Raw genomic sequence first — 115,343 nt, forward strand, 5'->3', positions numbered from 1 at the left:
GAACCGGCCGCCAGAATTTTTCCGTCGCGAATCGCGACCGCCTGCGCCAACGGATTCTGGCGATCAAGCGTGTGAATTTTTCCGTTGGTTAATATCAGTGATGCGTGCTGAGACATGAGACTTCCTCATTATTCAGAATTTACCCTTTGAGCCAGCGGGCAAACAGCCGGGTCATAACCGGCATCCAAAGCCAGACCACCAGGGCGACAACGAAGGCGTCATTAATAAAATGCAGCGGCAGGGTGCCGACCATTGAAGGGAACAGTTTTGCGGTGATCCAGGGCACCAGGTTGGTGCTGGGGAAAATCACCAGCAGGGTAATTAAAAACTGTTTCCAGCTTGCCGGCCGTTTTACGTCCGGCTCCGGGGGCGTAAACCAAAACGCCGCCTCGGTGCGTACTTCAATGTGGTCATCCGCCGCCAGCAACGGCGCGATTTCATCCACCAGTTGCTTGCGCCGGTCAGACTGCGTCCAGGCGTAGAGGTGTTCCAGGGTGTCGAAGCGAATGACGACGTTATAGGTATTGCCCTCCTTATGAGGACGAATAACGTTAACGCCGAGGTGGCCGGGGAAGGTTTGCGCTTCCGGCATGATACGCTCCAGCCAGCGCTCATAGGCCTGATGCTGCCCCGGTTGCAATGTGTGGGTTATCACTAACGTGATGGTGTTGCTTTTATCGGCCATCTGCCCGAACTCCATCAGGGCGGGATACCCCCGCCCTTCATTCCGTCTTCCGTCAGGCTTTACGCTGCGGCGCGCCGTGTACCAGCGTATACGCGTAATCCACGCCCATGCCGTAGGCGCCGCTGTGTTCGCGCACCAGATCCATCACGGCGTCGTAGGTGTCTTTGCGCGCCCAGTCGCGTTGGTACTCCAGCAGAACCTGCTGCCAGGTTACCGGCACCGCGCCGGCCTGCACCATGCGGTCAATGGCGCGTTCGTGCGCATCGACTGAGGTGCCGCCGGAGGTGTCGGTCACGACGTACACTTCAAAACCTTCGTCCAGCGCCATCAGCGCCGGGAAGGTCAGGCAGACTTCGGTCCACAGGGCGGAGATGACCAGTTTTTTACGTCCGGTTGCCTTCACGGCTTTAACGAACGCGGCGTCTTCCCAGGAGTTCATAGAGGTACGCTCAATCGGCGTGATTTCCGGATGAACGGCCAGCAGTTCCGGCCAGATGTAACCGCTGAAGCTCTTGGTTTCGACGGAGGTGTAAATGGTCGGTACATTAAAAATCTTACCGGCTTTCGCCAATGCCACGTTGTTGTTCTTTAACAACTGGCGATCAATATTCGCCACGCCGAAAGCCATTTGCGGCTGGTGATCGATAAAAATCAACGTGGAGTTCGTGGGATTGATGAGTTCGCGAATGGACATAATTAATCCTTAATAATCATTAAGATAATAGCGACTTGCGCCACCATATTGCTCACGTGACATCCTATCCGCCCTGCTATCCCAACGATAGCGGGAAATTTCTAACAACTTATTAAAGTTTTTTATGCTAACCACCGGACACAGCCTTGCGCCCTCCCGGCCAGTAAAGTGTAGAAGAAAAAATGAAGAATGCCGGGAAGGGGAAAAGGAAAGGTCGATGTTTTTCACTAAGTGCGCTATTTTACCCGCTATATAGAGGAATTTACCGTCATCTTTCGCCAGGGATACAGGTGAGAACCGGAGCTATCTTGTCATATGCGTATAAACCTGGATGTTCTGCAAATCCTGGATGCCCTGGAAAAGCATGGCAGCTTCGCGGCCGCCGCAGAATCCTTCTTCAAAACTCCTGCCGCACTGAGCTACATGGTGCAAAAGCTGGAAAGCGACCTGAATATCCAACTGCTTGACCGATCCGGCCACCGCGCCAAGTTCACCGAAACCGGTAAGATGGTGCTGGAAAAAGGACGCGCCCTGTTAAATGCCGCGCGGGATCTGGAAAAGCATGCGGAACAGATGGAGTCCGGCTGGGAAAAAGAGCTGCTGATCGCCCTGGACGGCTCATTCCCCTTTCATCTGCTGCTGCCGATGATTGAGCAATTTTACCGGCTGAACACCATGACCCGGCTGCGTTTCAGCCATCAGACGCTGGCCGGCTCCTGGGAGGAACTGACGCACAACGGCGCGGACATCATTCTCGGCGCCATCAACGAGCCGCCCGGCTACTCCGGGTATTCGTTCAAAATGCTGGGCATGCTCGACAACGTGTTCGTCGTTTCCCCGGCGCACCCGCTGGCGAAGGAAAAAGATCCGCTGGACAACAAGCAGCTCCGCAGCCACCGCGCCATCGTCATCGGCGACACCGCCCGCCACAGCGCCCCGTTCTCTTATAACTGCCTCGACGACCAGGAGCGCATGGTGGTGTACGATTTTCACAGCAAGCTCATGGCGCTGATTTCCGGGCTGGGCTGCGGCTACATGCCGCGTCACACCGTGGAAACCTACCTGCGCAACGGCTCGCTGGTGGAGAAAAAGACGGTGTCGTTTAAGCAAAAAGACATCGCCTTTCTTGGCTGGAATAACCTGTCTGACGGGTTGGCGGCGCGCTGGTGGCGGGATCAGATCCTCGCCTGCGAAATGGTGAAGTCGCTGTACGACAAAACGTAACCCGCGCCTTCCCTGTACCGGAAAACACCGGTATTCCGTGGCGGCGCATCACGCCTGCGTCGTCACATAATTTTGTTTTACCAACGCTGTTATCCACTCCATAAACACCTGTACCCGTTTCGCCAGGTTGCGCCGGTGCGGGTACACCAGCGAAACCGGCATCGGCGGCGGCGGATAGCCGGGCAGAATCTCAACCAAGCGACCTTCGGCAAGGTATTCCTTCACCCCGCTCAACGGCACCTGAATAATGCCCAACCCCGCCAGGCAGGCCGCCGTGTACGTTTCCGTATTATTTACCGCCAGCGCGCCGGGCACCCCGACGGACTTTACCCCGCCGTCCTCCAGATACTCAAACCGATCCGCCGCGCCCTGCGCATTCATGTAGTGCACCAAACGGTGAGCGCTCAGATCCGCCGGCGTCTGCGGCACGCCGTGCCGGGCAAGGTAGTCCCGGCTGGCGCAGTTCACCATGTTCAGCATCCCGAGCGGGCGCGCAATCAGCCCGGAATCCTGTAACACACCAACCCGCACCACACAGTCAAAGCCTTCATGAATCAGGTCTACCCGCCGGTCGCTGCTGCTCAGCTCCAGTTCCAGGGCGGGATGCGCTGCAAGAAACGCAGGCAGCGCGGAGACCACCAGGTTACGGCTGAAGCTGCCCGGCATATCGACCCGCAGGCGGCCGCTGACAGGCATGTCGTTGGCGCGGAACATGCCTTCCAGCTCGTCCATGTCGGCCAGCAGCGACTTGCAGCGCTCATAACAAATCTGACCATCCTGCGTCAGCGCCACCCGCCGCGTGGTGCGCTGCAGCAACCGGGTTCCCATCTGATTTTCCAGCTGCGACACCGCCCCGGACACGCTTCCTTTCGGCAGCCCCATGACCTCCGCGGTCCGGCTGAAGCTGGAGAGTTCGGCTACGCTTACAAAGATTTGCATCGCACTGATTTTGTCCATAGCGAATTGCTCTCCTGTATTGTTCTTATAATTTGAACAGTGTTGTCATATAAGACGAGTTTATCACGCCATGAACAACCAATAAGCTTATTCCGTTTTCCGTTCTTCACCCCGAGGAGTCTGACATGAGCAATAAACTGGTTTTGATCACCGGCGGCAGCCGCGGCCTGGGTAAAAGCATGGCATTACATCTGGCCGCCCATGGGGCCGATGTCATCATCACTTACCGCAGCAAGCGGCAGGAAGCCGACGACGTCGTGCAGCAACTCCGCCAGGCCGGCGTGAAGGGCGCAGCGCTGCAGTTGGATGTCGGGCAGCATCAAACCTTTCCCGCTTTTGTGGATGCGCTGCGCCAGCTTCTGGCGGCGGAATGGCAGCGCGACAGCATTGACCATTTAGTCAATAACGCAGGTATCGGTCATTACGTGCTGTTCGAAGAAACCACCGAAGCGCAGTTCGACGAGTTGATGGCGATTCACTTCAAAGGCCCCTACTTCCTTACTCAGCGGCTGTTGCCGCACATCGCCAAAGGCGGCAGCATCCTTAATATCTCCAGCGGTCTGGCGCGCTTTACGATGCCCGGCTCCGGCACCTATGCGGCCATGAAAGGGGCAATGGAAGTCCTGACCCGTTATCAGGCCAAAGAACTGGGCGCACGTGGTATCCGGGTTAACGTTTTGGCGCCGGGCGCGATTGAAACCGATTTCGGCGGCGGCAGGGTGCGCGACAACAAAGAGATCAACAGCGCCGTCGCCGCGCAAACGGCATTGGGCCGGGCAGGCTTGCCGGACGACATCGGCGGCGCGGTGGCGGTTTTGCTGTCGGATGAGGCCGGCTGGATTAACGGCCAGCGTATCGAAGCCTCCGGCGGTATGTTCCTGTAACGCCGCTATAGTTGCGTTACGCCGTAGCGCTGCGCCAGCTGTTTCAGCTCGGTGCAGCGCTGCCATAGCCCCCGTCCCACCGGATGAAAACTTCCGATAAGCAAATCATCGCGAACCTGTTGCAGGCGGACGTCCGACATCGCCTCACGCAGCGCCCGCCGCAGCGCCGGGATGATTTCCGCATTTCTGGCGGACGTCACCAGCGGCAGGCCCGGTGCCGCCGGCGTCATGCCGATAACGCGCAGTTCCTGTAGCAACGCCGGTTTCTCACGCTGGAGCAAGGCCAGCGTCACGCAGTCCACGGCGGCGATATCCGCTTCATTATGCTTAACCGCCAGCAGAGAATGGTAATGGGAGCCGGTACGGTGCGCGGAAGCGAAAAAACGGCCGTTCTTCGCCAGCGGTGCGATCAGCGCCCGCAGCGCGTTGTAGCCGGAATGCGAGTCTTCGCTGTTATACGCCGCCCGGCGATCGCGAAAATCAGCGATATCGTCGGCGCGCTCATCGGCACGCGCCACCAGCATGCTACGGTAGTCAATGTCTTCACACCCCTCAGCCAGATAGCTGAACGCGCCGACCACTTCTACCCGATCGCGCAGCGTTTCCTGCAGCGGAAAACCGCAGGTTTGGCTCAGCAGTAAATCCGGCTGTTGCCAGTGTTCGTAAAAATCCTCCGGCCAGCTCAGCGTTACGCCCCGCTCCATAACGCCTTCGCGCCGCAGCCAATACGCAATCCCCTGCCACAACAACTCGACGTCGGCGCGCCGTACGTCATACATCGGTAAAGAAGCCCGCATGTCATCCTCCTTGTTATGTGCGACGCCAACGCGTCAGCCTCAGCGCCGCATGCTCAAACGCGGCGTCAGTCACAATCGCCAGCAACGCGACCATCACCGCGCCCTGCAACACGTATGCTGTGTTAAACCCGCTCAGGCCGATGATGATGGGCAACCCCAGCGTTTTTACGCCTACGGTGGACGCGATCGCCGCGGTCCCGGTGTTGATAACGACGGAAGTCCGCACGCCGGCCAGAATCACCGGCGCCGCCAGCGGCAGCTCCGCGCGCAGCAGAACCTGCGTGCGGCTCATCCCGGCGCCGTACGCGATTTCCCGCACCGACGGCGGCACCGACTCAATGCCGCTGATGGTGCCCTGTAACACCGGCAACAGGCCGTACAGCGTCAGCGCAATGACGGCCGGCTCAGCGCTGAACCCCATCAGGGGTACTGCGATCGCCAGCACCGCCACCGGCGGAAATGTTTGCCCGATGGCCGCCACGGTTTCGACCAGAGGGCGGAACTCCGCGCCGGCGCGGTGCGTGACGAATAAACCGCCGCTGATGCCAATCAGCGCGGCAATCAGGCTGGAAACGCATACCAGTCCGGCATGCGCCAGCGTCAGGCTCCAGAAGGTATCCTGCAGGTAAACCGGCCGTACCTGCTCCGGGAACAGCCAGGCGAAAAAGGCGTGCATATGCGGCATGCCGAACATCAGCGCCAGCAGCAGCACGCTGCCCCAAATGAGCGGATCGCAACGCCGCCGCGCAGGGGCCGGCAGGTCATCGTCCATCATTGCCGCCTCCTGACTGCGCCAGCAGATCGGCGAAATGCAGTACGCCTACAGGCTCGCCGCAGCCGTCCACCACCGGCAGTTTGTCCGTACCGCGGCTGATGAACTCAGACAGCGCCTCACGCAGGCTCAGCCCGGCGCACAGCGGCGGCTGCGTGCCGGAAAACGTTTCCTGCCGTACGTATTTTTCCACCCGTCCCAGGCCCAGCAGCTTGATGCCCACGTCGCTGCCGCCGAAAAATTGCCGGACAAAATCGTTGTTCGGCCGGGTCAGCAGCGTATGCGGCGTCCCCTGCTGAATCACCCTGCCGCCGTCCATCAGGACGATGCGATCCGCCAGGCTGAGCGCTTCGTCGATGTCATGGGTGACCAGCACGATAGTGCGTCCGGAAAGGCTGTGAATGCGGGCGATTTCCTGTTGCAGGGCGGTGCGGGTCACCGGGTCCAGCGCGCCGAAAGGTTCGTCCATCAGCAACACTTCCGGATTGGCCGCCAGCGCGCGCGCCACGCCGACGCGCTGCTGCTGCCCGCCGGAAAGCTGATGCGGATAACGCCGGCGCAGTTGCCCTTCGTTCAGGTTAAGCAGCTCCAGCAATTCGCTCACCCGCTCACGGATGCGCGTCGCCGGCCACTTCAGCAGCTTCGGCACCGTCGCAATGTTCTCTTCCACCGTCCAGTGCGGAAACAGGCCGATGGACTGGATCGCGTACCCCATGCGGCGGCGTAAATCTTCTGCGCGGAAACGGCTGATGTCCTCACCGGCAAACGTCAGTTCCCCGCGATCATGCTCAATCAGGCGGTTAATCATTTTAAGCGTGGTGGATTTGCCGGAGCCGGAGGTACCGATCAGCACGGTAAACTCCCCCTCGGCGATGTGTAAATCCAGATCTTCCACCGCAGGGCGCCCCGCGAATGCTTTACTTACATGACGAAAATGAATCATCGGCGCTCCGTTTCCCATTGAGAGGCCCAAAACTTGAATAAGGTGTCGACGACAACCGCCAGCGCAATCACCGGAATAACACCCAACAACACTAAATCCAGCGCACTGCTGAGCAGCCCCTGAAACACGATGGCGCCGAACCCGCCGGCGCCGATGAGCGCCGCAACCACCGCCATTCCCACGGTTTGCACCGCCACGATACGCATGCCGCTCAGCACCACCGGCAGCGCCAGGGGAAGCTCCACGCGCAGCAGAATCTGCCTGCGCGTCATACCGACGCCGCGCGCGGCGTCCACCACCGCGCCGGGTACCTGCTCCAGCCCGGCAACCACGCTGCGCACCAGCGGCAGCAACGCATACAGCACCAGAGCGATCAGCGCCGGCGTGGTGCCGATGCCGCTGATGCCCAGCCACGGCCAGAGGCGCGACAAACCGGCCAACGGCGCAATCAACAGGCCGAACAGGGCGATGGAAGGGATGGTCTGAATCACGTTCAGCAGGGGAAACAACATGCCGCGCCAGCGCCGGTGACGCGCCGCCGCCACGCCGAGCGGCAACCCCAGTGCGGCGGAGATCAGCAGCGTCCCCAGCAACAGCCCCAGATGCTGGAACAGCGCCAGGGTAAACACGTCCTCCCGGTTGGCGTACTCCTTCAGCAGCGAAAGCCCGCGCAGCGCGCCGCTGGACAACAGCACTATCCCCGGCAAAAACAGCAGCACCCCAAAGGCGATACGCAGATCCGCGCGCGCCGTAAGCCGTTGCACGGCGTCACCGCCCGCCAGCAGGCAGAGCGCCGTCGCCAGCCAGGCGCCGCCGCCCAGAGACACGCGGGTCAGGCTCTCCTCAGCGCCGGCGAGCAGCAGCGACTGCCAGGCAATCACGCCCCACAGCCCGCATAACGCCAGGACGCTGAGCGCGTAGCTCCAGCGGTACGTCGCCCTGTTTTGCCCGGTGAACACCGGCGCCAGCAGCGCGGCGGCCGGAAGCAGCACCGCCGCCTGCGCGCCATAACTCAGTTGCCATAGCGGAATGCCCGTTCCCGACACCAGACGGTTCGCCGCCTGCGTCAGCAAAGGCAGAAAACACAGCGCGCAGGCCAGCAACACCCACAGCGTCAGCAATACCCGATTTTTTACCACGTCAGTTACACCACCCGGCAGATGCCGTTATTCCGCCTTGATGAAGCCTTTCTCTTTCAGGTAACCCGCGGCTACTTTTTTCGCATCCTGCCCTTCCACCGCAATACGCGCATTCAGCTTTTGCAGGGTCGGCCCGTCCAGTGACGCGAATACCGGCTGCAACAGCGCCGCGATATTCGGGTGCGCTTTCAGCGCCGCTTCACGAACGATCGGCGTCGGGGCATAAATCGGCTGTACCCCTTTGGGATCGGCCAGGGTTTTCAGCCCCAGCGCCGCCACCGGGCCGTCGGTGCCGTAAGCCATCGCGGCGTTCACGCCGGAAGTTTGCTCCGCTGCGGCCTTAATGGTGACCGCCGTATCGCCGCCCGCCAGCGACAGTAACTGGTCCTGATCCAGTTTGAAGCCGTAAGCCTTTTCAAACGCCGGTAAGGCATCCTGGCGCTCGATAAACTCCGCCGACGCCGCCAGCTTAAATTTACCGCCGTCCTTGAGCCAACGCGCCAAGTCCGCCAGGTTTTCCAGCTTATTGTCGCGCGCCACGTCCTCGCGTACCGCGATGCTCCAGGTGTTGTTGGCCGGTGCAGGGGTCAGCCAGACGATCTTATTCTGCTGATAGTCCAGCTGTTTAACCTTCTCATACCCCTGCTGCGCGTCTTTCCAGGCCGTATCGTTTTCATCATTAAAGAAGAAAGCGCCATTGCCGGTGTATTCCGGGTAAATATCAATCTCGCCCGCCGTAATCGCGCCGCGCAGCACCTTGGTGGTGCCCAGCTGAGACTTATTCACGGTTTTGATGCCGTTGGCATCCAGAACCTGCACGATTATGTTGCCCAGCAGCGAACCTTCGGTATCAATTTTCGAACCAACCCGCACGCCCTCCTCCGCCTGCGCGGAAAATGCCATGCCCGCCGTCAGGACGGAAACCAGCAACGCACCACCTGCAAAATACCTGCCCTTCATCATACGCCCCTTACCTTTCATTAATATGTCGTTAACACAACGTGTATTTTTGTTCAAAACGGCGCCCGGCCATAAATTACGTTGACCTCGTATTCGTTCACTTCCGGTAACCATTCCGGCAATGCGGGAGGAGGCGCTTCGCTTTCCCGCACGTTTTGCAGCGGCCAGGCGCCGACGTCGAGGGCGCGCCAAAAATATTGCCGCAGCCATGTGCCGTATCCGCCAACCACGAAGCCCCGGTTACGCACCTGATAGGCCCCGCGATCCGCCAGATAAATCCGCCGCAGCCCGTACCAGGGTACGCCCGGCAGATCGTGATGCACGATGTGATAGTTCAGATTGAGAAACAGCAGGCGCCAGGGCCATGCCGCCTCATTAATAATAGAACGGGCTGGAGGTTCGTCCATCGCACGGTGTTCATAAAATGAGCGAACCATCGCCAGCCCCAGCGCCGGGTAGCTGATGGCGAACAGATAAAATCCGGGGGCGATCCCGCGCTGCGCCAGCCACAGCAGTAATAAAGCCAACAGCGTGAAGTGCACCGCCCACACGGCGACACGGCCGCGATCGCCGCCGGCGATGCGGCTCACCTCTTCACGCAGCAGGGATGCAATTCCCAGCGCCGGCCCCAGCAGCAACCGGCCCGGAAACGTGTTGCGCAGGCGAATCAGGCCGCGCCACCAGCGCGGCGCATGCTGCCAGCGCTCGGCGGTGAAGTAATAGGATTCCGGATCGTCGAGGGGATTCGTCAGGTTTTCATTGCGGTGATGCGCCAGATGGCCGTCGCGGTACACCGCATAGGGATACCACACCGCCAGCGGCAACAGCCCGAGCAGCGCATTCAGCGCGGGGAAACGCGTCGGATGACCGTGAATCAGCTCATGCTGGAGCGACATGTACCAGGTCGTCAGCACGATCAACAGCGGCGTTCCCCACCCGGCGCCTAACGTTTGCCAGTTCAGCACCACGCCGAACCAGCCGCCATAAATCGCGGCAATGACGCACCAGGTAGGAAGCTCCCGGCGCCAAAGCCATGAAGCTCTCCAGCGCTCGATGCGCTGCCGCTGACGGTCATTCAGATAATATGCGGACGACTGGCTCATAAGCGCCTCTTCGGTAACGGAAATGCGCCCAGTATTCCTGTTTCTTTTAATTCCATTAAATAATAAAAATGAAATTTAAATTACCAAAAGAAATATAAAATCCCGAATAAGTGGTAAATATGTTGCAAAATGGTTAGAAAGGGATGAGGCCGGCGCGTTATAATGCGGCCGTATCGTTGACTGCAGAGGCATTCTGATGGGTAACAAACTGATTGTCGGCACCCTGTTTTTGATGACGCTCGGCGGCGTCGCCGGTGTAATTCTGGCCGGCATCATTATTTACGTACATTCCTGACACACCGTTTGTGTCTGCCGCGTAAATTGACCTACTATATCGCCATTCTCTCTGATTTTTTAAGGTCTGTCCGTTATGGCGATTATCCCCAAAAACTACGCCCGCCTGGAAAACGGTTATCGCGAAAAGGCGCTGAAACTGTACCCCTGGGTATGCGGTCGTTGTTCACGCGAGTTCGTTTACTCCAACCTGCGCGAGCTTACCGTGCACCACATCGATCACGATCACACCAATAATCCGGAAGATGGCAGCAACTGGGAATTACTCTGTCTGTACTGCCATGACCACGAACACTCGAAGTATACCGAAGCCGATCAGTACGGCTCCCGCGTCGTGGCAGGCGAGGATGCGCAGAAAGACGTCGGAGAGGCAACCTATAACCCCTTCGCCAATCTGAAAGCAATGATGAATAAGAAGTGATGACGCCCGCGGAGGGCATTCCCCTCCGCGGATCGATCAGAACAGATCGGAGCCGTAGCCCCACATAATCACGGTAATCCCCAGCAGCAACTCCAGCACCAGCACCCCGATGGCGAACGTCGAGCCGGAAAAGATGAATCCCTGCTTTTTGTCGATCCCCAGAAAACTGGGTATGCCGTGGTACAGCAAATAGCCGCTGTAACACACGCCGGCAATCACCGCCAGCATGCACAGCCAGACCAGCGGGTACAGCGCCACGACGCCGCTGAGAAACATCGGCGTAGCGACATACGCGGCAAAAACGATGCATTGCTGCAACGAGGGCGTGTTCGCGTAGCGGCTCGCCATCCAGTGGATGACCTGCCCCACCAGCGCCACCGCGCCCAGCATCAGCGCATAAAAGATGATGGCAATAACCAGCGCCGTTACCGGCTCGACACGGAACACCCGCCCTGCGCCGAAATTCCAGCCGAACTGCGTGGTGCCGATAAATGAACAGACCACCGGAATGGCGGCCATAAAGGCGATATAGTGAGCATAAAGATGAGGCAGCGCCTCATTCTCCTGCCGGATTTCCCGGAACTCCTGGGCCGGATGCGATAGCAGTCCCCAAACATGGTTACTCATAATACACACCCCCTGATATCTTCAGCGGCGCACCGCCAGCGCGGCGCTCCTGATAGCAATTATAGGTGTGATTACCGCATCCTGCCTCAGAGGTCAGGCTTTCCGGCGCGGCAACAGGCGAGTAACGGTGCCGACCAGCGCCAGCACCACCGCCCCCGCGACCACGCCGAACAGCATGTTCAGCAGCGTGGCGCCGGCGAAGCCGATAGTTGAACCGATCACCGGCAACGTACTGCCGGCGGCGGCCAGGTTTTCGACGAGATGATGCACCCACGGCAGGCCGTGAACGATAATCCCGCCGCCGACCATAAACATCGCCATCGTCCCGACCACGGAAAGCAGCTTCATCAGATAAGGCGCGGCATTGACGATCAAACCGCCGGTGCGCTGCACCAGCGCCGACGATTTTTTACTCATCCACAGCCCCAAATCGTCGAGTTTGACGATGCCGGCCACAATGCCGTAAACCCCGACGGTCATGATCAGCGCGATGCCGCTCAGCACGATCACCTGTTGCAGGAACGTCGCCTCCGCGACCGTGCCCAGGGTAATCGCCACGATTTCCGCGGAAAGAATAAAGTCGGTGCGTACGGCGCCCTTCACTTTCTGCTTCTCGTATAACGCCAAATCCTGCGGAATGCTCTCGCTCTCCGCCGCGTCCTGCTTTTCGTCCTTACCATGCAGGAAACGATGCGCGATCTTCTCGAATCCTTCGTAGCACAGAAACGCGCCGCCCAGCATCAGCAACGGCGTAATCGCCCAGGGAATAAAGGCGCTTATCAATAACGCGAGAGGAACCAAAATCACTTTGTTCAGCAGCGACCCTTTCGCTACCGCCCACACCACCGGGATTTCGCGTTCAGCCCGAACGCCGCTCACCTGCTGCGCATTCAGCGCCAAATCGTCACCCAGGACGCCGGCGGTCTTACGCGCCGCCATTTTGCTCATCATGGCGACGTCATCAAGCACGGAGGCGATATCATCAATTAACGTCAGTAAACTGCTGCCAGCCACAGGGAAACCCTTTCATTGGTCAATGTCGCGACATCATAGAAGCTGGAAGAGAAAATGTCTTCCGCGAGTTTTTCAGGGAGGGGAAAAAGCCGCGTGTTTCGGACACGCGGCAGGCAAGGATATCAGGAAACGATCAGTTCTCCGCGACCTGAACGCCGCGCTGATGCAAGCTTTTCTGCTTTTTGTAACTCAGCGCCGCCGCCGGCACCGGCGCAGCTTTACCGGTCAGCATCCATTCGCGCAGCCGGTTGGCGTCGGCGAAATGGGTATATTTCCCGAAGGCATCCAGCACCACCAATGCCACCTGACGGCCGCCGATCGTGGTGCGCATGGCGAGGCAGTGCCCCGCCTGGTTGGTAAACCCGGTTTTGGTCAGCTGTATATTCCAGGTGTCGTTACGGACCAGGTGATTGGTATTATTGAACGTCTGAGTGTACACCGGATGAGAGAATGTTACCGTTTCACTCTCCATCGTACTTAACTGGCTGATCAACGGATATTTTTTCGTCGCTTCCAGCAAACGGACCAGATCGTGGGCCGTTGAGACATTATTGACGGACAGGCCGGTCGGCTCCACGTAGCGTGTGTGATTCATTCCCAGCGCGCGGGCCTTGGCGTTCATCGCCCGGATAAAGGCGTCGTAGCCGCCCGGATAGTTATGAGCCAGGCTGGCGGCGGCGCGGTTTTCCGACGACATCAGCGCCAGCAGCATCATCTGACGGCGGCTGACTTCACTGCCGACCTTCACCCGGGAGAATACGCCTTTCAGCTCTTTGGTATTGTGGATATCCACCGAGATCACTTCGTCCAGCGCGGGCTTGGCGTCGAGCGCCACCATGACCGTCATCAGCTTGGTAATCGACGCGATCGGCACCTGAACGTTCGGATTGCTGGAGTAGATCACCTTATTGTTTTGCAGGTCCACCACCAACGCACTGCCCGATGCCAGCACCAGCGGAGAGGCGCTGTGCGCATCTGGCGTATTTTCGCTGGCGAACACCGGCGTGAGCGCCGCCATACTGCTTCCCACCAAGAGTAAACTTAACAAAGAGATACGAAGTTTTGCACGCATGATATCTATTTCATGAAATGATCAACAAAACCGGAACCGGCTGCACAAGGCTCCCATAGCCTGACATTCCGCAACGTGCCCCGCCACGCCGGACGGCATAGGACGAAACGGTTCATCATACTCGTTTTAAGATTATTCAACCCATATCTAATTTATATAATTTATGTATCCAGATGTGATTGAAATATGAAGCTAAGTTGTCGCGCGCGCCGTAAAAAGCGCGGCGGCAAAAACTATTGCAATGTATTGTTAAATAATAAAATATCAGACCTTTCCGCCCACGATAAACAAGCGCGGAAACGCCAGCAATACGCAACCGTCACGGCGCGGCGGATAAGCCAGCCGTAACTCCGCCAAATAGCGTTGTAAAAACCGTTCCTGTTCGTCGTCGTTCAGCTTATCCAGAAACGGACGCAGCCCGGTAGCCCGGAGCCAGTCGACGATCGCCTGTGCATCCGGCATGACGTGGTAATAAGTCGTGCGCCAGATATCGGGCTGACAGCCGCTTTCCGTCAGTAAATCATAATAGTCATCGGCGCTAAGCGGCTTTTCACGCAGTTGCCCGATATCGCCAAAGCGCTCCCGCCACGCCTCTTCGCCCGCAACTTTGCGCATCAGTTGGTGCGAGGGTTGATCCAGGTTATCCGGTATCTGAAAAGCCAGTACGCCGCCCGGCGCCAGCTGACCGGCCAGGTGCGGAATCAGTCGCCGGTGATCGGGTACCCATTGCAGCGAGGCGTTGGCATAGATAATGTTCTGCGGCTGCGGCGCATGCCAGGTAGTGATGTCAGCCTGCTGAAACAGGCAGGAAGGCAGCCGTTCGGCCGCTTTTGCCAGCATGGCGGACGAAGAATCAACGCCGGTGATAACGGCCTGCGGCCAGGCGCGATACAACAACGCCGTGCTGTTGCCGGGGCCGCAGCCCAGGTCGCTGATACAGGCGGGTGAAACGGCGGAAATTCGCGCCAGCAGCTCCGCCGCCGGGCGGGTTCTTTCCGCTTCAAAACGCAGATAAAGCTCGGGATTCCAGTCTTTCATAACACTCCCGGAAGAAAAGCGACAATGAGAAGATCCGGGAAATAAGATAGGTGGGTTACGATCGATGCGCCAGATAAAAACGTCAGTCGCCGCACTCACGTTCAATAACGGCGGCAATCTCCGCTGATGTCATCAGAGCACGCACCTGGCGGAACAGCTCATCCGCGCAGGGATACTCTTTACGCAGATATCCCAGCCATTGCTTGATTCTGGCTACGTGATACAGCCCGGTGTCTCCCTGCTTTTCCAGCCGGACATAACGCCGGAGCAGTTGCATCACCGCATCCCACGGCATCGGCGGTTCGTTGTATTTCACCACGCGGCACAGGTTAGGCACATTGAGGGCACCGCGCCCCAGCATTACCGCGTCGCAGCCGGTTTCATCCATACAGGCACGAGCGCTCTGCCAGTCACGAATTTCGCCGTTGGCAATCACCGGGATAGTCAAACGCCGGCGGATCTCGCCAATGGCCTGCCAGTCAATGCGGTCGGCGCGATAGCCATCCTCCTTGGTGCGGCCATGAACGACGATTTCCGTCGCCCCTGCCTGCTGCACGGCATCGGCGATTTCAAATCGTCGCGCCGGGGAGTCCCATCCCAGACGGACCTTCACCGTCACCGGCAACGACGCCGGTACGGCAGCGCGAATCGCTTTGGCCCCCTGATAAATCAGTTCGGGATCTTTAAGCAGCGTTGCGCCGCCGCCGCTGCCGTTTACCGCCCTGGATGGGCAGCCGCAGTTAAAATCAACGCCGTAAGAACCAAGTTCCACGGCGCGACAGGCATTCTCCGCCAGCCACTGAGGATACTGCCCCAGCAGTTGCACCCGCACCGGCGTTCCCGACGCCGTACGGCTGTTTCGCTCCAGCTCCGGACACAGACGCAAAAACACTTTTTCAGGCAGCAGATTATCCACCACGCGCACGAATTCGCTGATGCATAAATCGTAGTCATTGACCGAGGTCAGCAGCTCGCGCACCAGAGAATCCAGCACGCCTTCCATCGGAGCCAGTAGTACCCGCATTGCCCGCCCTTGATAACCGGAAAGGCGCAAATGGTACTGAGTTCATCGCCTGCCCGCAACGGGAGAACAACGATCCGGCGCGGAAAACAGGAGATCACCCCCACCGTTTCCCGTTGATGCAGCTAACGCATAACGATACGCCTGAGTGGCGTATAAAAAGATCGGCCGTGACCCTGTACTCTGTTGCCTCCGGAGCCTAAAGTTTCTGCTCACACAAAGACAGCGTTTATGAGGTCACCGTCATGTCACAACTTCGTCTCGCCTATGGTCAACTCTCCCCGCAAGCCTATGCCGGCTTAATCCAGTGCAATCAGGCGCTGGCGCAAAGCCCGCTGGGCCATTTAATCGAACTGGTATATCTGCGGGTATCACAAATCAACGGCTGCGCTTTCTGCCTGGACATGCACAGTAAAGCCTTGCGCAAAGCCGGGTACGCACAGCACAAGCTGGACACGCTGGCAGGTTGGCGCGTATCCGAAGCCTTTGACGAACGTGAACGTGCCGCGCTCGACTGGGCGGAAGCCGTCACCGACATCGCACACAGCGGTACATCGGATGCCTTATTCTCGGCGCTGAAAACGCACTTCACCGACGCGGAAATTGCCGATCTGACCTTTGCCACCAGCCTGATGAACGCGTTTAACCGGCTGGCCATCAGTATGCGCCAGTGACAGAACGGATACGCCGGGTGCTTCCACACCCGGTATCGCGGCAGTAAAAAATGAAATCTGACGGGCGGCAATGCCGCCCCGATAATTATGATGCGATGATAAACTGGTCGCGCAACGCCTGTACTTCATCACGCAGACGCGCCGCTTCCTCAAACTCCAGATTCTGTGCGTGCGTATACATCTGGCTTTCCAGCTCGCGGATTTTCTGTTCAAGCTGCTTCGGCGACATCGCCTGATATTTTGCTGCCGGCTCCGCCGCACGGGAAGTCCGGGTTCCTTTGTTACGGCCGCGGGCCGGACCATCGCCGATTTGCAGGATATCGGCAATCTTCTTGTTCAGCCCTTGCGGCACGATACCGTTCGCTTCGTTATACGCTTCCTGCTTACTGCGGCGGCGCTCGGTTTCATCGATAGCTTTCGCCATCGACGGCGTAATGCGATCGCCATACAGAATCGCCATTCCGTTCAGGTTACGCGCGGCACGGCCGATAGTCTGAATCAGTGAACGCTCGGAACGCAGGAAGCCCTCTTTGTCCGCGTCCAGAATCGCCACCAGCGACACTTCCGGCATATCCAGCCCCTCACGCAGCAGGTTGATCCCCACCAGCACGTCAAACTCGCCCAGGCGCAGGTCGCGGATTATCTCAACGCGCTCTACGGTGTCGATATCGGAGTGCAGGTAACGCACGCGTACGTCATGCTCTTCCAGGTATTCCGTCAGGTCTTCCGCCATGCGTTTCGTCAGCGTCGTTACCAGCACGCGTTCATTGATCGCCGCGCGTTTACGGATTTCAGACAGCAGGTCATCCACCTGCGTGGATACCGGCCGTACCTCCAGCCTGGGATCCAGCAGCCCGGTCGGACGAACGACCTGATCGATAACATCGCCGCCGGATTTCTCCAGCTCGTAATTCCCCGGCGTCGCAGAAACATAAATCGTCTGCGGCGCCAGCGCCTCAAATTCCTCAAAGCGTAACGGGCGGTTGTCCAGCGCCGAAGGCAGGCGGAACCCATACTCCACCAGCGTCTCTTTACGCGCACGGTCGCCGCGGTACATGCCGCCAATCTGGGGAATGGTTACGTGGGATTCATCCACCACCAGCAGGCCATCGGCGGGAAGGTAGTCAAACAGCGTGGGCGGCGGCTCGCCCGGCCCGCGCCCGGAGAGGTAGCGTGAATAGTTTTCAATGCCGGAGCAGTAACCCAGCTCATTCATCATCTCCAGATCGAACTGGGTGCGCTGCGTCAGGCGCTGCTCTTCCAGCAGCTTATTGTTCGCCAGCAGATTTTTGCGCCGCTCCGCCAGCTCATCTTTGATTTCTTCCATTGCCTGAAGAATACGTTCGCGCGGCGTAACGTAGTGAGACTTAGGGTAAACGGTGAAACGGGGCACTTCATACAGCACCTGCCCGGTCAGTGGATCGAACAGCGACAGCCGCTCCACCTCCTCATCAAACAGCTCAACGCGCAGCGCTTCCTCATCGGATTCTGCGGGGAAGATATCGATGACCTCGCCGCGCACCCGGAACGTACCGCGCTGAAATGCCTGATCGTTGCGCGTGTACTGAAGCTCCGCCAGGCGGCGCAGGATCGCGCGCTGATCGATCAACATCCCCTTGGTGAGATGCAGCATCATCTTCAGGTAGGCATCCGGATCGCCCAGGCCGTAGATCGCCGACACGGACGCCACCACCACGACGTCACGCCGCTCCAGCAGCGCCTTGGTGGCGGACAGACGCATCTGCTCGATGTGTTCGTTGACGGAGGCGTCTTTCTCGATAAAGGTATCGGAGCTGGGAACATAAGCTTCCGGCTGATAGTAGTCGTAATAAGAAACGAAATACTCCACCGAGTTCTCCGGGAAGAACTGCTTCATCTCGCTGTACAACTGCGCCGCCAGCGTCTTGTTCGGCGCCAGCACCATGGTCGGCCGGTTCAGATCGGCAATGACGTTAGCAATGGTGAATGTCTTGCCCGAACCGGTTACCCCCAGCAAGGTCTGGTGCGCAAGCCCGTCCTCCAGCCCTTCTTCCAAACGACGGATAGCCTCTGGCTGATCGCCGGCAGGCTGGAATGCAGAATGTAATTTGAACACTTTACTCATGGTCGACACCTTGCGGGCTTGCAGCTCTGATACGGGGAATAATAACGCCGCTGTATGTATTGAAGGTTATGCCGTGATTCACTTGCGGGCAATCATTTCTGATTCTTGCTGGATTATTAGCGGCCGGTATGATTATACTGTATATACAACCAGCTTGAAACTTATAATATTGTTTTTATGGAGGCGGCACAGGATTCATTTCCATCAGATTACACAAGTTTTACAATTTTCACCTGACAATGACATTTATCCCCAGCACGGTCGTCTGAGTTAGCGTTTATCATATGTCTTTGTCAAGCCCTTCTATATCCGGCATCAATTGTATGCCGAGGTGCTTGATTTTAGTTAACACATTGAAATTATTATCATTAAAAAAAAGGACGACTTTCCGGGCAACCCGTCCGTAACCCGCGTCTCATCTGCTTTCATCCCTGTTTTCTAAGTCTCATACACAAGGTTATCCACAGGAATAGTGGATAACTCCCACCGCCCCGCCTGCGGCCTGAGTTACAGAAAAATGACGGCTCGTCATAAAAAATTACCGAAAGGCTATTTTTAGTTAAATTTTCAGTTTTTTTCTGCCTGCTATATTCCCGTATGCGCTAAACAAAAAATGAAACAAACGAATCGTTATATTCTCTGCCTGCGTTGCATGACGGCATCAGGGAGGCGCCCCAACTTGCACTGAAATTGTCCGAGCAAGCGCCGACGCGGCGCTGGCGCCGGATGTCGGCAGCGCCTTCCCCTGGCGGCTACGCTATGATTTTGCTGCCCAACGTCCAATCACAGACGTCTTACTTCATTAATCCAGGCGCAGGTCACGCCGATCTCCTCCTGACATTTATTAAGGATAAGCAGAGCAAATTTCACTTAATAAGTAAGGATAATATGCTGTTGCCATACTTTTTCCTGCCAGACCCGAATTTCAACGCTTATTCTCTGGAAAAAATACTGACTTACCTCAACCAACCGGCAATATTACGCTGAAGGCCCGTATCCATATCCCTCGCCGCCCGGTACAGATTACACTGCATCGTCGTTTGCGCCAGTTCCAGCAGGCCGGCGTCAACCGCACAGCGTTTACGCTCTTTCAGCCAGCGTAACACGCTGGCCAGGTGCCAAATCGCCGTTTTTCCCTGATGCAGCGGCGCAGGAAAAGCATACCCGCCCTGCTCCATGATTTTTCTCATGTTCTGCCGGGAAAAACCGAGCAAATCAGCAATGTCGGTCAGGCCGACGAAATCCGGTGACGCCTCCGCCAGCACAGCCCCCGGAATCACTGCGCGAACCTGAACGATCGCACTGGAAATCGCCGCCGCCGCATCCTCCGCCTCACGGTTAAAATTCAGGGCAATGCGGCCATTCAGCCCGATGCCGATCAATGCATCATCACATCCGCCTGCTCCCAGCGCTTCTATATAAGCGGCGGGATCGGCTTCGGCATCCGGCAATGAAAATATCAGCGTAAACTCAAAATTAGCCATCCGTTGTTCTCCTCTTTTCAGACATCCGGTTCTGATGAACCTCATTTTGGCCGGGCGTGCCCTGGTGGATGGCACAGTGTTCTACCACTCTGCAAAGCTGCCTGGCATGCAGCTCCGCGCAGCGGGGCGTTGACCAGACACAACATATGCAAAACTCACCGCAACGGCAGCGCTCGCCGGGATAAGGACAAAACACTTTTCCCCACGCATGACTCCCGCCCGGCTCAACACGCCAGCCCTGCTGCTCAAGATAACGTAGCGAACGTTCAATCTCTTTCTTTGGATGTACGGGTCTCATAGTTCGTCCTTAGCGTAAAACAGACAGATGAAAGTTGTCAACTGACAACCTGACATGCAATGAAAAACACCGGGGCAATCTAACGCGGCCATCGACGGGGAAAAACTATCAAATTGAAAAGCGGCGAAACGCCGCGCGTTCTTTTTGCGCGGCGTATGTATGTGCATTAAAGCGTGCGGGGAAGCTCGAGAAATGAGGTCAGTGAAGCGGGATCCGCGCCGGGGCGAAAAGGAATTTCACCCAGCAGGGGCATCGGTAACAACATACGCAGCGTCGCCATATATTCTTTATGGCGGGCGCCGGGGGGTATCACGCAGTTGGCGATCCAGCCACCGGAATGCAGCCCGGCCTGCTGAATAGCCTGCGCCGTCAGCAGCGCATGATTGATGCACCCCAGCTTTACGCCGACGACCAAAATCACCGGCAGGCGTTCCATCCTGGCCCAGTCGGAGAAAAGTACGGTATCCGAAAGCGGGGTGAACCAGCCGCCGGCCCCTTCCACCAATACCCAGTCTGCCTGCCGGCTCAGGGAGGCCAGCCCCGCGGACATAACCCCGGTATCAACCGCCATTCCCTCCGCGCGGCTGGCAATATGGGGCGACGTCGGTTCGGCAAAGGTATAAGGATTGATGTCGTTATAATCAGGCATTGGGAATGAAGCCGCCCGCAGCGCCAGCGCATCGCCGTTGCGCAGCCCTTCAGGGCCGCGCTCACTGCCGGAAGCCACCGGCTTATAGCCGATAGCCCGTTTCCCTGCCCGTTTCGCCGCTTCGAGCAGCACGCAACTGACGAACGTCTTCCCCACTTCCGTATCCGTTCCGGTCAAAAACCATCTTTCACTCACGTTCTATTACTCCCAGAATTAATTGATAGCTCAGGGGATATTTCCCCTGCCGTTGCGGATAAACCGCCAGCAGGTGCGCCATGCGTTGCCGGCCGCTCAGGCCGGGGTGTCGCCCCTGGTGCAGGTGCGTAGCGCCAATCCCCTTCAGGCTGTGCAGCACGCCGGGCACGCTGCTGAACAATTCGGTTTCCGTGTGCTGATAAAGCCGGTGCGGGTAAGGCCGGCAGGCATCCGCAATCGCTTCAGCACTGAGAAAATGGTTAACGTGCGGCCGATCGTCCACCTGCGACCAGGCTTCGCGCAGCTCGCGCAGAGAGTGCTCCGCCAGCGTGCTGAACAGGATCTTTCCGCCCGGACGGGTCACCCTGTGCATTTCTTTCAGCGCAGCCTTCAGCGAGGTGCACCATTGCACCGCCAGATTGCTGAAGCACAGATCCACACTCGCGTCTTCCAGCGGAAGATGTTCGATATCCCCCTGTAAATAGCGATCGGCGCAGCCGTTTTCCCGCGCTTTGTCCAGCATGCCCGGCGCCAGATCCAGCGCGGTAACGCAATGCCCGCGCATTCTCCAGGCGTGACTGAAATAGCCGGTGCCGCAGCCGGCATCCAGTACCTTGCTCCCGGCGGCGGCGGGCGGCGCCAGAGCCATCAGTTTTTCCCCGCTGAGACGCTGAAAGCGCGCAGCCTGGTCGTACTGCGCGGCGGCGCGGCTGAAGGCCGCTGCGATGGCGGCTTTGTCATGCAGCGCAGTCATGCAGCGCCTCCAGCAGTAAACGGATATCCTGCTCTTCATGGGCGGCGCTCAGCGTAATGCGCAGACGCGCGCTGCCCGGCGGAACCGTGGGAGGGCGAATGGCCGTGGCCCAGATCCCCCGGCGGCGCAGTGCATCCGCCAGGGTCAGGCTGGCCTGATTATCACCGATGAGCAGCGGCTGAATGGCCGTCGCCGACGCCCCCTGCGAATAAGGCAACTCCGCCGCGGAATGCCGGAAAAAATCGATATGCGCATGCAGCCGGGCGCGCAGATCATCGCCCCGGCGAATACGTCGCAGCGCAGCGGAAAGCGCGACCGCCTGAGCTGGCGGCATCGCCGTGCTGTAAATCAGGTGACGGGCGAATTGCAGCAGGTATTCCGCCAGCGGCGCGTCGCATAACACGGCCGCGCCGCTGACGCCGAAAGCCTTGCCGAACGTCACCACCAGGATTTCCGGCCGTACGCCTTGCCGCCAGCAGCTTCCCCGGCCTTCTTCACCGCAGACACCGATGCCGTGCGCGTCATCCACCATCAGCCAACCGGCCTTCCGGCGGCTCAGTTGGTGCAACGCCGCCAGCGGCGCGGCGTCGCCGTCCATGCTGAATACGCCTTCGGTCACAACCAGCGTCTGCCCCTGACTGGGCGCGTCGAGCAGAGACGCCAGCGCGTCCGGGTCGTTATGGCGAAAACGCCGCAGTTCCGCCGGGGAATGCATCGCGGCCTCCAGCAGGGAAGCGTGGCTGAGTTTATCGGCCAGAATTCTGTCACCGCGCTGCGTCAGCGCGCCGATAACGGCCTGATTCGCGGCATAGCCGGACACAAACAGCAGCGCGCGCGGAAATCCCAGCCATGCGGCCAGTTCCTCTTCCAGCGCCTGATGCGCCGCCGTGTGGCCGGTAACGTGGCCGGAAGCCGTACTGCCGACGCCGTAGCGTTCCGCGCCCCGTTGCCAGGCGTCAATCACCGCCGGATCGCGGCTCAGCCCGAGGTAGTCGTTCGCAGCAAAATTGAGATAGCGCCGCCCGTCCACTTCGACGAAACGCCCCCCGCCCTGGCGGCTGACGCAGCGGGTGCGGTATGCGCCGTCGGCATGACGCTGCGCCAGCGCCGTGCCGATGCGTTGCTCCCAGCTCATTGCGGCGCCGCGTTATAAAACAGTTCGGTATCCGCATGCAGCAATTGTTCGGCCAGGTGACGGCCTTGCTGGTTGTCGCCGCGTTCGGTTTCCGTCTGCTGCGGATTCAGCCCCAGCTTGCGGAACAGTTGCAGATCTTTATCCTCTTCCGGATTCGGCGTCGTCAGCAGCTTACAGCCGTAAAACACCGAGTTAGCGCCGGCCATAAAGCACAGGGCCTGCGTTTGCTCGTTCATCTGCTCGCGCCCGGCGGAAAGGCGGACGTATGAACGCGGCATCATGATGCGCGCAACGGCTATCGTGCGAATGAAGTCAAAGGCGTCGACGTTTTCGTTCTCCGCCAGCGGCGTTCCCTTCACCTTCACCAGCATGTTGATCGGCACGCTCTCCGGCGGCACGGGCAGGTTCGCCAGCTGAACCAGCAGACCCGCGCGATCATTTACCGTTTCTCCCAAACCGACGATGCCGCCGGAGCACACCTTGATGCCCGCCGCACGTACTTCTTCCAGCGTATCCAGCCGCTCCTGATACGTGCGGGTGGTAATGATGTTGCCGTAAAACTCCGGGGAAGTGTCGAGGTTATGGTTGTAGTAATCCAGCCCGGCGCCGGCCAAGCGGTGCGCCTGCTCTGCGGTAAGCGAGCCCAGCGTCATGCAGGTCTCCAGGCCCAGTTGCTTCACGCCGTGTACCATCTGCTCCAGATAAGGCATGTCGCGCTCATGCGGGTTTTTCCACGCCGCGCCCATGCAGAAGCGGGTCGATCCCGCCGCTTTAGCCTTGCGCGCGGCGTCCAGCACGCGTCCGACTTCCATCAGTTTCTCCGCCGCCACGCCGGTTTTATAGCGCGAACTTTGCGGGCAGTATTTGCAGTCTTCCGGGCAAGCGCCGGTCTTGATCGACAGCAGCGTGCTGACCTGAACCTGACGCGGATCGAAATGGCGGCGGTGAACCTGCTGCGCCTCAAATAAGAGCTCAATAAACGGTTTATTAAACAGGGCGATAGCCTGCGCGGTCGTCCAGTGAGTACGTTCGGTCACGACGATATCTCCACGAGAAAAAGTCTCGCCAGTTTAGAAAAAAACCTTATACTGTCAACCAAATGATCACTTAAATGGTTTACTACAAAGAATAATGGACAGTGCCGATCTTGAGTTTGACCGCCGCCATATCTGGCATCCCTACACCTCGATGAGCCACCCGCTGCCTTGCTATCCCGTCACTGCCGCCAGGGGATGTGAGCTGATCCTGGCTGACGGAAAGCGCCTGATTGACGGCATGTCTTCCTGGTGGGCGGCGATCCACGGCTACAACCATCCGCAGCTGAATCAGGCCGTTGAGCGCCAGATGGCGGACATGTCGCACGTAATGTTCGGCGGTATTACGCACCCTTCCGCCGTGGCATTGTGCCGCCATCTGGTCGCAATAACGCCGGAAGCGCTGGAATGCGTGTTTCTGGCTGACTCGGGTTCCGTCGCCGTCGAAGTCGCGATGAAAATGGCGCTGCAATACTGGCAGGCGCGCGGGGAGAAACGGCAGCGCTTCCTCACCCTGAGCCGCGGCTATCACGGCGATACCTTCGCTGCGATGTCGGTCTGCGATCCGCATAACTCAATGCACAGTTTGTATCAGGGATATCTGCCGCAGCATCTGTTTGCTCCGGCGCCCGGTTGCGCGTTCGGGGAAACGTGGAATGACGGCGATATCGCCGCTTTTGGCGACCTGTTAACGCAACATCAGCGCGAAATTGCCGCCGTTATACTTGAGCCGGTAGTTCAGGGCGCGGGCGGCATGCGCTTTTACCATCCTCGCTATTTACAGCGCGTACGGGAATATTGCGATCGCTGCGGCATCCTGCTGATCGCCGACGAGATCGCCACCGGTTTCGGCCGTACCGGCAAGTTGTTCGCCTGTGAACATGCGGAAATCACGCCGGACATCCTGTGCCTGGGCAAAGCCCTCACCGGCGGCTATATGACGCTCTCCGCCACGCTGACCACCCGCCGCGTGGCGGAAACCATCAGCAACGGCGAGGCCGGCTGTTTCATGCACGGGCCGACCTTCATGGGCAACCCGCTGGCCTGCGCCGCCGCCGTTGCCAGCATGGAGCTGTTAGCGGAAAACCGCTGGCAGGATCAGGTGGCGGAAATCGAACGGCAGTTGCGCCGTCAGCTACTGCCGCTTAATGAGCATCCGCAGGTCAGGGAAGCCAGGGTGCTGGGCGCTATCGGCGTGGTAGAGACCCGTTCCCCCGTAAACATGGCGCAGTTACAGCGCTTCTTCGTCGATCGAGGTGTCTGGATACGCCCGTTCGGGCACCTGATTTACCTGATGCCGCCTTATATCATCAGCCCAGAGCAACTCACGGCGCTGACGCAGGCCGTTGCAGACGCCCTTAATCATCCCGGACACTTCCGCACCTGATCGGCGCAAGATTTTTTTCCGTTAAACAGGCACATTTGCCAATCCGCCATTAATCTGTATAAGGGGGAAACTTTCCTCCTTTACCCCTTTTCGTTTTCTGAATACGGACGCACTTCTTGCCGTCACGACAAAAATACCGGCACCACTGACCGGTACATTACGGAAAAACAGGAATCAGACAGGAGCGATTATTAATGAAGAAATGGCAATTGACCCTGGCCGCTGCGGCCTTATCCCTGGCGTTATCACCGGGCGTGAACGCCGCCTCTATGCCTGCCGTTGAGGCGCAGAACGGGATGGTCGTTTCATCCCAGCGCCTCGCCTCAGAGGCCGGCGTGGAAATCCTGAAAAAAGGCGGCAACGCCATCGATGCCGCCGTCGCCGTCGGTTACGCCCAGGCGGTGGTAAACCCCTGCTGCGGTAACATCGGCGGCGGCGGGTTCATGACCATCCACCTCGCCAACGGCGAAGATACCTTCATCAACTTCCGTGAAACCGCGCCGGCCGCGGCCAGCGCCAGTATGTATCTGGACGAACAGGGCAACGTGAAGAAAGGCGCCAGCCTGTACGGCTACCTGGCCGCCGGCGTACCCGGCACCGTGCTGGGGCTGGACACCGCCCAGCGTAAATACGGCAAACTGACGCGCCGCCAAGTGATGGAGCCGGCAATCAAGCTGGCGCGCCAGGGCTTCATTCTGACCCGCGCCGACACCGATATTCTGGACACCACCACCAAACGCCTGCGCGAAGATCCGGTCGCTGCGCGAATTTTCCTGCGCAAAGACGGTTCATCGCTGCAGCCCGGCGATCGTCTGGTCCAGACCGACCTGGCCAACACGCTGGAAGCCATCGCCAAACGCGGCCCTGAAGCTTTCTATCACGGCAAGATCCCTGCTGCGGTCGAAGCGGCGGCGAAAAAAGGCGGCGGCGTACTGACGGCCAAAGACTTCGCCGACTACCGTATCGCGGAAACCGCCCCCGTTCGCTGCACTTACCGCGGGTATCAGTTCATTTCCGCCCCGCCGCCCAGCTCCGGCGGCGTCACCCTGTGCGAAACGCTTAACATTCTGGAAGGCTACGATCTGAAAGCCAGCGGTTTCAACTCCGCTGCAACGATCCACCTGATGACGGAAGCCATGCGCCATGCCTATATGGATCGCAACACGTTTCTCGGCGATCCGGCGTTTGTGAAAAACCCAACGGAAAAACTGTTGAGCAAGGACTATGCGGCGGAGATCCGCAAGAAGATCCAGCCGGAACAGGCCACGCCGTCGGAACAGGTTCAGCCCGGCATGGCGCCGCATGAGAAGCCCGAAACAACGCACTACTCCATCGTGGATCGTCAGGGGAACGCAGTATCCACCACCTATACCATCAACGGCCGCTTCGGTGCTGCGGTGATGGCGCCGGATACCGGGTTCTTGCTCAATGATGAAATGGATGACTTCACGGTGAAAGCGGGCGAGCAAAACATGTACGGCCTGGTACAGGGGGCCACCAACGCCATCGCGCCCGGCAAACGCCCGCTCTCTTCCATGACGCCGACCCTGGTGACCAAAGACGGTAAGGTGTTTATGGTCGTCGGTTCGCCCGGCGGATCGCGCATCATCAGCATTACCCTGCAAACGGTGCTGAACGTGATCGATCACGGTATGCAGCCGCAGGAGGCGGTCGATGCCCCGCGCATTCACCATCAATGGCTGCCGGACGAAGTGTATTTTGAGCAGCGTGGGTTGTCGCCGGATACGCGGGCGCTGCTCACGTCACGCGGCTATAAGCTGGTGGAGCAGACGCCGTGGGGCGCCGCAGAGCTGATCATGGTCGGGCTTCCGGGCGCCGCCGGCGTAACCCCGGCCAGTTCGGGCAACGACGCCGCCGTTTCCGGCCTCGTGCGCGAAGGGTATATCTACGGCGCCAATGACGTTCGCCGCCCGGCGGGCGCCGCCATCGGTTATTAAGATCTTACCGGCGCGGCCACCGGGTCGCGCCGTTTCTTCCCGCCTTTGCTTTTGTTCCCGGCCGCTCAACGGTGTAACATTCGGGAATGCTTTTTACTGACTAAGGAACCCCCATGACCTACCGCATGATCGCGCTCGATCTGGACGGCACACTGCTTACCGCCCGTAAACAGATCCTGCCCGAGTCCCTCGCCGTACTGGAACAGGCCCGCAACGCCGGGCTGGAAGTCATGATCGTCACCGGCCGCCACCATGTCGCCATTCATCCGTTCTATCAGACGCTGAACCTCACGACACCGGCCATTTGCTGCAACGGCACTTACCTGTACGATTACCCGAACCGCAAGGTTCTGGCCGCCGATCCGCTGAAGGCCGATCAGGCCCGTCAGGTGCTGGAACGGCTGGAAAACAATGACATTCACAGCATGATGTACGTGGATGACGCGATGCTTTACCAGCAATCCAGCGGTCACATCATCCGCTCTCATGCCTGGGCGGAAAGCCTGCCGGAGAACCAGCGCCCCAATCTGTTGCAGGTGCCCAGCCTGTCACAGGCCGCCGAGCAGGTGCACGCCATCTGGAAATTCGCCACCACGGACGAAGATATCGCCAAGCTGCGCGCGTTTGCCGCAGGGATTGAAGAGGAACTGGGGCTGGCCTGCGAGTGGTCCTGGCACGATCAGGTCGATATTGCGCAGGCGGGCAACAGCAAAGGGAAACGGCTGAAAGAGTATGCCGCCTCTCGCGGCATCGCGATGTCGGAAATCGTCGCTTTCGGCGATAACTTCAACGATATCAGTATGCTGGAATCCGTCGGACTGGGCGTTGCCATGGGCAACAGCGATGACGCCGTAAAAGCACGCGCGGCTCAGGTCATCGGCGGCAACGAAGAACCTTCCATCGCCAATTTCCTGAAGCGCAACGTGCTGTAAAAGACGCGGCTTCTGCCCCGCAGAGCGCGGGGCAGAAGCCGTTTACTCCGCTAAATTCTCACGGCTGATGGAAACGCTCTTAATCTGGGCATACAACCACTGGCCGGGCTTCAGGTGCAGCTCATCGCGCGCCCAGGGCGTGACCCTGGCCCACAGTACGCTGTCGCCGACCTGAAGTTTGACCTCGACCTGATCATCAACGTCCAGGCACTCCGTCACCTGCGCCGCCAGAATATTGCGGATGCTGCTGTTGTGCGGCGCCTCCAGCACCAGCGACACGTCGCTGGCGTTGATGCGGATGCGCAGCGGCGTTCCCGCCGGCGCGTCAAGCTTGCTGACCCACAGGTGCTGATCGCCCAGCGCCAGGGACGTCATGGCGTAACGGGGATGCGATTCCAGCACCCGCACGTTCAGCACGCTGGTCTGCTCCTCTTTTTGCAGCCAGGGACGCAACGCACTGCTGGCCCACACCTCTTCCAAACGCCCCGCGGCGCGAACCTTGCCCGCGTCCAGCACCACCACCTGCTCCGCCAGGCGCAGGATTTCATCCATGCTGTGGCTGACATACAGAATGGGAATGTTGACGTCGTGCGCCAGTCGTTCCAGATACGGCATCAGCTCCCGCTTGCGCGGTAAGTCCAGCGACGCCAGCGGTTCATCCATCAGCAGCACTTCCGGCCCGGTCAGCAGCGCGCGGCCGATCGCCACCCGCTGCTTTTCACCGCCGGAAAGCGTACGCGGAAAACGGGTGAGCAGCGGCCTGATGCCCAGCAGATCGACGATATCGTCAAACTGGCCGCGCATCCCCGCTGCCATGCCGTATTCCAGATTGCCCCGGACACGGTAATGCGGAAACAGGCGGGCATCCTGAAACACATAGCCGACGCGCCGTTTTTCCGGCGGCAGGCAAATCTTGCGTTCACAGTCCACCAGCACGCGATCGTTCAGCACCACCCTGCCGCGTTGCGGCCGGGTCAGGCCGCCGATCACGTTAATCAGGGAGGTTTTTCCCGCGCCGGACAGGCCGAAAACGGCGGTAATGCCGCGCCCCGGCAGCGTAACGTTCACTTCCAGCGCCAGGTCGCCAAGGCGCTGGCTAAAATCCAGTTCCAGCATCTTGCGTTACCCTCCCAACCGGCGCTCGCTCCAGCGGGCGAGCCATTCCGACATCAACAGCGACAACAATGACAGCACAATCGCAATGATACACAGGCGGGCTGCATCGGCCTCCGCGCCCGGCGTGACGATCAACGTGTACATCGCCAGGGGGATAGTGCGGGTTTCGCCCGGAATGTTGGAAACGAAGGTGATGGTTGCGCCGAACTCGCCCAGCGAGCGGGCAAACGACAACACGGTACCGGCCAGGATGCCGGGAAAAGAGAGCGGCAGCGTAATGGTGAAGAATACGCGTAATGGACTGGCGCCCAGCGTACGCGCCGCCAACTCCAGCCGGCGGTCCACCGCTTCCAGCGCCAGCCGGATAGCACGCACCATCAGCGGAAACGCCACCACCGCCGACGCCAGCGCGGCGCCGCGCCAGCTGAAGCTGAAGCTGAAACCAAACCAGTCATACAGCCATTCGCCGATAAAACCGCGACGCCCCATCGCCACCAGCAACAGGTAGCCAATTACCACCGGCGGCAAAACCAGCGGCAAATGAATGATGCTGTCGAGCAGGGCTTTTCCGGGGAAGCGGCAACGGGCTAGCACCCACGCCACCGCAATACCAAAAGGCAGGCTGAAGAGGACGGCGATCACCGAGACTCTGAGGCTCAGTGTCACCGCCTCCCATTCATAGGGACTTAGCATCATCAGCGCGGGCTGAACCCGTAACGTTTAAACACGTCTGCGGCTTCCGGCGTGCGCAGGTAGTCGTAGAATGCCGTCGCTGCCGGCGTCTGGTGATCTTTCACGATCGCCATCGGGTATTCCACCGGCTTGTGGGAACCTTCGGGGAAAACACCTACAACGTGCACTTTCTTGCTGGCGACGGCGTCGGAGCCATAAACGATGCCCAACGGCACTTCATCGCGCTCAACCAGCGCCAGCGCGCCGCGCACGTCGTTAGCACGCGCCATCAGCGGCGACAGCGCATCCCAGGCCCCCAGGTTTTGCAGCGCTTCTTTGGCGTAGATGCCCGCCGGTACGTGATCCGGGTCGCCAACGGCCAGGCGACCGCCATTCAGCAGTGATTTCCAGTCTGTCTCTTTATTCAGGGTAACTTTGTCGGTTTTGAACGACGGGGAAGCGACCAGGACCAAATCGTTACCCAGCAGGGTGAAACGGGTATTTTCCACGATCAGTTTTTTATCAACGGCGTAATCCATCCATTTCTGATCGGCGGAAATGAACATATCAGCCGGTGCGCCCTCTTCAATCTGGCGCGCCAGCGTGGAAGAAGAAGCAAAAGAGGAGACGATCTTTACGTCCTTACCTTTTTCATACTGCGCGGCAATATCCTGAAGTGCGTTGGTCAGCGATGCGGCGGCGAATACGGTGACTTTATCCTGCGCCTGCGCACCCTGACTGATCCCCAGCGCCAGTACGGCGCCGGCAAACAGTTTATTCCATCCCTTCATCATGTACCCCATTGTTGAAATCATACTACGCTGTATAAAAAATTATATGACGTAACAAAGATCGCTGTCACCGACTTTATCGGCTGAAAGTCTTAAGACTTTACCTGCGTCACACACGTTTGCTTTTTATTCGCACCGGGCACCTATAAAGAGGTAGCCCTGAACGGGGACAGATAAAAAAACACCCGGCGCCGGGCCGGGTGTCTTATGAAATGGAAATCATCGGCGATCAATGAGATCGTTTCGATAAATCAGTGCGCTTCTCTGAGTGACCAATACCGGAAATGATATTGAACAATTCACCCAGGCCATAAATCATAACCAGAATCACCGCCATGACCACAGGAACCATGCACGCGGCGAAAACCAGGCTTTTCAACAATTCGAACATAGGGGTTGCCTCATTTGATGTCTTCTACAGACGCCGCTATCACGCAACACCGCCGCCTGCTACAACGCAATTCGTGAATATTACCGAATCGGGGTGAGAATTTTAAGCACCCTTGTGTAAATATAACTGGCTAAACGTGCGATTTGCCTGTTAATGGGTAAATCAGCGAGAATATCCGCTTGTTGCGCTGAACCGGAACCATGTTATGCAGGCTGAAATTTTACTGACGCTCAAACTTCAACAGAAGCTGTTTGCCGATCCCCGCCGCATCGAGTTGCTTAAGCAAATCCGCCACACCGGCTCTATCAGTCAGGGGGCCAAACAGGCCGGTATCAGCTACAAAAGCGCCTGGGACGCCATCAACGAGATGAATCAGTTGGCGGATGAAACCCTGGTCGATCGCGCCACCGGCGGTAAAGGCGGCGGCGGCGCGGTGCTGACGCGCTACGGCGAACGCCTGATTGCCCTGTATGATCTGCTGGGGCAAATTCAGCAAAAAGCCTTCGACGTGCTGAAGCAGGACGATCTGCCGCTCGACAGCCTGCTGGCCGCCATCGCCCGCTTTTCGCTGCAAACCAGCGCGCGCAACCAATTTTTCGGCACCGTCACCAGCCTGGATCACCGCCAGGTTCAGCAACATGTCGACATTCTGCTGGCCGACGGCAAAACCCATTTACAGGCGGCGATCACCGAACAAAGCGTTTCCCGTCTCGACCTGAAGCCGAGTAAGGAAGTGCTGGTGCTGATCAAGGCGCCCTGGATCAAAATCATTAAAGACGCCACGCTGGCGGGCGCTGCGGATAATCGCCTGGGCGGCGTCGTCAGCCATATTCACTCCGGGCCGGATCGCAGCGAAGTGCTGGTCGGCCTGCCCAGCGGAGAAACGCTGTGTTCAACGGTGAATAATGACGAACTCGCCCGGCTAGCGCTCAAGCCCGGCGACACCGTTACCGCCCAGTTCAACGCCGACCGCGTGATACTCGCCACGCTCGCCTGAGCGGCCAGCGCGTCAATGCGTCGTCCGGCGCATTGACAATCCCCCCCGTTGCGCTTATTCCTGATAATCCGTCCGTTTTCGATCCACAGGGAACCTATGTCCAGTTTACATATCCGTCAGGGGCGCTTCCGCCTGAGCGACATCCGCACGCTGTTTTTGCCCGAACTGCAGATTAATCAGGGAGAAAGCTGGGCTTTCGTCGGCGCGAACGGCAGCGGCAAATCGGCGCTGGCCCGTGCGCTTACCGAAGAACTGACGCAGCTTAACGGCGAGTACCGCAATGATTTCGCCTCCCGCGTGCGTCTGTCCTTCGAGCAGTTGCAAACGCTGGTTAATGAAGAGTGGCAGCGTAACAACACCGACCTGCTCGGCCCTGACGAAGACGACACGGGCCGCACCACCGCCCAGATCATTCAGGAAGAGGTGCATGACGACGCGCGCTGCCTTACGCTGGCGCGCTTGTTCGGCATCGAAGCGTTGCTGACGCGGCGTTTCAAGTACCTCTCGACAGGTGAAACCCGCAAAACCCTGCTGTGCCGCGCGCTGATGACCAACCCGCGCTTTCTGGTGCTGGATGAGCCGTTCGACGGGCTGGACGTCGCCTCCCGCGCCCAGTTGGCCGGCATGCTGCAAACCCTGTCGGCGCAGGGCATTACGCTGGTACTGGTGCTCAACCGTTTTGATGAAATTCCCGATTTCGTCGATCACGTCGGCGTGCTGGCCGAATGCGAGCTGGTTGAAACCGGCGCGCGTGCGGCCATTCTGTCCCAGGCTTTGGTCGCCCAACTGGCGCACAGCGAGCGCTTGCAGGGCATGCGCCTGCCTGAAACCGAAGACCCGGCCCGCACGCCGCAGTTGCCTGCGGACCAGCCGCGCATCATCCTGCGCAACGGCGTCGTCAGCTACAACGACCGCCCGATCCTGCACAGCCTGAACTGGCAGGTAAACCCCGGCGAACACTGGCAGATCGTCGGGCAGAACGGCGCGGGAAAATCCACCCTGCTCAGCCTGATTACCGGCGATCACCCACAGGGGTACAGCAACGATCTGACGCTGTTTGGCCGCCGGCGCGGCAGCGGTGAGACCGTCTGGGACATCAAGAAGCATATCGGCTACGTCAGCGGCAGCCTGCATCTGGAATACCGCGTCAGCGGCACCCTGCGCAGCGTGATACTGTCCGGATTCCTGGACTCCATCGGCATCTACCAGGCGACCTCCGACCGGCAGGAAAAACTGACCCGTCAATGGCTGGCGTTATTAGGCATGGAAGCGCTGGCCGATCAGCCTTTTCACGGGCTGTCATGGGGTCAGCAACGCCTGGCGTTGATCGCCCGCGCGCTGGTGAAGCATCCCGCCCTGCTGATTCTCGACGAACCGCTGCAAGGGCTGGACCCGCTCAACCGCCAGTTAGTCCGGCGCTGGGTTGATATTTTGATTGCCGAAGGGGATACTCAACTGCTTTTCGTTTCCCACCATGCGGAAGACGCACCGGCATGCATCACGCACCGGCTCAGCTTCATCCCCGACGGCGAACGGTACCGCTATCTGCAAGAGCGGCTGTAAACCCGCGTCCTCTTCCCGGCTGACACAGCCGGGAAGCCGTGTAAACGCTACCACTTTGTTTCTTCTTTCCATCCCCCGCCACGCTTCCTGACACGTACCAATCGCCGTATAATGTCAACAGTCACATGTTTCACCGTTGTGTAAACGATTTCATTTATTGGTGTTAGATCACCTTTTTACACCCGGCGGCATGCTATCGTCATCGTCACAAAAGAGAGCGAGGAGTTCGTTTATGTTTGTACTGGTAACAGGTGGAAGCGGTTACATCGGAAGCCATACTTGCGTACAGTTAATGCTGGCGGGATATACCCCGGTCATTCTCGATAATCTGTGCAACAGCAAGGCCAGCGTACTGGAACGCATCACCACCCTGGCCGGCAAACAGCCGGTGATGTATCAGGGAGACATCCGCGATCGTCAGTTGCTGGATCGCATCTTCTCCGAACAAAACATCCACGCCGTCATTCACTTCGCCGGCCTGAAAGCGGTGGGCGAATCCGTCAACAAGCCGCTGGAGTATTACGACAATAACGTTAACGGCACCCTGGTGTTGCTGGAAGCCATGCGCGCCGCCGGCGTGAAAAACATGATTTTCAGTTCCTCCGCCACCGTATACGGCGATCAACCGCAGATCCCCTATGTGGAAAGCTTCCCCACCGGCACGCCGGCCAGCCCTTACGGCCGCAGCAAGCTGATGGTTGAGCAGATCATGCAGGACCTGCAACGCGCCGATCCGCAATGGAGCGTCACCCTGCTGCGTTATTTCAACCCGGTCGGCGCGCATCCGTCAGGACTGATGGGCGAAGATCCGCAGGGCATTCCCAATAACCTGATGCCCTACATTTCGCAGGTTGCCGTTGGCCGCCGCGATTCCCTGGCGATTTTCGGCAACGATTACCCCACTGCGGACGGCACCGGCGTACGTGACTACATCCACGTCGTCGATCTCGCCGACGGCCACCTGGCGGCGCTGAAAGCCAAAAGCGACCAGCCCGGCGTGCACATCTACAACCTGGGCGCGGGCGTGGGCTACAGCGTATTGCAGGTGGTCGACGCCTTCAGCAAGGCCTGCGGCAAGCCGGTGAACTATCACTTCGCGCCGCGCCGCGACGGCGACCTGCCGGCCTACTGGGCCGACGCGAATAAAGCCGATAAAGAACTCAACTGGCGCGTAACCCGCTCTCTGGACGATATGGCCCGCGACACCTGGAACTGGCAGTCGAATAACCCGCAGGGCTACCCGGACTAATCAGGAGTATTTTTTCATGACAACATTTGACCCGGTGGATCATCCTCACCGCCGTTATAATCCGTTAACCGATCAATGGGTTCTGGTTTCCCCGCACCGCGCCAAGCGCCCCTGGCAGGGGCAGCAGGAAGCGCCGGCGCAGCAAAACCTGCCCACGCACGATCCGGACTGCTTTTTATGTCCGGGCAACGTGCGAGTGACCGGCGACAAAAACCCGGATTATCAGGGCACCTTCGTATTCACCAACGACTTCGCCGCCCTGATGCCAGACACCCCTGAGGCACTGGAGAGCGACGATCCGCTGATGCGCTGCCAAAGCGCGCGCGGCACCAGCCGGGTCATCTGTTTTTCTCCCGATCACAGCAAAACGTTGCCCCAGCTTTCACTGCCCGCCCTGGAGCAGGTGATCCGCACCTGGCAGGAACAGAGCGCCGAGTTAGGCAAAGAATATCCGTGGGTACAGGTATTTGAAAACAAAGGCGCGGCGATGGGGTGTTCCAACCCCCACCCGCACGGCCAGATTTGGGCCAACAGCTTCCTGCCCAATGAAGCGGCGCGCGAAGATCGCCTGCAGTTGGCGTACTTCCATCAGCACCACTCACCGATGCTGCTGGATTACGTCAAAAAAGAGATGAACGACGGCGCGCGCACCGTGGTGGAAACGGAGCACTGGCTGGCGGTGGTGCCTTACTGGGCGTCCTGGCCGTTTGAAACCCTGCTGCTGCCTAAAGCGCATCTGCTGCGCCTGCCGGACATCACCGCAGCCCAGCGCGCCGATCTGGCGCTGGCGCTGAAAAAGCTGACCAGCCGTTACGACAACCTGTTCCAGTGCTCCTTCCCCTACTCCATGGGCTGGCACGGCGCGCCGTTCCATCAGACCGAACCGATGCACTGGCAGTTGCATGCGCATTTTTATCCGCCGTTGTTGCGTTCCGCCACGGTGCGCAAATTTATGGTGGGTTACGAAATGCTGGCGGAAACCCAGCGTGATTTAACCGCGGAGCAGGCCGCAGAACGTCTGCGTTCCGTCAGTGACGTTCATTATCGTGAAACCGGAGCAAAATGATGAATCTGAAACAGCACACCCAGGATATTTTTACCCGCTATTTTGGCTATGCTCCGGCATTAACCGTCCAGGCGCCCGGCCGGGTTAACCTGATCGGCGAACATACCGACTACAACGACGGCTTCGTGCTGCCCTGCGCGATCGACTACCAAACCGTCATCAGCTGCGCCCGCCGCGACGATCGCAAAATACGCGTGCTCGCCGCCGACTATGACAACCAGCAGGACACGTTTTCCCTGGATGCGCCCATCGCGTCCAACCCGGATCTGATGTGGAGCAACTACGTACGCGGCGTGGTGAAATATTTGCAGACCCGCGATCCCAACTTCGGCGGCGCGGACATGGTGATCAGCGGCAACGTTCCGCAGGGGGCCGGCCTCAGCTCTTCCGCCTCGCTGGAAGTGGTGGTCGGGCAGGCGCTTAAAACGCTTTATGACCTGCCGCTGGACGGCGTGGCGCTGGCCCTGAACGGCCAGGAAGCGGAAAACAAGTTCGTCGGCTGTAACTGCGGCATCATGGATCAACTGATCTCCGCCCTGGGCGAAGCCTCCCATGCCCTGCTGATCGACTGCCGCTCGCTGCAAACCCGCTCCGTCTCCCTGCCGGAGAATGTGGCGGTGGTGATCATCAACTCTAACGTGAAGCGCGGCCTGGTCGACAGCGAGTACAACACCCGCCGCAAACAGTGCGAAGAAGCCGCCCGCTTCTTTGAGGTGAAGGCGCTGCGCGATGTCACCATGGCGCAGTTCCTGGCGCGTAACCCCGGCCTGGACGACACAGCGGCCCGCCGGGCGCGCCACATCATCAGCGAAAACGATCGTACCGTGGCCGCCGCGGACGCATTAGCCGCCGGCGATTTGCGCCTGATGGGACAACTTATGGAGCAGTCTCACATTTCCATGCGGGATGACTTCGAGATCACCGTGAAACCGATCGATACTCTGGTGGATATTGTAAAAGGCGTTATCGGCGAGCGCGGCGGCGTACGCATGACCGGCGGCGGCTTCGGCGGCTGTATCGTGGCGCTGATGCCGGCGGATCTGGTCGACGAAGTACGTTCCGTCGTCGCCCGTGAATACCCGGCGCAAACCGGCCTGAAAGAAACCTTTTACGTTTGCCAGGCATCACAAGGAGCGGGACCATGCTGAACCACTTTGCCTCCGGCACAGCGCCGGACGGCCAGCCCTTTCAACTGACCCAACTGCGCAACGCCGCCGGAACAGAACTGACTCTGATGGACTGGGGCGCAACCTGGGTTTCCTGCCAGGTGGCGCTCGGCAACGGCGCCCGGCGCGAAGTACTGCTGGGCTGCGCCACGGCGGCGGATTATCCGCAGCAGGGCGCTTATCTGGGCGCGACCGTGGGGCGTTACGCAAACCGCATCGCCCACGCCCACTACCTCCGGGATGAAAAGCCGGTGGTTCTGGCCCCGAACCAGGGGGAACATCAGTTGCACGGCGGCCCGCAGGGGTTTGACAAACGCCGCTGGCAGCGGGTTTCCCATGATGGCGGGCAGGTGACCTATCGCCTGTTCTCCGCCGATGGCGATCAGGGCTTCCCCGGCAATCTCGATGCGGAGGTGTGTTACCGCCTCACGGAGGATAACCGGGTAGAAATCAGCTATCTGGCAAGTACCGACAAGGACTGCCCGATCAACCTGACCAACCATGCCTATTTCAATCTGGACGGCGACGGCGCCACCGCCAACGCCCTGGCGCAAACGCTGCAACTCTTTGCCGACCGTTACCTGCCGGTAGACAGCGAAGGCATCCCCTGCGCCGACCTGACGCCGGTTGAAGGGAGCGGTATGGACTTCCGTCAGGCCAAGCCGCTGAATCGCGATCTGCTGAAAGATCGCTGCCAACAGCGGGTAAAAGGCTACGATCATGCTTACCTGCTGCACACCACCTGCCGTCAGTGCGAACATCCGGCGGCGGTACTGACGTCTGCGGATAAAAAAGTGACGATGGACGTGTTTACCGACGCCCCCGCCCTGCAGCTTTACAGCGGCAACTTTTTGGCCGGCACGCCCGACCGTAAAGGTGGGACATACGACAATTACGCCGGCGTGGCGCTGGAAAGCGAGTTTTTACCCGACAGCCCGAACCACCCGGAATGGCCGCAGCCCAACTGCGTCATCAAAGCTGGCGGAAAATACCGTTCCCGCACCACCTATGCGTTTCAGGTCGTCAGCTAACGCCCGGTATTCCGGCTAAGCGTATATGTATGTGAAGGGGCATCCGGATGCCCCTTCTTTATTTCCGCTACAGCACCGCGCCGTTGCTCTCGATAACCTTTTTAAACCAGTTAAAGCTCTTCTTGCGCGAACGCGCCATCGTCCCGGTACCGTCATCGTGTTTATCCACATAGATAAACCCATAGCGCTTACTGTATTGCCCGGTCGTGAATGAAACGCAATCGATGCAGCCCCACGGGGTGTATCCCATGAGCTCCACGCCGTCATAGGTGACCGCTTTCTTCATCTGCTCAATGTGCGCCTTCAGATATTCAATACGGTAATCGTCCTGCACTACGCCTTCGGCGTCCGGCTTATCGATGGCGCCAAACCCGTTTTCCACAATGAACAGCGGCTTCTGGTAGCGCTCGTACAGCACGCACAGTGAGTACCGCAGTCCTACGGGATCGATTTGCCATCCCCATTCCGAAGCCTTCACATACGGGTTCGGCACGCTGCCTTCAAATCCGGCCAATGCGTCGCCGCTGCCTTTCTGGCCTGCCTGCACCGCATTGCTCATGTAATAACTCAGACCCATGTAATCGGCGCAGCCTTCGCGCAGAATCTGCGCATCCTGCGGTTCCATAACGATGTTGAACCCTTTACGCTCCCATTCACGCAGAATATAGGACGGATAGTAGCCGCGCATATGCACGTCACCGAACAGGAAGCGCTCACGCATCGCTTCTTCGGCATACATTACGTCATCCGGATTACAGGAGTATGGATAGAGCGGCACGCAGGCCAGCATGCAGCCGATCTGAAAATCCGGATTGATTTCATGCCCGCGTTTCACCGCCTGCGCGCTGGCGACAAACTGGTGGTGCAGCACCTGGTACATGCACTCTTCCGGGTTCGGTTCATCGGGAAACACCACCCCGGAGCAGCAATACCCGAACAGCGGCGTTTTGTAATTACGTTGGTTATTGATTTCATTGAACGTCATCCAATATTTCACTTTATTGCGATAACGGCGCATCACCACGTCGCTGTAATGCACAAAGAAATCCAACACCTTACGGTTCTTCCAGCCGCCATACTCTTTCACCAGATGCCACGGCATCTCAAAGTGCGACAGGGTAACCACCGGCTCAATGCCGTACTTCAGCAGCTCATCGAACAGATCGTCATAGAATTGCAGCCCCGCTTCGTTCGGCTCCTGCTCATCGCCCAGCGGAAAAATACGCGACCAGGCAATAGAGGTACGAAAGCAGCGAAACCCCATCTCGGCGAACAGCGCGATGTCCTGCTTGTAATGAGAGTAAAACGCCACGGCGTCATGGTTGGGATAAAAGGCGTCGTCACGTACGCCGTCGGTGACGACGCGCGGCACGCCATGCGCTCCGCCGGTCAGAACATCCGCGATGCTAACGCCCTTCCCGCCCTGATCCCATCCGCCTTCAACCTGATGGGCGGCGACCGCGCCGCCCCACAGAAAGTCTTTGGGTAACTGACACTGTTTCATAATACGGATCTCACTTTGTTACGGTAATCAATGCATCGCCGCTGACGACGTTGGCGCCCTGCGTGGTTACGGCGGAAAACTCATCGGCGTTGGTCACCACCACCACCGTGGTCGGGTCAATCTGCTGTTCGGCCAGGAACGCCATGTCGAAGCCGATCAACGGTTGCCCCGGCTGAATGTCGTCCCCTTCTTGCACATGCGGCGTAAAACCCTGCCCGGCCAGTTTCACCGTGTCCAGGCCGATGTGGATCAGCAGATCGACGCCTGAACGGGAGCGCAGCCCGATAGCGTGGTGGGAAGGCAGCAGCGTTTCCACCCTGCCGGCGAACGGCGCACGCACCATACCCTCACTGGGCGTAATCGCAATGCCCAGCCCGAGCAGACCGCTGGAAAACGCTTCGTCCTTCACCTGGGTTAAATCCACGGTTGCGCCGCTGAGCGGGCTTGCCACCTGGATGCTGTCGCCGCTCTTCAAAGCCTCCGGGTTATCGCCGGCGGCAAGTTTGGTTTCGTCCTGTGCTTCATCATCTTCTTTGAATCCGGCGATCCAGGTGAATACCGCGCCCAGTACGAACGCCACGCTGATGGAAAGCAGGAAACCGAGGAACTGGGTCATGTGGCCGGACTTAAAGAACACCGGCAACACTGCGATACCCGGAAGGCAGTAACTCCAGGAAACGGCGTTGAACCAGCCCGCAATAGAGCCCCCGATGGCGCCAGCCAGACAGCCGCACAGCATCGGACGCTTCAGGCGCAATGCCACGCCGTAAATCGCCGGTTCGGTAATGCCGAACAGGCCGGTAACGCCGGCGGAGAGCGCTACGCGCTTCATTTCATCGTTTTTCGCCTTGAGGTAAACACCCAGCACCGCGCCCGCCATGGCGAACACCGGGGAAGCCTGTAAACCGGTAAAGGTGTCATAGCCCAAAGTGGCATAGTTGCCGACCGTCACCGGGGTGATCCCCCAGTGAACGCCCAGGGTTACCAGCGGCATCCAGAACGCCCCGACCACGAAGCCGGCAATGGAAGGACTGAGGTGATAAAGGTAGCTGTAGACGCCGCCGATAGCGCCGCCAATGGCGTTGCCGATCGGGCCGAACGCCAGCAGCGTAGCCGGTACCATGATGGCGATACAGAACATCGGGGTGAACAGGTTACGTATCACCATCGGTAAAATACGTTCGAAAAAGCGCTGGACGTACGACATCACCCACACCATCAGGATGATGGGGATTACCGCTGCGGTATAGCTCAGGTATTCCACCGGCAGGCCGAAGAAATCCAGCGAGGGCGCGTTAAGCGGGATACCGACGACGCGGGTCAGCACCTGCGCGATTTCCGGGTTGTTGACCGCTTCCTTCATCAGCGCCTGCATGGCCGGATCGGCAGAGTTCACCGTGATGATCTTGTTCGCCGTCAGCATGTTCATGTAATCCGGGCAAACCAGCGCACAGGCGGAAATCACCGCGCTGAACGGATTAACATTGAATTTTTTCGCGGCGGTAAACGCCACCATCACCGGCAGGAAGGTAAAGCCGGTCCAGGAGACGAAGTTCAGAATACGGTAGGCCCCGCTCGCCGGGTCCATCACCTCAATGGCGGCCAGGAAAGAAATGATCCCCTGCAATACCCCGCACGCGGCCAGAGGGTAGAGAAAAGGCGCGAAAATACTGGAAATGATGTCGATTAACCGGCTGAAGATGCCCACTTTGTTAACCGAGCCGGCGGTAGCGTTTTCGTCCAGATGAATCAGCTTCATCACTTCGCGGTACGCGTCCGCCACGTGGTTGCCGATCACCACCTGTAACTGTCCGCCGGCTTCCAGTACGGTGATAACGCCTTTCACCCGGCTTAACGTTGTTTTATTTACCTTCGAATTATCCTTTAAAATAAACCGCAGACGAGTTGCGCAATGTGTGAGATTAATCACATTATCATCACCGCCAATTAGCTGTACGATTTCCTTTGCCGATTGAGCATAATCGATCGCCATTATTATTTTCTCCGCTGTCGGGTACGGGTCATCACGGTTATACCGCGGTGTTTCGTGTGTTTATAATGAGAAAGTTGTTGTACTGATTGCAGCTTAGCAAAAAGGGAAAAGATGTCACGATATAACAAAGATGGGTCGGACGTAATTTGTCACGGAGAAAAAACAAGGTGTTTTATTTCTCGCCACAATAACGGGCTAACTTATTACCAATCACTTCCAGAATATAAACCACGGGAACCTGGGTGGTAACATTATATTCACCCTGAATTAATGTCTGCGCCATATGATAAGAGAGGTTGAAGTCCGCCATTTTAGCCAGCGAAGAGACGTCGTTGCTGGTGATGCTGACAATCTTACAGTGATGCAGGCTGAACTGGCTGGCAAGCTTCAGGATCTCCGGCGTTTCGCCGGAAACGGAAAGAATGATCGCTACCGCATTTTTATACATATCGCTGCTGATCGGATAATACGGATCGTCGATATAGTTACTGAATTTCCCGACGTTAGAAAAAAAACGCGCGCCATATTTTCCTAATGTGCCGGATGTTCCTGCGCCAACAAAAATAATACGTTCCATTCCGGCAATATGCCGGACCGCCTGATCGATAAGATCATCGAATTCGCTATTATTGATACTTTTAAAAAAACTGACTATTTCACTGACGCCGGAATAAGCCGGTTGCTGAATTTCCTGCTCTAAATAAAGCTTAAAGCGAATACGAAATTCAGAATAACCGTCACAGTTCATTTTTTTACAGAAGCGCAATACGGTGGTGGTGGAAACCTGCGCCGCATCCGCCAACTCGCGGATGGTCATGTACATCACTTTTTCCCGGTTTTTGATGACATAGTTATAAACCATCATTTCCAGGCCATTAAGATTGGCAATTGAAGCATGGTTAAACATAAGTCATATCCGGCTATATTAACGTCATGTCACAGTTGGGAAAATATAACAGATTCCGCCGGCGAATAATACGGCCCGGAAACAGGCCGTAGCCGCCTTCGCCTGACGGCATTGACAATACTTTACCCCCCTTCCTCTTGTGGTTTTTATCCTCCCGCCGCTAAACTAGCGCCGCTCATTATCTGTAACGGAAGACCTATGGCCCCGGCATCACTGACACGACAGCTTCTGCACCGTCTGCGCGTTAAAAACGTGTGGGCCGGCGTGCTCGTTGCGTGCTGGATGCTGCTGAACGCCCAGATGGCGATTGCCGGGCATCGCTGCGCGATGCAAATCGATGGCCCGATGCCGTCCGTACAGCACATGAGCCACGGGAACGCCGGCGCAGACATGCCCCACCATTCCGCCATGCAATCGGCGGAAATGCTGTGTGAACAGCACTGCGCGCCGGACGGCATCCATCAGGAAACCGCCGATCATCTGCCGCTGCTGGCCGTTCCGCTGGTCAGCACGGAATTACGCATCGCCGACCTGAGCGATGACTCACTTCCGGGTAAACCCGCCTGGTCACCCCCCCCTCCTACGGCGCCACCGGCTGAAATCCGTTTCTGCCGTTTCAGAGAGTAACTCCGAACGTAAAACCAGCTAACCGCTGCGCCCCATGACGGGTGCCGCGCAATCTTGTTTTTCATTTTTTCGGAGTAACATCATGACGACATTCGCATTTATCCGCCGTACCCTCTTCCCTGCCGCTTTCGGCTGCGCGTTGGTTCTCTCACTGCCGGCGCAGGCTGCCGACCACAGCGGTCACCACATGCAGCACGACAGCACCATGCAGTCCGCCGCCGAAACGGTGTATCACGCCACCGGCACCCTCAAACGCTGGGGGAAAACCGACGTTTCCATCACGCATGATCCGGTCGCCGCGCTTAACTGGCCGGTGATGACCATGTCGTTCAGCCTGCCGGAAAACGGCGATATTCAGGCACTGCCGGACGGCAGCAAGGTGACGTTCAGCTTCCGCCAGACCGAAGACGGCTACGAACTGACGCAAATCAGCCCCGCAGCGCAATAAACCGGAGCCCGCTATGCCTACCCGTAAGCAACGCCGCATCGCGGCGTGGCTGACGGCCATGTGGCTTCTGCCCGCCGCCGCCCAGGCGGCGGATCTGACGCTGGAGCAGGCCCTGAGCGCCGCGCAGAACTATTCTGCGGCGCTTTCGGCCAACCGGCATCAGGTCAATGCGCTGAACAACATGGCTGACTCCGCCACCCAGCTTCCCGATCCCAAACTTCAGGTTGGGATCGAAAACCTGCCGCTTGGCGGCACCAACGCCCGGCGCATCACGCGCGACGGCATGACGATGCAGCGCATCGGCGTGATGCAGGAGTACGTCAGCAGCACCAAGCGCGAACGCAAGGCCGATACCCTGCGCGCGCAGGCGGCGCAAACCGCCGCCGCCACGGAAACCATCCGCACCCAGTTGCAGCGCGATACCGCACAGGCCTGGCTCGATCTGGCGCTGGCCCAACGCAGCATGGCGCAGGCGCAGAAGCTGGTCAGCGAAGGCGAACGGCAGATTGGCCTGCAAACCGCCGGCGTCGCCAACGGCAGCGCGCCCAGCAGCGTGCTGGACGCCCGCCTGACGCTGAGCGCCATGCGTGACAGCGTCAGCGACGCCGGGCGTGACGTGCAGGTGGCGCAGGCCCGTCTGATGCAGCTGACCGGCAAGAGCGACGTCAACGTCGCCGGCCCCCTGCCGCGCTATCAGCGCCTTCCTGCCGACATCGCGACGCTGCGGGAAGCCATCAGCGAGCACCCCGAAGTGTTGCAGGCGCGGCGTGAGTCCGACGTGGCGAAGGCGCGTTCTCAGCAAAGCGCCGTGGCGGCACTGCCCGATGTCGGGGTTGAGGTGTATTACGCCCGGCGCGGCGATGACTATGACGACATGGCCGGCGTGATGCTTACCGTCGATTTGCCGTTGTTCAAGTCACAACGTCAGGACAAAGACTACGCCGCCGATGTGGCCCGCAGCATGGAAACCAACGATCGCCTGACCCTGCTGGAGCGCGATCACCGGGCGCAGCTCGACACCCTGGTGGCGCAATATCAGGCAGCGCAGAGCCGCTGGCAGCGCCAGCAGCAGGAGATCCTGCCGTTGCTGAGCAAGAAAAACCGCCTGCTGGAGTCCCAGTACCGCGCCGGCACCAGCTCGCTGGCGGAAGTCATGAGCGGCCGCCGTGCCCTGCTGGAAAACGAGCTGACGTCCCTCAGCGCCGAACGGGATATGGCGCGCCTGTGGGCCGCAATCCGCTACCTCATTCCTCAGGAGTTACCACAATGAAAAAAAACCTCGCCCTGAGCGCGCTGGCCCTTGCCCTGCTGGCTGCGGGCTGGATCGGCTATCAGTGGGGGCAACGCAGCGCCGTTCATGACGTACCGCCTGCCGCTGCCGACGGGCAGCGCAAGGTGCTGTACTGGTACGATCCGATGGTGCCGGGCCAGCGTTTCGATAAACCGGGAAAATCGCCGTTTATGGACATGGAGCTGGTGCCCCGCTATGCCGACGAGGAGAGCAGCGACAGCGGCGTTACGATCAGCGCCCGCCAGCAGCAGAACCTGGGCATCAAAACCGCAGCGGCGGAGATGCGGACGTTATCGCAGAATCTGGCGGCTTACGGCACCGTCGCCGTGAATGAGCGTCTGCTGAAAACACTGTCATCACCCAGCGCCGGGGTGATTGAGCAACTGCGCGTAAAGGCGCCGCAGCAGGCAGTCCGTGCCGGAGAAACACTGGCGGTCATCTGGAATCCGACCTGGAGCGGCGCCCAGCAGGAATACCTCGGCGTGCGTCAGACCGGCGACGCGGCATTAACTCGCGCCGCACGGCAGCGTCTTGCCCTGTTATTTATGCCGGAGGACGTCATTCGCCGGGTGGAGCGCAGCGGCCAGGTTCAGCCCAGAATGGAAATCCGCGCCCCGCAGGAAGGTTATATTTCCAAACTTGAAGTCCGCGAAGGCCAGCAAATCACGCCCGCCCAGCCGTTGTTTGAGCTGGCCGCGCTCGATCAGGTCTGGGTCGTGATTGACTACCCGCAGTCTCAGGCCAACCGGATAAAAATCGGCGATCGCGTCACCGCCTCCGCCAACGCCCTGCCGGGCGTGACGTTCGACGGCACGGTAAGCGAGCTGTTGCCGGAACTGGACGCCACCACCCGCAATCTGCGGGCGCGCATCGTTCTGCAAAATCCGCAGCAACAGCTCAAACCCGGCATGTATCTCACCGTCAGCGCCGCCTCCCACCAGGCGCGCCGCGTGCTGAGCATACCCCGCCAGGCGCTGATTACCACCGGCGAGCACAGCCGGGTGCTGCTCAGCGACGGAAACGGCCACTTTACCCCGGTCAACGTACGTACCGGCGAAAGTCAGGGCGAGTGGACGGAAATTCTCGACGGATTGAAAGAAGGGCAGCAAGTGGTCACTTCCGGCCAGTTCCTGATCGACTCTGAGGCCAGCCTGCGCAATGCGCTGCCGCAGTTCTCCGGCGGGCAGGAAAAACCGCCGGCGGAAAAAGCCGCACAGCAACAATACAGCATAATGGGAACCCTGAAGGCGCAGGACGGCGAAACGCTCACCATCAGCCATGAACCCATTCCCGAGCTGAAATGGGGGAAAATGACGATGGACTTCACTCTGCCCGGCGGTAAGCTGCCAGCGGACGTGCAGCCCGGATCGCGCATCCATTTCAGCTTCACCATGGATGAAAACGGGATAGTGATTACCCACATCATGCCCGCAGGCAACGGCGCGCAAGGAGGCCATCCATGATCGCCGCCGTGATTCGCTGGTCCTTACGTAACCGCCTGCTGGTGTTGCTGGCAGCGGCGGGCCTGGCCCTGTGGGGGCTGTGGGCGGTACAGAAAGCGCCGCTGGACGCCCTGCCCGACCTTTCCGACACCCAGGTGATCATCCGCGTCAGCTACCCCGGCAAAGCGCCGCAGATCGTCGAGAATCTGGTCACTTATCCGTTGACGACCACCATGCTGTCGGTCCCCGGCGCGAAGACGGTGCGCGGTTTTTCAATGTTCGGCGACGCCTACGTCTATGTGTTGTTCGACGACGGCACCGACCCTTACTGGGCGCGCTCGCGCGTGCTGGAGTACCTCAGCCAGGTGCAGTCCAGCCTGCCGCCGGAGGCCAAAGCTTCACTGGGGCCGGATGCCACCGGCGTCGGCTGGGTATTCGAATATGCCCTGACGGATACCACCGGCAAATACAGCCTGGCGGATTTACGCGCCCTGCAGGACTGGACGCTGAAGTACGAGCTGAAAACCGTTCCCAACGTCTCTGAAGTCGCCAGCGTCGGCGGCATGGTGCGTCAGTATCAGGTGGTGTTGCAGCCGGAAAAAATGCGCGCGCTCAACGTCACCCACCAGCAGATTACCGCCGCCATCAAAGCCGCTAATCAGGAAGGCGGCGGCTCGGTGCTGGAATTGGGGGAAGCGGAGTATATGGTGCGCACCTCCGGCTATCTGCAATCGCTGAATGATTTCCGCAACGTGGTGGTCACGAGCCGCAACGGCGTACCGGTGATGCTGTCCGACGTCGCCGCCCTGCGCCTCGGGCCGGAAATGCGGCGCGGCATCGCGGAGCTGAACGGCGAAGGCGAAGTCGCTGGCGGCATTATCATCATGCGCTCCGGCAAAAACGCGCTGGAAACCATCGACGCGGTGAAAACCAAGCTGGCGCAGTTGCAGCACAGCCTGCCGCCGGGCGTGAATATCGTCACCACCTATGACCGTTCCCAGCTGATTGAAAACGCCATCGACACTCTGTCGTACAAGCTGCTGGAAGAATTTATCGTCGTCGCGGCAATCTGCGCGCTGTTCCTGTTTCACTTCCGCTCCGCCCTGGTGGCGATGATCAGCCTGCCGCTGGGCATCCTCGGCGCGTTCGTCATCATGCATTATCAGGGCGTGAACGCGAATATCATGTCGCTCGGCGGCATTGCCATCGCTATCGGCGCGATGGTCGACGCCGCCATCGTGATGATCGAAAACATGCATAAGGCGCTGGAGCAGTGGCGGCATGAACATCCGGGGCAGAAACCGCGCAGCGATGATTATTGGCGCGTGACGGAAAAGGCGGCGATTGAAGTCGGCCCGGCGCTGTTTTGCAGCCTGTTGATTATCACACTGTCGTTCATCCCGGTTTTTGCCCTGGAGGCGCAGGAAGGCAAGATGTTTTCCCCGCTGGCCTTCACCAAAACCTATGCCATGGCGGTCGCGGCCGGACTGGGCATTACGCTGGTGCCGGTGCTGATGGGGTATTTTATCCGCGGCAACATCCCGGATGAATCCGCCAACCCGCTCAACCGCTGGCTGATTGCGCTATATCACCCGCTGCTGGAGTGGGTGCTGGCGCGGCCGAAAACCACGCTCGCGATCTCCGCCCTGCTGCTGGCGCTGACGGCCTTCCCCCTCAGCCGGCTGGGCAGCGAATTCATGCCGCCGCTGGACGAGGGCGACCTGCTCTATATGCCATCCACCCTGCCCGGCATCTCGGCGCGCGAAGCAGGCCGGTTACTGCAACTGACCGATCGCCTGATCAAAACCGTGCCGGAGGTGGAGACGGTATTCGGTAAAGCCGGACGGGCGGAAACCGCCACCGATCCCGCACCGCTGACCATGCTGGAAACCACCATCCGCTTTAAACCGCATGACCAGTGGCGGCCGGGCATGACGATGGACAAGCTGATTGCCGAACTGGACGCCAGGGTTCAGGTTCCCGGCATCGCCAACGTCTGGGTACCGCCGATACGCAACCGGCTCGACATGCTGTCGACCGGGATCAAAAGCCCGGTGGGCATCAAGGTTAACGGTAACGATCTTGCCCAAATCGAGCCGGTGGCCGAACAGATCGAACGGGTGGTGAAACAGGTGCCCGGCGTCACCTCCGCACTGGCCGAACGCATGAGCGGCGGCCGTTACGTCGATATCGACATCAAACGCGACGCCGCGGCCCGCTACGGCGTCACCGTACAGGAGTTGCAGTCAGTCGTCGCAACATTGGTGGGCGGAGAAAACATCGGCGAAACCATCGAAGGCCGCCAGCGCTTCCCCATCAATATTCGTTATCCGCGCGAGCTGCGTGATACGCCGGAAAAACTGCGCGCCCTGCCGATCGTCACCGCCTCCGGCGCGCAGGTAACGCTGGGCGATCTGGCGACCGTACGCATCAGCGAGGGCGCGCCGATGCTGAAAAGCGAAAATGCACGTCTGTCCGACTGGATTTACGTCGACCTGCGCGGGCGCGATCTGAAATCAGCTGTCGAAGAGATGCAGCAGGCGGTAAGCCAGCAGGTAAAACTGCCGGAAGGCGTGTCGTTGAGCTGGTCCGGGCAGTTTGAATATCTGGAACGCGCCAGCGCGCGGCTGACGCTGGTTCTGCCGCTGACGTTGATCATTATCTTCGTCCTGCTGTACGTCACCTTCGGCAAAATCCGCGACGCCCTGCTGATTATGGGCACCTTGCCTTTCGCCCTGATCGGCGGCGTGTGGCTGCTTTACCTTCTGGGGTATAACCTGTCGGTGGCCGGCGCGGTCGGCTTTATTGCCCTGGCCGGGGTTTCTGCCGAGTTCGGGGTCGTTATGCTGCTGTATCTTAACCACGCGGTGGAGAAACGACAGAAAGACGGCGCGCCCTTGTCATACGGGCACATGCTGGATGCCCTGCGTGAAGGTGCGGTACTGCGCGTGCGGCCCAAGGTGATGACGGTAGCGACCATCATGGCCGGCCTGCTGCCTATCATGTGGGGCGGCGGCACCGGCTCTGAAGTGATGCAGCGCATCGCGGCGCCGATGATCGGCGGCATGATCACGGCGCCGCTGCTGTCGATGCTGGTGATTCCGGCGGTCTATCTGTTGCTGCATCCGGCGAAGAAATAAGGCATTCCGGGCGTTCCGCGCCCGGTTTTCCGGCGGTCAGTATTCTGGTTTACTCCGAGTTTATGTCCGGGGGGTTCCGCTTGCCGCGTTTGAGGTCTACGCTTACAGCGTAAGTGAAGCCGTTAAGGCCTGCCCGCAGGTCTGAAAACGACACGCCAAACAACACGCAAAAGGAACAATTCTCATGTTTATGCGCAAGGTTCTCCCTGTTTTCGCCGGGCTGCTGCTGGCCGGCAGCGTTTTTGCCGCCGACACCGCCACGAAGGCGCCTTCGGAAAAACAGCTGGCCCAGCAACAGAAAATGACCGACTGCAACAAACAAGCTACGGCTAAGTCGCTGAAAGGCGACGAGCGTAAAACCTTTATGGGTAGCTGCCTGAAAGCCGGCAGTCATTCCGGCGAAGCCCTGACCCCGCAGCAGCAAAAAATGAAAAGCTGTAACACGCAAGCGGCCGGGAAAGATCTGAAAGGCGACGCGCGTAAAACCTTTATGAGCACCTGCCTGAAAAAAAGCTAAGCGCCGTTTCACCTTCTCTTCGCGGGAAAGCACACGCTTTCCCGCTCATTATGCATATCCAGTCGTCAATAAATTGTCTATGTTTATTCTCATGTTTGTTATTGCCGCGCCTCACGTCACGGCAGTATAATGATAATAGTTATCATTTAAAAAGTTAAACAAAGGAGTTTAGCCATGGCTGTAACGAAGCTGGTACTGGTAAGACACGGTGAGAGTGAGTGGAACAAAGAGAACCGCTTCACCGGCTGGACGGACGTTGAGCTTTCCGACAAAGGACGCACCGAAGCAAAATCCGCGGGCAAACTGCTTAAAGCCGAAGGTTTCTCTTTCGACTTCGCGTATACCTCGGTCCTGAAGCGCGCTATCCATACGCTGTGGTTCGCACTGGACGAGCTGGATCAACAATGGTTGCCGGTGGAGAAATCCTGGAAACTGAACGAACGTCACTACGGCGCGTTACAGGGACTGAACAAAGCGGAAACCGCGCAAAAATACGGCGACGACCAGGTTAAGCTGTGGCGCCGCGGCTTTGCCGTCACGCCGCCGGAGCTGACGAAGGACGACGAGCGTTATCCGGGGCACGACCCGCGCTATGCCAAACTGAGCGAAAAAGAGCTGCCGGTTACCGAAAGCCTAGCGACCACCATCGACCGCGTGATCCCTTACTGGAACGACGTGATCAAGCCGCGTATCGCCAGCGGTGAACGCGTGATTATCGCCGCACACGGCAACTCGCTGCGCGCCCTGGTGAAGTACCTCGATAATCTGAATGAAGAAGAAATCCTCGAACTGAATATCCCGACCGGCGTGCCGTTGGTTTACGAGTTCGACGAAAAGATGAACCCGATCAAACACTACTACCTGGGCAATGCGGACGAAATCGCCGCCAAAGCCGCGGCGGTCGCCAATCAGGGCAAAGCCAAATAACCTTTCCGGCCCCGGCGACGGGGCCTCTCTCCTGCTTTTCTTTCCCCCGCGGCTTGCCGGATTGCCGGTTCAGCAACTATTACTTAATAGATACCGTTTACCGACACGGCATGCGCCGGCAGGTCAATGCCGCTACGCAGCCCTTTTCTCCCAAGGAGGTTGCTCATGATTCTTCCCGCAGTCCGGCGTAGCGCGCTGTTACTGGGCGGTTTACTGCTCAGCGCATCGTCACTGGCTATGGATACCAGCGTTATTTTAGTTAATCCGACCGGTATTTCCGTCCTGGACGGCCAGGCCCGCTATCAGGACGCGCAGGGCAAGTGGCACGACGCCGGTTCTGTCAATCAGCCGGACAATAGGTTACCGACCCACGGGCGCAAGCTGAACAACATCAGAATGGACGACAACGCGGTCAGCGACGTTCGCCTGCAACCGATCCGCGCGACCAGCCGCCAGGTGCGCCCCTATGTGATCCTGACCTCCACCCGGGTAAACGGGCAGACCTATTAAACGCAAAAGACCGGGCATACCGGCCCGGTCTTTTCGCTGACGCCGCATCACATTCAGGCGTTACGCGCTTTTACCGCCGCCGCTAACTGGCGCAGCAACGTTTCCGTATCCTGCCAGCCGATGCAGGCGTCGGTCACGCTCTTGCCATAAACCAGCGCTTCGCCGCTTTCCAGGCTCTGATTGCCTTCAACCAGGTTGCTTTCAATCATGACGCCCATGATGCTCTTTTCGCCGGTAGCAAGCTGACGGCACACGTCCGTACCCACGTCCATCTGCTTTTTAAACTGCTTGCTGCTGTTGGCGTGGCTGAAGTCAATCATCACCAGCTCCGGCAGACCGGCTTTTTTCAGCCCTTCCTTCACCGCCTGCACGTGCTCGGCGCTGTAGTTCGGCTCTTTACCGCCGCGCAGGATGATATGGCAATCGCTGTTACCACTGGTATTCACGATGGCCGAATGCCCCCACTTGGTCACAGACAGGAAGCAGTGCGGCGCGCTGGCGGCATTGATCGCATCAATGGCGACCTTGATCGTGCCGTCAGTACCGTTTTTAAAGCCGACCGGGCAGGAAAGGCCGGATGACAGCTCGCGGTGTACCTGGGATTCGGTCGTGCGCGCGCCGATGGCGCCCCAGCTCATCAGGTCCGCCACGTACTGCGGGGTGATCATGTCGAGGAATTCCCCGGCGGTCGGCATGCCGCTGTCGTTGATTTCCAGCAGCAAGCTACGGGCGATGCGCAGGCCGTCATTGATCTGGTAACTATTATCCATATGCGGATCGTTGATCAGCCCTTTCCAGCCCACGGTGGTGCGGGGTTTTTCAAAATAAACCCGCATCACGATCTCCAGTTCGCCGTTCAGCTCTTCGCGCAGCGCAAGTAAACGTTGCGCATACTCTTTGGCTGCGGCGGGATCGTGAATAGAGCACGGGCCGACGATCACTAACAGGCGATCGTCCTGATCGTGCAATATCCGGTGAATAGCGCGACGCGCCAGCGACACCGTATCCGCCGCCTGCTCGCTTGCGGGAAACTTCTCTAACAGCGCAACCGGCGGCAGGAGTTCCTTGATTTCTTTAATGCGTAAGTCGTCGTTCAGGTAATTCATAGCTTGTCCAATGGTGCCTTTCGGTAAAACTCAAGTCTTTCAATCTATCCCGACAATGGCTGACTTGTAAACGTAACTTTGCACTCAGATTTTTATGTCTGCCTGAACACCCTGAGTTATAAACCAAAAAAGTTAACGGCCAGAGAAAGGAGTTATCTGACAGGGTCGCCGTTGCCCCGCGTCAGGAGTAAACTGAAAGAAATCTTCTATGGATCGCAACGTATGCCCGAACACACCCATGCTTCTCCCGCAACGCATGACGGCAACAGCCGGCGCTTAGTGCTGGCTTTTGTCGTCACCGCCCTGTTCATGATTGCCGAAGTGGCCGGCGGGATCATATCCGGTTCGCTGGCGCTGCTGGCCGATGCCGGCCATATGCTGACCGACGCCGCCGCCCTGCTGGTCGCGATTCTGGCGGTGCGCTTCGCCCGGCGCGATCCTACGGCTCAGCACTCTTTCGGCTATCTGCGTTTAACGACGCTGGCGGCGTTCGTCAATGCGGCTGCGCTGATGGTGATCGTCGTTATTATCGTCTGGGAGGCGATACGCCGCTTTTTGGCGCCGGCGCCGGTAATGGGTCCGACAATGCTGGCCGTCGCCGTAGCCGGGCTGCTGGCGAACCTGCTGGCGTTCTGGCTGCTGCATCACGGTTCGGAAGAGAAAAACATCAACGTCCGCGCCGCCGCCCTGCATGTCCTGGGCGATTTGCTCGGCTCCGTCGGCGCGATTGCGGCGGCCATCGTCATCATGTGGACCGGCTGGACGCCCATCGACCCGATTCTTTCCGTGCTGGTTTCCTGCCTGGTGCTGCGCAGCGCCTGGCGTTTGCTGAAAGAGAGCACCAATGAGCTGCTGGAAGGCACGCCGCTGGGCATAGACAGCGTGAAGCTGCAAAAGGCGCTGTGCCGCGAGTTTCCGGAAGTGCGCAACGTGCATCATGTACACATCTGGCAGATAGGCGAACAGCGCCTGATGACGCTGCACGTGCACGTTATTCCGCCGCACGACCACGACGCGCTGCTAGACCGGCTGCAACACTATCTGGAAGAGCATTACCATATCGGGCACGCCACCATTCAGATGGAGTATCAAGGCTGCGAAGAGCCGGATTGCGACCTGACGCACCACGCCGCGCAATCAGCGGGACACGCGCATCATCATCATTGAGAAAGCATCACTAAAAAACGCCCCGTGATACGGGGCGTTTTTATCAGGACGCAGAGGAAAACGGACGGGAACCGTTCTTTCTGGCGCTTTTAATCCAAAGCCAGGAGCCGTTCAGCGCAATGGCCGTCAGGATCAGGTATTCCAGCGCCATGGCGTAGACGCCCTGAATCGCGAAAATCACCACGCTGATCACGTCCACTACCACCCACAGCAGCCAGTTCTCAACGTATTTACGCGTCATCAGGACCATTGCCACAATCGACAACACCATCATGGCGGAATCCCAGAACGGGAAGGCATCCGGTTGCAGCGCCGGCATGGTGACCTGCATCCCCATCCCCTGCATTAAATCAACGCACACCCGGGTCAGGAAGGCGAATACCGTATCGATATGGAAAGTCATCAGCAACAGGCCGGCCAGAGAGGCCACGCCCCACGCCAGCGCGCCGGACGCGCTCAGCCAGCGGATTTTAAGCTCGGCCTGGTTGCCGTCTGTGGTGCGGCTCCAGGCATACCAACCGTAGATGTTGGCGGCAAAGAAAAACACCTGTAGCAGCAGGCTGGCATACAGCTGGATCTGAAAAAAGATCACCGCGAACAGCGTGACGTTGATCAGGCCGAACAGATAGTTGACGATCTTCTCTTTGCTGGCGAACCAGATGCACAGCAGGCCGAACAGCGTACCGATGGCTTCAATCCATGAAAGATCGTAACCCCCCTCGCCCAGCGGGATGTGAACCAGAATATTGCCCGTACTGAAGAAATCCATCGTTACCTCGCGTTACGGAAATCAGGCATTACCTTTTACCCGCAGCTTCAGTTCGGCGGCAAAATCCAGCATCCGGTTCAGCGGAATCAGCGCTTTTTCGCGCACGCCGTCGTCTACGTGGATCTCATGCTGACTGCCGCCCTGCTCCAGCCCTTCGGCAATCGCTTTCAGGCCGTTCATCGCCATCCAGGGGCAGTGAGCGCAACTGCGGCAGGTAGCGCCTTCCCCGGCGGTAGGCGCTTCCAGCAACTCTTTGTCCGGGCATGCCTGCTGCATCTTGTAGAAAATGCCGCGATCGGTAGCCACGATCATCTGCGGGTTGGGCAACGTACGGGCCGCCTGAATCAGCTGGCTGGTTGATCCCACTGCATCGGCCAGCTCCACCACGCTGTGCGGCGATTCCGGATGCACCAGCACCGCAGCCTGCGGGTACAGCGCTTTCATGGCGGCAAGCGACTGGGTCTTGAATTCGTCGTGGACGATGCAGGCGCCCTGCCAGCACAGTATGTCCGCGCCGGTCTGCTTCTGCACGTAGCTGCCGAGATGGCGGTCCGGCGCCCAGATAATTTTTTCGCCCAGGCTGTCGAGGTGTTCAATCAGCTCTACCGCGATGCTGGAAGTCACAACCCAGTCGGCGCGAGCTTTTACCGCCGCCGAGGTGTTGGCGTACACCACCACGGTGCGATCGGGATGGGCATCGCAAAACGCCGAAAACTCAGCCTCAGGGCAGCCCAAATCCAGGGAACATTCGGCCTGCAGGGTCGGCATCAGCACCTGCTTCTCCGGGCTGAGGATTTTGGCGGTTTCGCCCATAAAGCGCACGCCGGCCACCAACAGGGTTTGCGCCGGGTGGTCGCGCCCAAAGCGGGCCATCTCCAGCGAATCCGCCACGCAGCCGCCGGTTTCTTCCGCCAGCGCCTGAATTTCCGGATCGGTGTAGTAATGCGCCACCAGCACCGCATTGCGTTGCTTCAGCAGCGTTTTGATTTTTTCACGATAGAAACGTTTTTCATCTGGAACCAATGAAGCCGGTTTCGGCGGAAACGGATATACCGCAGCATTCGGGTCAAACATCGCGTTATCCCTCACTTCCCGTGGAGATGGATCGTTCGCTGAGTATACCGCAATTCACTGGTGAAGCGACCACTTAATAGTCATTTTGTTTTATATACTAAACATGGAGGTAATCGAAAGCATGAAAAGCAATCGCATTGATACATTGAAGCAAGTAAGGAACTTTATGAGTACAGGGAAATGATTGTGGGTCGTACAGGATGACTCGGCTTCGCCTCGCCCTACGGGCCGTTGCTGCGCAACGTTATCCTTCACTTTGTTGCCCCATCATCTGCATCAAATGATGGTGGGTCGTGCAGGATTCGAACCTGCGACCAATTGATTAAAAGTCAACTGCTCTACCAACTGAGCTAACGACCCGCAGAAATAGCTTAAGCGGAGACGTTTCCTGAATGGTGGGTCGTGCAGGATTCGAACCTGCGACCAATTGATTAAAAGTCAACTGCTCTACCAACTGAGCTAACGACCCATAACCAGGAAACAAAACAGAAAAACCGGACAGTGAGTGAGATGAAGACAAACACTGAGAATGGTGGGTCGTGCAGGATGACTCGGCTTCGCCTCGCCCTACGGGCCGTTGCTGCGCAACGTTATCCTTCACTTAGCTACCCCATCATCTGTATCAAATGATGGTGGGTCGTGCAGGATTCGAACCTGCGACCAATTGATTAAAAGTCAACTGCTCTACCAACTGAGCTAACGACCCGCACACGCGGTTATTACTGTTACTTCAAGATGGCGTATTGTGCAGGATGACTCGGCTTCGCCTCGCCCTACGGGCCGTTGCTGTGCAACGTTATCCTTCACTTAGCTACTCCATCACCTGTATCAGATGATGGTGGGTCGTGCAGGATTCGAACCTGCGACCAATTGATTAAAAGTCAACTGCTCTACCAACTGAGCTAACGACCCATCTTGAAGCAATGCCGCAATCAATCTGTTCAGATTGTTTCGGCAACGGCGGCATATATTACCGATTTATCATTTCAGCGCAACCAAAAAATCCCGGAAGATGTTCAATTGATTGCACTTCGTACGACACGGCGCAGAAACGAACAGCTATCTTCCGCGCCGGGAGGAAAAAAGATTACTGTAACGCGGTGATGCGTTTTTGCGCCTGTTTGGCGGAATCCGTATTCGGATACTGTTTCACCACCTGCTGGAAAACGGCCTTCGCTTTATCTTTTTGCCCTTTTTCCTGCATGATCACGCCAACTTTATACATCGCTTCCGATGCTTTCGGCGACTTCGGGTAATTTTTCACCACGACCGCAAAGTAATAGGCGGCATCATCTTTTTTACCCTTGTTGTAAAAAAGCTGGCCCAGCCAGTAATTCGCATTCGGCTGATAGGTGGAATCAGGATATTGCTTCACAAACGCCTGAAAAGCGGTAATCGCCTGATCATACTGCTTCTGTTCCAGCACCAGGGAGACCGCTTTGTTGTAATCGGTGTTCGCATCGCTGCCGCTGGTGGTTTGGTTACCGGCCGCTGCCGCATTGCCCGCCGCAGCAGGCGCAGATGCCGCAGCTCCGGCGTCAGATGACGTCGCTGCCGCCGCAGAACCACCCTGAGACTGGCCGCTGCTCAGGCTGTCGATCTGCTGATAAATCTGTTTCTGGCGCTCGACGATCTGGCTCAGTTGGTACTGATTTTCCTGAATCTGTCCGCGCAACGTATCAATATCACGCTGGTTGTCGGAGAGTTGCTGCTGAAGTTGGGTCAATACCTGCCCCTGCGCGTTGGTAATACGCTCCAGAGAGGTCACGCGGTCTTCAACCGACGCTGATGCGGCCAGCGGGACTGCGACGCCAACCAGCAACGCCAGACCCAAAAAACGATGTCTGAAATTACTGCTCATGCTTTACCTGCTTTACTTTATCCGTTATATCCGGGCTGCGCCGGCAGGCGCAACCCGGGATCTTCAGATATCTGAGAGATTAGTAAACCAGTACCGCACGACGGTTTTTCGCATAAGCGGCTTCGTCGTGGCCCAGTACGGCCGGCTTCTCTTTACCGTAAGATACGATGGAGATCTGATCGGCACCCACGCCTTTACCCTGCAGGTACATCTTCACCGCATTGGCACGACGCTCGCCCAGCGCGATGTTGTATTCCGGCGTACCGCGCTCATCCGCATGGCCTTCAACGGTGACTTTGTAGGACGGGTTGTTACGCAGGAAGGTTGCATGCGCATCCAGCAACTGAGCGTAGTCAGAAGAGATGTCATACTTGTCCAGACCAAAGTAAACGATGTTGTTTCTTTGCAGTTCCTGCATCTGCAGACGCGCCTGCTCTTCAGAAGAGAGGTTGCTGCTGCCGCTTTCCATACCGTTGCCGTTCATCATTCCGTTACCGGATTGATCGCCGTTGCTCGCGTTTTTGTTTGAACTACAGGCTGCGACGGCCATAATCGGCAGCGCCAGCATCAGCCCCTTCAGCACTTTGTTCAGTTGCATTTCTTGTTCCTTTAACATTTAAATTTGTTATGGATTATTACAGATACGGCGACCAGGCAGGGAATTTAACCTGACCATCAGTAGCCGGAAGACGCGCTTTGAAACGCCCGTCGGTCGAAACTAACTGCAACACGGACCCCATACCCTGAGTAGAGCTGTAGATCACCATGGTGCCATTGGGTGCGATACTCGGCGTTTCATCCAGGAAGGTATCCGTCAAAACCTGAACGGCCCCAGAACCCAGATCCTGTTTGGCGATATGCTGCGCACCGTTGTTCGTCCCGACCATAACAAGGAACTTGCCGTCGGTACTGACATCGGAGTCCTGATTCTGAGAGCCTTCCCAGGTCAGGCGCTGCGGCGTGCCGCCATTAATACTGACTTTATAAATCTGCGGGCGACCACCCTGGTCTGAGGTGAATGCCAGATTCTGGCTATCCGGGAACCATGTCGGTTCGGTGTTGTTGTTACGTCCGTCCGTGATTTGACGGATCTGGCCGGAACCGAGGTCCATCACATACAGATTCAAACTACCGGTTTTAGACAGCGCAAACGCCAGTTTGCTGCCGTCGGGGGAAAAGGCCGGCGCCCCGTTATGACGCGGGAAAGAAGCGACCTGGCGGATAGCGCCGTTGGACAGCGTCTGGATAACCAGCGCTGATTTGCCGCTTTCAAAGGTAACGTAAGCCAGCTTGCTGCCGTCCGGCGACCAGGCCGGGGACATCAGCGGCTGAGGTGAACGATGCACCACGAACTGGTTGTAGCCGTCATAGTCGGCAACGCGCAGCTCATACGGGAACTGACCGCCGTTAGTCTGCACCACGTAGGCGATACGGGTACGGAACGCGCCCTTAACCCCGGTCAGTTTCTCAAAGACTTCGTCGCTGGCGGTATGCGCTGCATAACGCAGCCACTGCTTGGTTACTTTGTACTGGCCCTGCGACATCACCGTGGCGGCGCTGCCGGAGGTATCAAGCATCTGATAGGAGACCACATACTGGCCATCAGCGCTGGGCTGAACCTGACCGATCACCACGTTGCTGATGCCCAGCGCGCTCCAGGCTGTCGGTGTAACTTCGGCCACGGTCGTCGGTTGTTGCGGCATACGGGCTACGTCGATCGGGTTGAATTTGCCGCTGTTGCGCAAATCCGCACCGACGATGCCGCCGATATCTTCAGGCGCAGCGCCCGGCCCCATCCACTTGAACGGCACAACGCCGATCGGACGGGCGGAGTCTACACCCTGGGTAATAACAATACGGACCTCGGCGTGGAGCACGCTCGCCCACAGAATAAAAAGGCCCATCACTAAACGAAACGCCTGCTTCATCATATCTCCCTTATCAGGCCCCGATGGCCGCGATAATTAGCAGAATTTTAACAAACCAACGCCCACAAGACCACATCTTACCTAACGCAGCAATCACATGATTCTGAAACAGGTTTGCTGCGCTTTGATAAACTTCATGTACTTAATTAGGTTTAAAGTCAATTGGTGCATTTTTAAACACCTGATAGACCGCATCACTGGGCGGTTTAGGGATTCTTGCCTGTCGTGCAGCAGTAATAGCTGCCTGACATAACGCAGGATCACCGCCTTCAGCTTTAACATCGATTAAGAGACCATCAGGAGCCAGCTTGATACGTAATGTGCACACTTTTCCGCTATAGCTGCTCGAATCGTAGAACTTGCTCTGTATTGCGGCCGTTACTTGCTGAAGATATCCACTGACTTCAGCACCAGAAGCACCACTGACTTTGTTATTTCCTTGCCCTGCGGCACCTTGCTTATTCGATGTCCCCTTAGCACCTTCCCCGCCCCCAGCCTTCGGCGCATTTTTATCCGATGCCAGCCCGCCAAACAGATCGTCTACATCACTCTTCTGTTTAGCCGCTGCGGCTGCGGCCGCTTTTTTCTCATCAGCCGCTGCTTTCTTCGCTGCGGCAGCATCTGCGGCCTTCTTGGCCTCGTCCGCGGCTTTCTTCTTCGCGGCTTCCGCTGCGGCAGCCTGCTGTTTTTTGGCTTCTTCCGCCTGTTTCTTCGCTTCCGCCGCGGCCTTCTCCGCCTCAGCTTTCGCTTTGGCCGCCGCCGCTTCCGCCTGTTTTTGCTGTTCCTGCGCTGCCTTGGCCGCTTCCTGTGCCGCCTTCTGCTGTTCCGCTAACTTTTTGGCGTCTTCCTGCGCTTTCTTCTGCTGCTCGGCGGCTTCTTTTTTCGCCGCTTCCTGCGCCTGCAAACGCTCTTTCTCCAACTGCTTCAGGCGCTGCTGCTCGGCAGCCTGTTTTTGCTGCAGTTCTTCAGCCTGTTGCCGGGCCTGCTTTTGGCGCAGTTGTTCCGCCCGCGCCGCGTCGGATTTTTGCTGCTGCTGGCGATTGTATTGCTGCACCATGGCGTTCGGATCAACCATTACGGCGTCGATGGAGGAACCACCGCCCCCGCCGCCGCCCGCGCTCATGGGGGCATCCTGCATTATCGACCCCCATATCAACAGCGCAATCAATACGATGTGCAATATGACGGAAACAATTACAGAACGGTTCAGCTTGTCGTCTTGCTCAGTTGCATTTACCACAATACGCTTCCAGGGGACCTGCAGTGACTAAACATCCGCTATATAACGGCTATCTTTAAAATTTTTTCCGGCCAAATGCAACACGCAGCCCGTTTCAGGCTGCATGTGCGGTGAAGGGCGCGCCGGTGTGCGCCTCATCAGATCGGCTGGGTCATCAGCCCAACGGACGTAACGCCGGCCTGATGTAACAAATTCAGCGCCTTGATGATTTCATCATAAGGGACATCCTTCGCTCCACCGATCAAAAATACGGTTTTCGGATTTGCCTTGAGTCGCGCCTGCGCTTCCGCGACAACCTGCTCCGATGGCAACTGCTCCATGCGATTGTGATCCGCCACGACCGCATATTGCCCAATGCCGGAAACCTCAACAATCACCGGCGGATTATCTTCGGAACTGACGGTCTTGGACTCCGTGGCGTCCGGAAGGTCAACCTCCACGCTCTGCGTGATGATCGGCGCGGTCGCCATAAAAATCAGCAACAGCACCAGCAGCACGTCGAGCAGCGGAACGATGTTGATTTCCGACTTCAGCTCGCGCCGGTTACGTAATCTTGCCATGCTAACCCCCTGACTTATTTGTTCTCGGTAGCAAAGGCCTGACGGTGCAGAATCGCGATGAACTCTTCCATGAAGTTAGCGTAGTTCTGTTCCAGCTTGCTCACACGCAGGTTAAGGCGGTTATAGGCCATAACAGCGGGGATCGCGGCAAACAGACCGATTGCCGTGGCGATCAGCGCTTCGGCGATACCCGGCGCCACCATTTGCAGGGTCGCCTGCTTCACCGCGCCCAGCGCGATAAAGGCGTGCATGATCCCCCAGACGGTACCAAACAGGCCGATATACGGGCTGATGGAGCCGACGGTGCCGAGGAACGGAATGTGGTTTTCCAGCCCTTCCACTTCGCGGTTAAGGGAAATGCGCATAGCGCGGGACGCCCCTTCAATCACGCCCTCGGAAGCATGGCTGTTCATCCGGTGCAGGCGGGCGAACTCTTTAAAGCCAGAATGGAAAATCTGTTCAGAACCCGTCAGGCTGTCACGGCGGGCCTGGCTTTCCTGATACAGGCGGGACAGTTCGATGCCGGACCAGAATTTATCTTCAAAAGCTTCCGCGTCACGGGTTGCGGCATTCAGAATACGCGTACGCTGAATGATGATGGCCCAGGAGGCGACGGAAAAGCAGATCAAAATCAGCATGATCAGCTTCACCAGCAGGCTCGCCTTCAAAAATAAATCAAGGATATTCATGTCAGTCACTGCTTAAACTCCGCGACAATAGACTTAGGAAGCGCAATCGGCTTCATTTGGTTTAAATCGATGCATGCAATCAACACCTCGGCTTCGCTGAGGACTTTCCCCTGCGAATCAACGATGCATTGTGCAAACGTGAGAGAAGCCCCTCGCATCGCGGTGATCTCGGTGCGCACCTCCAGCAGGTCATCAAGACGGGCCGGAGATATGTACTCAACCGTCATGCGGCGGACAGCAAAAGCGACATGCTCACTCAGCAATTGTTGCTGATTAAAATTATGTTGGCGCAGCATCTCTGTGCGCGCTCTTTCGTAAAAAGCGACGTATCGAGCGTGATAAACCACGCCGCCGGCGTCCGTATCTTCGTAGTAAATACGTACCGGCCATCGGAATAGCATCTTACTCACTTCACATCCCGGGAATACAAATTAACGCGGAATACTATACGCAAGAGAATTGGGGTTGGGAATGGGAGAGTAAGATGAGAACGAAAATAATTATGGCTCCCGAACAGAGCCATAACTATTTTGAATAACGGCTGAACATTCTTGACATTACTTGAGATTTCTCGCCGTAATCCTACCCGGGTGCAACTATCACCCGCGGTCAGCGAAAAAAGTAAATCAGCCCTGCCGCCAGAATCGGCAACGCGGGCAGCGGCAGGAAGAATAACCGCCAGATGCTGCGCTGGGGGCGAAACCCGACGCCGAAGACCACGCCGGCGCAGACCGCCCACATGATCAGGATGCCGTGCCAGATTTCCAGCTGGCTGGTTTTCGCCGCGAAGCGGGACGGGTCCCAGAACACACAGAATGCCAGCACCAGGGCCAGCACCAGTGAAAGAGCCCGCAAGGGGCTCTTGTCCGTTACCGCATACAGCTTATCGATCAACCCCATTACTTGGCGTCTTTCGCTGCAGCTTTTGCTTCGTTGTTCTCAATCGTCATCGCGGTGATGATGGCGAAAAAGCAGGCCAGAAGCGTTCCTAAAATCCAGGCAAAATACCACATGCTCGATGCTCCTTAGTCAGCCTATTAGTACAACGAATGCGTGTTGTTTTCGATGAAGTTTTTGTCCAGACGGCCGTACATCTTGTAGAAACACCAGGCGGTGTAGGCCAGTACAATCGGAACAAAAATAATCGCAACAATGGTCATCACCTGCAGCGTCAGCAGGCTGGACGTCGCATCCCACATGGTCAGACTCATGTTCGGGTTGGTGATGGAAGGCATCACGAACGGGAACATGGTTACGCCGGCAGTCAGGATCACGCACGCGATGGTCAGCGAGGAGAACACGAACGCCCACGCGCCGCGGCCCAAACGGGAACACAGGATCGTCAGCAACGGCAGCACCACGCCCAGCGCAGGCAGAGCCCACAGGATCGGCGCGTCGTTGAAGTTGATCAGCCAAGCGCCGGCCTGATGAGCCACTTCTTTGTGCAGCGGGTTAGACTCAGCCGCATGATCCAGCACGGAGGTCAGTACGTAACCGTCGATGCCCATCACCAGCCAAACGCCGGCCAGCAGGAACGCCACGGCCATGACCAACGCGCCAATCTGCGAGGCGGCGCGGGTGCGCAGCAGCAGCTCGCCAGAGGTCTTCATCTGCAGGTAGGTCGCACCCTGAACAATCAGCATGGTCAGACTGACGATACCGGCCAACAACGCAAACGGGTTGAGCAGTTGGAAGAAGTTGCCGGTGTAGAACAGACGCAGGTACTCATCCATGTGGAACGGTACGCCCTGCAGCAGGTTGCCGAATGCCACGCCGAATACCAGCGCCGGCACGAAGCTCCCGATGAAGATGCCCCAGTCCCACATGCCGCGCCAGCGCGGATCTTCAATCTTGGAACGGTAGTCAAAACCGACCGGACGGAAGAACAACGCGGCCAGCACCAGCACCATCGCCACATAGAAACCGGAAAACGCAGCGGCGTAAACCATCGGCCAGGCAGCAAACAGCGCGCCGCCGGCGGTGATCAGCCAAACCTGGTTGCCGTCCCAGTGCGGCGCAATGGCGTTCACCATAATGCGGCGCTCGGTATCGGTCTTACCGATGATGCGGGAGAGGATACCTACCCCCATATCGAATCCGTCGGTAATCGCAAACCCAATCAGCAACACGCCGACCAGCAGCCACCATACAAATCGCAATACTTCATAATCAAACATAGCGTGGACTCCTGTTTACCGTGCTTCCTGAGCAACCGCACCCGGCTGTTCAAAGTGATAACGGCCTGTCTTCATGCTGCTGGGTCCCAGACGCGCATACTTGAACATCAGATACATTTCCGCCACCAGGAACAGCGTGTACAGACCGCAGATCAGAATGATGGAGAACAGCAGATCGCCGGTGGTCAGCGACGAGTTCGCAACCCCCGTAGGTAGCACTTCACCAATCGCCCACGGCTGACGGCCGTATTCTGCCACGAACCAACCACATTCACTGGCGATCCACGGTAACGGAATACCTACCAACGCCAGACGATGCAGCCAGCGCTTCTCACCGACGGTACCGCGGACAGTGCTCCAGAAGGCGGCAGCGATGATCAGCAGAATCAGGAAGCCACAGGCAACCATGATGCGGAACGAGAAGTACAGCGGAGCAACTTTAGGAATAGAATCTTTGGTCGCTTGCTCGATCTGTGCTTCCGTCGCTTTGGCCGGGTTATCGATATAGCGCTTGAGCAGCATACCGTAGCCCAGATCCTGTTTGCTCTGGTTAAAGGCTTCACGCACGCTCGGATCGGTGTTGCCGGTACGCAGTTCCTGCAGCAGTTCGTAGGCCTTCATCCCGTTGCGGATACGCACCTGGTGCTGAGCCATCAGATCTTTCAGGCCCACGACAGGCTGATCGATAGAACGGGTGGCAATCAAACCCAGCGCGAAAGGAATGCGGATGGCGTAGGCGTTTTCCATCTTATCCTGATCCGGAATACCGATCAGGGTAAAGGCAGCCGGTGCCGGCTGGGTTTCCCACTCCGCTTCAATCGCGGCCAGTTTGGTTTTCTGCACGTCGCCCATTTCATAACCGGATTCGTCACCCAGTACGATAACGGACAGCGACGCCGCCAGACCGAAGGCCGCCGCAATGGCGAACGAACGCTTGGCGAAGGCAAAATCACGGCCTTTCAGCAGGTAGTAAGAACTGATGCCCAGAATGAACATCGCGCCCGTTACATAGCCCGCGGAAACAGTGTGAACGAATTTCACCTGTGCAACCGGGTTCAGGACCAGCTCGGCAAAGCTGACCATCTCCATACGCATGGTTTCGAAATTGAAATCAGAGGCGATGGGGTTCTGCATCCAGCCGTTGGCGACGAGGATCCACAGTGCCGACAGGTTGGAACCCAGAGCCACCAGCCATGTCACAACCATGTGCTGTACTTTGCCCAGACGATCCCAGCCGAAGAAAAACAGGCCGACAAAGGTGGATTCGAGGAAGAATGCCATCAGACCTTCGATGGCCAGCGGCGCACCGAAAATGTCTCCGACGTAGTGTGAATAGTATGACCAGTTAGTACCGAACTGGAACTCCATGGTCAGACCGGTGGCGACCCCCAGGGCGAAGTTGATACCAAACAACTTACCCCAGAACTTGGTCATATCTTTGTAGACTTGTTTGCCCGTCAGGACGTACGTCGTCTCCATGATTGCCAGCAAAAACGCCATCCCGAGCGTTAATGGGACAAACAGGAAGTGATACATCGCCGTTAAAGCAAACTGTAACCGTGACAGTTCGACTATATCTAACATCTTGACTCCTTGCTCCTCGCAGGAAGACTCCGACTTGCGGCAACCCGGTTTTCCTGGCGTATCCCTCGTGCTTCACACCTCGGCCTGAAACGCGCCGGATACGGAAAACCCTATAACTACCAGCAGTGAATGCCCTGAAATTACAAACAATATTGGAATCCAACCCCACCTTTCGTCAGCGATTTTCCTTATAGCTGTACCGCTGGCTTACCTCGTCTACTTCCCTTGAAGCATAGCCCAGAAAACCTTCTTAACGAAAAACCGAGGAGAGATAACAAATATAACAATTACAACAACCCGATATTACAGACTGTTAAATAGTACCGCTCTATTCCCACATAATAAATAGGCTTTTATGTGATAAAGATTGAATTTCTGTCTTTAGGTCAACAAATAATCAGAAAGAGGCACTAAGCAGAAATTGATCCAACGCAAGATTATCAAATTTGACATTTTATCACACTAGATCAATCACATTTTTACAGTAAATTCATTGGGATATGTTAATCAAAAGTTTCATTTTAACCACTAAATGAATTTATTGTTAAATATTTGTTTTAATCAGACCTGAAAGGGCTTCCGGGTAATAAATTCCATGATGTAAGGCGAAAATAAGCAGGGCAAACAATAGTCACCGATGTGAATTAATCACTTATTTTATTTCCGGGCTTATTTAAACCACTTTTTCATTTTCTTATTCAGTTATTGTGATTACTCAATAATTCTTACCAAAATAAAAAAGGCCATCCGAAGATGGCCAACATGTCGAGAAACTTAAATTCAGCTAAATGGTTTAACGCAATACGGATTTCACGGCGTTGCCGATTTCCGCCAGGCTGCGCACCGTTTTAACGCCGGCAGCTTCCAGAGCGGCAAACTTCTCATCCGCAGTGCCTTTACCGCCGGCAATAATTGCCCCGGCATGGCCCATACGCTTACCTTTCGGCGCAGTAACGCCCGCGATATAGCCTACCACCGGCTTGGTGACGTGCTCTTTGATGTAGGCCGCGGCGTCTTCTTCCGCATTACCGCCGATTTCACCAATCATCACGATAACTTCAGTCTGCGGATCTTCCTGAAACAGTTTCAGGATATCAATGAAGTTGGAGCCCGGAATCGGGTCGCCGCCGATGCCCACGCAGCTGGACTGGCCGAAGCCGGCGTCCGTCGTCTGCTTCACCGCTTCATAGGTCAGCGTGCCGGAGCGGGAAACGATGCCCACTTTGCCCGGCTGGTGAATGTGGCCCGGCATGATGCCGATTTTGCATTCGCCCGGCGTGATCACGCCCGGGCAGTTCGGCCCGATCATGCGCGCGTCGCTTTGCTCCAGCTTGGCTTTCACCACCAGCATATCCAGGGTCGGGATGCCTTCAGTGATACAGATGATCAGCTTGATGCCTGCATCAATGGCTTCCAGGATCGAGTCTTTACAGAACGGCGCCGGAACGTAAATCACAGACGCCGTTGCGCCGGTGGCTTGCACCGCTTCGCGCACGGTGTTGAATACCGGCAGGCCCAGGTGCTCAGTGCCGCCTTTGCCCGGCGTTACGCCGCCGACCAGTTTGGTGCCGTAGGCCAGCGCCTGCTCGGAGTGGAACGTGCCCTGACTGCCGGTGAAGCCCTGGCAGATCACTTTGGTATCTTTATTGATTAAAATGGACATTATTTCCCCTCCACAGCCGCTACGACCTGCTGGGCCGCATCTGTCAGGCTGGTTGCTGCAATGATGTTCAGACCGCTGTCAGCCAGTTTTTTGGCGCCCAGCTCAGCGTTGTTGCCTTCAAGACGCACCACCACCGGTACGTGCACGCCGACTTCCGCCACCGCGCCGATGATACCGTCGGCGATCAGGTCACAACGCACGATGCCGCCGAAAATGTTGACCAGCACCGCTTTGACTTTGTCATCGGAGAGGATGATTTTGAACGCTTCGGTAACGCGCTCTTTGGTCGCGCCACCGCCAACGTCCAGGAAGTTGGCCGGAGAACCGCCGTGCAGCTTGACGATGTCCATAGTGCCCATCGCCAGGCCGGCGCCGTTGACCATGCAGCCGATGTTGCCGTCCAGCGCCACGTAGTTCAGCTCCCACTGAGCCGCATGCGCTTCACGCGGATCTTCCTGGCTCGGGTCGCGCATTTCACGCAGTTCAGCCTGGCGGAACAAGGCGTTGCCGTCAGCGCCCAGTTTGCCGTCGAGGCAGATCAGATCGCCCTGCGTGGTGATCACCAGCGGGTTAATTTCTACCAGCGCCAGATCGCGCTCCAGGAACAGTTGCGCCAGTCCCATGAAAATCTTGGTGAACTGGTTAACCTGCTTGCCGGTCAGACCCAGTTTGAACGCCAGCTCGCGGCCCTGATACGGCTGCGGACCGGTCAGCGGGTCCAGCGCGGTTTTGTGGATCAGGTGCGGGGTTTCTTCCGCCACTTTTTCGATTTCCACGCCGCCTTCGGTGGAGGCCATGAATACTACGCGACGGGTGCCACGATCGAGCACCGCGCCCAGATACAGCTCTTTACCAATATCCGTTGCGCCTTCCACCAGGATTTGGTGTACCGGCTGCCCCTGCGCGTCCGTTTGATAAGTGACCAGGCGTTTACCCAACCAGTTTTCGGCAAAAGCGCGGATGTCTTCTTTGGTGTTTACCAGCTTCACGCCGCCTGCTTTACCGCGGCCGCCGGCGTGCACCTGGCACTTCACCACCCACGGGCCGCCGCCGATCTTCGACGCAGCCTCTTCCGCTTCACGCGGCGTGGTGCAGGCATAACCGACCGGTACCGGCAGGCCATACCGAGCAAATAATTGTTTTGCCTGATATTCGTGTAAATTCATGATGTTCTATCCATATATAAGTCTGAAGCCACTTCAGCACTGTCTTTTTTTGGATACGGCCCGCCGCAGGGCGGGTCAATGCATAGCGATACGCAGGTGAATATCCCGTGGCCGGGAGGCCACGGGAAGCCGGATTAAACGTCCAGCAGCAGACGGGCCGGATCTTCCAGCATCTCTTTCACCGTCACCAGGAAGCCAACCGACTCGCGGCCGTCAATCAGGCGGTGGTCATAAGAAAGCGCCAGATACATCATCGGCAGGATCACAACCTGGCCATCCACCGCCATCGGGCGATCTTTAATGGCATGCATGCCCAGGATCGCGCTCTGCGGCGGGTTGATGATCGGCGTGGACATCAGTGAACCGAAGACGCCGCCGTTGGTAATGGTGAAGTTACCGCCGGTCAGTTCTTCTACGGTCAGTTTGCCGTCACGCCCTTTCACTGCCAGCTCTTTGATACGTTTTTCGATGTCAGCCATGCCGATGGTGTCCACATCGCGCAGGACCGGCGTTACCAGGCCGCGCGGCGTAGAAACCGCAATGCTGACATCGAAATAGTTGTGGTAAACCACGTCTTCGCCGTCAATGGACGCATTCACTTCCGGATAACGTTTCAGTGCTTCCAGCACGGCCTTGATGTAGAAGGACATAAAGCCCAGACGTACACCGTGGCGCTTCTCAAAAGCCTCGCCGTACTGGCGACGCAGGTCCATGATCGGTTTCATGTTAACTTCGTTGAACGTCGTCAACATGGCGGTGTTGTTTTTGGCTTCCAGCAGACGCTCGGCCACACGCTTACGCAGGCGGGTCATCGGAACGCGCTTCTCGGTACGGCCAACCAGCGGTGCGGCGGCAACCGGCTCGGCGCTGGCTTTGGGCTGCGCGGCCAGATGTTTTTCCACGTCTTCGCGGGTGATACGGCCGCCGACGCCGCTGCCTTTCACGTCTTCAGCCTTAAGCGAATGCTCAGCCAGCAGACGGCGCGCGGTCGGGCTGAGGGCATCGTTGCTGCCCTCTTCCAGCGATGCAGTATGGCGCTGCGCAGGGTTGGATTCGTTCGCCTGCGCCTTATCGGCGACGGGCTTGCCGGAGATGTCCGCCGGACGCAGACGGCCCAGCAGCTGGCGGGAAATCACCGTGGCGCCTTCGTCTTCCAGAATGGCGTCGACGATACCCGCTTCCGGTGCCGGTACTTCCAGCACCACTTTGTCCGTTTCGATTTCCACCAGCACTTCATCACGCGCTACGGTATCGCCCGCTTTCTTGTGCCAGGTCGCCACGGTGGCGTCGGCGACGGATTCAGGCAGGTCGGGGACCAGAATATCTATGCTACTCATTCTCTATCCTTTGTTTTAAAAGCGTATCTTTTCAAAGCATTATTTGAAAAAAGCCATAATCGGAATCGATACTGTTATTCAACGTTCAGCGCATCATTAACCAACTCTTGCTGCTGCTTCTGGTGAACCGACATGTAACCTACCGCCGGTGACGCAGACGCCGCGCGGCCCGCATAGCGCAGAGAGGCGCCAAACGGCACGACTTCGCGGAAATTATGCTGGCTGCAATACCATGCTCCCTGGTTCAGCGGTTCTTCCTGGCACCATACGAAGTCATGCACGTGGGCATAAGGCGCCAACACGTTCTGCACCGCCTGATGCGGGAAAGGATAGAGCTGTTCGATACGCACGATAGCGACATCTTTCTGCTCATTCTTACGGCGCTGTTCCAGCAGATCGTAATAAACCTTACCGGAACACATTATCACGCGCTTAACGCCTTTCGGGTCCAGCTCGTCAATTTCACCGATAGCCGGCATAAATGAACCGTCGGCCAGATCGTCCAGCGAAGAAACGGCCAGCGGATGACGCAACAGCGACTTCGGCGACATGACCACCAGCGGGCGGCGCATTCCGCGCAACGCCTGACGGCGCAGCATGTGGTAAACCTGCGCCGGGGTGGACGGAACGCAGACCTGAATATTCTGCTCGGCGCACAGCTGGAGATAACGCTCCAGGCGTGCGGAGGAGTGTTCCGGCCCCTGCCCTTCGTAGCCGTGCGGCAGCAGCATGACCAGGCCGCACATCCGGCCCCACTTCTGCTCGCCGGAGCTGATGAACTGGTCGATGACGACCTGAGCGCCGTTGGCGAAGTCGCCGAACTGCGCTTCCCAGATGGTCAGCGTGCGCGGTTCCGCCGTGGCGTAGCCGTATTCAAACGCCAGCACCGCGGCTTCGGACAGCACGGAGTCCCAGACTTTGAAGTCGCCCTGACCGTTATGTACGTTCTCCAGCGGAACGTAAACCGAACCGTCTTTCTGGTTATGTATCACCGCGTGACGGTGGAAGAAGGTTCCGCGGCCGCAGTCCTCGCCGGAAATACGTACCGGCACGCCTTCGTCAACCAGCGTTGCATAGGCCAGCGTTTCGGCGCCGCCCCAGTCGAACGGCTTGGTGCCTTCGGCCATTTCAGCGCGATCAGCGTAAATTTTGGCGACGCGTGACTGCATTTCAACGCTTTCCGGCGCCCGGCTGATGCTGCGCGCCAGATCCTGCAGACGCTTACGCTCTACCGTACTCGGATAGCTTTCGTCCCACTCATGGTTCAGATACGGCGACCAGGTGAAAGTGTGCATGTTCATCGGACGCCACTCTTCTACCACGCAGTCGCCGCGATCCAGCGCGTCGCGATAGAGATTGACCATCTCAGTGGCATCTTCCAGCGACGCGACTTGCTGCTCGGCCAGTTTGTCGGCGTAGATCTTACGCGGCGTCGGATGCTTTTTGATCTTCTGGTACATGATCGGCTGGGTTGCACTCGGCTCGTCGGCCTCGTTATGGCCGTGACGGCGGTAGCACACCAGATCGATAAACACATCGCGCTTGAAGCTGTTGCGGAAATCCAGCGCCAGGCGGGTCACGAAAGCCACCGCTTCCGGATCGTCGGCGTTAACGTGGAAAATCGGCGCCTGCACCATCTTGCCGATATCGGTGCAATATTGGGTGGAACGGGCGTCTTTCGGGTTAGAGGTGGTGAAGCCAATCTGGTTGTTGATCACGATACGTACCGTACCGCCCACTTCATAACCGCGCGCCTGGGACATGTTCAGGGTTTCCTGCACGATACCCTGGCCGGCGATGGCCGCGTCACCGTGAATGGTGATCGGCAGCACCATGTCGCTGCGTGCCTTGTCCAGACGATCGCGGCGCGCGCGCACCGAGCCCATAACCACCGGGCTGACGATTTCCAGATGCGACGGGTTGAACGCCAGCGCCAGGTGCACCAGACCGCCTTCGGTTTCCACGTCGGAGGAGAAGCCCATGTGGTACTTCACGTCACCGGCGCCCAGGTGTTCTTTATGTTTACCGGCGAACTCGTCGAACAGATCCTGCGGTTTTTTACCCAGCACGTTGATTAACACGTTCAGGCGGCCGCGGTGCGCCATGCCCAGCACCGCTTCGCGGGTGCCGTTCTTGCCGGCGTGACGGATCAGCTCTTTCAGCATCGGAACCAGCGCGTCGCCGCCCTCAAGCGAGAAGCGCTTGGCACCGGGGAACTTCGCCCCCAGATAGCGCTCCATCCCTTCAGCCGCCGTCAGCTCACTCAGAAAACGTTTCTTTTCTTCAGGGCTGAAAACCGCCTGCCCGACGACCGATTCCAGACGCTGCTGGATCCAGCGCTTCTCTTCGGTGTTGGTAATGTGCATGTATTCCGCGCCGATAGAACCGCAGTAGGTCTGCTTCAGGGCTTCATACAGATCGGCCAACTTCATGGTTTCTTTGCCGATGGCGAAAGAACCCACGTTGAAGGTTTGTTCGAAATCCTCTTTAGTCAGGTTGTGGAACGCCGGATCGAGATCGGGCACCACATCCTGCTTCCACAAACCGAGGGGGTCGAGGTTAGCGTTCTGATGGCCGCGGAAACGGAATGCGTTGATCATCTGCAGGACTTTAACCTGCTTGGCATCGGTTTCCGGATCGTTCAGAGGTGTGTGGAATCGTGAAGGGTCTTTCGCCAGACGGCGGAAATATTCACGGGTTTGCGAGTGGAAGTGTTCGGATTTCAGTCCAGTTGTCGGCAAGGTCTCGAAGATCTCCCTCCAACTGTGGTCGACCGAGTCAGGATCGGTCAGGTAATCCTCATAGAGCTGTTCTATGTAAGACTGGTTTGCGCCCGCCAGATAGGAGGAATCCAGCCAGGCCTTCATTGCGCCGTTCTGCATTATGATCCCTTAAGCTTTAAAAGCTTCAGTTTTCGCCGTGATAAACATAGTGTTTCAAGTGGCCGGACTATTGCACTTATGTGTATAACCCATTGCCGTTAAAAACATTTCTCGTAATTAGATGCTGCGTAATTACTTTATCGTAACTACATCGTAACTACACGTTTCTTCAGTAAGGTTAATCAACGTTTTGTGACGAGGACACATAGCCTGTTGCCGAAATGTGTGTTGCACCTCACGCTCCGTAACCGGAACCAGGGAACCTCTAAAAACCGGCGAAACTGTCAGCTTTTAGAGATTTCCTCTGCGTAGCGGGAAAAACATCCGTTTTCCCCGCTACGAGACACACTCCCGACAAAAATTGCCGGAATTTTAATCAACTACCGCAATACTTAAGCACCACGCTGCAACAGCATGGACTTAATATGTCCAATCGCGCGGGTCGGGTTCAACCCTTTCGGACACACGTTTACACAGTTCATGATGCTGTGGCAGCGGAAAACGCTGAAAGCATCACTCAGGTCGTCCAGACGCGCCGGGGTTTCGGTATCGCGACTGTCGATCAGGAAGCGATACGCCGCCAGCAAGCCGGCCGGGCCGATGAACTTGTCCGGGTTCCACCAGAAGGACGGGCAAGAGGTCGAACAGCAGGCGCACAGAATGCACTCGTACAGTCCGTCCAGCTTGGCGCGCTGCTCCGGTGATTGCAGGTGTTCACGCGCCGGCGGGTTCTTGCCGTCGTTAAGCAGGAACGGTTTGATCTTTTCGTATTGGGTATAGAACTGCCCCATATCGACGACCAGATCGCGCACCACCGGCAGCCCCGGCAGCGGGCGGATCACAATCTTCTTGCCTGAACGCGTCAGCGCGGACACCGGCGTAATACATGCCAGGCCGTTTTTGCCGTTCATGTTCAGGCCGTCGGAACCGCACACGCCTTCACGGCAGGAGCGACGGAAAGACAACGACGGATCCTGCTCTTTCAGCTTGATCAGCGCGTCCAGCAACATCATGTCGCGCCCTTCTTCCGCTTCCAGCGTGTAATCCTGCATGCGGGGAGCGTTGTCCACGTCCGGGTTGTAACGATAAATAGAAAACTCGAGTCTCATCACCTGTTCCTCCGCAATCAGTAAGTACGCACTTTCGGCGGGAATGCCTCACGCAGCTTGGGCTGCATGTTGACGCTGCGACGCGTCATGCTCTCGCTTTGCGGCAGGTACAGGGAGTGACACAGCCAGTTGGCGTCGTCACGGTCCGGGTAGTCGAAGCGGCTGTGCGCGCCACGGCTTTCGGTACGGAAGTTCGCCGCCACCGCGGTGGCGTAAGCGGTTTCCATCAGGTTATCCAGCTCCAGGCACTCGACGCGCTGGGTGTTGAAGTCGCTGGATGTGTCGTCCAGGCGCGCATTTTTCAGGCGCTCACGGATCACTTTCAGCTCTTCCAGCCCCTTCGCCATCGCATCGCCTTCGCGGAATACCGAGAAGTTATGCTGCATGCAAGCCTGCAGCGCCTTACGGATCTCAACCGGATCTTCGCCGCTGCGGGTGCTGTTCCAGCGGTTCATACGCGCCAGGGAAGCATCGATGTCGGATTCGCTGGCGTCGCGGCTGGCGCCCTGCTCCAGCAGGCACTCCTGCAGGTGCAACCCGGCGGAACGGCCGAACACCACCAGGTCGAGCAGCGAGTTGCCGCCCAGGCGGTTAGCGCCGTGCACCGATACGCAGGCGATTTCACCCACCGCGAACAGGCCCGGAATCACAACGTCTTCGCCCTTCTCGTTGACGGTCAGCGCCTGACCGGTCACCTTGGTCGGAATGCCGCCCATCATGTAGTGACAGGTCGGGATAACCGGAATCGGCTCTTTCACCGGATCGACGTGCGCGAAGGTACGCGACAGTTCGAGAATGCCCGGCAGACGCGCTTCAAGCACATCTTTACCCAGGTGATCCAGCTTCAGCTTGGCGTGCGGGCCCCACGGGCCGTCACAGCCGCGGCCTTCGCGGATTTCGATCATGATGGAACGCGCCACCACGTCACGGCCGGCCAGGTCTTTGGCGTTCGGCGCATAACGCTCCATGAAGCGCTCGCCGTCTTTGTTCAGCAGGTAACCGCCTTCGCCGCGGCAACCTTCAGTCACCAGAACCCCTGCGCCGGCGATACCGGTCGGGTGGAACTGCCACATCTCCATGTCCTGCACCGGCACGCCGGCGCGCAGCGCCATGCCGACGCCGTCGCCGGTATTGATGTGGGCGTTGGTGGTGGACTGGTAGATACGGCCCGCGCCGCCGGTCGCCAGCACGGTCGCTTTGGCTTTGAAGTAAACCACTTCACCGGTTTCGATGCAGATCGCGGTGCAACCCACAATCGCGCCATCCTGGTTTTTCACCAGATCCAGCGCATACCATTCGGAGAAAATGGTGGTATGGTTTTTCAGGTTCTGCTGATACAGCGTGTGCAGCAATGCATGACCGGTACGGTCAGCCGCCGCTGCGGTACGCGCCGCCTGCTCGCCGCCGAAGTTCTTCGACTGGCCGCCGAACGGACGCTGATAGATACTGCCGTCGTCCAGGCGGGAGAACGGCAGGCCCATATGTTCCAGCTCCAGAATCGCTTCCGGGCCGGTCTTACACATATATTCGATGGCATCCTGGTCGCCGATATAGTCGGAACCTTTCACCGTGTCATACATGTGCCATTCCCAGTTGTCTTCATGGGTATTACCCAGCGCAACCGTGATACCACCCTGGGCGGATACCGTGTGGGAACGGGTCGGAAAAACTTTGGACAGCAGGGCGCAGGAAAGGCCCATCTGTGATATTTGCAGCGCCGCGCGCATTCCCGCGCCGCCGGCACCGATAACAACCGCGTCAAACTCTCTTACTGGCAGCTTCATTTAAGCACCCCACACCACTAATGTTCCGTAAACCATATAAACCAGCAGCACGGCCACGATGACCAGTTGCAGCACCAGACGCAACGCCAGCGGTTTGATGTAATCCGTCAGTACCTGCCACATCCCGATCCAGCCGTGCACCAGCACGGAGATCAGCATCAGCATGGTAAAGACCTTGGTAGTGTGCGAGGCGAAGAAACCACGCCAGATTTCATAAGTCAGCGTATCCGCGGTCAGAACAAAACCGAGAATATAGAGCACATACAATGTGATAATGACGGCAGCGGCGCGTAACAGTAACCAGTCATGAATACCGTTGCGGCCCAGAGCGGAAGCGTTGGTTACCATACGAGGACTCCAGCCAGAACAGCAAGCACAACGGTAATCACGAACGAAATGTTCGCCGAGCGACTACCAGCCACAAAATTCTCTTCGAGATAGCCGAAATCCATCAGCAGGTGGCGAACGCCAACAACGATGTGATAGGCCAGCGCGGTAAGAATTCCCCAAACGATGAATTTGACGATGAAGCTGTCCATCACCGCCGCCGCCTGGACAAACCCTTCCGGAGAAGAGAGAGACAGGCCGAGCAGCCACAGCAGGATCCCAATGGCGATGAAGGTGATCACGCCGGTCACGCGGTGTAAGATGGAAGCTATCGCAGTTACGGGAAACCGGATCGTTTGCAGATCCAGATTGACAGGTCTTTGTTTTTTCACGGTTTTGCCCACACAGCTCTTATTATTGTTTCCTTCCTCCGGGCCTGGGCGGGTCAAGCAGCGTTATGGTGCAACCCTGCGGTGCGCCTCAACAAACTTCCTCTTTGTTCAGACGGTGCGCTCAGGTAACGCTGGGTGCTCCTACTACAGGCGTACACCACGAAAACAGCATGATGAACAGAAGTCCCGGAGACCTGGCGGCAGTATAGGGTTATCACAATCTGATTACAATTCGAATACAAAACGATTATTGAGATTTGACCCGAACAGTGACACAAGTCACATAATTAACAAAAACACTAAAATCAATTACATGATTTGACAAGAGTTCAACATTTCCGTTACAACATAGTTGGCAAATGGCCTATGTTGTACTATCGATAAGCAACGCACTTCCCCCAATCGCGAAGTTATGCAACAGTGTGTTTTGTGAAAGTCCCTATACACATCATAGGCATTAATCAATATGTTATAACGAATCACTACGGATCGTTAACACCATTGAAACCGAGCTGTCAGGTAGCGGGTGCTACCGGCAGGCTGACTCAAAAATAACCGGAATCTGAAGATGCTCTGTACCCTCTTTTCGACGCCGGATTGGCGTCCGTGGAGCAAACGCCGGAAGACAGCCGACAGTAAGGCAGCAGCCGATGATGTAACCGGTTTCAGTAGTTCAGATTTTTATAAAATAAGGCGCTAAGGAGACTGTAATGGCTAACAAAAAAGCGACGCTGGCGATAGGTTCCGAGAACATCGAACTTGATGTGCTATCCGGAACGCTCGGCAGCGAAGAAATCGATATCCGTGCACTAGGTTCCAAAGGCTATTTCACGTTCGACCCGGGGTTCACCTCCACTGCGTCCTGTGAATCAAAAATCACCTACATCGACGGCGACCAGGGGATCCTGCTGCATCGCGGCTTCCCCATCGATCAACTGGCTAACGAATCCACCTATCTTGAAGTCTGCTATATCCTGCTGTACGGCGAGCCGCCGACAGAGAAAGAGTTCAACACCTTCAAGACCACCGTTACCCGCCACACCATGATCCACGAGCAGATCACCCGTCTGTTCCACGGCTTCCGCCGCGACTCTCACCCGATGGCGGTCATGTGCGGCGTTACCGGCGCCCTGGCGGCGTTCTACCACGACTCCCTGGACGTCAACAACGAGCGCCACCGTGAAATCGCCGCGTTCCGTCTGCTGTCCAAAATGCCGACGCTGGCCGCCATGTGTTACAAATACTCGCTGGGTCAGCCGTTTATCTACCCGCAGAACAACCTCTCCTATGCCGGTAACTTCCTGCATATGATGTTCGCCACGCCGTGTGAAGAGTACGTGGTTAACCCGGTGCTTGAGCGCGCGATGGACCGTATCCTGATCCTGCACGCCGACCATGAGCAGAACGCCTCTACCTCAACGGTGCGTACCGCCGGCTCTTCCGGCGCCAACCCGTTTGCCTGCATCGCGGCGGGCATCGCATCCCTGTGGGGGCCGGCACACGGCGGCGCTAACGAAGCAGCCCTGAAGATGCTGGAAGAAATCAGCAGCGTAGAGCACATCCCGGAATTCATCCGCCGCGCGAAAGACAAGAATGATTCTTTCCGCCTGATGGGCTTCGGCCACCGCGTCTATAAAAACTACGATCCGCGCGCTACCGTGATGCGTGAAACCTGCCATGAAGTGCTCAATGAACTGGGCATGAAAGATGATCTGCTGGAAGTGGCCATGGAGCTGGAACACATCGCTCTGCACGACCCGTACTTCATCGAGAAGAAACTCTACCCGAACGTAGACTTCTACTCCGGCATCATCCTGAAAGCGATGGGCATTCCGTCTTCCATGTTTACGGTGATCTTCGCCCTGGCGCGTACCGTCGGCTGGATCGCCCACTGGAATGAAATGCACGCCGACGGCATCAAGATCGCCCGTCCGCGTCAGCTGTACACCGGCTACACCGAGCGTGAATTCAAATCCAATCTGAAGAAAGGCTGATTGCGCTGAGAAATGCAAAAAGGGCGGATAATTATCCGCCCTTTTTTATCCGCCGTCCGATATTCTGATCAGTACATCATGTAACCGGTTACTGCTCAGCGCTGGCAGCCGGGGCACCAGTAAAACGGCCGCGACGACAGCATCGTTCTCACCACCATTTGCCCACAGCGTTCACAAGGTTCTCCCGCCCGGTGGAACACCCGGAACTGAAAGGTTGCGCCATGATGGCCGCTGTCGCCCTCTTCTTCGTCCATCGTTCCGCGCGTGGCGTAAGAGAGACGGGGCACCGCCAGCAGGGCCGACGCCAGCCGTTCCAGCGCATCATCGTCCAGATCCGCCGCCTTATGCTCCGGCGCCAGCGCCGCCTGCCATAAGATCTCCGAGCGCAGATAGTTTCCCAGGCCGGCCAGAAAGCGTTGATCGAGCAACAACCCGCCAAACTGCCGGCGGCGAAACGCGGGCGAAAGCAGCCGCTCTTTGACCTGAGCCTCCGTCAGCGTCATATCCAGAACGTCAGGGCCGACGCGCTGCAAAAAGGGATGCTGCGCGATCTCTTCCCGCGGCCCGAGGGTGATATCCGAGGCGCTGAACAACAGAATCGCCCGATCATCAGTTTCCAGCCGTACCCGCAGGTCACGTTTGGTATCCGGCGTTTCACCGGGCGCCACGACCTTCCACACCCCGTAGAGCTGGTTGTGGCTGTACATGGTTAACCCGTTGGAGAAATGCGTCAGCAACGCCTTTCCGCGCGTTTCCATTGCATCAATACGACAACCGGTCAGGACATCCTGATAGTGTTTCAATTGTGGAAAAGCGAACCATACCGTGGTCAGCGGTTTGCCGACCACGGCCTCCACCAGTTTATCCGCCGCACGACGGATCTCCGGACCTTCCGGCATCATGCCCTCCGAAAAAATTAACGGTCAGTGCGTCGTTCCTGCACCCAGGATTTGATCCGCTGGGTTATGCAGCGCCAGCCGGATCATACGCTCCAGCGCAGCAACCACGATCTCCGCCCCCATGCTGGGCGCGCCCGGATGGTTAGCCGCCTGTTCTGGCAAGTAGGGTATATGAATAAAACCGCCGCGCGCCGGATTTTGCGTGCTTTCCAGATAATTCAGCAGGCCGTACATCACGTGGTTACAAACGAAAGTCCCGGCGGTTTGCGACACCGATGCCGGAATGCCGGCTTCGCGCAGACCGTACGTCAGCGCTTTGATCGGCAGCGTGGCAAAATAAGCCGCCGGCCCGCCCTCCACCACCGGCGTATCGATAGGCTGATTGCCGGCGTTGTCGGGAATACGCGCATCATTGACGTTAATCGCCACACGTTCGACGGAGATGTCGCTACGTCCGCCGGCCTGCCCGACGCAGAAAACCAGCTCGGGGCAGAGCTCGTCAATCTGGGCGTACAGCGTCGTCAGCGAACCGCCGAATACGCAGGGAAGCTGGCGCGCGACCACGCGCGCGCCGTCGATCAGGCAGCCATCCAGCTCCTTCACCGCCTCCCATGAAGGATTCACGCTTTCACCGCCAAAAGGCTCAAACGCCGTAACCAGTACCGTTTTCATCACCACTCCTTACAGGAACATCAGGAAATACAGCAAGACGACGTTCGCCGCCAGCAACACCACGCCGGTAGGTACCTGCGCTTTGATTACCGCGTTTTTATCCGGCAGTTCCAGCAACGCGGCGGGCACGATATTGAAGTTCGCCGCCATCGGCGTCATCAGCGTACCGCAATAGCCGGAGAACATGCCAATAGCCGCCATCACCGCCGGGTTGCCCCCGTGTTGCAGCACCAGAATCGGAATGCCGATACCGGCGGTCACAATGGGGAAAGCAGCAAACGCATTCCCCATCACCATGGTCAGCAACGCCATGCCCAGCGCATACACCGCAACCGCGATAAAGCGGTTATCCACCGCCAGGTAACTTTCCGTCAGGTGGGAAATCGCCGTGCCGACGCCGGCGGCGGTAAACAGCAGGCCGAGCGTCGCCAGGATCTGCGGCAGGATGAAGGCCCAGCCGATGGCGTCCAGCAGACGGCGCGCCTCCTGGATCGACTGCCCCGGCTGCTCGCCGGTCATGCGCAGCGCGATCAGCCAGCCGACAAGGCAGCCGATGGTCATGGAAAACAGGGTGATCAGCGTGGAGTGATTGCCTTCGCCGAACAAACGTTGCGCCAGTCCCGGCACATAGCTGAACAGCAGAACCCCCACCACGGTAACGACAGGAATCGCCAGCGCCGGCAGGAACAGACGGTTGCCCAAACGCTGCGCGCTCTCCTTACGTTCTTCCGCGCTGCGCTGATGGTAGCTGCCCAGCCGTACGCCGCCGAAGCCGGCGATCAGCCCCATAAGCACCACCAGTACGCCCACGCCGATATTCAGCATTCGCTTGCCGTTTTCCGCGCCGCCGATGGCGTCCATCCAGCGATAAGTCCAGTCGCCGACCAAAAAGATCAGGGCGTATAACCCCCAGAACAGCCCGGTGGTCAAACGACGCGGATTGGCTTTGTCCTGCCAGGACATCATCGCCACAATCAGCAGGATCACGCCCGCGATGGTATATAAATATTGTTGCTGGAACATATTACTCTCCTCCCTGCTTTTTCAGCGCCTGTTGGTTCAGGCCGCTCAGCTCGGCCGCGATGCGGCGATCGAGGCGGCGCAGGCGGAAGGCATGGATCAGGAAGGCGCACACGGCGGTCGGAATCCCCCACAGGGCAATGTGCAGCGGTTCCGTCTGAATCCCGCCGGACTCCAGCATGAAGTTATGCATAAAGATGATCGCACCGAAGGCGACGAAAATGTCCTCGCCGAAAAACAGGCCGACGTTGTCAGTCGCGGCGGACATCGCACGCAGGCGGTAGCGCACGTCGGCCGGCAGCTCGCCGTAACGGTTTTCCGTCGCCCCTTCCGCCATCGGCGCCAGCAGCGGGCGCACCATCTGCGGATGGCCGCCCAGGCTGGTTAACCCCAGCGCCGCGCTGACCTCACGCACGAACAGATAGACAATCAGCAAACGTCCCGCCGTGGCGCTTTTGATATGCGCAATCCACGCCTGAGCCCGCTCCTTGAGACCAAACCGCTCCAACAGGCCGATAACGGCCAGCGGCAATAACAGGATCAGGGGGAGATTACGCGTGTTAAGAAAGCCGGAGCCCAGCTTTTCCAGAATGTCCGCCAACGGAAGGTGTGCGGCAATCCCGGTCACAAAACCGGCGACGATCACCACCAGCACCGGGTTAAACCGCAGCAGGAAGCCGACGACAATCGCGGCGATCCCCAGTAACGGCCATAGATTCACAATGTCCTGCATAGACGATTTCTCCTGTGTCTGTCATGGGCGCGCAGAAAACGGCGCCCGAAAAATGAGGTAATGCCTGTCGTGATCAGTCTGCGCTGATTTCAATCTGATGATGTAAAAAGCTTTCTCTCAGGCGGCGGGCAAAGGCCAGGGCATGCTCCCCGTCGCCATGCAGGCACACGGTATCCGCCCGCACCGGCACCCAGTCGCCGTTAACCGCCCTGACCCGCCCGTCGCGGACCATGCTCAGGGTTTGCGCCAGCGCCTGCTCTTCATTTTCAATCAATGCGCCCGGCTGGCCGCGCGTCACCAGCGAACCGTCCGGGTTGTATCCCCGGTCGGCAAACACTTCCTGCCACACCGTCAGCCCCTGCGCCTGACCTTGCGTAATCAGTTCGCTGCCTGCCAGCCCGACCAGCCGCAGCGACGGATCAAAATCCAGCACCGCGCGCGCCACGGCGGCAGCCAGTGCTTTTTCCGCCGCGGCCTGGTTATACAGCATGCCATGCGGCTTAACGTGGCGCATTCTGACGCCCGCGGCCGTGCAGTGCCGGTTCAGCGCGTGCAGTTGTTCGGTAACCAGCTGATAAACTTCATCAGGCGGCAGCGTCATACGGGTACGGCCGAAATTGGCGCGATCCGGAAAACTGGGATGCGCACCGACCGCTACGTTCAGCTCGCGCGCCCACGCCACGGACTGGCGCATGGTTTCATCGTCGCCGGCATGAAAACCGCAGGCGATATTGGCGGAGCTGATGAGCTTGAGCAACTCATAATCGTGGGGGCAGCCTTCCCCCAGATCGGCATTCAGATCAATCGTCATGTAACCCCCTGGATAACTGTTGCAGATAGCGCCGCTGCTCCGCGTAAGCCCGCCGGGCTTCGTCCAGGGTGCTGGGAACGAAATGCACGTACTCCCCCAAGCGGAGCTGCGCCAGATGATACAAATCGGCTTCGATCACGCAGGCGATGCGGGGATATCCGCCGGTGGTCTGCGCGTCGGCCATCAGGATAATCGGCTGGCCATTATGGGGAACCTGCACCACGCCGGGAAGCAGGCCATGGGAGAACATTTCCCGCTGACTTTCGCGCTGCAATACGTGCCCTGTCAGACGATACCCCATACGGTTGCTCTGCGGGCTGACGCGCCAGGGCGTACGCCAGAACGCATCCTGATCCCGCTCGCTGAATTCATGGTACTCCGGCCCCGGCAATGCCCGCACCCGGTTGCCGAACAACATTTGCTTAATGCCGCGCGATTTCACCGGTAAACGCCGCGCCTTCCCCAAAGGCAGGCGATCGCCGTCGCGCAGAACCCGTCCCTCATGACCACCGAACGCCGCTTTCAGATCGGTGCTGCGTGAGCCAAGGATATTCGCAACGTCGATACCGCCGCTGACGGCCAGGTAACTGCGCATGCCGCTGTGCGGCATACCCAGCGTCAGACGCTGGCCCGCCCGCACCGGGTAGCACCAGCCGGTCCACAGCGTTTGATCGTCAAGACGGGCCGAGCAGCCCGCGCCGGTCAGGGCGATCCAGCAGGGCTTGCTGAACGCGATCACGCACTGCCCCAGCGTAATCTCCAGGCCGGCCTCATCGCCCTCGTTGCCCACCAGCAGATTGGCGCTCCACAATGCCTGCGAGTCCAGCGCGCCGCCCTGGCTGATCCCCAACCGCCGCAGCCCGGTGCGCCCCTGATCCTGAACGGTCGTTTGCAGACCGGCACGAACAATGGTCAGCATACGCCCTCCTTTTGCGGTACGAAACGCACGTTGTCGCCCGGCCGCAGCAGCGTGGGAGGAAACTCATTCGGGTTGAACAGCGCCAGCGGCGTGCGGCCGATAATCTGCCAGCCTCCCGGCGTTACCAGCGGGTAAATGCCGGTCTGCGCGCCGCCGATGCCGACCGAACCCTGCGCCACGCTGAGGCGGGGCTCACTGCGGCGCGGCGCATGCAGAGCATCCGGCAATCCGCCGAGGTAGGCGAACCCCGGCTGAAAACCGAGGAAAAAAACCACATAAGGCGCCGCGCTGTGCTGCTCGACCACCTGTTTCGGCGTCATGCCGCACAGTTGCGCCACTTCTTCCAGATCCGGACCGAATTCGCCGCCATAGGTGACCGGGATCATCACGTCACGCACCTCCGGTACCTGTACTTCACTCTCTTCCCACCAACCTTGCAGCTTATCCAGTGCATCAAGCGGATCGGTCTGCGTAGTTTCAAGCAGAAGGGTAATGTTATTCATACCGGGAATGACTTCACGCACGTCGGGATGGTGAATTAAACGCTCGGTCAACACCCAGATGCGCTGCTGACTCTCCAGCGACAACGGGGGTTCCAGCTCTAATACGGCGGCGCGCTCACCCAGCAGATAACATCGTGCTCTTTGCACTTTCCCCTCCTACGCATGGAAATTCAGCTAATTGATAAATCTGACCGAAATCAATTTATGCGGGTTAACCTAACCCACTGTCAATAGTCACGTCTGGGTAAAGTATGAATGAACGCCTGACTTCCAATCTGCATCAATGCGGGGAAAAAGCCCGTTGGGCAGTCATAATGACGTTCATTTTCATGAGATTTACGCAGTATTGTCTGCGTTATGTCGATATGTAAGAAATTAATTAATTTATGAATTACAAATCAATTCGTTAAAAATAAAAACAGCACAAATCCCGGAATAGGAAAGCCGCCGGCGGAACAAAGCATATCCCCACTTTAAGATTGTGTGTATAATCCCCCGCCTGTTACTGACATAAGTCTGCCTTTTCCCTCAAACCAACAGATACGGCGCAGACATTACTGATTTCTTTTGGAGGCGACATGCAAACTTTACCTCATTGCCCTCAGTGCAATTCTGAATACACCTATGAAGATCACAACATGTTCGTCTGCCCGGAGTGCGCCCATGAGTGGGACATGAACGCCGCCAGCGAAGACGACGACGGGCTGATTGTGAAGGATGCCAACGGCAATCTGCTGAGCGACGGGGATTCCGTCACCGTGATCAAAGATCTGAAGGTGAAGGGAAGCTCTAGCATGCTGAAAATCGGCACCAAGGTGAAAAACATCCGCCTGGTTGAAGGCGATCACAATATCGACTGCAAAATCGACGGCTTCGGGCCGATGAAGCTGAAGTCGGAATTTGTGAAGAAAAGCTGAGTACAGCCAGTCTCAGGCGCTGTTTCATTAATCAATTTCACGTTGCTTATATGTTAGCCTGATAGACAATTTCCGTTACCAGCCTACAAAACCACCAACAATTGCGGTACTCTGACGCTCTGGATCCTGTTGAAAAATAATCACAGAGCTAAGATGGCCGCAACCTCTCTTCCTTATGACATCCTCCGTGCATGGCAGCGTATAGAGTTCTTCCAGCCCTATACTCTTGAGAAAAAAGATACAGGGAGCTTATGTATTTCGCTGCCGGATCTACAAACATCGGGAGATAAACAACTCCCATGGCTTTCTTCATCTGTTCGCCAGCATAATCATATTTCGGAAAAGAAAGTCCTCTATAACCTGTATATCGGTTTGTTCGAAAAATCCGTTGCCAATGAGATAAGCCAACAAGTGCTTGGTACGTCGGCGGAAGAACGTGATGCCGAAGAGTTAGCGCAGCGTCTTGATACAGAAGGTACAACCTGCTTTGCCAAAATCCCGTTGAATCATGAGGGAACGCCGGATTTAGAGCAATTTTCGATCAGCGCTCTCCCCTGGGCATTGGGCCATTTGCGCAGCGAAAGATTTGACCAGCTTGAACCGCAGATTTTTTCCGCGGCCTGTAATCAACTGAAAAACTCCCTTGATAACTTCCGTAATTCGCTCAGACCCGTGCGGGAGAATGGCCTGCCGGTATTGCGGGCCGAAAACATCCTGACATTGATGCTGACGATTTTGACAGGCTGGGCCGACTTTTCACCCCAATGGCAATGCGCTGTACGGGTAGACTGGCTGGAGCCCATCGACGGTAAAACGCGGGATAGCGAAGAGGCGCCGTTTCAATCTGGAGATCGTACTGAAACCGACGAGGAGACAGAAGGACCAAACAAGGAGTTCGCTCTCCCCATCCTGAACAGTTTCTTTTTGGAAGACATCGGCTACGCAGCGGCCGATCTCCAGCGGGGTAGAGAAAATAAGGCTCTCAGCACCTACCTTTCCCGCACCACGTCACGAAAACCCGACTTATATTTGCAGGAAGGCCTTCCTTCCATCATCAATAATCTTCATCCATCAAAAATGCCGCTCGGGCGTTGGCCCTCGGAGCCAAAACACGCCATGTCGCTGATGCAGCAGTTCGCTATTAATACGGCCGTGGAGGAGCTTGCCGATGGCGGACTGCTTTCCGTTAACGGCCCTCCCGGCACGGGGAAAACGACTCTGTTGCGCGATTTGGTGGCACACAATATTGTTGAGCGGGCGACCATTCTCGCCAGTTTTGAAAATGCCGGGGACACGCTGGACAACGAAGGTTTTATCGTCAGCAAGCTGACGGGGTTCGAAATGGTGGTGGCCTCCTCCAATAATGCTGCTGTGGAGAACATCTCAAAAGAACTGCCACAAAAGACATCGTTGGCCGAAGAGTTTCGTTCGCTCGATTTTCTGGCTCCCATCGCAAACCAGATGGCGGCGGAAAAATATCCGCCAAGTCAGCGCAAAAAAGAGGAAGGCGTTAAAGAACACCATATCTTTAAGAAGCTGGAAGATAAAAAGCAGTGCTGGGGGCTGATATCCGCCGCGTTAGGCAATAAAGGCAACCGCAAGAACTTCACGCAACGATTCTTCTTTGATGAACATTTTCTGCGAAATACCGGGAAAGAAACATCACGTCCCACGGATGAAAATTTTCTCAACCTGTGGCGCTGGCGGTTCCTTCATGACGCCACCCCCTTTAGCACGGCCAAAAAACGCTTTTCCGATTGTCTGGAGCAAACACAGCGATTACGGCAGCAACTGGAAACCTTTGCCGATTTACTGAATGACGGAACGCTGGAAAACCAGATCCGGCATGCGAGGCAACAACAGCAAGATCTTGAAAATGCCCCCTTCGGGTGGCTAAAACGCCTTATAAGCCACAAACACCGGCAATCCTTGCTGACATCCAAAAATACGCTGCAGAGACTTATGGAGCAACAAACTGCTGACAAGCGTAATTTGCAGACACTTAAACAGATTTTCCCGGATATCAAGTTACCTGATGAAAATCAGAAGATTAACGATGCCGGACTACAGCGGATCGCATTATGGCAAAACGAACAAATCAACCGTCAGCGGGCCAAACTGTTCGTTGAAGCAATGAATCTTCATCAGGCCTGGCTTTATGAGGTAATGAAAACGGCAGATGCTTTTTCAAAATTCAGCCGGAATCTCAATACGTTCCTGAAATCTCCCCATCTCGAACCGTCCCCGCTGCGCTGGTGGCAAACGCTGTTTATGTTTGTTCCGGTCATATCAACAACCTTCGCATCCCTGGGGCGAATGTTTCATGGCGTACACGGTGGAGAACTGGGCTGGCTGATGATTGACGAAGCCGGACAGGCGCCGCCGTCGCAGGCTGTTGGAGGGATCTGGCGCGCCAAACGGGTATTGGTTGTCGGCGACCCATTACAAATTGAACCCGTTTTTACCGCTTCACCGCCGCTGGTTACCCGCCTCTGCCAGGATATCTTGCGGGACGACGATCACGTGAAGGCATGGAACCCCGGTTTGCTGTCGGTTCAACAGGTTGCCGATCGGGCCAATCGCTGGGGATGTCAATTAACGGTGATGAATCATCCAATCTGGATCGGCATCCCTCTGTGGGTGCATCGCCGCTGTATTGAGCCTATGTTTAGCCTCGCCAACCAAATCGCTTATGAAGGACGAATGATCCACGGTGCCGAGGCGGATAAAATTCAGCCTCAGCCAATAAATCATGTTCTGGAAAACCACTGGCAGGCGTCCGTTGGCGGACGGGCGGAGAAGCAATATCGCGACAGCCACGGCCAGGATTTACTCAGGCTGCTGGATCAGCTACTTGTCGCTGGCGTAGCACTTCAGTCCATTTACGTAATCACGCCGTTTAAAGCGGTCAAGTATGCCTTATGCGAACTGCTGGAGAAACGCGCTCTGGCGGCCTGGCGTCAATCCTCACCATCAATAAAATCCAAAGAGCTTGCTACATGGCGGCAAAAATGCGTCGGCACAGTGCATACATTTCAGGGCAAGGAAAACGACGTCGTTATTTTCGTGCTGGGCTGCGATAAAGATAACAACGGCGGCGCCCACTGGGCAGCCAGCAAGCCCAACTTACTGAACGTTGCGCTTACCCGTGCTAAACGGCATATCTTTATCATTGGTGATCCGGCTGTCTGGCAGACACTGAACGGGTTTCGCAATGTTGCGCAAGAATTACCGACTCTTCCGCCGTCCCCGGCGGACGCCGTTCAGGAAGATAGCGTCATGTTTTAAATCAGAGACACTGCGGGTCAATACCCGCAGTGTTTTCTGTACGTTACGCCGGGTTAGGAATATCAATAAACTTCACGTCCAACCCGTGCTGCTGCGCCAGCCACTCACCCAGCGCGCGGATACCGCCGCGTTCCGTGGCGTGATGCCCGCAGGCGAAGAAGTGCAGCCCCATTTCACGGGCGATATGGATGGTTTTTTCCGACACTTCGCCGGTAATAAATGCATCAACCCCGAACTCCGCCGCCTGCTCGATAAAGCTCTGGCCGCCACCGGTACACCAGGCGACACGGCGAATCTGCTCCGGCGCGTTGTCGCCGCAGTGCAGTACGGTATGCCCCAGCTTACGCTCCAGCCGCCCCGTTAATTCTCCTGCACTCATCGGTTGCTCAAACTCACCGTAAGGCATCAGCGGGTCAATTTCCCCCAGCACGCGGATTTTCATCAGCCCGGCGAGGCAGGCATTGTTGCCCAGCACCGGATGCGCGTCGAGCGGCAAATGATAACCGTACAGGTTGATATCGTGGGTTAGCAGGGTTTTCAGACGATTGCGGCGCATGCCGCGCACCGTCGGCGCGTCGTTTTTCCAGAAATAACCGTGGTGCACCAGTACCGCATCGGCCTGCTCAGCGACGGCAGCGTCCAGCAAAGCCTGGCAGGCGGTTACGCCGGTGATGATTTTACGGACTTCCGCCTTGCCCTCAACCTGAAGGCCATTCGGCGCATAGTCCTGAAAAGCGCCGGCGTTAAGTTCCCGGTTCAACAATTGTTCAAGTTCAATATTGTTCATAGTCGGCTCCCGCTGAATTCACGGCATCATACGCGAAAGCGTATACCCGCGACAGCCACGGTTTAAAACGTCATTCTCTCGCCCTGACGCATGAAAACAAACTTCACGCCGGGCGTATTGCCTTGTTCAAGTTGCTGCTTAATCTCTTTTTCCGGCGCTTTTCCCGCTTCCAGCGAGGGTTTGATGTGGCTGATAACCACCGGCAAATCACGCAGCGAACCTTCTCCGCCGCTGTACTTCTCCAGGTGCTTCAGCTCTGTCAGCAACAGGGAAGGCGTCAGATGGCCGAACAGCTTCGACGCAGGCGTGCCGTCCGGGTATGACGTTTCAATGATCATGCCTTTCAGTTGCTTCTGCGCGACCAGCGGCCCCAGCACCTGCCAGATGACATCCAGATTTTTGCTTTTCTCCGTCGCATCGCTGCCGGTATCGCCGAAGTAAGCGAAAGACTCGCTGCCCCGGCTCATCAGCAGCATGGCGGAATCCGACGCGGCATGGCCCAGAGGGTATATCACGCCGCTGATCCCGCTCAGACCGAGGGTGAAACGTTGGCCGAAGCGCGGGCTGTTAATCCGGTAAGTGCCTATCCGCTCGCCGCCGCCGGAGTCGCTGAAATTAGGCCAGCTTTTCCAGTTAAAATAGTGGGTACGCAACGTATTGGCCGCATTCGCCGGCGTATACAGCGGCTTACGGCTGTCTTCCGGCGATCCGAGGATCAGGCCGGCAACGTGATCAAGATGGGCATGGCTGATGAAATAGCTGTTGATCTGCTCACGAAAAATATAGCCCTGCGGGGTCAGCGGCGCCGCTTTTTCCGGCGTCACGTCAGGAAAACTCCCCTGCTCCAGCCCCTTTTCAATGCCGGGCAACACCGAACCGGCGTCCAGCCCCACGTAACGTGCATCCTTATCCGAACGGATCAGATAAGACGTAAGGTTTCCCCCGCTCAGCCCTCCGTTGACCCCCAGCGCCACCACCTCAAAAGCCGCCTGACTACATGCGGAATACCCCGCCAGCAACAACGCCACTAATTTAATACGCATCAAAGTCGTGCTCCTTGCGGCATACATTCCGCCGAACGGAATGAAGTTGACGGTACTGACCGTGCGACATGCATCCGCAGCAGATCATTCCGTAGAAAAACATAGTCTAACATGCATTTTTCCCCTTCAGACCGTTACGGAAGTGACAAATATCACTGTCCTGTATATCCGCCCGCCGGGATATATGCGTCGCTTCAGAAAGCACAAAAGCGGCTCATCGGCCGCTTTTGTTATTAAAGACGTTTTGTCGCAGTCATCAGTAGAAGTCGGGGGTGACTTCCTCCGATTGCGCTAACCAAACCGGCTTATCGCTGGTTTTTGACCAAACACGGTGCAGATAGCTATAAAAACGTGCGCGATCGCTGCGAAACAGCATTACCGGAAGCGCCAGCGTGCCGGCGAGAACTACGCCACTACGCCGCAGGAGAATCCGGTGCAAGGGATATTTCTGGTACATATTGCTCCTCCTCCTTAAAAAAACGCATCAACCGGTAATTCCGACGCCTGCGTTAACCCACATTCATCAAACAAACGCACGATCGTCGGCGCCTGTAATCTGAACAAAATAATACCGCAACCGGTGAAATTTCACTACTCATCCGACCACTTTTTTAGCACTTTATTACGCTTATCAGCACGCAACACGTAATTTAGTTACATAAAAGTTAAAATAAAACCAATCATTAGTTACAATATGGTTACCTCATCCAATGAGCCGGCTACAATCCGGCATAAAACGATAAACTCAGCAAACAAACCTGCCGGCCGTTATACAAATACAGCAAGCGCCATTCCTGCCAAATCAACACCCGCAAATCAACGTGACACAGCCGTTCACTCAGATCGCGGGACAGATATTGAATCTCATCATCCGTCGTCGCCCGGTTCAGCAGCATCGCTCCCCGGCACGGCGCATACACCAGCGGACGGCACAGCGTGACAAACAGCGTCTGCGCCAACTGCGCATCGCGCTGGCGTAGCTGGGTCAGTTGACGCCTCACCCGAACCGAACTCAGCAGGCTCCCGTAAAGATTCTTCTTTTCCGTCTTCTTTTTCTTCTTCCCGGCTGCCCGGGTTCCGGATGAACTCTCTGATTTCCGCATAGCGCATCACCTCCGCCGCCTGACGCAACAGCCACAGCGCCTCTCTGTCGCTCAGGAGAGCAATGTCGTCCTCACACACCGCCGCGCCCTCTCTCATATAAATCCGCGGCAAAAATAGCGCGCCCGGCGCTCCCCTGCCAGCAGGTCATTTTGCTTCTCCGGTGATGATTCCAACATATTGCCCGGCTTGCATTTTTATACTTTTTTTACGCGATAGGCCTCGCTTTTTTCACTATTTTTGCCTGGCGTTGATTAGCCTGAGAGGCATCAAAAATCCCTGTGGGAGAACGTCATGAGTTTAAGCATGTTGGGTTGCGCCCTGTTGGTGGTGCTATTGCTGGGTTACTTAATCTATGCCCTGTTCAGGGCGGAGGAATTCTGATGGCCGCCTCAGCCTCATTGCTTATCGCCGTATTTCTGGGCGTCCTGTTGTTACTGGCTTATCCGTTGGGGAAGGTGCTGGCGCGCCTGATTGACGGCGATCCTTACCCGTTGCTCGGCCGCAGCGAAAATCTCGTCTGGCGTTATTGCGGCGTACCGCAACAGGAGATGAGCTGGCTGCAATATCTGCTGGCGATCCTGGCATTCAACGCGCTGGGTCTTGTGGTGCTGTTCGTCATCCTGTTGTCTCAGGGCCTGTTGCCCCTGAATCCGCAAGGCGTCCCCGGTCTTTCCTGGCACCTGGCGCTGAATACCGCGATCAGCTTCGTCACCAACACCAACTGGCAGGCATACAGCGGAGAAGCCTCCCTGAGCTATCTGAGCCAGATGCTCGGCCTGACCGTGCAGAACTTCCTGTCCGCCGCGACCGGTATCGCCGTCGCCTTCGCACTGATCCGCGCCTTTACGCGCCACTCGGCGCACACCCTCGGCAATGCCTGGGTAGACCTCTACCGCATCACGGTATACGTGCTGCTGCCGTTGTCACTGATCGTCGCGCTGTTTTTCGTCAGCCAGGGCGTATTACAAAACCTGCACGCCTACGTCACGGTTCACCCACTGGAAGGCGGCCAACAGTTGCTGCCCATGGGGCCGGTAGCGTCACAGGAAGCGATAAAGTTGCTGGGCACCAACGGCGGTGGGTTCTTCGGCGCCAACTCCGCGCATCCGTTCGAAAACCCGACGGCCTGGAGCAACCTGGTACAGATGCTCGCCATCTTTCTGATCCCGGCCGCGCTGTGTTTTGCTTTCGGTCAGGCGGTCGGGGACGCCCGCCAGGGCCATGCCCTGTTGTGGGCCATGAGCCTGATTTTCGTCGTAGCGGTGGTGGTCGTGATGCATGCGGAGCTGGCCGGTAATCCCCACCTGACGTCATTGGGCGGCGCTGACGGCAGTGCCAATATGGAAGGAAAAGAGACGCGCTTCGGCGTGCTGGTTTCCGCCCTGTATGCGGTCGTCACCACCGCCGCGTCCTGCGGCGCGGTGAACGCCATGCATGACTCTTTCACCGCTCTGGGCGGCATGGTGCCCCTCTGGCTGATGCAGATCGGCGAGGTGGTGTTCGGCGGCGTGGGCGCAGGGCTGTACGGCATGCTGCTGTTCGTGTTGCTGACGGTGTTTATCGCCGGGCTGATGATCGGCCGGACGCCGGAGTTCCTGGGCAAAAAGATTGAAGTGTATGACATGAAGATGACCGCCGCCGCCATTCTGGTCACGCCGGCGCTGGCGCTGCTCGGCACCGCCGTCGCCCTGATGACCGAAGCCGGCCGGGCCGGTATTCTCAACCCCGACGCCCATGGCTTCAGCGAAGTGCTGTATGCCTTTTCCTCCGCGGCCAACAACAACGGCAGCGCCTTCGCCGGGCTGAGCGTCAACACGCCGTTTTATAACGTCGCGCTGGCCATCGCCATGCTGCTCGGACGCTTTGCCGTCATCGTGCCGGTTATGGCCATCGCCGGTTCCCTGATAGCCAAGAAACGCCAGCCGGCCAGCGGCGGCACCCTGCCGACGCACGGCACGCTGTTCGTCGGTTTGTTGATCGGCACCATTTTACTGGTCGGCGCGTTGACCTTCATTCCCGCACTGGCGCTGGGCCCGGTGGCTGAACATCTGCACGTTTGGCTGACCCGTTAATGTCGTCGATGAAAAGAGAAAATAACATGACCCGTAAACAACGCGCGCTGTTCGATTCTGCTTTGATGCTCACCGCGCTGAAAGACGCCTGTAAAAAACTCGATCCGCGGGTTCAATGGCGCAATCCGGTAATGTTTGTGGTGTACTTGGGCAGTATTCTGACCACCGTCATCTGGCTGGCGATCCTGACCGGCAACACCGACGGCAGCGCCGCCTTCACCGGCAGCGTAACGCTGTGGCTGTGGTTTACCGTGCTGTTCGCCAACTTTGCCGAAGCGCTGGCGGAAGGGCGCAGCAAGGCCCAGGCGGAAAGCCTGAAAGGCGTGAAAAAAACCAGCTGGGCCAAAAAACTGGCTAACGCGGCGCACGATGCCGCACAGGAAAAGGTCGCGGCGGAAAACCTGCGTAAAGGGGATATCGTGCTGGCGGAAGCCGGTGACATCATCCCCTGCGACGGCGAAGTGCTGGAAGGCGGCGCCTCGGTGGACGAAAGCGCCATTACCGGCGAATCCGCGCCGGTGATCCGCGAGTCCGGCGGCGACTTCTCTTCCGTCACCGGCGGCACCCGCGTGCTTTCCGACTGGCTGATCATCCAATGCAGCGTCAACCCGGGGGAAACATTCCTCGACCGTATGATCGCCATGGTGGAAAGCGCCAAGCGGCGCAAAACGCCCAACGAAATCGCGCTGACCATCCTGCTGGTCGCCCTGACGATCGTATTCCTGCTGGCGACGGCCACGCTGTATCCGTTCTCCCTGTTCAGCGCGCAAGCCGGTCACGCCGGCGTTCCCGTCACGATTACCGTGCTGGCGGCACTGCTGGTTTGCCTGATCCCCACCACCATCGGCGGCCTGCTGTCCGCCATCGGCGTGGCAGGCATGAGCCGTATGCTGGGCGCCAACGTTATCGCCACCAGCGGCCGCGCTGTTGAAGCCGCCGGCGATGTGGACGTCCTGCTGCTGGACAAAACCGGCACCATCACCCTCGGCAACCGCCAGGCCTCCGAATTCCTGCCTGCTCCCGGCGTGAGCGAACAGGCGCTGGCCGACGCGGCCCAGCTGGCTTCACTGGCGGATGAAACGCCGGAAGGCCGCAGCATCGTGGTGCTGGCGAAACAGCGCTTTAACCTGCGCGAGCGCGATCTGCACGCGCTGGACGCCACCTTCGTGCCCTTTTCGGCGCAAACACGCATGAGCGGCGTCAATATTCAGGGACGCGTCATCCGCAAAGGCGCGGCGGACGCCATCCGTCGCTACGTGGAATCCAACAAGGCGCCGTTCCCCGCAGGCATCGACGCCCTGGTCGAACGCGTGGCGCGTACCGGCGGCACGCCGCTGGTGGTCGCCGAAGACGCCCGCATTCTCGGCGTGGTGGCGCTGAAGGATATCGTTAAGGGCGGCATCAAAGAACGCTTCGCCGAACTGCGTCGCATGGGCATTAAAACCGTAATGATCACCGGCGACAATCGCCTGACCGCCGCAGCTATCGCCGCCGAGGCCGGCGTGGATGATTTTCTGGCCGAGGCAACGCCGGAAGCCAAGCTGGCGTTGATCCGCCAATATCAGTCGGAAGGACGGCTGGTCGCCATGACCGGCGACGGCACCAACGACGCCCCTGCGCTGGCCCAGGCCGACGTGGCGGTGGCGATGAACTCCGGCACGCAGGCGGCCAAAGAGGCCGGCAACATGGTCGATCTCGACTCCAACCCGACCAAGCTGATCGAAGTGGTGCATATCGGCAAACAGATGCTGATGACGCGCGGTTCACTGACCACCTTCAGTATCGCCAACGATGTGGCGAAATATTTCGCCATCATCCCGGCGGCGTTCGCGGCCACTTACCCGCAGCTGAATGCGCTGAACGTCATGCACCTGACGTCCCCGGCGTCGGCCATTATGTCGGCGGTGATCTTCAACGCGCTGATTATCGTGTTCCTGATCCCCCTGGCGCTGCGAGGCGTGAGCTATAAACCGATGAGCGCGGCCGCCCTGCTGCGGCGTAACCTGTGGATTTACGGGCTGGGCGGCATCATCGTGCCGTTTATCGGCATAAAAATCATCGACCTGATTCTGACCGCACTGGGTTTGGCGTAACCCTTGTTTTGACGAAAAAGAGAAGCTGACATGACATTACTACGACCGACCCTGTTCATGACATTACTGCTGACGTTGCTGACCGGCATCATCTATCCACTGCTCACCACCGGGCTGGCCCAGGCGCTTTTCACTGCGCAGGCTAACGGCTCGTTGCTGCAACGGGAAGGCATTACGGTTGGCTCCCGGCTCATCGGGCAGAACTTTACCCATGCCGGTGACTTTTGGGGCCGCCCTTCCGCCACCTCAGAAACGCCGTACAATGCGATGGCCTCAGGCGGCAGCAATCTGGCAATCAGCAACCCGCAGTTGGACAACAATATCGCTGCACGGGCCGCGTATTTGCGGCAGAATAATCCGCAGTCTCCGGCGGCGATTCCCGCGGACTTACTGACCGCATCCGCCAGCGGCCTGGACCCGCATATTTCTCCCGCCGCTGCGTATTATCAGGCGCCGCGCGTCGCCGCCGCGCGCCACCTCACTGAAAAAGAGGTGAATGCCCTGATTGCCGGACAAATTATTAACAGTAAACCCGGTTTTATCGGACAATCGGTGGTGAACGTGCTGGCGCTGAATCTGGCGCTGGATAAGCTGGCACCCCGCCGCTGAGCAAAGGAAGTACGATGAGCGATGACGAGCAACGCCGCCCCGATCCGGATGCCCTGCTGGCGCAGGCCAACGAGAAACCGCGCGGCAAGCTGAAAGTCTTTTTCGGCGCCTGCGCCGGCGTGGGGAAAACCTACGCCATGCTTCAGGAGGCGCAGCGCCTGCGCACGCAGGGGCTGGATGTCTTGGTCGGCGTGGTGGAAACGCACGGGCGCAGCGAAACCGCTGCGTTGCTGGAGGGGTTGGATATTCTGCCGCTCAGGCGTATTCATTACCGCGGCCGCCAGATCCGCGAATTCGATCTCGACGCCGCCCTCGCCCGCCATCCGGCGCTGATCCTGATGGATGAACTGGCGCACAGCAATGCCGCCGGTTCACGTCATCCCAAACGCTGGCAGGACGTGGAAGAATTGCTGGATGCCGGCATCGACGTGCTGACCACGGTAAACGTTCAGCATCTGGAAAGCCTCAACGACGTGGTCGGCTCCGTCACCGGCATCCGGGTCCGGGAAACCATCCCCGACCATATTTTCGACGACGCCACCGAAGTGGTGCTGGTCGATTTACCGCCCGACGACCTGCGCCGCCGCCTGAACGAGGGCAAGGTTTACCTGCCCGGCCAGGCAGAGCGCGCCATCGACCATTTTTTCCGCAAAGGAAACCTGATCGCCCTGCGCGAACTGGCGCTGCGCCGCACCGCCGACCGGGTAGACGAGCAAATGCGCGCCTTCCGCGACAGCCGGGACAAACAGCGCGTCTGGCCTACGCGCGACGCCATTCTGCTGTGCATCGGCCACAACGCCGACAACGACAAGCTGGTGCGTACCGCCGCCCGCCTGGCGGCCCGGCTGGGCTGCGTATGGCATGCGGTCTATGTGGAAACCCCGCGTTTGCACCGTTTGCCGGAAAGCCGGCGGCGCGCCATTCTGCGCAGCCTGCATATGGCGCAGGAGCTGGGCGCGGAGACGGCGACACTGTCTGAGCCGGGGGAAGAACAGGCCATACTGCGCTATGCGCGCGAACATAACCTGGAGAAAGTGCTGGTCGGCCGGCGGCGCGGCGAGCGGCGCTTCCGCTGGCGGGAAAGTTTTGCCGACCGTTTAAGCCGGCTGGGGCCGGATGTCGATCTGGTGATTATCGCGGTGGAAGAAAAACCGCCCGCGCCGGTTTACAGCAGCGACACCCGCCCGTTCAGCGAGAAATGGCGCGTACAGATTCGCGGCTGCCTGGTGGCGATTGCCCTGTGCGCCTTGCTCACCGTACTCGCCAAGCTGCTTATTCCGCGCTTCGATCAGCCCAACATCGTTATGGTGTACCTGCTGGGCGTGGTCGTGGTGGCCCTGTTTTACGGGCGCTGGCCGTCCGTGGTGTCGGCGGTGCTGAGCGTCGCCAGCTTTGATCTGTTCTTCGTTCAGCCCCAGCTGTCATTCGCCGTCAGCGATGCGCAATACCTGATAACCTTCGGCGTGATGCTGACCGTCGGGCTGGTCATCGGCAACCTGACCGCCGGCGTGCGTTATCAGGCCAGGGTGGCCCGCTACCGGGAACAACGCGCACGCCACATGTACGAACTTTCTAAGGCGTTGAGCAGCGCGCTGCACCCCGAGGACATCGCCCGCCAGAGCAGCTTTTTTCTCAACAGCAGTTTCAACGCCAAAACGTCGCTGTGGATGCCGGATGAATACCAGATACTGCAACAGATCACGCCGCAGGAAGACGGCGTGACCGGCGTCGATTACGCCATCGCCCGCTGGTGCCAGGATAAACAGCATCCCGCCGGCGCCGGTACGGACACCCTGCCCGGCGTACCGTATCAGCTTCTGCCGCTTACCGCGTCCGGCCAAAGCTTCGGCGTGCTGGCCATTGAACCGGCTAACTTGCGTCAACTGATGGTGCCGGAGCAGCAGCGCCTGCTGCAAACCTACAGCGTGATGATCGCCAGCGCCCTGGAGCGACTCTCCCTGGCACAGAGCGCCGCCAGCGCCCGTTTGGACGCCGAACGCGAGCAACTGCGCAACGCCTTGCTAGCAGCCCTGTCGCACGATCTGCGCACGCCGTTGACCGTGCTGTTCGGCCAGGCGGAAATACTGACGCTGGATCTGGCGAACGCGCACTCACCGTACGCGCAACAGGCCAACGAGATGCGCCAGCAAATCCTGAACACCACGCGGCTGGTCAATAACCTTCTGGATATGGCGCGCATTCAGTCTGGCGGCTTCAGCCTGCGTAAAGAGTGGCAGTCGATGGAAGAGATCGTCGGCAGCGCCGTCCATACGCTGGAACCGTTGCTGAGTCATCAGCATATCGACATCCAACTTCCGCCGGACCTGCCGCTGGTCAACTGCGACGGCAACCTGATTGAGCGGGTACTGCAAAACCTGCTGGAAAACGCGGGGAAATACGCCGGGCAGAACGCGCAGATCAGCATCCGCGCCCGCGCCGACGCGGATGCCTGGCTGGAAGTGATCATCAGCGATAACGGGCCGGGCATCCGCGCGGAGAAGTTATCGACCATCTTTAATAAATTCACCCGCGGCGAAAATGAATCGGCGATTCCCGGCGTAGGGCTGGGGCTGGCGATTTGTCGTGCTATTATCGACGTACACGGCGGCAAAATCTGGGCGGAAAATACGCCCGGCGGCGGAGCCGGCTTCCACTTCACCCTGCCGCTGGAACCGCTGCCGCATATTGATGAAGAAACGAATGAGGACGCATGACCCAAACCCCGCTGCATATTCTCATCGTCGAGGATGAAAAAGAGATTCGTCGCTTTGTCCGCACGGCGCTGGAGTCGGAAGGATACCGTGTGTCCGACGCCGACGGCCTGCAACGCGGCCTGATTGACGCGGGGACGCGCAAACCGGATCTGGTTATTCTGGACCTGGGGCTGCCGGACGGCGACGGCGTCGACTTCATCCGCGACCTGCGCCAGTGGAGCGCCATGCCGGTGCTGGTGCTCTCCGCCCGTATTGCCGAAGCGGAGAAAGTGCGCGCCCTGGACGCGGGGGCCGATGACTACCTGAGCAAACCTTTCGGGATTTCGGAACTGCTGGCGCGCGTCCGGGTGTTGCTGCGCCGCCACGTTCAGCAAAATCAGGAAAGTCCGTTGTTCCAGTTTAGCGACGTCGAGGTGGATTTAATCAATCGCCGGGTCACGAAGGCAGGGGAGGATTTGCACCTGACGCCGATCGAATTCCGCCTGCTGGCTGAACTGATCGCCAACAGCGGCAAAGTTTTGACCCAACGCCAATTACTGAACAGCGTCTGGGGGCCGGGTTATGTTGAGCATAATCACTATTTACGTATTTATATGGGACATCTCCGACAGAAATTGGAAGCAGAACCTGCCAGACCGCGTCATTTATTAACAGAGACCGGTATCGGATACCGCTTTATGTCATAAAATATGATTTATTCCGACTATTATGCCAATAATAGACTTACCTTAGATAAACCTCCCTATTTGTCAGTGCATTCTTATTTTTTCAGAATGTTGCTATAGTCTCTGGACAATGTCTCATCCCCCAATAATAATAGGGCAAAATATATAAAAATATTTCTCTCACTATTATCGTTATCCCGCAGCAAACCTGGTTAACACGGATCGTTTATGAAACCTCATTTTCACAGACACCAGCACGAAATAGTGTTCCCGCGCCCGGAAACGTACGCGCTGTTTTTTGATTGTCTGTTGAAAAAGGAACGTTTCACCTCCGTGTTTCGTTTTGTCTTCTTATCACCGATGCCTTTAAATGGCGGATATTTTACGGACAACGCCACAAATAAAATGCGCCGCGTTGTCGCTGATTCATTGATGGTTTCACCGCGATGAAAATATTGGTAACGGGAGCAACCAGCGGCCTGGGACGCAATGCGACCGAATGGCTGTTATCTCAGGGACATCAGGTGGTCGCCAATGGGCGTAACGTCGCCGCAGGACGGGCGTTACAGCGCCTCGGCGCCCGCTTTGTTCCGCTCGATCTTGCCTGCGCCGCCTCCATCCAGTTTCAAAACCTGGTGCGCGGCTGCGAGGTCGTATGGCACTGCGCAGCAAAGACGTCGCTGTGGGGAACGCCGAACGAGTATTACCGCGCCAATGTCTGGCCGACGGAACTGCTGGCCCATGCCGCCGGGCAGGAAGGCGTCCGGCGGTTTATTCATATATCCAGCCCGGCGATTTATTTCGATTATCAGCATCATCATGATATTAACGAAAGCTACATGCCGAAGCGTTTCGCCAGCTTTTATGCCCAAAGCAAACACCAGGCGGAAACCATTCTGGGCGAAGTTCTGGCCGATTACCCGGATACCGTCTACGCCATTCTGCGCCCGCGCGGCATTTTCGGCCCCCACGATCGCCACGGGCTTCCGGGTCTGCTGAAGAAGCTGAAACGCCATAACGGCCAGATTCCGCTGCCCGCCGGCGGCAGCGCGCTGCAGGATCAAACGTTCGTCATGAACGTGGTGCATGCCATGTCCCTGGCTACCCAGAAAGATGACCTGGCCAGCGGCGGCGTATTTAATATTACGAACCACCAGCCGCGGATTTACAGCGATATGCTGCATCAATTACTGCATCAGCATTTGGGCATGTCGTACCAATTGCGCAACCGTCCTTACCCGTTGCTGGCGGGAATTTCACGGATTATGGAATCCATCGCACATTGGACGGGGCGGGAACCGGCGCTGATACGTCACGATCTGGCTTCTTACTACTATGACATGACGCTCAGCACAGAGCGGGCCGTCGGAGAACTGGATTATCATCCCCGTTATACGTTGGAAGAAGGCGTTTATTTGACAGCGGAATGGTTAAAACAACATGCAATGGGAAAAGACTCATCCCATTAATCAGGCTGTCTTTAATAATGCCGTATTATATCTCTTCAGTATTCTAATTCACCGAGCCAATAACCACCGTAAGGGTGTAAAAGCAATTAATTTCACTTATTTTAAGATTTATACCTATTTACATTAAAAAAATCATTACTGGTCAATCGAATTAAAAAATGTTTTCATATCCCTGAAGTGATATGACGAAATGGAGGCTAATAGAGATATAGCACCCATTTTTATTTCAGGAATTAACAGAAAATACGTTTTTGGTATTAAACTTGCTTTACATCGTTGCCTTAACACTGCTTTTATACCGGCGCTCAATCTCATTTAAGAGGGAAAAATGATTAAGTCAGCATTAATAGGATGTTCATTACTGTTCGTCTCCGCCTCAGCACTGGCCCTGAGCTGCGACAATCCCAACACGCCCTACGACAGAACCTACTGCGCCGCGCTGCAAATGGTTCAGGACGATCAGTTACTGAACGAGCAATATAAGAAAACCATGAGCGCGCTTAACGCCAACCAGAAAAAAACGGTCAAAACTGCGCAAATTCAGTGGCTGAAACAGCGCGACAGCGAGTGCTCCTCCGGCTCGCTGGTTAACCTGGGATGCGTAAACCCCAAGATGAGCGCCCGTATTGAACTCCTGAAAAGCATCGAACGCGAATGCCGTAACGCAGGTTGCGATGAGGCCAAACTGTCACGCGTGGAGTAAAGCCCCCGTGACGCAGGCAAACGGCGAACCCATGCGTTCGCCTTTTGCATTACCACTGATTACCGGAAACGACGCATGAGAAACGCCCTGGTATTTTGTACGCTCTTCTTATGCGCCATAGCGCAGGCTGCCGGCCCCAAAACCATGGCGACGCTGGATCGTTCCGCGCTGAATACACCGGCCATCACCTCTGCGTCGGCCTATAATGCCGCCTCCCGCCTTGAAATTCTGGCTTTTGCCCACGCGCTGGCTAACAGTGAAACGCTTTCATCACCGCAGCTTCAGGAACGGCTGGCCGTGAAAACGCTGAATCCGGACGCCGTGAATAAAGTTCGCCAGCGTTATTGGCAAACGTTGCTGACCAACTACCGTTACGCCACGCAGGGATGCGACGACTGCGAAACCGCGCCGACCCGCGACGCATTACGCCAGTTGGCAGCAGCAGCGCAGATCGATCCAGCCCGCGCCCTTTTCCACCGGCATTATCTGGATGAACAACTGCGCCTTGCCGCCCTATTTCCTGCGATCAGCAGCGAGATCGACGTTTTTTCAGATGCGGAGATGAACGGAGATCGATTAAAGGACGGAGAATTCCTGCTGACGTTTGACGACGGACCGGACACGAGCGGCGGCAATACGGAGCGTCTGCTCGCCGTCCTCCGCCAGCACGCCCTGAATGGCATATTTTTTGCGCTGGGAGAAAAGCTGCAACAGCGTGCGCAGCAGCGCCCGGGCAGCATCGCCGCCCTGTATCAGGGGCAATGCCTCGGCATGCATGGTTGGCAGCACCAGACGCACGCCCGCGGGGAGACATGGCAACGCTCCGTACTGGACAGCGCGGTATTGATCAAGCAGCTCGCGCCGCAAAGTTACGTCGCGCTGTTTCGGCCGCCTTACGGCCAGCGCAAGGCCGACAGCGCGCCTTTTTTTGCCGCTAACGCTGTCCGAGTGACGCTGTGGAATATCGATTCGCAGGACTGGAGCCGTCAGGTCAACGCGGCGCAGACCGCAGACCGGGTGCTGACGCTGATGCTGTTATGGCGTCACGGCATCATTTTATTCCATGATGTGCATGATAAAGCGCCCGCCGCCGTAGAAACCCTGCAGTCACAGCTGCAATCCGCCGGCATTCGCTGGCTTGACTGCCGGCAGTTTGCCGCCGGCAACTAAGACGCTTTGCCTCTACTCCCCTGAGCATCAGTCCACACGCATTTAACGGCATGCAGGAATAAAAAAACGCCGGCGGATGCCGGCGTTCTTACGCAACGCTAAAACGGTTTATTTGGCGCCAGACAGCACTTCACTGACGATGTCCACCGCTTCCTTTTCAATACGCTGGCGGTGTTCCGCCCCCAGGAAGCTTTCACAATAGATCTTGTAAGCTTCCTCCGTACCGGAAGGACGCGCGGCGAACCAGCCGTTGTCCGTCATCACCTTCAGGCCGCCGATGGAAGCATGGTTGCCCGGCGCTTCGGTCAGACGCGCGGTGATGGGATCGCCGGCCAGTTTGTCAGCGGTCACCATTTCCGGCGACAGCTTGGACAGCGCGGCTTTCTGCGCATGCGTGGCAGGCGCCTGGAGACGGTTATAGCTCGGCGCGCCGAAACGTTCGGCCAGACGGTTGTAATGCACCTGCGGGTTATCGCCCGTTACCGCGGTGATTTCCGCCGCCAGCAGGCACATAATGATGCCGTCTTTGTCCGTTGACCACGGCTTGCCGTTAAAGCGCAGGAAGGAAGCGCCCGCGCTTTCTTCGCCGCCAAAGCCGAAACTGCCGTCAAACAGCCCGTCAACAAACCACTTGAAGCCAACCGGCACTTCCACCAGCTTACGTCCCAGATCATTCACCACGCGATCGATCATGGCGCTGGAAACCAGAGTTTTGCCTACGGCGACGTCTTTGCCCCAGTTCGGGCGGTGTTGGAACAGGTAGTTAATGGCGACGGCCAGATAATGGTTCGGGTTCATCAGGCCGGCCGGCGTAACGATGCCGTGGCGGTCGTAATCCGGATCGTTGGCGAAAGCCAGGCCGAACTTGTCGCGCAGGGCCAGCAGCCCCGCCATGGCGCATTCGGAAGAGCAGTCCATACGAATCACGCCGTCATGATCGAGATGCATGAAGCGGAAAGAAGGATCGATATTGTCATTAACCAGGGTCAGATTCAGCTTGTAATGCTCGCCGATGCGCTGCCAGTATTCAATCCCGGAACCGCCCAGCGGATCGACGCCAAGCACCAGGTTCGCCCGCTGAATCGCCGGCATGTCAACGACGTTGACCAGGTCTTCCACATAGGGTTGCACCAGATCGCGCGCGTGCACCAGGCCGCTCTGCCAGGCTTTGTCCAGCGTCTGCCGCTTCACCGCATCCAGGCCCGACGCCAACAGTGCGTTGGCGCGCTTCTCAATAACTGAGGTCAGGTCGGTGTCAGCCGGCCCGCCGTTCGGCGGATTATATTTGATGCCGCCGTCTTCCGGCGGGTTGTGCGATGGCGTAATCACGATGCCGTCCGCCACGGAACCGCCCTGTGCATTGTGGGTCAGGATGGCGTGCGACACGGCCGGCGTCGGCGTAAAACCGTTGTCCTGCTGGACCACCACGTCAACGCCGTTGGCGGTCAGCACTTCCAGCACGCTGATAAACGCCGGTTCAGACAGCGCGTGCGTGTCTTTACCCACAAAGCACGGCCCGTTCACGCCGTTGCTTTTGCGCACTTCGGCAATGGCCTGCGCGATGGCAAGAATATGCTGCTCGTTAAAACTGTGGCGCACCGCGCTGCCGCGGTGACCGGAGGTGCCGAACTTAACCGCATGCGCGGCATTGCCCGGTTCAGGGGTCAGCACATAATATTGAGCGACCAACTGGCCTACGTTGATCAGATCACTTTGCCGGGCGGGCTGCCCGGCGCGAGGATGGTTTGCCATTGCGCTTCTCCCTAACGCTTTATCATTCGGATTAGATAGTACCGCAAACTTTTTCAATCAGTTCCGCAGGGAACTGCATTGACTGCATGATATGTTCCACCATGCTGCGCTTGCGACCGGAGTTAGTGTTGGTAATCACCCAATACGGGGTGCCGGGAACATGCTTGGGTTTGGTGTGCGTGCCGTTTTGCATCAGCGTTTGCTGATCGCCGGCAAAATAGACCCGGGTACGGCCATGCAGAGATTCGGTCGCCTGCGTGAACGCTTTCGCATCGACGGAATACAGCGCGGACAATACCAGCATGAAACGATTAACCGCCTTGTTCTGTTCGGCATATTCATCCGACAGCAGCAGCTCACGCATCGTACGAACCCGATCAACGGCTGACGCCGCCGCGGGTGCTTTGGCCGGCGTTGCCGCCACAGACGCTACGTTTTCGGATTTGCGGCCGTCCCCAACGTTCAGCAAACGACGTAAAATATCCGAAGCGCTTTCACCGATACTTTGAGTATGGCTGGCGATATAGCGGTAAAGTTCCTCATCGACTTCAATAGTTTTCATCTTTATCCAACACAGTATTTTGCTACGCAATCCCCAGGATTATAAAGTTAAACGCGGCAGGCGGGTAGCGTAAAGCGCCATCCACGGTTTTTCCGCGCACTTTGTGACATCCGCCGGCGCAGCCCGGAGAAAGCCTGCGCGAAAGCGTGAAAAATGTTTCAGGCATGTTAACCTAGTGCCAAAAACAACGGCCATATAATCTATGAAATTACATCATCGCCTGCGCAACGCCCAGACTCCGGCGTCGCTTCCTCCTGCTATTTTGATCCACGGCCTGTTTGGCAGCCTCGACAATCTGGGCGTACTGGCGCGCGACCTCTGCGCCGATCGCGACATTATCCAGGTGGATTTGCGCAATCACGGGCTATCCCCCCGTTCGCCGGAGATGAACTACGCCGTCATGGCGCAGGATCTGCTGACATTGCTGGACGAACTCAACCTCGCGCAGGTTGACCTTGTCGGCCACTCCATGGGCGGAAAAGCCGCCATGGCCCTGGCCGCACTGGCGCCGTCGCGCATTCGCCGCCTGGGCATTCTGGACGTCGCGCCGGTCGATTACCAACTCCGCCGGCACGACAAAATCTTCGCCGCCATTAACGCCGTCACCGAAGCAGGCGTTGCCCAGCGCCATCAGGCGGCGGAAGTGATGCGTCCGTTACTGGCGGAGGAAGGCGTCATCCAGTTTCTGCTGAAGTCCTTCCACGACGGCGCATGGCGCTTCAACGTGCCGGTGCTGTGGGAGCAATACCCCAACATCGTCGGCTGGACGGAAATCCCGCCCTGCCCGCACCCCGCAATGTTCATCAAAGGCGGCATTTCGCCGTATATTCAGGACGTTCACCGCGACGCTATCGCCCGCCAGTTCCCCAACGCCAAAGCCCACGTCATTGCCGGCGCGGGCCACTGGATTCATTCGGAGAAGCCGGAAGCGGTATTGCGGACGCTGCGGCGGTTTCTTGACGCATGACAAGGGATCTCACGGGATAAGGATTGTCCCCCCTCGCCCCGCTGGGGTATGATTGCGCGCTGTCGCCGCCGGGGCGCGTTCCCCGGGCGATATCGCCGTATAAATGAAACAAATACCGGCGTGACGTACGGGGGCATCGTTTTCCCCGAGGTATCCATTTCTCCCAGCAGCACTGCAACCTGATATGGCTAAAGAACAAACGGACCGCACGACGCTGGACCTGTTCGCAGATGAGCGTCGTCCGGGACGACCGAAAACCAGCCCGCTGTCCCGTGATGAACAGCTAAGAATTAATAAGCGCAACCAACTGCGGCGCGACAAGGTAAACGGCCTGCGCCGCGTGGAGCTGAAAATCAATGAAGAAGCGGTTGATATCCTCAACCGCCTGGCGCAGGAGCGCAACATCAGCCGCAGCGAATTAATTGAACAAATGTTGTTGGCGCAGCTTTCCCGCCAGGCTAAATGATTCTGCGCGGCAAGCACACAATGACGATAAAACCGGCGCGTTAAAAGTGTTATAGTAACTGCCGTTTCATTTTAAATTCTATTAATTTATTGATATATAAGGTATATACGCGATATGGCAATCGTAGGCATATTCTTTGGCAGCGATACCGGCAACACCGAAAACATCGCGAAGATGATTCAGAAGCAACTCGGCAAAGAGGTTGCGGAAGTCCATGACATTGCCAAGAGCAGCAAAGAAGATATAGAAGCGTTCGACATTCTGCTGTTCGGCATCCCGACCTGGTACTACGGCGAAGCCCAGTGCGACTGGGATGATTTCTTCCCCACGCTGGAAGACATCGATTTCAACGGCAAGCTGGTCGCCCTGTTTGGCTGCGGCGATCAAGAAGATTATGCGGAATACTTCTGCGATGCATTAGGCACCATCCGCGACATTATCGAACCGCGCGGCGCCACCATCGTGGGCCACTGGCCGACGGCAGGCTATCACTTCGAAGCCTCCAAAGCCATTGCTGACGGGGAAGACACCTTTGTCGGCCTGGCGATTGATGAAGATCGTCAGCCGGAACTCACCGCCGAGCGCGTAGAGAAGTGGGTAAAACAGATCTCAGAAGAGATGAGCCTGGCAGAAATTACCGGGTAAATTTAGAAATGATGCCCGTTAGTGTGATTGCTGACGGGTATTTCATTCATCGGCAGAACCGATTTGCCACAATTTTGCAACGATTTACTTGATCACACAATTAATTTTCATTTAATATCAATAAATTATTATTTTAGATGGCCTGGATGAGCTGCCATTTTGTTAACATATCACTGTTTCCATTTATCAATATGAGTCTTATAATGAGACTTAATAATCCTTTTTTGTTCGCTGGATGCTTAGCATAACGTTGATAGTAAAAGCATCAATTCAAAGCCGGACAACCGCAACAACAGGACAAAATCCGCATGACTGACAACAATACTGCACTAAAGAAAGCCGGGCTGAAAGTCACGCTTCCTCGCCTTAAAATTCTGGAGGTGCTGCAGGATCCGGAATGCCACCATGTCAGCGCGGAAGACCTCTACAAAAAGCTGATCGATATGGGCGAAGAGATTGGTCTCGCCACCGTCTATCGCGTGCTTAACCAGTTCGACGACGCGGGAATTGTTACCCGCCATAATTTCGAAGGCGGAAAGTCCGTGTTCGAGCTGACCCAACAGCACCATCATGACCATCTGATCTGCCTCGATTGCGGTAAAGTTATCGAGTTCAGCGATGACTCAATCGAAAAGCGTCAGAACGAGATCGCCAAGAAATATGGTATCCGTCTGACCAACCACAGCCTCTATTTGTACGGTCACTGCGCTGAAGGCAACTGCCGCGAAGATGATACCCTGCACGACGGCAAAAACCGATAACACCCCAGCCTGCCAGGCATAAACAAAAGCGCCCCGGTTATCCGGGGCGTTTTTGTTTGTCCTGATAAAAAACCCGCCGTCACAGTAAACCACCGCATAAAAAATGCCCCGCAAGCGGGGCAAGTCTTTCAGGCTCTTAGTAATTAACAACAATTAATAATCAGGTAATGCAATGAAACGAGGATGTTGACCGCCTCCCGTTGCCGGAGGCGGCCGGGGTACTGCCTTACAGGGTTACCGGCTCGGCGCGGCTGTAACGCTTGCCGTCCGGGCTGGTGGAGCGAACCATTACGTCACCGGCCACCTGCGGTTTGGCGTCGGCCTGATAGCGCTTCCACTCTTTACCGCCGTCTACCGAGTACTCAATCGCCACGCCAGGGAACGCAGTATTCGCTTCCAGCACGCCGTTCACGACTTTGGCGCCCGGAACCGGCAGGCGATAACCGACACCGGCTTTATCCATCTTCGCCAGTTCACGCTGCCCCATCAGGTTAGCGAAACGCTCCCAGTCGTTGTGCAGCGCTTTTGTATCAACGTGTTTGGTTTCGCCGCCTTTATACTCGCGGCCCGCTTTGTAATCCTGTTCCCAGCCGGCACGGTGCCATGCACGCTCTGCAACAGCCATGATGCGCGGATAGATCTTGTATTCCACCATCTCATCGGTACGGACCACTTCACTCCACAGCTGGGCAGACAGACCATGTGCGCCCGGCCACGGCTTGTCGCTCTTGGCGGTGAAATAGTTGCCGTCGCGGTCAACGGAGGTTTCGGCGTTCTGCGGCAGGTTGTTCGGCGCGAAGGCAAAGATCTTACGTTCGTCGCTGAAACGGGTGCCCCAGTAATAGCCCAGCTCCTGCGGGTTCACTTCATACGGGAAGTCCAGGTAGACGTAATCCGGGTTAGAAATGGTGACTTCGAAGCCTTTATTCGCCCAATCGTTGGCGGAGTCAAAACCGCCCCAGTACAGGGTATCCCAGAAGTTTACACCAACGCGCTTGGTCGCGAACGACTTAGAATCTTTCGCGTCCTTCAGGCCATCCTGCCAGGCCTGCATCTTCTCGATGCCATGGGCGTTAACCAGCTTGCTGACTTCAATCGCGAAGTAGCTCGGCAGGTGCTCCATATCTTCCACTTTACCGTCTTTGATCATCACCTGACAGGCCTGGGACTTCGCCCACGGCTTGTCTTCTTTGCTCATGTCGATGATGCCTTTGCCCGGCTCAATCTTGCCGTTCTTATCCTGATAACCGGCGCCAAAGCGGATGTTCTTGGCTTCGTCGCCGCCGAAGTGCCAGGTCGTCAGCGGCTGACCTGCTTCTTTATGCATCTGGGCCATTTCGCCGATGATCTTGTCCACGAAACGCTTGGAAGAATCCAGGCACGGGTTCAGGTAGCTGTGGCGATCGTAGAACTGCACCGACGTGGTGTTGGAGGTGTCGGTCGGGTCCAGCAGGCGGAACTCTTCCGCACCCTTCTCATCACCGGCAGCCATCAGTTTCTTGTAACGCGCTTCCATGGAAACAATCGCGGCACGGGCATGCGCCGGCATATCAACTTCCGGGATCACGGTGATATTACGCGCCTTGGCGTATTTCACGATTTCAATATAGTCGGCGCGCGTAAAGTAGCCGCTGCCGTTGTTGTTGCTGTCCGGGCCGGAACCCAGCTGCGGCAACAGGCACTTGGTTTCGGTCAGATCGTGACAACGCTTGCTGCCGACGTCCGTCAGCTCCGGCAGGCCCGGAATCTCGATACGCCAGCCTTCATCGTCGGTGATGTGGAAATGGAACTTGTTCAGCTTGTAGGAAGCCATCTGATCCAGCAGGCGCAGCACCGCAGGCTTGGTATGGAAGTTACGTCCAACGTCCAGGAAGATACCGCGGTACTGGAAGCGCGGCGCATCTTTGGCGTCCAGAGTGGCGATCTTCATGCTGCCGTCAGACGGCACCAGGGAAAGAATGGACTGCAGGCCGTAGAATACGCCGCCCTGATCGTAGCCGATAATTTCCGCGCCTTTCTCGCCGATCTTCAGCTCATACGCGCCGGGAACCGCCATGTCGCCTTTGAACTGTTGGGTCTGAACGGAGGTTTTAATCGGGTAGCCGCCGTCATTCACTTTCACGCCCAGCAGGCCGAAGCGGTTACGCACAACGTCGGCGCTTTCTTTATCCATCACGCCCAGGTCCAGCGCGACGCCCTTGCTCAGGTCGGCGTCCTGCTTGTGGATTTTCAGCTCAACCGGCGTCGGCATGATTTGCCCGCGCAGCTCGGCGGCCGGCAGCAGTTTCACGTCTTCGTTCTTGGCGTAACGGTTTTCCGTGTTCATCAGGATGTTGTTGTCATCCTTGGTACGTTTCCACAGGTCACCGGAAAACGGCGTCATGAACTTGTGCAGATCTTCCGTATCGGTGCTGGTAATCACCTTCGGCTGCGCATCCTGTGAAGTGGCGTACCAACGGGGGATCACATCGGATTCAAAAATCTGCCAGTATTCACCGATAATCGGGATCTCTACCGACTCACCGGCGGCGAAGCCTTTGAACTTGTCGGTCGGCTCCAGCTTGTGCAGGTCGCCGGTTACGAAGGTAATTTTGAACTGCTCGTTATCGACTTTCAGCACCTGGCGGATGTTGTGGAAGTAGATAGCCCAGTCTGAACCTTTGATTTCCGGACCATCGTTGGTCAGGGTGATAATCGCTTTATTACAGGATGCCCAGTCAGCACCCAGTGCGGCGCAGTCCACGCCATGCTCGGCAGCGCGGTTATCGGTAATGTTATAGTTCACTTTCAGCTTACTGAGTTGATCAACCAGTTGTTGATCGGCTTGGCTGGCAGCGGAAAAACCCAGCATGCCTAACGCGGAAACCGCCACTGCCAATGTACTTAACTTAAACTTTTTCATCTCTAAGCCTCGTCCTGTCATTAATTGTTGTTAGCCCGGATTTCCTGCCAGATCTTGCCGCAATCTTTGTTCACGGCCTGATCGTTGCCCGTCTTACGGTCAATGATGCATTTCTGGTAGTCCAGGGTACGTACGCTTTCCTGCTCGGCGAAAGCCTGATGCTGCTTATCCTGCCGCAGCACGTTCAGCACCGAACGGCAGGCTTCGATTTTGTCCGGGTTGCCTTCCGCCGTATTAATGCAGGCGCTATAGGCATTCTTCAGCTGCAGATCTTCTTTAGGCGCCGTGGGCTGAGCGCATGCGCTCAATACGGCCGTCGCGACAACGATCAAAAGCACTTTTTTCATGATGATATCCCGCGTATTAACGCAACAACCCCCGCATTTTGCGAATGCGGGGGCTGATTATCAGAAGATGGTGAAAGGCGCGATGACGATAAACTTCACGTCTCTTTCATCCTGGAACATGTTGCCGTAACCACCGCCCCAGCTCGGGTTATCAGAGTGGTTGTCATACTGCGTAAAGTGCAGCTTGAACAGCGTGCCCTTGGCGCGGCCTTCCTGAACGGTATACATCGCATCCAGGCTGTAGGCAGATTCTTTAATCTTAGTAGAAGCGATAGACTGTTTGTTGCCGTTGTCGTCAAGCTTCCAGGTAGAAGGCTTCGCATCCCACGCGTAAACCGTGGAGGCGCCCACCGCCCAGCCAGGCAGATTCCAGTTGCTCAGGTCATACATGGCGCCGAAGAAAACTGATTTTTCGCCGTTGGCGTTAAAGTCGGAGCGGTTATCCCACCAAACGTCCAGACGACCGTTGGAAGAGGAGTAGGTCGGCGTCATACGCTGCAGGAAGTACCCCTGCTGCCCTTCGGCCCTCACCCAGGTCCCTTCCAGACGCAGGTCGACCTGACCGATCTTGTAGCCGAACGTCAGCGCCTGCAGCCATGCGGTGCCGTCGTAAATATCATTCACCGTGTGGGTGCTGGCTTTATCACGCGCGCCGTAGAACTGGTAGCTGGTGGAAAGCGGGCTGCCGGCGACGTCAAATTTGTAGCTGGCTTTGGCAAAGTACTGATCGACAAAGCCCTCAGCCTGACCGAATGCGGCCTCAAGTACGAGGTCGTTTTTGAAGTCGTACTTCGCGCCGATAGAGTGGAGGTAATCGACCCTGGTTTTCCTGTCGTTCTGATAGAACTTATCCAGCTCGATATGCCACGGCGACTTATACTCGTTGGTCCACATATACGAGAAACTCAGCGCGCCGTTATCGCCGTAGTCAAAGTTCGCACCGGCTTCGGCCCCCTGATAGGTACCCGGCATAAAACTCCAGTGCGGAGCCAGCAGGGTTTGACCGGAAGGCTGCAACCAGCCCGCACGCGCCCATACCGGACCATACTTGAATTTCGCGGCGGCTTTATACAGGCTGATCCCGCTCTTGTCGCCGGAATAGTCTTCGTCATAGCCTTTATTAATAGAAGAGAACGCGATTTCGTTCGGGTGGCCACTTTCTGAAGACTCTGCCATTTCAATGGCGGTGAACGCGGCAATGTCCAGGCCGAACATGTCGGCGGCATAACCGGAGGAGAAATCGAGATTGGCGTTCCAGGTAGAGTGAGACAGGTTGGTCTTATATTTATCGCCGTCAGTAACGTCTTTGCGATCGCGTTCACGCTGCCAGTAATACACGCCACCGGTCAGTGTTGAATCATCGATAAAACCTTCGGCCTGAGCCTCCGGCATTGCGTAAAAACTGCCGCCTAACAACGCCCCGGTAATTGCGAGCGCCAGCGACTTACGCCGGGCACGATGCGTAATCATAGTAAATTCCTCTTTGACCTTGAAAGAGCGCTTCCGGGCACGAGTGCCAGCGGTTCGCTAAAACCCCGAAACGGGGAAAAAATCGCGATTCAGACAATGTCTCAATCACATCACTTCTCTAAAGACAGCTTATTTTTCGCGACGCGAATTATCAAATGAAAAGTGTACCGAGTTTGTCGATTTATGACGCAGAGCACATAAGTGTGAAAATATGTTACTCTGCATAAAGTGCATTTTTTAGATGAAAATCCATGATAATCAACTAATTGTGAATAATAATTGAGAGTGAAAACAATACAGAAATGTATCTGTTAAGCGATTCTGTTGAATCGATTACAGCAAATTTCCACATTGCCCCATGATTAATTCGCGTTACGAATAATAGAGATTCTCACGAAGAACCGCGGATATCGCAGTGAAATAAGCCAGAATGGAACGGGATAATAAAAAAGCCGCCTGAGAACAGGCGGCTTTTTTCATGAAGAAAATCAATAATAGTAACGCAGGTGGCAATTATCCGGCGATCTTCGCCCAGGTATCACGCAGCCCGACGGTACGGTTAAACACCAAATGCTCCGGCGAAGAGTGACGGCTGTCAGCACAGAAATAACCTTCACGTTCAAACTGATAGGTCACGCCAGCAACGGCAGAACCCAGCATTGGCTCAACGAAACCTTTACGCACCACCAGCGATTCAGGGTTGATGGTGGACAGGAAGTCCTCCGCCGCTCCCGGATTCGGTACGGTGAACAGGCGATCGTACAAATGGAACTCGGCCGGCACCGCATGATTGGCGGATACCCAGTGAATAACGCCTTTCACTTTGCGCCCGTCCGCCGGGTCCTTGCTCAGGGTTTCCGGGTCATAGGTACAATAGATCGTGGTGATTTCGCCTGCTGCGTCTTTCTCCACGCGCTCTGCTTTAATCACGTAGGCGTTACGCAGGCGAACTTCTTTACCCAGCACCAAACGTTTGTACTGCTTGTTGGCTTCTTCGCGGAAGTCAGCCCGATCAATGTAAATCTCGTTGCTGAACGGCACCTCGCGGCTGCCCATCTCCGGTTTGTTCGGATGGTTGGGCATGCTGATCATTTCCAGCGTATCCGCCGCCAGGTTTTCAATCACCACGCGCACCGGGTCCAACACCGCCATAGCGCGCGGCGCATGCTCGTTCAGGTCGTCGCGGATACAGGATTCCAGCGCAGCCATTTCCACGTTGTTATCCTGTTTGGTCACCCCGATCCGGCGGCAGAACTCACGCACGGCGGCGGCGGTGTAGCCGCGGCGGCGCAGGCCGGAAATCGTCGGCATACGCGGGTCGTCCCAGCCTTCCACAATCTTCTCGCTCACCAACTGGCTCAGCTTACGCTTGGACATGATGGCGTATTCCAGATTCAGGCGGGAGAACTCATACTGGCGCGGATGCACCGGAATTGAGATGTTGTCCAGCACCCAGTCATACAGGCGGCGGTTGTCCTGAAACTCCAGGGTACACAGTGAGTGGGTGATCCCTTCCAGCGCATCGGAAATGCAGTGGGTGAAGTCATACATCGGGTAAATGCACCACTTGTCGCCGGTCTGGTGGTGATCGGCAAACTTAATGCGGTACAGAACCGGATCGCGCATCACCATAAACGGCGACGCCATATCGATTTTCGCGCGCAGGCAGGCTGCGCCTTCGGCAAAACCGCCGGTACGCATTTTTTCAAACAGCGCCAGGTTCTCTTCCACGCTACGTTCGCGGTACGGGCTGTTGCGTCCCGCCTCCGTCAGCGTACCGCGGTATTCGCGGATCTGTTCGGGGGAAAGCTCATCCACATACGCCAGGCCCTTGTTAATCAGCTCTACGGCATACTGGTGCAGTTGATCGAAATAGTCTGAGGAATAACGTACCGCCCCGCTCCACTCGAATCCCAACCACTGTACGTCGTGTTTGATGGACTCGACATACTCGATGTCTTCCTTCACCGGGTTCGTGTCGTCAAAACGCAGGTTGCACAGTCCCTGGTAATCTTTGGCGACGCCGAAGTTCAGGCAGATAGACTTCGCATGCCCGATATGCAGGTAGCCGTTCGGCTCCGGCGGGAAACGGGTATGGATGCTGGTGTGTTTACCGGTCGCCAGATCTTCATCGATGATCTGACGGATAAAATTCGTTGGGCGGGCTTCAGCCTCACTCATTTCTTTTTCCTCATATGCCAAAACGCTACGGATAACCATTAATAATCCAACAACCCACGTCCGGAAACAACCGTTTGTTACAAGATTTCCGGTATCCGTCGCGGGTATCCCTGTTTTTCAGGCCCCTGCTCCGTCGTCAGGCACAACAACACCGCGCGGAAATAAAAAAGCGGGAAGAGGTTTCCCTCTTCCCGCCCGTCAGGCAGCAACCGCTAAACGCGCTTACTTGCCCTTGATGTCATACAGTTTGCTTTCACCAGCGACCACCTTGCCGGATGCCGCGATAGCCAGACCGCCGAAGTCGTCGATGTTGCTGACGACGACCGGACTGATCATGGAGCGCGCATTGGCGTTCAGGTAGTCCAGATCCAGTTCCAGAACCGGGTCACCGGCTTTCACGGTTGCGCCTTCTTCAACCAGACGCTTGAAGCCCTGGCCGTTGAGCGCAACGGTGTCGATACCCATGTGCACCACGATTTCAGCGCCTTCATCCGTTTCCAGGCAGAACGCGTGGTTGGTGTTGAAAATCTTCACCACGGTGCCGTTAGCCGGAGAAACCACGGTTTTCCCGGTCGGACGCACGGCCACGCCGTCGCCTACCGCTTTGCTGGCGAAGGCTTCATCCGGAACGTCTTCCAGCGCCACAACGTCGCCGGTGATGGGAGAAACCAGGCTTACCTTGACCGCGGCAGA

General features: G+C 57.4%; 107 protein-coding genes and 4 tRNA genes (2 of these 111 cut by a window edge). 39 read left to right on the forward strand and 72 right to left on the reverse strand.

All coding sequences use genetic code 11. The annotated features are described in order from the left end of the window. The 3 genes in view from C8D90_RS16375 to C8D90_RS16385 are tightly spaced (at most 52 nt apart) and all read right to left on the reverse strand, a layout consistent with a single transcriptional unit that may run on beyond the window. Positions 1 to 116, reverse strand: the 5' portion of a protein-coding gene (locus C8D90_RS16375) for an amidohydrolase (protein WP_115459545.1). 1,753 nt of this gene lie to the left of the window's left edge; the window shows 116 of its 1,869 coding nt (coding positions 1-116); the start codon lies at positions 114 to 116; its stop codon lies off the left edge, out of view. Between the two features lie 23 nt (positions 117 to 139). Continuing rightward, positions 140 to 685 carry an antibiotic biosynthesis monooxygenase gene (locus C8D90_RS16380; RefSeq protein ID WP_115459715.1) on the reverse strand — a complete coding sequence of 182 codons (546 nt, stop codon included), beginning with the start codon at positions 683 to 685 and terminating at the stop codon, positions 140 to 142. 52 nt (positions 686 to 737) lie between these two features. After that, a complete protein-coding gene (locus tag C8D90_RS16385; protein ID WP_115459546.1) occupies positions 738 to 1,379 on the reverse strand; it encodes a hydrolase in 642 nt (213 codons plus the stop codon). A gap of 315 nt (positions 1,380 to 1,694) precedes the next feature. On the opposite strand from C8D90_RS16385, the gene C8D90_RS16390 reads away from it, so the two are divergent. Next, complete coding sequence (locus C8D90_RS16390) at positions 1,695 to 2,603, forward strand: LysR family transcriptional regulator (RefSeq protein WP_115459547.1); 909 nt, start codon at positions 1,695 to 1,697, stop codon at positions 2,601 to 2,603. Positions 2,604 to 2,651: 48 nt separating this feature from the next. Here C8D90_RS16390 and C8D90_RS16395 read toward each other — a convergent pair whose 3' ends face one another. Next, positions 2,652 to 3,560 (reverse strand): LysR family transcriptional regulator, encoded by a 909-nt coding sequence (locus tag C8D90_RS16395; protein ID WP_115459548.1) that lies wholly within the window; start codon positions 3,558 to 3,560, stop codon positions 2,652 to 2,654. Positions 3,561 to 3,685: 125 nt separating this feature from the next. Here C8D90_RS16395 and C8D90_RS16400 point away from each other — a divergent pair, with 125 nt between their 5' ends. Further along, on the forward strand, positions 3,686 to 4,444 hold the full coding sequence (locus C8D90_RS16400) for an SDR family NAD(P)-dependent oxidoreductase (protein ID WP_115459549.1): 759 nt from the start codon (positions 3,686 to 3,688) through the stop codon (positions 4,442 to 4,444). 5 nt (positions 4,445 to 4,449) lie between these two features. On the opposite strand, the gene C8D90_RS16405 is transcribed toward C8D90_RS16400, so the two are convergent. The 6 genes from C8D90_RS16405 to C8D90_RS16430 form a co-directional block, all read right to left on the reverse strand. Beyond that, positions 4,450 to 5,241: a phosphate/phosphite/phosphonate ABC transporter substrate-binding protein gene (locus C8D90_RS16405; RefSeq protein WP_115459550.1), complete on the reverse strand. Its 792-nt coding sequence runs from the start codon at positions 5,239 to 5,241 to the stop codon at positions 4,450 to 4,452. Positions 5,242 to 5,254: 13 nt separating this feature from the next. Then, a complete protein-coding gene (locus C8D90_RS16410; RefSeq protein ID WP_312026880.1) occupies positions 5,255 to 6,016 on the reverse strand; it encodes an ABC transporter permease in 762 nt (253 codons plus the stop codon). Continuing rightward, positions 6,003 to 6,956 carry an ABC transporter ATP-binding protein gene (locus tag C8D90_RS16415; RefSeq protein ID WP_115459551.1) on the reverse strand — a complete coding sequence of 318 codons (954 nt, stop codon included), beginning with the start codon at positions 6,954 to 6,956 and terminating at the stop codon, positions 6,003 to 6,005. The genes C8D90_RS16410 and C8D90_RS16415 overlap by 14 nt, the downstream gene beginning before the upstream one ends. Further along, positions 6,953 to 8,095: an ABC transporter permease gene (locus tag C8D90_RS16420; protein WP_230473034.1), complete on the reverse strand. Its 1,143-nt coding sequence runs from the start codon at positions 8,093 to 8,095 to the stop codon at positions 6,953 to 6,955. Before C8D90_RS16420 ends, C8D90_RS16415 begins: the two co-directional genes overlap by 4 nt. A gap of 27 nt (positions 8,096 to 8,122) precedes the next feature. Beyond that, positions 8,123 to 8,998 carry a glycine betaine ABC transporter substrate-binding protein OsmF gene (gene osmF / locus C8D90_RS16425; protein WP_196238520.1) on the reverse strand — a complete coding sequence of 292 codons (876 nt, stop codon included), beginning with the start codon at positions 8,996 to 8,998 and terminating at the stop codon, positions 8,123 to 8,125. A gap of 110 nt (positions 8,999 to 9,108) precedes the next feature. Then, positions 9,109 to 10,158: a fatty acid desaturase gene (locus C8D90_RS16430; protein WP_115459554.1), complete on the reverse strand. Its 1,050-nt coding sequence runs from the start codon at positions 10,156 to 10,158 to the stop codon at positions 9,109 to 9,111. Positions 10,159 to 10,528: 370 nt separating this feature from the next. Here C8D90_RS16430 and yajD point away from each other — a divergent pair, with 370 nt between their 5' ends. Continuing rightward, positions 10,529 to 10,873, forward strand: a complete 345-nt coding sequence (gene yajD / locus C8D90_RS16435) for an HNH nuclease YajD (protein ID WP_115459555.1) — start codon at positions 10,529 to 10,531, stop codon at positions 10,871 to 10,873. 36 nt (positions 10,874 to 10,909) lie between these two features. On the opposite strand, the gene C8D90_RS16440 is transcribed toward yajD, so the two are convergent. The 5 genes from C8D90_RS16440 to dusC form a co-directional block, all read right to left on the reverse strand. Further along, on the reverse strand, positions 10,910 to 11,500 hold the full coding sequence (locus C8D90_RS16440) for a Yip1 family protein (protein WP_115459556.1): 591 nt from the start codon (positions 11,498 to 11,500) through the stop codon (positions 10,910 to 10,912). Positions 11,501 to 11,593: 93 nt separating this feature from the next. Beyond that, positions 11,594 to 12,514, reverse strand: coding sequence for a DUF808 domain-containing protein (locus C8D90_RS16445; RefSeq protein WP_115459557.1), 921 nt, complete (start codon positions 12,512 to 12,514; stop codon positions 11,594 to 11,596). Positions 12,515 to 12,647: 133 nt separating this feature from the next. Then, entirely contained in the window at positions 12,648 to 13,586 is a 939-nt protein-coding gene (gene pbpG, locus C8D90_RS16450; protein ID WP_115459558.1) for a D-alanyl-D-alanine endopeptidase, read from the reverse strand. Between the two features lie 264 nt (positions 13,587 to 13,850). After that, complete coding sequence (gene tam / locus C8D90_RS16455) at positions 13,851 to 14,624, reverse strand: trans-aconitate 2-methyltransferase (protein ID WP_115459559.1); 774 nt, start codon at positions 14,622 to 14,624, stop codon at positions 13,851 to 13,853. A gap of 82 nt (positions 14,625 to 14,706) precedes the next feature. Beyond that, positions 14,707 to 15,648 (reverse strand): tRNA dihydrouridine(16) synthase DusC, encoded by a 942-nt coding sequence (gene dusC, locus C8D90_RS16460; RefSeq protein ID WP_115459560.1) that lies wholly within the window; start codon positions 15,646 to 15,648, stop codon positions 14,707 to 14,709. 242 nt (positions 15,649 to 15,890) lie between these two features. Between dusC and C8D90_RS16465 the strand changes: the two genes are divergently transcribed. Then, positions 15,891 to 16,319 carry a carboxymuconolactone decarboxylase family protein gene (locus tag C8D90_RS16465; protein ID WP_115459561.1) on the forward strand — a complete coding sequence of 143 codons (429 nt, stop codon included), beginning with the start codon at positions 15,891 to 15,893 and terminating at the stop codon, positions 16,317 to 16,319. An 85-nt stretch (positions 16,320 to 16,404) separates the two neighbouring features. On the opposite strand, the gene uvrB is transcribed toward C8D90_RS16465, so the two are convergent. The 6 genes from uvrB to bioB form a co-directional block, all read right to left on the reverse strand. Further along, the gene (gene uvrB / locus C8D90_RS16470; protein ID WP_115459562.1) at positions 16,405 to 18,423 is read right to left on the reverse strand and encodes an excinuclease ABC subunit UvrB; all 2,019 of its coding nucleotides are present in this window, start codon (positions 18,421 to 18,423) and stop codon (positions 16,405 to 16,407) included. 956 nt (positions 18,424 to 19,379) lie between these two features. Continuing rightward, the gene (locus tag C8D90_RS16480) at positions 19,380 to 19,907 is read right to left on the reverse strand and encodes a helix-turn-helix transcriptional regulator (protein ID WP_115459564.1); all 528 of its coding nucleotides are present in this window, start codon (positions 19,905 to 19,907) and stop codon (positions 19,380 to 19,382) included. A 464-nt stretch (positions 19,908 to 20,371) separates the two neighbouring features. Next, positions 20,372 to 21,049, reverse strand: a complete 678-nt coding sequence (gene bioD, locus C8D90_RS16490) for a dethiobiotin synthase (protein ID WP_115459565.1) — start codon at positions 21,047 to 21,049, stop codon at positions 20,372 to 20,374. Next, a complete protein-coding gene (bioC, locus tag C8D90_RS16495; protein ID WP_115459566.1) occupies positions 21,042 to 21,803 on the reverse strand; it encodes a malonyl-ACP O-methyltransferase BioC in 762 nt (253 codons plus the stop codon). Before bioC ends, bioD begins: the two co-directional genes overlap by 8 nt. Then, the gene (gene bioF / locus C8D90_RS16500) at positions 21,787 to 22,938 is read right to left on the reverse strand and encodes an 8-amino-7-oxononanoate synthase (protein ID WP_115459567.1); all 1,152 of its coding nucleotides are present in this window, start codon (positions 22,936 to 22,938) and stop codon (positions 21,787 to 21,789) included. The genes bioC and bioF overlap by 17 nt, the downstream gene beginning before the upstream one ends. Further along, positions 22,935 to 23,975, reverse strand: a complete 1,041-nt coding sequence (gene bioB / locus C8D90_RS16505) for a biotin synthase BioB (protein ID WP_115459568.1) — start codon at positions 23,973 to 23,975, stop codon at positions 22,935 to 22,937. Before bioB ends, bioF begins: the two co-directional genes overlap by 4 nt. 94 nt (positions 23,976 to 24,069) lie before the next feature. Between bioB and bioA the strand changes: the two genes are divergently transcribed. From bioA to C8D90_RS16520, 3 genes are all read left to right on the forward strand, one after another. Then, on the forward strand, positions 24,070 to 25,359 hold the full coding sequence (bioA, locus tag C8D90_RS16510) for an adenosylmethionine--8-amino-7-oxononanoate transaminase (RefSeq protein WP_115459569.1): 1,290 nt from the start codon (positions 24,070 to 24,072) through the stop codon (positions 25,357 to 25,359). Between the two features lie 194 nt (positions 25,360 to 25,553). Next, complete coding sequence (ggt, locus tag C8D90_RS16515; protein ID WP_115459570.1) at positions 25,554 to 27,317, forward strand: gamma-glutamyltransferase; 1,764 nt, start codon at positions 25,554 to 25,556, stop codon at positions 27,315 to 27,317. Positions 27,318 to 27,430: 113 nt separating this feature from the next. Then, entirely contained in the window at positions 27,431 to 28,249 is an 819-nt protein-coding gene (locus C8D90_RS16520; RefSeq protein ID WP_115459571.1) for a pyridoxal phosphatase, read from the forward strand. A gap of 42 nt (positions 28,250 to 28,291) precedes the next feature. Here C8D90_RS16520 and modC read toward each other — a convergent pair whose 3' ends face one another. The 4 genes from modC to C8D90_RS16540 form a co-directional block, all read right to left on the reverse strand. Further along, entirely contained in the window at positions 28,292 to 29,365 is a 1,074-nt protein-coding gene (gene modC / locus C8D90_RS16525) for a molybdenum ABC transporter ATP-binding protein ModC (protein WP_115459572.1), read from the reverse strand. A gap of 6 nt (positions 29,366 to 29,371) precedes the next feature. Beyond that, complete coding sequence (gene modB / locus C8D90_RS16530) at positions 29,372 to 30,061, reverse strand: molybdate ABC transporter permease subunit (RefSeq protein WP_115459573.1); 690 nt, start codon at positions 30,059 to 30,061, stop codon at positions 29,372 to 29,374. Next, positions 30,061 to 30,828, reverse strand: a complete 768-nt coding sequence (gene modA, locus C8D90_RS16535) for a molybdate ABC transporter substrate-binding protein (protein WP_115459574.1) — start codon at positions 30,826 to 30,828, stop codon at positions 30,061 to 30,063. The genes modB and modA overlap by 1 nt, the downstream gene beginning before the upstream one ends. Before the next feature lie 229 nt (positions 30,829 to 31,057). Further along, entirely contained in the window at positions 31,058 to 31,219 is a 162-nt protein-coding gene (locus tag C8D90_RS16540; protein WP_115459575.1) for an AcrZ family multidrug efflux pump-associated protein, read from the reverse strand. A 205-nt stretch (positions 31,220 to 31,424) separates the two neighbouring features. Between C8D90_RS16540 and modE the strand changes: the two genes are divergently transcribed. From modE to galM, 6 genes are all read left to right on the forward strand, one after another. Next, positions 31,425 to 32,216: a molybdenum-dependent transcriptional regulator gene (gene modE, locus C8D90_RS16545; protein WP_115459576.1), complete on the forward strand. Its 792-nt coding sequence runs from the start codon at positions 31,425 to 31,427 to the stop codon at positions 32,214 to 32,216. Positions 32,217 to 32,312: 96 nt separating this feature from the next. Further along, the gene (gene modF, locus C8D90_RS16550) at positions 32,313 to 33,779 is read left to right on the forward strand and encodes a molybdate ABC transporter ATP-binding protein ModF (RefSeq protein ID WP_115459577.1); all 1,467 of its coding nucleotides are present in this window, start codon (positions 32,313 to 32,315) and stop codon (positions 33,777 to 33,779) included. A gap of 232 nt (positions 33,780 to 34,011) precedes the next feature. Further along, a complete protein-coding gene (galE, locus tag C8D90_RS16555) occupies positions 34,012 to 35,028 on the forward strand; it encodes a UDP-glucose 4-epimerase GalE (RefSeq protein ID WP_115459578.1) in 1,017 nt (338 codons plus the stop codon). A gap of 16 nt (positions 35,029 to 35,044) precedes the next feature. Beyond that, complete coding sequence (gene galT / locus C8D90_RS16560; protein WP_115459579.1) at positions 35,045 to 36,094, forward strand: galactose-1-phosphate uridylyltransferase; 1,050 nt, start codon at positions 35,045 to 35,047, stop codon at positions 36,092 to 36,094. Then, on the forward strand, positions 36,094 to 37,242 hold the full coding sequence (galK, locus tag C8D90_RS16565) for a galactokinase (protein ID WP_115459580.1): 1,149 nt from the start codon (positions 36,094 to 36,096) through the stop codon (positions 37,240 to 37,242). The genes galT and galK overlap by 1 nt, the downstream gene beginning before the upstream one ends. Then, a complete protein-coding gene (gene galM / locus C8D90_RS16570) occupies positions 37,236 to 38,291 on the forward strand; it encodes a galactose-1-epimerase (RefSeq protein ID WP_115459581.1) in 1,056 nt (351 codons plus the stop codon). The genes galK and galM overlap by 7 nt, the downstream gene beginning before the upstream one ends. 67 nt (positions 38,292 to 38,358) lie before the next feature. On the opposite strand, the gene C8D90_RS16575 is transcribed toward galM, so the two are convergent. From C8D90_RS16575 to C8D90_RS16585, 3 genes are all read right to left on the reverse strand, one after another. Then, on the reverse strand, positions 38,359 to 39,795 hold the full coding sequence (locus C8D90_RS16575) for a 6-phospho-beta-glucosidase (protein WP_115459582.1): 1,437 nt from the start codon (positions 39,793 to 39,795) through the stop codon (positions 38,359 to 38,361). A 10-nt stretch (positions 39,796 to 39,805) separates the two neighbouring features. Further along, complete coding sequence (locus tag C8D90_RS16580; RefSeq protein ID WP_115459583.1) at positions 39,806 to 41,788, reverse strand: beta-glucoside-specific PTS transporter subunit IIABC; 1,983 nt, start codon at positions 41,786 to 41,788, stop codon at positions 39,806 to 39,808. Between the two features lie 172 nt (positions 41,789 to 41,960). After that, positions 41,961 to 42,695 carry a MurR/RpiR family transcriptional regulator gene (locus tag C8D90_RS16585; protein WP_115459584.1) on the reverse strand — a complete coding sequence of 245 codons (735 nt, stop codon included), beginning with the start codon at positions 42,693 to 42,695 and terminating at the stop codon, positions 41,961 to 41,963. A gap of 198 nt (positions 42,696 to 42,893) precedes the next feature. Here C8D90_RS16585 and C8D90_RS16590 point away from each other — a divergent pair, with 198 nt between their 5' ends. From C8D90_RS16590 to C8D90_RS16625, 8 genes are all read left to right on the forward strand, one after another. Next, positions 42,894 to 43,322: a hypothetical protein gene (locus tag C8D90_RS16590; RefSeq protein ID WP_115459585.1), complete on the forward strand. Its 429-nt coding sequence runs from the start codon at positions 42,894 to 42,896 to the stop codon at positions 43,320 to 43,322. An 82-nt stretch (positions 43,323 to 43,404) separates the two neighbouring features. After that, positions 43,405 to 43,770 (forward strand): copper-binding protein, encoded by a 366-nt coding sequence (locus C8D90_RS16595; RefSeq protein ID WP_162844416.1) that lies wholly within the window; start codon positions 43,405 to 43,407, stop codon positions 43,768 to 43,770. 13 nt (positions 43,771 to 43,783) lie between these two features. Next, on the forward strand, positions 43,784 to 45,040 hold the full coding sequence (locus tag C8D90_RS16600) for a TolC family protein (RefSeq protein ID WP_115459587.1): 1,257 nt from the start codon (positions 43,784 to 43,786) through the stop codon (positions 45,038 to 45,040). Next, positions 45,037 to 46,524 carry an efflux RND transporter periplasmic adaptor subunit gene (locus tag C8D90_RS16605; protein WP_115459588.1) on the forward strand — a complete coding sequence of 496 codons (1,488 nt, stop codon included), beginning with the start codon at positions 45,037 to 45,039 and terminating at the stop codon, positions 46,522 to 46,524. The genes C8D90_RS16600 and C8D90_RS16605 overlap by 4 nt, the downstream gene beginning before the upstream one ends. Then, complete coding sequence (locus C8D90_RS16610; protein ID WP_115459589.1) at positions 46,521 to 49,643, forward strand: efflux RND transporter permease subunit; 3,123 nt, start codon at positions 46,521 to 46,523, stop codon at positions 49,641 to 49,643. Before C8D90_RS16605 ends, C8D90_RS16610 begins: the two co-directional genes overlap by 4 nt. 184 nt (positions 49,644 to 49,827) lie before the next feature. Next, positions 49,828 to 50,160, forward strand: coding sequence for a PsiF family protein (locus C8D90_RS16615; RefSeq protein WP_115459590.1), 333 nt, complete (start codon positions 49,828 to 49,830; stop codon positions 50,158 to 50,160). 174 nt (positions 50,161 to 50,334) lie between these two features. Then, entirely contained in the window at positions 50,335 to 51,087 is a 753-nt protein-coding gene (gpmA, locus tag C8D90_RS16620) for a 2,3-diphosphoglycerate-dependent phosphoglycerate mutase (protein ID WP_115459591.1), read from the forward strand. 165 nt (positions 51,088 to 51,252) lie between these two features. Beyond that, positions 51,253 to 51,597 (forward strand): hypothetical protein, encoded by a 345-nt coding sequence (locus C8D90_RS16625; RefSeq protein WP_115459592.1) that lies wholly within the window; start codon positions 51,253 to 51,255, stop codon positions 51,595 to 51,597. Between the two features lie 53 nt (positions 51,598 to 51,650). On the opposite strand, the gene aroG is transcribed toward C8D90_RS16625, so the two are convergent. Further along, positions 51,651 to 52,703, reverse strand: a complete 1,053-nt coding sequence (aroG, locus tag C8D90_RS16630) for a 3-deoxy-7-phosphoheptulonate synthase AroG (protein ID WP_115459593.1) — start codon at positions 52,701 to 52,703, stop codon at positions 51,651 to 51,653. A 222-nt stretch (positions 52,704 to 52,925) separates the two neighbouring features. On the opposite strand from aroG, the gene zitB reads away from it, so the two are divergent. Further along, positions 52,926 to 53,870: a CDF family zinc transporter ZitB gene (gene zitB, locus C8D90_RS16635; protein ID WP_115459594.1), complete on the forward strand. Its 945-nt coding sequence runs from the start codon at positions 52,926 to 52,928 to the stop codon at positions 53,868 to 53,870. Positions 53,871 to 53,913: 43 nt separating this feature from the next. Here zitB and pnuC read toward each other — a convergent pair whose 3' ends face one another. The 25 genes from pnuC to sdhC all read right to left on the reverse strand — a co-directional run bounded on the left by pnuC (position 53,914) and on the right by sdhC (position 76,424). Next, a complete protein-coding gene (gene pnuC, locus C8D90_RS16640) occupies positions 53,914 to 54,639 on the reverse strand; it encodes a nicotinamide riboside transporter PnuC (RefSeq protein ID WP_115459595.1) in 726 nt (241 codons plus the stop codon). Positions 54,640 to 54,660: 21 nt separating this feature from the next. Further along, positions 54,661 to 55,713, reverse strand: a complete 1,053-nt coding sequence (nadA, locus tag C8D90_RS16645) for a quinolinate synthase NadA (protein WP_115459596.1) — start codon at positions 55,711 to 55,713, stop codon at positions 54,661 to 54,663. A gap of 284 nt (positions 55,714 to 55,997) precedes the next feature. Continuing rightward, positions 55,998 to 56,073 (reverse strand) — tRNA-Lys (locus C8D90_RS16650). A 33-nt stretch (positions 56,074 to 56,106) separates the two neighbouring features. Then, a tRNA-Lys gene (locus tag C8D90_RS16655) sits at positions 56,107 to 56,182 on the reverse strand. A gap of 161 nt (positions 56,183 to 56,343) precedes the next feature. Further along, positions 56,344 to 56,419 (reverse strand) — tRNA-Lys (locus tag C8D90_RS16660). Between the two features lie 130 nt (positions 56,420 to 56,549). Continuing rightward, positions 56,550 to 56,625, reverse strand: a tRNA-Lys gene (locus C8D90_RS16665). A gap of 175 nt (positions 56,626 to 56,800) precedes the next feature. Next, a complete protein-coding gene (gene cpoB, locus C8D90_RS16670) occupies positions 56,801 to 57,574 on the reverse strand; it encodes a cell division protein CpoB (protein WP_115459597.1) in 774 nt (257 codons plus the stop codon). Positions 57,575 to 57,653: 79 nt separating this feature from the next. Beyond that, positions 57,654 to 58,172: a peptidoglycan-associated lipoprotein Pal gene (gene pal / locus C8D90_RS16675; protein WP_115459598.1), complete on the reverse strand. Its 519-nt coding sequence runs from the start codon at positions 58,170 to 58,172 to the stop codon at positions 57,654 to 57,656. Between the two features lie 37 nt (positions 58,173 to 58,209). Continuing rightward, positions 58,210 to 59,502, reverse strand: a complete 1,293-nt coding sequence (gene tolB, locus C8D90_RS16680) for a Tol-Pal system beta propeller repeat protein TolB (protein WP_115459599.1) — start codon at positions 59,500 to 59,502, stop codon at positions 58,210 to 58,212. 142 nt (positions 59,503 to 59,644) lie between these two features. Next, positions 59,645 to 60,742 carry a cell envelope integrity protein TolA gene (gene tolA, locus C8D90_RS16685; protein WP_115459600.1) on the reverse strand — a complete coding sequence of 366 codons (1,098 nt, stop codon included), beginning with the start codon at positions 60,740 to 60,742 and terminating at the stop codon, positions 59,645 to 59,647. Between the two features lie 137 nt (positions 60,743 to 60,879). Continuing rightward, a complete protein-coding gene (gene tolR / locus C8D90_RS16690; RefSeq protein ID WP_115459601.1) occupies positions 60,880 to 61,302 on the reverse strand; it encodes a colicin uptake protein TolR in 423 nt (140 codons plus the stop codon). 14 nt (positions 61,303 to 61,316) lie between these two features. Further along, positions 61,317 to 62,000, reverse strand: a complete 684-nt coding sequence (gene tolQ / locus C8D90_RS16695) for a Tol-Pal system protein TolQ (protein ID WP_115459602.1) — start codon at positions 61,998 to 62,000, stop codon at positions 61,317 to 61,319. Then, on the reverse strand, positions 61,997 to 62,401 hold the full coding sequence (ybgC, locus tag C8D90_RS16700; protein ID WP_115459603.1) for a tol-pal system-associated acyl-CoA thioesterase: 405 nt from the start codon (positions 62,399 to 62,401) through the stop codon (positions 61,997 to 61,999). The genes tolQ and ybgC overlap by 4 nt, the downstream gene beginning before the upstream one ends. 199 nt (positions 62,402 to 62,600) lie before the next feature. Further along, on the reverse strand, positions 62,601 to 62,891 hold the full coding sequence (ybgE, locus tag C8D90_RS16705) for a cyd operon protein YbgE (RefSeq protein ID WP_115459604.1): 291 nt from the start codon (positions 62,889 to 62,891) through the stop codon (positions 62,601 to 62,603). Then, positions 62,891 to 63,004 (reverse strand): cytochrome bd-I oxidase subunit CydX, encoded by a 114-nt coding sequence (cydX, locus tag C8D90_RS16710; protein WP_115459605.1) that lies wholly within the window; start codon positions 63,002 to 63,004, stop codon positions 62,891 to 62,893. Before cydX ends, ybgE begins: the two co-directional genes overlap by 1 nt. A gap of 24 nt (positions 63,005 to 63,028) precedes the next feature. Continuing rightward, positions 63,029 to 64,168 (reverse strand): cytochrome d ubiquinol oxidase subunit II, encoded by a 1,140-nt coding sequence (gene cydB / locus C8D90_RS16715; protein WP_115459606.1) that lies wholly within the window; start codon positions 64,166 to 64,168, stop codon positions 63,029 to 63,031. Positions 64,169 to 64,183: 15 nt separating this feature from the next. Next, positions 64,184 to 65,752, reverse strand: a complete 1,569-nt coding sequence (cydA, locus tag C8D90_RS16720; protein ID WP_115459607.1) for a cytochrome ubiquinol oxidase subunit I — start codon at positions 65,750 to 65,752, stop codon at positions 64,184 to 64,186. 793 nt (positions 65,753 to 66,545) lie between these two features. After that, positions 66,546 to 67,415 (reverse strand): succinate--CoA ligase subunit alpha, encoded by an 870-nt coding sequence (gene sucD, locus C8D90_RS16725; RefSeq protein WP_115459608.1) that lies wholly within the window; start codon positions 67,413 to 67,415, stop codon positions 66,546 to 66,548. Then, the gene (gene sucC, locus C8D90_RS16730) at positions 67,415 to 68,581 is read right to left on the reverse strand and encodes an ADP-forming succinate--CoA ligase subunit beta (RefSeq protein ID WP_115459609.1); all 1,167 of its coding nucleotides are present in this window, start codon (positions 68,579 to 68,581) and stop codon (positions 67,415 to 67,417) included. Before sucC ends, sucD begins: the two co-directional genes overlap by 1 nt. A gap of 134 nt (positions 68,582 to 68,715) precedes the next feature. Then, complete coding sequence (gene odhB, locus C8D90_RS16735; RefSeq protein ID WP_115459610.1) at positions 68,716 to 69,918, reverse strand: 2-oxoglutarate dehydrogenase complex dihydrolipoyllysine-residue succinyltransferase; 1,203 nt, start codon at positions 69,916 to 69,918, stop codon at positions 68,716 to 68,718. A 74-nt stretch (positions 69,919 to 69,992) separates the two neighbouring features. Beyond that, complete coding sequence (gene sucA / locus C8D90_RS16740; RefSeq protein ID WP_115459611.1) at positions 69,993 to 72,800, reverse strand: 2-oxoglutarate dehydrogenase E1 component; 2,808 nt, start codon at positions 72,798 to 72,800, stop codon at positions 69,993 to 69,995. Between the two features lie 392 nt (positions 72,801 to 73,192). Next, positions 73,193 to 73,909 carry a succinate dehydrogenase iron-sulfur subunit gene (locus C8D90_RS16745; protein ID WP_115459612.1) on the reverse strand — a complete coding sequence of 239 codons (717 nt, stop codon included), beginning with the start codon at positions 73,907 to 73,909 and terminating at the stop codon, positions 73,193 to 73,195. Positions 73,910 to 73,926: 17 nt separating this feature from the next. After that, a complete protein-coding gene (sdhA, locus tag C8D90_RS16750; protein WP_115459613.1) occupies positions 73,927 to 75,693 on the reverse strand; it encodes a succinate dehydrogenase flavoprotein subunit in 1,767 nt (588 codons plus the stop codon). Further along, complete coding sequence (gene sdhD / locus C8D90_RS16755) at positions 75,694 to 76,041, reverse strand: succinate dehydrogenase membrane anchor subunit (RefSeq protein ID WP_115459614.1); 348 nt, start codon at positions 76,039 to 76,041, stop codon at positions 75,694 to 75,696. Next, positions 76,035 to 76,424: a succinate dehydrogenase cytochrome b556 subunit gene (gene sdhC, locus C8D90_RS16760; RefSeq protein ID WP_115459615.1), complete on the reverse strand. Its 390-nt coding sequence runs from the start codon at positions 76,422 to 76,424 to the stop codon at positions 76,035 to 76,037. Before sdhC ends, sdhD begins: the two co-directional genes overlap by 7 nt. 698 nt (positions 76,425 to 77,122) lie before the next feature. Between sdhC and C8D90_RS16765 the strand changes: the two genes are divergently transcribed. After that, positions 77,123 to 78,406, forward strand: a complete 1,284-nt coding sequence (locus C8D90_RS16765) for a citrate synthase (protein WP_115459616.1) — start codon at positions 77,123 to 77,125, stop codon at positions 78,404 to 78,406. 95 nt (positions 78,407 to 78,501) lie between these two features. On the opposite strand, the gene nei is transcribed toward C8D90_RS16765, so the two are convergent. From nei to pxpB, 7 genes are all read right to left on the reverse strand, one after another. Further along, positions 78,502 to 79,305, reverse strand: a complete 804-nt coding sequence (nei, locus tag C8D90_RS16770) for an endonuclease VIII (RefSeq protein WP_115459717.1) — start codon at positions 79,303 to 79,305, stop codon at positions 78,502 to 78,504. A 24-nt stretch (positions 79,306 to 79,329) separates the two neighbouring features. Then, a complete protein-coding gene (gene pcp, locus C8D90_RS16775; protein ID WP_115459617.1) occupies positions 79,330 to 79,977 on the reverse strand; it encodes a pyroglutamyl-peptidase I in 648 nt (215 codons plus the stop codon). A 9-nt stretch (positions 79,978 to 79,986) separates the two neighbouring features. Further along, entirely contained in the window at positions 79,987 to 81,000 is a 1,014-nt protein-coding gene (locus C8D90_RS16780) for a DUF979 domain-containing protein (protein ID WP_115459618.1), read from the reverse strand. A 1-nt stretch (position 81,001) separates the two neighbouring features. Continuing rightward, positions 81,002 to 81,730, reverse strand: a complete 729-nt coding sequence (locus tag C8D90_RS16785) for a DUF969 domain-containing protein (protein WP_115459619.1) — start codon at positions 81,728 to 81,730, stop codon at positions 81,002 to 81,004. A gap of 73 nt (positions 81,731 to 81,803) precedes the next feature. Further along, positions 81,804 to 82,541: a 5-oxoprolinase subunit PxpA gene (gene pxpA, locus C8D90_RS16790; protein WP_115459620.1), complete on the reverse strand. Its 738-nt coding sequence runs from the start codon at positions 82,539 to 82,541 to the stop codon at positions 81,804 to 81,806. Next, complete coding sequence (gene pxpC / locus C8D90_RS16795; RefSeq protein ID WP_115459621.1) at positions 82,531 to 83,460, reverse strand: 5-oxoprolinase subunit PxpC; 930 nt, start codon at positions 83,458 to 83,460, stop codon at positions 82,531 to 82,533. Before pxpC ends, pxpA begins: the two co-directional genes overlap by 11 nt. After that, positions 83,454 to 84,110, reverse strand: coding sequence for a 5-oxoprolinase subunit PxpB (gene pxpB, locus C8D90_RS16800; RefSeq protein WP_115459622.1), 657 nt, complete (start codon positions 84,108 to 84,110; stop codon positions 83,454 to 83,456). Before pxpB ends, pxpC begins: the two co-directional genes overlap by 7 nt. 431 nt (positions 84,111 to 84,541) lie before the next feature. On the opposite strand from pxpB, the gene C8D90_RS16805 reads away from it, so the two are divergent. Further along, positions 84,542 to 84,880, forward strand: coding sequence for a zinc ribbon domain-containing protein YjdM (locus C8D90_RS16805; RefSeq protein WP_115459623.1), 339 nt, complete (start codon positions 84,542 to 84,544; stop codon positions 84,878 to 84,880). A gap of 153 nt (positions 84,881 to 85,033) precedes the next feature. Then, a complete protein-coding gene (locus C8D90_RS16810) occupies positions 85,034 to 88,168 on the forward strand; it encodes a DEAD/DEAH box helicase (RefSeq protein WP_115459624.1) in 3,135 nt (1,044 codons plus the stop codon). 43 nt (positions 88,169 to 88,211) lie between these two features. Here the strand turns inward: C8D90_RS16810 and C8D90_RS16815 are convergent, their stop codons facing one another. From C8D90_RS16815 to C8D90_RS16830, 4 genes are all read right to left on the reverse strand, one after another. Next, entirely contained in the window at positions 88,212 to 88,955 is a 744-nt protein-coding gene (locus tag C8D90_RS16815; RefSeq protein ID WP_115459625.1) for a type 2 GTP cyclohydrolase I, read from the reverse strand. A gap of 62 nt (positions 88,956 to 89,017) precedes the next feature. Next, positions 89,018 to 89,998 carry an MBL fold metallo-hydrolase gene (locus C8D90_RS16820; protein WP_115459626.1) on the reverse strand — a complete coding sequence of 327 codons (981 nt, stop codon included), beginning with the start codon at positions 89,996 to 89,998 and terminating at the stop codon, positions 89,018 to 89,020. Between the two features lie 256 nt (positions 89,999 to 90,254). Next, positions 90,255 to 90,455 (reverse strand): YbfA family protein, encoded by a 201-nt coding sequence (locus tag C8D90_RS16825; RefSeq protein ID WP_115459627.1) that lies wholly within the window; start codon positions 90,453 to 90,455, stop codon positions 90,255 to 90,257. A 262-nt stretch (positions 90,456 to 90,717) separates the two neighbouring features. Further along, a complete protein-coding gene (locus C8D90_RS16830; RefSeq protein WP_115459628.1) occupies positions 90,718 to 91,101 on the reverse strand; it encodes a hypothetical protein in 384 nt (127 codons plus the stop codon). 292 nt (positions 91,102 to 91,393) lie between these two features. On the opposite strand from C8D90_RS16830, the gene kdpF reads away from it, so the two are divergent. The 10 genes from kdpF to C8D90_RS16880 all read left to right on the forward strand — a co-directional run bounded on the left by kdpF (position 91,394) and on the right by C8D90_RS16880 (position 102,597). Beyond that, positions 91,394 to 91,483 (forward strand): K(+)-transporting ATPase subunit F, encoded by a 90-nt coding sequence (gene kdpF, locus C8D90_RS16835; protein WP_115459629.1) that lies wholly within the window; start codon positions 91,394 to 91,396, stop codon positions 91,481 to 91,483. Next, a complete protein-coding gene (gene kdpA, locus C8D90_RS16840) occupies positions 91,483 to 93,174 on the forward strand; it encodes a potassium-transporting ATPase subunit KdpA (protein WP_115459630.1) in 1,692 nt (563 codons plus the stop codon). The genes kdpF and kdpA overlap by 1 nt, the downstream gene beginning before the upstream one ends. Before the next feature lie 26 nt (positions 93,175 to 93,200). Then, on the forward strand, positions 93,201 to 95,267 hold the full coding sequence (gene kdpB / locus C8D90_RS16845; protein WP_115459631.1) for a potassium-transporting ATPase subunit KdpB: 2,067 nt from the start codon (positions 93,201 to 93,203) through the stop codon (positions 95,265 to 95,267). Between the two features lie 30 nt (positions 95,268 to 95,297). After that, complete coding sequence (gene kdpC, locus C8D90_RS16850) at positions 95,298 to 95,876, forward strand: potassium-transporting ATPase subunit KdpC (protein ID WP_115459632.1); 579 nt, start codon at positions 95,298 to 95,300, stop codon at positions 95,874 to 95,876. A 14-nt stretch (positions 95,877 to 95,890) separates the two neighbouring features. Next, positions 95,891 to 98,590, forward strand: coding sequence for a two-component system sensor histidine kinase KdpD (kdpD, locus tag C8D90_RS16855; RefSeq protein WP_115459633.1), 2,700 nt, complete (start codon positions 95,891 to 95,893; stop codon positions 98,588 to 98,590). Then, positions 98,587 to 99,276 carry a two-component system response regulator KdpE gene (kdpE, locus tag C8D90_RS16860; protein ID WP_115459634.1) on the forward strand — a complete coding sequence of 230 codons (690 nt, stop codon included), beginning with the start codon at positions 98,587 to 98,589 and terminating at the stop codon, positions 99,274 to 99,276. The genes kdpD and kdpE overlap by 4 nt, the downstream gene beginning before the upstream one ends. A gap of 207 nt (positions 99,277 to 99,483) precedes the next feature. Further along, on the forward strand, positions 99,484 to 99,705 hold the full coding sequence (locus tag C8D90_RS16865) for a hypothetical protein (RefSeq protein ID WP_115459635.1): 222 nt from the start codon (positions 99,484 to 99,486) through the stop codon (positions 99,703 to 99,705). Continuing rightward, a complete protein-coding gene (locus C8D90_RS16870) occupies positions 99,702 to 100,724 on the forward strand; it encodes an NAD-dependent epimerase/dehydratase family protein (protein WP_115459636.1) in 1,023 nt (340 codons plus the stop codon). Before C8D90_RS16865 ends, C8D90_RS16870 begins: the two co-directional genes overlap by 4 nt. Before the next feature lie 328 nt (positions 100,725 to 101,052). Next, complete coding sequence (locus C8D90_RS16875) at positions 101,053 to 101,427, forward strand: lysozyme inhibitor LprI family protein (protein ID WP_115459637.1); 375 nt, start codon at positions 101,053 to 101,055, stop codon at positions 101,425 to 101,427. Between the two features lie 75 nt (positions 101,428 to 101,502). Further along, complete coding sequence (locus tag C8D90_RS16880; protein ID WP_115459638.1) at positions 101,503 to 102,597, forward strand: polysaccharide deacetylase family protein; 1,095 nt, start codon at positions 101,503 to 101,505, stop codon at positions 102,595 to 102,597. 108 nt (positions 102,598 to 102,705) lie between these two features. Here the strand turns inward: C8D90_RS16880 and pgm are convergent, their stop codons facing one another. Both pgm and seqA read right to left on the reverse strand, forming a co-directional pair. Then, positions 102,706 to 104,349, reverse strand: a complete 1,644-nt coding sequence (gene pgm / locus C8D90_RS16885; RefSeq protein ID WP_115459639.1) for a phosphoglucomutase (alpha-D-glucose-1,6-bisphosphate-dependent) — start codon at positions 104,347 to 104,349, stop codon at positions 102,706 to 102,708. A 31-nt stretch (positions 104,350 to 104,380) separates the two neighbouring features. After that, positions 104,381 to 104,911 carry a replication initiation negative regulator SeqA gene (gene seqA / locus C8D90_RS16890; protein ID WP_115459640.1) on the reverse strand — a complete coding sequence of 177 codons (531 nt, stop codon included), beginning with the start codon at positions 104,909 to 104,911 and terminating at the stop codon, positions 104,381 to 104,383. A 202-nt stretch (positions 104,912 to 105,113) separates the two neighbouring features. On the opposite strand from seqA, the gene ybfF reads away from it, so the two are divergent. From ybfF to fur, 4 genes are all read left to right on the forward strand, one after another. Then, on the forward strand, positions 105,114 to 105,878 hold the full coding sequence (gene ybfF / locus C8D90_RS16895) for an esterase (protein ID WP_115459641.1): 765 nt from the start codon (positions 105,114 to 105,116) through the stop codon (positions 105,876 to 105,878). A gap of 184 nt (positions 105,879 to 106,062) precedes the next feature. Continuing rightward, entirely contained in the window at positions 106,063 to 106,344 is a 282-nt protein-coding gene (ybfE, locus tag C8D90_RS16900) for a LexA regulated protein (protein WP_115459642.1), read from the forward strand. A 114-nt stretch (positions 106,345 to 106,458) separates the two neighbouring features. Then, entirely contained in the window at positions 106,459 to 106,989 is a 531-nt protein-coding gene (gene fldA / locus C8D90_RS16905; RefSeq protein WP_115459643.1) for a flavodoxin FldA, read from the forward strand. A gap of 308 nt (positions 106,990 to 107,297) precedes the next feature. Further along, positions 107,298 to 107,750: a ferric iron uptake transcriptional regulator gene (gene fur, locus C8D90_RS16910; protein WP_115459644.1), complete on the forward strand. Its 453-nt coding sequence runs from the start codon at positions 107,298 to 107,300 to the stop codon at positions 107,748 to 107,750. 226 nt (positions 107,751 to 107,976) lie between these two features. Here fur and C8D90_RS16915 read toward each other — a convergent pair whose 3' ends face one another. The 5 genes from C8D90_RS16915 to nagE all read right to left on the reverse strand — a co-directional run. Further along, positions 107,977 to 110,652, reverse strand: coding sequence for a beta-N-acetylhexosaminidase (locus C8D90_RS16915; RefSeq protein WP_115459645.1), 2,676 nt, complete (start codon positions 110,650 to 110,652; stop codon positions 107,977 to 107,979). Between the two features lie 20 nt (positions 110,653 to 110,672). Further along, positions 110,673 to 110,999, reverse strand: a complete 327-nt coding sequence (gene chiQ / locus C8D90_RS16920; protein WP_115459646.1) for a ChiQ/YbfN family lipoprotein — start codon at positions 110,997 to 110,999, stop codon at positions 110,673 to 110,675. 60 nt (positions 111,000 to 111,059) lie between these two features. After that, on the reverse strand, positions 111,060 to 112,469 hold the full coding sequence (gene chiP, locus C8D90_RS16925) for a chitoporin ChiP (protein WP_115459647.1): 1,410 nt from the start codon (positions 112,467 to 112,469) through the stop codon (positions 111,060 to 111,062). A gap of 513 nt (positions 112,470 to 112,982) precedes the next feature. Then, the gene (glnS, locus tag C8D90_RS16930; protein ID WP_115459718.1) at positions 112,983 to 114,650 is read right to left on the reverse strand and encodes a glutamine--tRNA ligase; all 1,668 of its coding nucleotides are present in this window, start codon (positions 114,648 to 114,650) and stop codon (positions 112,983 to 112,985) included. Between the two features lie 222 nt (positions 114,651 to 114,872). Then, a protein-coding gene (gene nagE / locus C8D90_RS16935) for an N-acetylglucosamine-specific PTS transporter subunit IIBC (protein ID WP_115459648.1) crosses the window boundary here: on the reverse strand, positions 114,873 to 115,343 show its 3' end. The gene runs 1,566 nt beyond the window's last position; the window shows 471 of its 2,037 coding nt (coding positions 1,567-2,037); its start codon lies beyond the right edge, outside the window; it ends in the stop codon at positions 114,873 to 114,875.

The organism is Enterobacillus tribolii, assembly GCF_003363015.1.
In the GTDB taxonomy this organism is placed as follows: domain Bacteria; phylum Pseudomonadota; class Gammaproteobacteria; order Enterobacterales; family Enterobacteriaceae; genus Enterobacillus; species Enterobacillus tribolii.

Excerpts from the sequence above, each read along its gene's own strand:
- kdpB (WP_115459631.1), top strand. The coding sequence starts at position 93,201 with ATGACCCGTAAACAACGCGCGCTGTTCGATTCTGCTTTGATGCTCACC.
- C8D90_RS16415 (WP_115459551.1), bottom strand. The coding sequence starts at position 6,956 with ATGATTCATTTTCGTCATGTAAGTAAAGCATTCGCGGGGCGCCCTGCG.
- C8D90_RS16820 (WP_115459626.1), bottom strand. The coding sequence starts at position 89,998 with ATGCGTATTAAATTAGTGGCGTTGTTGCTGGCGGGGTATTCCGCATGT.
- pxpA (WP_115459620.1), bottom strand. The coding sequence starts at position 82,541 with ATGACGATTGATCTGAATGCCGATCTGGGGGAAGGCTGCCCCCACGAT.
- C8D90_RS16440 (WP_115459556.1), bottom strand. The coding sequence starts at position 11,500 with ATGAGTAACCATGTTTGGGGACTGCTATCGCATCCGGCCCAGGAGTTC.
- C8D90_RS16395 (WP_115459548.1), bottom strand. The coding sequence starts at position 3,560 with ATGGACAAAATCAGTGCGATGCAAATCTTTGTAAGCGTAGCCGAACTC.
- galM (WP_115459581.1), top strand. The coding sequence starts at position 37,236 with ATGCTGAACCACTTTGCCTCCGGCACAGCGCCGGACGGCCAGCCCTTT.
- C8D90_RS16600 (WP_115459587.1), top strand. The coding sequence starts at position 43,784 with ATGCCTACCCGTAAGCAACGCCGCATCGCGGCGTGGCTGACGGCCATG.
- glnS (WP_115459718.1), bottom strand. The coding sequence starts at position 114,650 with ATGAGTGAGGCTGAAGCCCGCCCAACGAATTTTATCCGTCAGATCATC.
- modF (WP_115459577.1), top strand. The coding sequence starts at position 32,313 with ATGTCCAGTTTACATATCCGTCAGGGGCGCTTCCGCCTGAGCGACATC.
- C8D90_RS16815 (WP_115459625.1), bottom strand. The coding sequence starts at position 88,955 with ATGAACAATATTGAACTTGAACAATTGTTGAACCGGGAACTTAACGCC.
- sdhD (WP_115459614.1), bottom strand. The coding sequence starts at position 76,041 with ATGGTAACCAACGCTTCCGCTCTGGGCCGCAACGGTATTCATGACTGG.
- dusC (WP_115459560.1), bottom strand. The coding sequence starts at position 15,648 with ATGCGGGTACTACTGGCTCCGATGGAAGGCGTGCTGGATTCTCTGGTG.
- sucC (WP_115459609.1), bottom strand. The coding sequence starts at position 68,581 with ATGAATTTACACGAATATCAGGCAAAACAATTATTTGCTCGGTATGGC.
- uvrB (WP_115459562.1), bottom strand. The coding sequence starts at position 18,423 with ATGAGTAAAGTGTTCAAATTACATTCTGCATTCCAGCCTGCCGGCGAT.
- kdpA (WP_115459630.1), top strand. The coding sequence starts at position 91,483 with ATGGCCGCCTCAGCCTCATTGCTTATCGCCGTATTTCTGGGCGTCCTG.
- modC (WP_115459572.1), bottom strand. The coding sequence starts at position 29,365 with ATGCTGGAACTGGATTTTAGCCAGCGCCTTGGCGACCTGGCGCTGGAA.
- C8D90_RS16875 (WP_115459637.1), top strand. The coding sequence starts at position 101,053 with ATGATTAAGTCAGCATTAATAGGATGTTCATTACTGTTCGTCTCCGCC.
- C8D90_RS16405 (WP_115459550.1), bottom strand. The coding sequence starts at position 5,241 with ATGCGGGCTTCTTTACCGATGTATGACGTACGGCGCGCCGACGTCGAG.
- cpoB (WP_115459597.1), bottom strand. The coding sequence starts at position 57,574 with ATGAGCAGTAATTTCAGACATCGTTTTTTGGGTCTGGCGTTGCTGGTT.
- kdpF (WP_115459629.1), top strand. The coding sequence starts at position 91,394 with ATGAGTTTAAGCATGTTGGGTTGCGCCCTGTTGGTGGTGCTATTGCTG.
- tolB (WP_115459599.1), bottom strand. The coding sequence starts at position 59,502 with ATGAAGCAGGCGTTTCGTTTAGTGATGGGCCTTTTTATTCTGTGGGCG.
- sdhA (WP_115459613.1), bottom strand. The coding sequence starts at position 75,693 with ATGAAGCTGCCAGTAAGAGAGTTTGACGCGGTTGTTATCGGTGCCGGC.
- C8D90_RS16480 (WP_115459564.1), bottom strand. The coding sequence starts at position 19,907 with ATGGCTAATTTTGAGTTTACGCTGATATTTTCATTGCCGGATGCCGAA.
- C8D90_RS16610 (WP_115459589.1), top strand. The coding sequence starts at position 46,521 with ATGATCGCCGCCGTGATTCGCTGGTCCTTACGTAACCGCCTGCTGGTG.
- sucD (WP_115459608.1), bottom strand. The coding sequence starts at position 67,415 with ATGTCCATTTTAATCAATAAAGATACCAAAGTGATCTGCCAGGGCTTC.
- chiQ (WP_115459646.1), bottom strand. The coding sequence starts at position 110,999 with ATGAAAAAAGTGCTTTTGATCGTTGTCGCGACGGCCGTATTGAGCGCA.
- C8D90_RS16865 (WP_115459635.1), top strand. The coding sequence starts at position 99,484 with ATGAAACCTCATTTTCACAGACACCAGCACGAAATAGTGTTCCCGCGC.
- C8D90_RS16595 (WP_162844416.1), top strand. The coding sequence starts at position 43,405 with ATGACGACATTCGCATTTATCCGCCGTACCCTCTTCCCTGCCGCTTTC.
- fldA (WP_115459643.1), top strand. The coding sequence starts at position 106,459 with ATGGCAATCGTAGGCATATTCTTTGGCAGCGATACCGGCAACACCGAA.
- C8D90_RS16605 (WP_115459588.1), top strand. The coding sequence starts at position 45,037 with ATGAAAAAAAACCTCGCCCTGAGCGCGCTGGCCCTTGCCCTGCTGGCT.
- bioC (WP_115459566.1), bottom strand. The coding sequence starts at position 21,803 with ATGACTGCGCTGCATGACAAAGCCGCCATCGCAGCGGCCTTCAGCCGC.
- C8D90_RS16915 (WP_115459645.1), bottom strand. The coding sequence starts at position 110,652 with ATGAAAAAGTTTAAGTTAAGTACATTGGCAGTGGCGGTTTCCGCGTTA.
- C8D90_RS16810 (WP_115459624.1), top strand. The coding sequence starts at position 85,034 with ATGGCCGCAACCTCTCTTCCTTATGACATCCTCCGTGCATGGCAGCGT.
- seqA (WP_115459640.1), bottom strand. The coding sequence starts at position 104,911 with ATGAAAACTATTGAAGTCGATGAGGAACTTTACCGCTATATCGCCAGC.
- C8D90_RS16390 (WP_115459547.1), top strand. The coding sequence starts at position 1,695 with ATGCGTATAAACCTGGATGTTCTGCAAATCCTGGATGCCCTGGAAAAG.
- C8D90_RS16765 (WP_115459616.1), top strand. The coding sequence starts at position 77,123 with ATGGCTAACAAAAAAGCGACGCTGGCGATAGGTTCCGAGAACATCGAA.
- C8D90_RS16410 (WP_312026880.1), bottom strand. The coding sequence starts at position 6,016 with ATGATGGACGATGACCTGCCGGCCCCTGCGCGGCGGCGTTGCGATCCG.
- kdpC (WP_115459632.1), top strand. The coding sequence starts at position 95,298 with ATGACATTACTACGACCGACCCTGTTCATGACATTACTGCTGACGTTG.
- tam (WP_115459559.1), bottom strand. The coding sequence starts at position 14,624 with ATGAAAGACTGGAATCCCGAGCTTTATCTGCGTTTTGAAGCGGAAAGA.
- C8D90_RS16580 (WP_115459583.1), bottom strand. The coding sequence starts at position 41,788 with ATGGCGATCGATTATGCTCAATCGGCAAAGGAAATCGTACAGCTAATT.
- pbpG (WP_115459558.1), bottom strand. The coding sequence starts at position 13,586 with ATGCGTGCAAAACTTCGTATCTCTTTGTTAAGTTTACTCTTGGTGGGA.
- C8D90_RS16465 (WP_115459561.1), top strand. The coding sequence starts at position 15,891 with ATGTCACAACTTCGTCTCGCCTATGGTCAACTCTCCCCGCAAGCCTAT.
- tolR (WP_115459601.1), bottom strand. The coding sequence starts at position 61,302 with ATGGCAAGATTACGTAACCGGCGCGAGCTGAAGTCGGAAATCAACATC.
- gpmA (WP_115459591.1), top strand. The coding sequence starts at position 50,335 with ATGGCTGTAACGAAGCTGGTACTGGTAAGACACGGTGAGAGTGAGTGG.
- aroG (WP_115459593.1), bottom strand. The coding sequence starts at position 52,703 with ATGAATTACCTGAACGACGACTTACGCATTAAAGAAATCAAGGAACTC.
- modA (WP_115459574.1), bottom strand. The coding sequence starts at position 30,828 with ATGAAGGGATGGAATAAACTGTTTGCCGGCGCCGTACTGGCGCTGGGG.
- bioA (WP_115459569.1), top strand. The coding sequence starts at position 24,070 with ATGGACAGTGCCGATCTTGAGTTTGACCGCCGCCATATCTGGCATCCC.
- bioF (WP_115459567.1), bottom strand. The coding sequence starts at position 22,938 with ATGAGCTGGGAGCAACGCATCGGCACGGCGCTGGCGCAGCGTCATGCC.
- pnuC (WP_115459595.1), bottom strand. The coding sequence starts at position 54,639 with ATGGATTTCTTCAGTACGGGCAATATTCTGGTTCACATCCCGCTGGGC.
- C8D90_RS16615 (WP_115459590.1), top strand. The coding sequence starts at position 49,828 with ATGTTTATGCGCAAGGTTCTCCCTGTTTTCGCCGGGCTGCTGCTGGCC.
- galK (WP_115459580.1), top strand. The coding sequence starts at position 36,094 with ATGAATCTGAAACAGCACACCCAGGATATTTTTACCCGCTATTTTGGC.
- C8D90_RS16520 (WP_115459571.1), top strand. The coding sequence starts at position 27,431 with ATGACCTACCGCATGATCGCGCTCGATCTGGACGGCACACTGCTTACC.
- yajD (WP_115459555.1), top strand. The coding sequence starts at position 10,529 with ATGGCGATTATCCCCAAAAACTACGCCCGCCTGGAAAACGGTTATCGC.
- C8D90_RS16575 (WP_115459582.1), bottom strand. The coding sequence starts at position 39,795 with ATGAAACAGTGTCAGTTACCCAAAGACTTTCTGTGGGGCGGCGCGGTC.
- C8D90_RS16430 (WP_115459554.1), bottom strand. The coding sequence starts at position 10,158 with ATGAGCCAGTCGTCCGCATATTATCTGAATGACCGTCAGCGGCAGCGC.
- ybfF (WP_115459641.1), top strand. The coding sequence starts at position 105,114 with ATGAAATTACATCATCGCCTGCGCAACGCCCAGACTCCGGCGTCGCTT.
- modB (WP_115459573.1), bottom strand. The coding sequence starts at position 30,061 with ATGATGCTAAGTCCCTATGAATGGGAGGCGGTGACACTGAGCCTCAGA.
- pgm (WP_115459639.1), bottom strand. The coding sequence starts at position 104,349 with ATGGCAAACCATCCTCGCGCCGGGCAGCCCGCCCGGCAAAGTGATCTG.
- C8D90_RS16380 (WP_115459715.1), bottom strand. The coding sequence starts at position 685 with ATGGCCGATAAAAGCAACACCATCACGTTAGTGATAACCCACACATTG.
- chiP (WP_115459647.1), bottom strand. The coding sequence starts at position 112,469 with ATGATTACGCATCGTGCCCGGCGTAAGTCGCTGGCGCTCGCAATTACC.
- C8D90_RS16540 (WP_115459575.1), bottom strand. The coding sequence starts at position 31,219 with ATGTTCGAATTGTTGAAAAGCCTGGTTTTCGCCGCGTGCATGGTTCCT.
- C8D90_RS16785 (WP_115459619.1), bottom strand. The coding sequence starts at position 81,730 with ATGCAGGACATTGTGAATCTATGGCCGTTACTGGGGATCGCCGCGATT.
- cydA (WP_115459607.1), bottom strand. The coding sequence starts at position 65,752 with ATGTTAGATATAGTCGAACTGTCACGGTTACAGTTTGCTTTAACGGCG.
- C8D90_RS16385 (WP_115459546.1), bottom strand. The coding sequence starts at position 1,379 with ATGTCCATTCGCGAACTCATCAATCCCACGAACTCCACGTTGATTTTT.
- sucA (WP_115459611.1), bottom strand. The coding sequence starts at position 72,800 with ATGCAGAACGGCGCAATGAAGGCCTGGCTGGATTCCTCCTATCTGGCG.
- ggt (WP_115459570.1), top strand. The coding sequence starts at position 25,554 with ATGAAGAAATGGCAATTGACCCTGGCCGCTGCGGCCTTATCCCTGGCG.
- C8D90_RS16830 (WP_115459628.1), bottom strand. The coding sequence starts at position 91,101 with ATGCGGAAATCAGAGAGTTCATCCGGAACCCGGGCAGCCGGGAAGAAG.
- pxpC (WP_115459621.1), bottom strand. The coding sequence starts at position 83,460 with ATGCTGACCATTGTTCGTGCCGGTCTGCAAACGACCGTTCAGGATCAG.
- galT (WP_115459579.1), top strand. The coding sequence starts at position 35,045 with ATGACAACATTTGACCCGGTGGATCATCCTCACCGCCGTTATAATCCG.
- C8D90_RS16585 (WP_115459584.1), bottom strand. The coding sequence starts at position 42,695 with ATGTTTAACCATGCTTCAATTGCCAATCTTAATGGCCTGGAAATGATG.
- osmF (WP_196238520.1), bottom strand. The coding sequence starts at position 8,998 with ATGGCATTTTCCGCGCAGGCGGAGGAGGGCGTGCGGGTTGGTTCGAAA.
- zitB (WP_115459594.1), top strand. The coding sequence starts at position 52,926 with ATGCCCGAACACACCCATGCTTCTCCCGCAACGCATGACGGCAACAGC.
- cydX (WP_115459605.1), bottom strand. The coding sequence starts at position 63,004 with ATGTGGTATTTTGCCTGGATTTTAGGAACGCTTCTGGCCTGCTTTTTC.
- C8D90_RS16625 (WP_115459592.1), top strand. The coding sequence starts at position 51,253 with ATGATTCTTCCCGCAGTCCGGCGTAGCGCGCTGTTACTGGGCGGTTTA.
- C8D90_RS16780 (WP_115459618.1), bottom strand. The coding sequence starts at position 81,000 with ATGTTCCAGCAACAATATTTATATACCATCGCGGGCGTGATCCTGCTG.
- galE (WP_115459578.1), top strand. The coding sequence starts at position 34,012 with ATGTTTGTACTGGTAACAGGTGGAAGCGGTTACATCGGAAGCCATACT.
- C8D90_RS16880 (WP_115459638.1), top strand. The coding sequence starts at position 101,503 with ATGAGAAACGCCCTGGTATTTTGTACGCTCTTCTTATGCGCCATAGCG.
- nadA (WP_115459596.1), bottom strand. The coding sequence starts at position 55,713 with ATGTTTGACCCGAATGCTGCGGTATATCCGTTTCCGCCGAAACCGGCT.
- fur (WP_115459644.1), top strand. The coding sequence starts at position 107,298 with ATGACTGACAACAATACTGCACTAAAGAAAGCCGGGCTGAAAGTCACG.
- C8D90_RS16590 (WP_115459585.1), top strand. The coding sequence starts at position 42,894 with ATGGCCCCGGCATCACTGACACGACAGCTTCTGCACCGTCTGCGCGTT.
- ybfE (WP_115459642.1), top strand. The coding sequence starts at position 106,063 with ATGGCTAAAGAACAAACGGACCGCACGACGCTGGACCTGTTCGCAGAT.
- kdpD (WP_115459633.1), top strand. The coding sequence starts at position 95,891 with ATGAGCGATGACGAGCAACGCCGCCCCGATCCGGATGCCCTGCTGGCG.
- C8D90_RS16825 (WP_115459627.1), bottom strand. The coding sequence starts at position 90,455 with ATGTACCAGAAATATCCCTTGCACCGGATTCTCCTGCGGCGTAGTGGC.
- odhB (WP_115459610.1), bottom strand. The coding sequence starts at position 69,918 with ATGAGTAGCATAGATATTCTGGTCCCCGACCTGCCTGAATCCGTCGCC.
- cydB (WP_115459606.1), bottom strand. The coding sequence starts at position 64,168 with ATGTTTGATTATGAAGTATTGCGATTTGTATGGTGGCTGCTGGTCGGC.
- C8D90_RS16745 (WP_115459612.1), bottom strand. The coding sequence starts at position 73,909 with ATGAGACTCGAGTTTTCTATTTATCGTTACAACCCGGACGTGGACAAC.
- pal (WP_115459598.1), bottom strand. The coding sequence starts at position 58,172 with ATGCAACTGAACAAAGTGCTGAAGGGGCTGATGCTGGCGCTGCCGATT.
- C8D90_RS16870 (WP_115459636.1), top strand. The coding sequence starts at position 99,702 with ATGAAAATATTGGTAACGGGAGCAACCAGCGGCCTGGGACGCAATGCG.
- nei (WP_115459717.1), bottom strand. The coding sequence starts at position 79,305 with ATGCCGGAAGGTCCGGAGATCCGTCGTGCGGCGGATAAACTGGTGGAG.
- C8D90_RS16400 (WP_115459549.1), top strand. The coding sequence starts at position 3,686 with ATGAGCAATAAACTGGTTTTGATCACCGGCGGCAGCCGCGGCCTGGGT.
- pcp (WP_115459617.1), bottom strand. The coding sequence starts at position 79,977 with ATGAAAACGGTACTGGTTACGGCGTTTGAGCCTTTTGGCGGTGAAAGC.
- kdpE (WP_115459634.1), top strand. The coding sequence starts at position 98,587 with ATGACCCAAACCCCGCTGCATATTCTCATCGTCGAGGATGAAAAAGAG.
- C8D90_RS16805 (WP_115459623.1), top strand. The coding sequence starts at position 84,542 with ATGCAAACTTTACCTCATTGCCCTCAGTGCAATTCTGAATACACCTAT.
- ybgE (WP_115459604.1), bottom strand. The coding sequence starts at position 62,891 with ATGGGGTTGATCGATAAGCTGTATGCGGTAACGGACAAGAGCCCCTTG.
- modE (WP_115459576.1), top strand. The coding sequence starts at position 31,425 with ATGCAGGCTGAAATTTTACTGACGCTCAAACTTCAACAGAAGCTGTTT.